Annotated in this window: 93 protein-coding genes and 4 pseudogenes (1 of these 97 running past the window's edge); 59 read left to right on the top strand and 38 right to left on the bottom strand. The window is 61.6% G+C overall.

Features of this window, described 5'->3' with window-relative positions; genetic code table 11:
• From CO676_RS11170 to CO676_RS11145, 6 genes are all read right to left on the bottom strand, one after another.
• Positions 1–3,129, bottom strand: partial view of an alpha-2-macroglobulin family protein gene (locus CO676_RS11170; RefSeq protein ID WP_097521001.1) — the 5' portion only. The gene continues 2,322 nt to the left of window position 1, outside the view; the window shows 3,129 of its 5,451 coding nt (coding positions 1–3,129); it begins with the start codon at positions 3,127–3,129; its stop codon lies off the left edge, out of view.
• A gap of 144 nt (positions 3,130–3,273) precedes the next feature.
• Positions 3,274–4,011 carry an aspartate/glutamate racemase family protein gene (locus CO676_RS11165; RefSeq protein ID WP_097520999.1) on the bottom strand — a complete coding sequence of 246 codons (738 nt, stop codon included), beginning with the start codon at positions 4,009–4,011 and terminating at the stop codon, positions 3,274–3,276.
• A gap of 4 nt (positions 4,012–4,015) precedes the next feature.
• Entirely contained in the window at positions 4,016–4,837 is an 822-nt protein-coding gene (locus CO676_RS11160; RefSeq protein ID WP_097520997.1) for an ABC transporter permease, read from the bottom strand.
• A 1-nt stretch (position 4,838) separates the two neighbouring features.
• Positions 4,839–5,753: an ABC transporter permease gene (locus CO676_RS11155; RefSeq protein WP_097520995.1), complete on the bottom strand. Its 915-nt coding sequence runs from the start codon at positions 5,751–5,753 to the stop codon at positions 4,839–4,841.
• A 135-nt stretch (positions 5,754–5,888) separates the two neighbouring features.
• Complete coding sequence (locus tag CO676_RS11150) at positions 5,889–7,187, bottom strand: PotD/PotF family extracellular solute-binding protein (protein WP_097520994.1); 1,299 nt, start codon at positions 7,185–7,187, stop codon at positions 5,889–5,891.
• A 78-nt stretch (positions 7,188–7,265) separates the two neighbouring features.
• Positions 7,266–8,354: an ABC transporter ATP-binding protein gene (locus CO676_RS11145; protein ID WP_097520992.1), complete on the bottom strand. Its 1,089-nt coding sequence runs from the start codon at positions 8,352–8,354 to the stop codon at positions 7,266–7,268.
• Between the two features lie 247 nt (positions 8,355–8,601).
• Between CO676_RS11145 and CO676_RS11140 the strand changes: the two genes are divergently transcribed.
• The 14 genes from CO676_RS11140 (at position 8,602) to CO676_RS11075 (ending at position 23,112) form a co-directional block, all read left to right on the top strand.
• Entirely contained in the window at positions 8,602–9,312 is a 711-nt protein-coding gene (locus CO676_RS11140) for a GntR family transcriptional regulator (RefSeq protein WP_097520990.1), read from the top strand.
• Positions 9,313–9,451: 139 nt separating this feature from the next.
• On the top strand, positions 9,452–10,198 hold the full coding sequence (locus tag CO676_RS11135; protein ID WP_179875452.1) for a DeoR family transcriptional regulator: 747 nt from the start codon (positions 9,452–9,454) through the stop codon (positions 10,196–10,198).
• Positions 10,199–10,344: 146 nt separating this feature from the next.
• Positions 10,345–11,358, top strand: a complete 1,014-nt coding sequence (gene deoC / locus CO676_RS11130) for a deoxyribose-phosphate aldolase (RefSeq protein WP_097520986.1) — start codon at positions 10,345–10,347, stop codon at positions 11,356–11,358.
• A 4-nt stretch (positions 11,359–11,362) separates the two neighbouring features.
• Positions 11,363–13,747 (top strand): aldehyde dehydrogenase family protein, encoded by a 2,385-nt coding sequence (locus CO676_RS11125; protein ID WP_097520984.1) that lies wholly within the window; start codon positions 11,363–11,365, stop codon positions 13,745–13,747.
• 126 nt (positions 13,748–13,873) lie between these two features.
• On the top strand, positions 13,874–14,329 hold the full coding sequence (locus CO676_RS11120; RefSeq protein ID WP_097520982.1) for an RbsD/FucU family protein: 456 nt from the start codon (positions 13,874–13,876) through the stop codon (positions 14,327–14,329).
• Between the two features lie 34 nt (positions 14,330–14,363).
• Entirely contained in the window at positions 14,364–15,296 is a 933-nt protein-coding gene (gene rbsK / locus CO676_RS11115) for a ribokinase (protein ID WP_097520980.1), read from the top strand.
• Positions 15,293–16,168: a sugar ABC transporter permease gene (locus tag CO676_RS11110; protein ID WP_097520978.1), complete on the top strand. Its 876-nt coding sequence runs from the start codon at positions 15,293–15,295 to the stop codon at positions 16,166–16,168. Before rbsK ends, CO676_RS11110 begins: the two co-directional genes overlap by 4 nt.
• Complete coding sequence (locus CO676_RS11105; RefSeq protein WP_097520976.1) at positions 16,165–17,193, top strand: carbohydrate ABC transporter permease; 1,029 nt, start codon at positions 16,165–16,167, stop codon at positions 17,191–17,193. Before CO676_RS11110 ends, CO676_RS11105 begins: the two co-directional genes overlap by 4 nt.
• 48 nt (positions 17,194–17,241) lie before the next feature.
• Positions 17,242–18,696 carry an extracellular solute-binding protein gene (locus CO676_RS11100; protein WP_097520974.1) on the top strand — a complete coding sequence of 485 codons (1,455 nt, stop codon included), beginning with the start codon at positions 17,242–17,244 and terminating at the stop codon, positions 18,694–18,696.
• A gap of 120 nt (positions 18,697–18,816) precedes the next feature.
• The gene (gene ugpC, locus CO676_RS11095) at positions 18,817–19,908 is read left to right on the top strand and encodes a sn-glycerol-3-phosphate ABC transporter ATP-binding protein UgpC (RefSeq protein WP_097520972.1); all 1,092 of its coding nucleotides are present in this window, start codon (positions 18,817–18,819) and stop codon (positions 19,906–19,908) included.
• A gap of 107 nt (positions 19,909–20,015) precedes the next feature.
• Positions 20,016–20,444, top strand: coding sequence for an OsmC family protein (locus CO676_RS11090; RefSeq protein WP_097520970.1), 429 nt, complete (start codon positions 20,016–20,018; stop codon positions 20,442–20,444).
• A 20-nt stretch (positions 20,445–20,464) separates the two neighbouring features.
• Positions 20,465–21,268: an arginine deiminase family protein gene (locus CO676_RS11085; protein ID WP_097520968.1), complete on the top strand. Its 804-nt coding sequence runs from the start codon at positions 20,465–20,467 to the stop codon at positions 21,266–21,268.
• A gap of 179 nt (positions 21,269–21,447) precedes the next feature.
• A complete protein-coding gene (locus CO676_RS11080; RefSeq protein ID WP_097520966.1) occupies positions 21,448–21,987 on the top strand; it encodes a hypothetical protein in 540 nt (179 codons plus the stop codon).
• 348 nt (positions 21,988–22,335) lie between these two features.
• Positions 22,336–23,112 (top strand): sulfite exporter TauE/SafE family protein, encoded by a 777-nt coding sequence (locus CO676_RS11075; protein WP_014761785.1) that lies wholly within the window; start codon positions 22,336–22,338, stop codon positions 23,110–23,112.
• A gap of 27 nt (positions 23,113–23,139) precedes the next feature.
• Here CO676_RS11075 and CO676_RS11070 read toward each other — a convergent pair whose 3' ends face one another.
• Both CO676_RS11070 and CO676_RS11065 read right to left on the bottom strand, forming a co-directional pair.
• Positions 23,140–24,516: an FAD-containing oxidoreductase gene (locus tag CO676_RS11070; RefSeq protein WP_097520964.1), complete on the bottom strand. Its 1,377-nt coding sequence runs from the start codon at positions 24,514–24,516 to the stop codon at positions 23,140–23,142.
• Complete coding sequence (locus CO676_RS11065; RefSeq protein ID WP_097520962.1) at positions 24,513–24,974, bottom strand: DUF4126 domain-containing protein; 462 nt, start codon at positions 24,972–24,974, stop codon at positions 24,513–24,515. Before CO676_RS11065 ends, CO676_RS11070 begins: the two co-directional genes overlap by 4 nt.
• A gap of 348 nt (positions 24,975–25,322) precedes the next feature.
• On the opposite strand from CO676_RS11065, the gene CO676_RS11060 reads away from it, so the two are divergent.
• From CO676_RS11060 to CO676_RS11010, 10 genes are all read left to right on the top strand, one after another.
• Entirely contained in the window at positions 25,323–26,240 is a 918-nt protein-coding gene (locus CO676_RS11060) for an ABC transporter substrate-binding protein (protein WP_097520960.1), read from the top strand.
• 67 nt (positions 26,241–26,307) lie between these two features.
• A complete protein-coding gene (locus CO676_RS11055; RefSeq protein WP_097521240.1) occupies positions 26,308–27,507 on the top strand; it encodes an ABC transporter permease in 1,200 nt (399 codons plus the stop codon).
• Positions 27,504–28,442 (top strand): ABC transporter ATP-binding protein, encoded by a 939-nt coding sequence (locus CO676_RS11050; RefSeq protein WP_097520959.1) that lies wholly within the window; start codon positions 27,504–27,506, stop codon positions 28,440–28,442. The genes CO676_RS11055 and CO676_RS11050 overlap by 4 nt, the downstream gene beginning before the upstream one ends.
• Positions 28,442–29,179, top strand: coding sequence for an ABC transporter permease (locus tag CO676_RS11045; RefSeq protein WP_097520957.1), 738 nt, complete (start codon positions 28,442–28,444; stop codon positions 29,177–29,179). Before CO676_RS11050 ends, CO676_RS11045 begins: the two co-directional genes overlap by 1 nt.
• Positions 29,180–29,340: 161 nt before the next feature.
• On the top strand, positions 29,341–30,501 hold the full coding sequence (locus tag CO676_RS11035; protein ID WP_097520955.1) for a Gfo/Idh/MocA family oxidoreductase: 1,161 nt from the start codon (positions 29,341–29,343) through the stop codon (positions 30,499–30,501).
• Positions 30,502–30,514: 13 nt separating this feature from the next.
• Entirely contained in the window at positions 30,515–31,399 is an 885-nt protein-coding gene (locus CO676_RS11030) for a sugar ABC transporter permease (protein ID WP_097520954.1), read from the top strand.
• Positions 31,396–32,253, top strand: coding sequence for a carbohydrate ABC transporter permease (locus CO676_RS11025; RefSeq protein WP_097520952.1), 858 nt, complete (start codon positions 31,396–31,398; stop codon positions 32,251–32,253). The genes CO676_RS11030 and CO676_RS11025 overlap by 4 nt, the downstream gene beginning before the upstream one ends.
• Positions 32,254–32,282: 29 nt before the next feature.
• The gene (locus tag CO676_RS11020; RefSeq protein WP_014761795.1) at positions 32,283–33,512 is read left to right on the top strand and encodes an extracellular solute-binding protein; all 1,230 of its coding nucleotides are present in this window, start codon (positions 32,283–32,285) and stop codon (positions 33,510–33,512) included.
• 89 nt (positions 33,513–33,601) lie between these two features.
• Positions 33,602–34,732, top strand: a complete 1,131-nt coding sequence (gene ugpC / locus CO676_RS11015) for a sn-glycerol-3-phosphate ABC transporter ATP-binding protein UgpC (RefSeq protein WP_097520950.1) — start codon at positions 33,602–33,604, stop codon at positions 34,730–34,732.
• Positions 34,733–34,734: 2 nt separating this feature from the next.
• Positions 34,735–35,235: a GNAT family N-acetyltransferase gene (locus CO676_RS11010; protein WP_097520948.1), complete on the top strand. Its 501-nt coding sequence runs from the start codon at positions 34,735–34,737 to the stop codon at positions 35,233–35,235.
• Positions 35,236–35,254: 19 nt separating this feature from the next.
• Here the strand turns inward: CO676_RS11010 and CO676_RS11005 are convergent, their stop codons facing one another.
• The 3 genes from CO676_RS11005 to CO676_RS10995 all read right to left on the bottom strand — a co-directional run bounded on the left by CO676_RS11005 (position 35,255) and on the right by CO676_RS10995 (position 37,760).
• Positions 35,255–36,034, bottom strand: a complete 780-nt coding sequence (locus CO676_RS11005; RefSeq protein WP_097520946.1) for an SDR family oxidoreductase — start codon at positions 36,032–36,034, stop codon at positions 35,255–35,257.
• Between the two features lie 65 nt (positions 36,035–36,099).
• Positions 36,100–37,290 carry an aminotransferase class V-fold PLP-dependent enzyme gene (locus CO676_RS11000; RefSeq protein WP_097520944.1) on the bottom strand — a complete coding sequence of 397 codons (1,191 nt, stop codon included), beginning with the start codon at positions 37,288–37,290 and terminating at the stop codon, positions 36,100–36,102.
• A complete protein-coding gene (locus CO676_RS10995; protein ID WP_097520942.1) occupies positions 37,287–37,760 on the bottom strand; it encodes a RidA family protein in 474 nt (157 codons plus the stop codon). The genes CO676_RS11000 and CO676_RS10995 overlap by 4 nt, the downstream gene beginning before the upstream one ends.
• Positions 37,761–37,877: 117 nt before the next feature.
• On the opposite strand from CO676_RS10995, the gene gcvA reads away from it, so the two are divergent.
• Complete coding sequence (gcvA, locus tag CO676_RS10990) at positions 37,878–38,786, top strand: transcriptional regulator GcvA (RefSeq protein WP_097520940.1); 909 nt, start codon at positions 37,878–37,880, stop codon at positions 38,784–38,786.
• Positions 38,787–38,800: 14 nt separating this feature from the next.
• Here the strand turns inward: gcvA and CO676_RS10985 are convergent, their stop codons facing one another.
• From CO676_RS10985 to CO676_RS10970, 4 genes are all read right to left on the bottom strand, one after another.
• On the bottom strand, positions 38,801–39,196 hold the full coding sequence (locus tag CO676_RS10985; RefSeq protein ID WP_097520938.1) for a type II toxin-antitoxin system VapC family toxin: 396 nt from the start codon (positions 39,194–39,196) through the stop codon (positions 38,801–38,803).
• Positions 39,193–39,450, bottom strand: coding sequence for a type II toxin-antitoxin system prevent-host-death family antitoxin (locus CO676_RS10980; protein WP_097520936.1), 258 nt, complete (start codon positions 39,448–39,450; stop codon positions 39,193–39,195). Before CO676_RS10980 ends, CO676_RS10985 begins: the two co-directional genes overlap by 4 nt.
• Positions 39,451–39,541: 91 nt before the next feature.
• A complete protein-coding gene (locus CO676_RS10975; RefSeq protein ID WP_179875467.1) occupies positions 39,542–41,017 on the bottom strand; it encodes a M81 family metallopeptidase in 1,476 nt (491 codons plus the stop codon).
• Between the two features lie 20 nt (positions 41,018–41,037).
• Entirely contained in the window at positions 41,038–41,529 is a 492-nt protein-coding gene (locus CO676_RS10970; protein ID WP_097520932.1) for a hypothetical protein, read from the bottom strand.
• Positions 41,530–41,644: 115 nt separating this feature from the next.
• On the opposite strand from CO676_RS10970, the gene CO676_RS10965 reads away from it, so the two are divergent.
• The 6 genes and pseudogenes from CO676_RS10965 to CO676_RS10940 form a co-directional block, all read left to right on the top strand.
• Positions 41,645–42,049, top strand: coding sequence for a RidA family protein (locus CO676_RS10965; protein WP_014761806.1), 405 nt, complete (start codon positions 41,645–41,647; stop codon positions 42,047–42,049).
• Between the two features lie 66 nt (positions 42,050–42,115).
• Positions 42,116–42,979, top strand: coding sequence for a MurR/RpiR family transcriptional regulator (locus CO676_RS10960; RefSeq protein ID WP_014761807.1), 864 nt, complete (start codon positions 42,116–42,118; stop codon positions 42,977–42,979).
• A 19-nt stretch (positions 42,980–42,998) separates the two neighbouring features.
• Complete coding sequence (locus CO676_RS10955) at positions 42,999–43,775, top strand: SDR family oxidoreductase (RefSeq protein ID WP_097521239.1); 777 nt, start codon at positions 42,999–43,001, stop codon at positions 43,773–43,775.
• Positions 43,776–43,797: 22 nt separating this feature from the next.
• A complete protein-coding gene (locus CO676_RS10950; protein WP_097520931.1) occupies positions 43,798–45,717 on the top strand; it encodes a beta-N-acetylhexosaminidase in 1,920 nt (639 codons plus the stop codon).
• A 10-nt stretch (positions 45,718–45,727) separates the two neighbouring features.
• Positions 45,728–47,161 (top strand): M81 family metallopeptidase, encoded by a 1,434-nt coding sequence (locus CO676_RS10945; RefSeq protein WP_097520929.1) that lies wholly within the window; start codon positions 45,728–45,730, stop codon positions 47,159–47,161.
• A gap of 137 nt (positions 47,162–47,298) precedes the next feature.
• Positions 47,299–47,608, top strand: a pseudogene (locus CO676_RS10940) (MFS transporter); the annotation flags it as partial.
• Between the two features lie 110 nt (positions 47,609–47,718).
• Here the strand turns inward: CO676_RS10940 and hutU are convergent.
• The 11 genes from hutU to phnC form a co-directional block, all read right to left on the bottom strand.
• The gene (gene hutU, locus CO676_RS10935; protein ID WP_179875466.1) at positions 47,719–49,392 is read right to left on the bottom strand and encodes a urocanate hydratase; all 1,674 of its coding nucleotides are present in this window, start codon (positions 49,390–49,392) and stop codon (positions 47,719–47,721) included.
• An 87-nt stretch (positions 49,393–49,479) separates the two neighbouring features.
• Positions 49,480–50,286, bottom strand: a complete 807-nt coding sequence (gene hutG, locus CO676_RS10930; RefSeq protein WP_097520925.1) for an N-formylglutamate deformylase — start codon at positions 50,284–50,286, stop codon at positions 49,480–49,482.
• A gap of 1 nt (position 50,287) precedes the next feature.
• Positions 50,288–51,823 (bottom strand): histidine ammonia-lyase, encoded by a 1,536-nt coding sequence (hutH, locus tag CO676_RS10925; RefSeq protein WP_097520923.1) that lies wholly within the window; start codon positions 51,821–51,823, stop codon positions 50,288–50,290.
• The gene (gene hutI, locus CO676_RS10920) at positions 51,820–53,067 is read right to left on the bottom strand and encodes an imidazolonepropionase (protein ID WP_097520921.1); all 1,248 of its coding nucleotides are present in this window, start codon (positions 53,065–53,067) and stop codon (positions 51,820–51,822) included. The genes hutH and hutI overlap by 4 nt, the downstream gene beginning before the upstream one ends.
• Before the next feature lie 177 nt (positions 53,068–53,244).
• Positions 53,245–53,832: a phosphonate metabolism protein/1,5-bisphosphokinase (PRPP-forming) PhnN gene (gene phnN, locus CO676_RS10915; RefSeq protein ID WP_097520920.1), complete on the bottom strand. Its 588-nt coding sequence runs from the start codon at positions 53,830–53,832 to the stop codon at positions 53,245–53,247.
• Positions 53,829–54,968 (bottom strand): alpha-D-ribose 1-methylphosphonate 5-triphosphate diphosphatase, encoded by a 1,140-nt coding sequence (locus CO676_RS10910; RefSeq protein WP_097520918.1) that lies wholly within the window; start codon positions 54,966–54,968, stop codon positions 53,829–53,831. The genes phnN and CO676_RS10910 overlap by 4 nt, the downstream gene beginning before the upstream one ends.
• A gap of 1 nt (position 54,969) precedes the next feature.
• A complete protein-coding gene (locus CO676_RS10905) occupies positions 54,970–55,677 on the bottom strand; it encodes a DUF1045 domain-containing protein (protein ID WP_097520917.1) in 708 nt (235 codons plus the stop codon).
• Positions 55,678–55,801: 124 nt separating this feature from the next.
• Positions 55,802–57,319, bottom strand: coding sequence for a phosphonate ABC transporter, permease protein PhnE (phnE, locus tag CO676_RS10900; protein WP_097520916.1), 1,518 nt, complete (start codon positions 57,317–57,319; stop codon positions 55,802–55,804).
• Positions 57,320–57,328: 9 nt separating this feature from the next.
• Positions 57,329–58,291 carry a phosphonate ABC transporter, permease protein PhnE gene (gene phnE, locus CO676_RS10895; RefSeq protein WP_097520915.1) on the bottom strand — a complete coding sequence of 321 codons (963 nt, stop codon included), beginning with the start codon at positions 58,289–58,291 and terminating at the stop codon, positions 57,329–57,331.
• Positions 58,292–58,396: 105 nt separating this feature from the next.
• Entirely contained in the window at positions 58,397–59,302 is a 906-nt protein-coding gene (gene phnD, locus CO676_RS10890; RefSeq protein ID WP_014761821.1) for a phosphonate ABC transporter substrate-binding protein, read from the bottom strand.
• A gap of 88 nt (positions 59,303–59,390) precedes the next feature.
• Positions 59,391–60,233, bottom strand: coding sequence for a phosphonate ABC transporter ATP-binding protein (gene phnC / locus CO676_RS10885; protein WP_097520914.1), 843 nt, complete (start codon positions 60,231–60,233; stop codon positions 59,391–59,393).
• Between the two features lie 426 nt (positions 60,234–60,659).
• Here phnC and CO676_RS10880 point away from each other — a divergent pair, with 426 nt between their 5' ends.
• From CO676_RS10880 to pssA, 3 genes are all read left to right on the top strand, one after another.
• A complete protein-coding gene (locus CO676_RS10880; RefSeq protein ID WP_097520912.1) occupies positions 60,660–61,847 on the top strand; it encodes an acyl-CoA dehydrogenase in 1,188 nt (395 codons plus the stop codon).
• A gap of 11 nt (positions 61,848–61,858) precedes the next feature.
• Entirely contained in the window at positions 61,859–63,046 is a 1,188-nt protein-coding gene (locus CO676_RS10875) for a CaiB/BaiF CoA-transferase family protein (RefSeq protein ID WP_097520910.1), read from the top strand.
• Positions 63,047–63,338: 292 nt separating this feature from the next.
• A complete protein-coding gene (gene pssA / locus CO676_RS10870; RefSeq protein WP_179875451.1) occupies positions 63,339–64,124 on the top strand; it encodes a CDP-diacylglycerol--serine O-phosphatidyltransferase in 786 nt (261 codons plus the stop codon).
• 16 nt (positions 64,125–64,140) lie between these two features.
• Here pssA and CO676_RS10865 read toward each other — a convergent pair whose 3' ends face one another.
• Positions 64,141–65,586: a hypothetical protein gene (locus CO676_RS10865; RefSeq protein WP_097521238.1), complete on the bottom strand. Its 1,446-nt coding sequence runs from the start codon at positions 65,584–65,586 to the stop codon at positions 64,141–64,143.
• Positions 65,587–66,399: 813 nt separating this feature from the next.
• On the opposite strand from CO676_RS10865, the gene CO676_RS10860 reads away from it, so the two are divergent.
• Together CO676_RS10860 and CO676_RS10855 are read left to right on the top strand one after the other, a co-directional pair.
• Positions 66,400–67,518, top strand: a complete 1,119-nt coding sequence (locus CO676_RS10860; RefSeq protein WP_179875450.1) for a polysaccharide pyruvyl transferase family protein — start codon at positions 66,400–66,402, stop codon at positions 67,516–67,518.
• A 356-nt stretch (positions 67,519–67,874) separates the two neighbouring features.
• Positions 67,875–69,293: a DUF4214 domain-containing protein gene (locus CO676_RS10855; protein WP_097520904.1), complete on the top strand. Its 1,419-nt coding sequence runs from the start codon at positions 67,875–67,877 to the stop codon at positions 69,291–69,293.
• 79 nt (positions 69,294–69,372) lie between these two features.
• Here CO676_RS10855 and htpG read toward each other — a convergent pair whose 3' ends face one another.
• Positions 69,373–71,286, bottom strand: a complete 1,914-nt coding sequence (htpG, locus tag CO676_RS10850; RefSeq protein WP_097520902.1) for a molecular chaperone HtpG — start codon at positions 71,284–71,286, stop codon at positions 69,373–69,375.
• A 373-nt stretch (positions 71,287–71,659) separates the two neighbouring features.
• On the opposite strand from htpG, the gene CO676_RS10845 reads away from it, so the two are divergent.
• Positions 71,660–72,844, top strand: coding sequence for an acetate kinase (locus tag CO676_RS10845; protein ID WP_097520900.1), 1,185 nt, complete (start codon positions 71,660–71,662; stop codon positions 72,842–72,844).
• Positions 72,845–72,908: 64 nt separating this feature from the next.
• Positions 72,909–73,287: pseudogene (locus CO676_RS10840) on the top strand (SDR family oxidoreductase).
• Positions 73,288–73,315: 28 nt separating this feature from the next.
• Here CO676_RS10840 and CO676_RS10835 read toward each other — a convergent pair.
• Positions 73,316–74,791 (bottom strand): NAD-dependent succinate-semialdehyde dehydrogenase, encoded by a 1,476-nt coding sequence (locus CO676_RS10835; protein WP_097520898.1) that lies wholly within the window; start codon positions 74,789–74,791, stop codon positions 73,316–73,318.
• Positions 74,792–74,919: 128 nt separating this feature from the next.
• Positions 74,920–76,188 carry a 4-aminobutyrate--2-oxoglutarate transaminase gene (locus CO676_RS10830; RefSeq protein ID WP_097520896.1) on the bottom strand — a complete coding sequence of 423 codons (1,269 nt, stop codon included), beginning with the start codon at positions 76,186–76,188 and terminating at the stop codon, positions 74,920–74,922.
• A 225-nt stretch (positions 76,189–76,413) separates the two neighbouring features.
• Here CO676_RS10830 and CO676_RS10825 point away from each other — a divergent pair, with 225 nt between their 5' ends.
• From CO676_RS10825 to CO676_RS10805, 5 genes are all read left to right on the top strand, one after another.
• Positions 76,414–77,241 carry a MerR family transcriptional regulator gene (locus CO676_RS10825; protein WP_097520895.1) on the top strand — a complete coding sequence of 276 codons (828 nt, stop codon included), beginning with the start codon at positions 76,414–76,416 and terminating at the stop codon, positions 77,239–77,241.
• A gap of 386 nt (positions 77,242–77,627) precedes the next feature.
• The gene (locus CO676_RS10820; protein WP_097521237.1) at positions 77,628–78,818 is read left to right on the top strand and encodes an acyltransferase; all 1,191 of its coding nucleotides are present in this window, start codon (positions 77,628–77,630) and stop codon (positions 78,816–78,818) included.
• A gap of 16 nt (positions 78,819–78,834) precedes the next feature.
• Positions 78,835–79,938, top strand: coding sequence for a glycosyltransferase (locus CO676_RS10815; RefSeq protein WP_179875449.1), 1,104 nt, complete (start codon positions 78,835–78,837; stop codon positions 79,936–79,938).
• Position 79,939: 1 nt separating this feature from the next.
• Positions 79,940–80,980 carry a glycosyltransferase family 2 protein gene (locus tag CO676_RS10810; protein ID WP_097520891.1) on the top strand — a complete coding sequence of 347 codons (1,041 nt, stop codon included), beginning with the start codon at positions 79,940–79,942 and terminating at the stop codon, positions 80,978–80,980.
• On the top strand, positions 80,980–82,773 hold the full coding sequence (locus CO676_RS10805; protein WP_097521236.1) for an ABC transporter ATP-binding protein: 1,794 nt from the start codon (positions 80,980–80,982) through the stop codon (positions 82,771–82,773). The genes CO676_RS10810 and CO676_RS10805 overlap by 1 nt, the downstream gene beginning before the upstream one ends.
• 69 nt (positions 82,774–82,842) lie before the next feature.
• On the opposite strand, the gene fba is transcribed toward CO676_RS10805, so the two are convergent.
• Positions 82,843–83,889 carry a class II fructose-bisphosphate aldolase gene (gene fba / locus CO676_RS10800; RefSeq protein ID WP_097520889.1) on the bottom strand — a complete coding sequence of 349 codons (1,047 nt, stop codon included), beginning with the start codon at positions 83,887–83,889 and terminating at the stop codon, positions 82,843–82,845.
• Positions 83,890–84,656: 767 nt separating this feature from the next.
• Here fba and CO676_RS10795 point away from each other — a divergent pair.
• From CO676_RS10795 to CO676_RS10770, 6 genes are all read left to right on the top strand, one after another.
• Positions 84,657–86,255, top strand: coding sequence for a peptide ABC transporter substrate-binding protein (locus CO676_RS10795; RefSeq protein ID WP_014761839.1), 1,599 nt, complete (start codon positions 84,657–84,659; stop codon positions 86,253–86,255).
• A gap of 53 nt (positions 86,256–86,308) precedes the next feature.
• Positions 86,309–87,232 carry an oligopeptide ABC transporter permease OppB gene (gene oppB, locus CO676_RS10790; RefSeq protein WP_014761840.1) on the top strand — a complete coding sequence of 308 codons (924 nt, stop codon included), beginning with the start codon at positions 86,309–86,311 and terminating at the stop codon, positions 87,230–87,232.
• Positions 87,225–88,355, top strand: a complete 1,131-nt coding sequence (locus tag CO676_RS10785) for an ABC transporter permease subunit (protein ID WP_097520887.1) — start codon at positions 87,225–87,227, stop codon at positions 88,353–88,355. Before oppB ends, CO676_RS10785 begins: the two co-directional genes overlap by 8 nt.
• Before the next feature lies 1 nt (position 88,356).
• Positions 88,357–89,958, top strand: a complete 1,602-nt coding sequence (locus CO676_RS10780) for an ABC transporter ATP-binding protein (RefSeq protein WP_097520885.1) — start codon at positions 88,357–88,359, stop codon at positions 89,956–89,958.
• Between the two features lie 620 nt (positions 89,959–90,578).
• Positions 90,579–92,483, top strand: a complete 1,905-nt coding sequence (locus CO676_RS10775; protein WP_097520883.1) for a Wzz/FepE/Etk N-terminal domain-containing protein — start codon at positions 90,579–90,581, stop codon at positions 92,481–92,483.
• Between the two features lie 229 nt (positions 92,484–92,712).
• A complete protein-coding gene (locus tag CO676_RS10770) occupies positions 92,713–93,564 on the top strand; it encodes a sugar transferase (RefSeq protein WP_245424298.1) in 852 nt (283 codons plus the stop codon).
• Here CO676_RS10770 and CO676_RS10765 read toward each other — a convergent pair.
• Positions 93,552–93,869, bottom strand: coding sequence for a hypothetical protein (locus tag CO676_RS10765; RefSeq protein WP_245424297.1), 318 nt, complete (start codon positions 93,867–93,869; stop codon positions 93,552–93,554). The genes CO676_RS10770 and CO676_RS10765 overlap by 13 nt on opposite strands.
• 558 nt (positions 93,870–94,427) lie before the next feature.
• Here CO676_RS10765 and CO676_RS10760 point away from each other — a divergent pair.
• The 3 genes and pseudogenes from CO676_RS10760 to CO676_RS10750 form a co-directional block, all read left to right on the top strand.
• A complete protein-coding gene (locus CO676_RS10760) occupies positions 94,428–94,745 on the top strand; it encodes a transposase (RefSeq protein ID WP_097520880.1) in 318 nt (105 codons plus the stop codon).
• On the top strand, positions 94,729–95,052 hold the full coding sequence (tnpB, locus tag CO676_RS10755) for an IS66 family insertion sequence element accessory protein TnpB (RefSeq protein ID WP_348628063.1): 324 nt from the start codon (positions 94,729–94,731) through the stop codon (positions 95,050–95,052). The genes CO676_RS10760 and tnpB overlap by 17 nt, the downstream gene beginning before the upstream one ends.
• Before the next feature lie 107 nt (positions 95,053–95,159).
• Positions 95,160–96,630: pseudogene (locus CO676_RS10750) on the top strand (IS66 family transposase); the annotation flags it as partial.
• A gap of 169 nt (positions 96,631–96,799) precedes the next feature.
• On the opposite strand, the gene CO676_RS10745 reads toward CO676_RS10750, so the two are convergent.
• Entirely contained in the window at positions 96,800–98,314 is a 1,515-nt protein-coding gene (locus tag CO676_RS10745) for an ISNCY family transposase (protein ID WP_097520878.1), read from the bottom strand.
• A 179-nt stretch (positions 98,315–98,493) separates the two neighbouring features.
• Between CO676_RS10745 and CO676_RS36010 the strand changes: the two genes are divergently transcribed.
• A complete protein-coding gene (locus CO676_RS36010; protein ID WP_097520876.1) occupies positions 98,494–98,799 on the top strand; it encodes a hypothetical protein in 306 nt (101 codons plus the stop codon).
• A gap of 112 nt (positions 98,800–98,911) precedes the next feature.
• Here CO676_RS36010 and CO676_RS10735 read toward each other — a convergent pair whose 3' ends face one another.
• Positions 98,912–100,366: a polysaccharide biosynthesis/export family protein gene (locus CO676_RS10735; RefSeq protein WP_097520874.1), complete on the bottom strand. Its 1,455-nt coding sequence runs from the start codon at positions 100,364–100,366 to the stop codon at positions 98,912–98,914.
• Complete coding sequence (locus tag CO676_RS10730; protein ID WP_097520872.1) at positions 100,366–101,256, bottom strand: glycosyltransferase family 2 protein; 891 nt, start codon at positions 101,254–101,256, stop codon at positions 100,366–100,368. Before CO676_RS10730 ends, CO676_RS10735 begins: the two co-directional genes overlap by 1 nt.
• Positions 101,257–101,559: 303 nt before the next feature.
• Between CO676_RS10730 and CO676_RS10725 the strand changes: the two genes are divergently transcribed.
• Complete coding sequence (locus tag CO676_RS10725; RefSeq protein WP_097520870.1) at positions 101,560–102,795, top strand: glycosyltransferase; 1,236 nt, start codon at positions 101,560–101,562, stop codon at positions 102,793–102,795.
• A gap of 19 nt (positions 102,796–102,814) precedes the next feature.
• Here the strand turns inward: CO676_RS10725 and CO676_RS10720 are convergent.
• Together CO676_RS10720 and CO676_RS10715 are read right to left on the bottom strand one after the other, a co-directional pair.
• A pseudogene (locus CO676_RS10720) lies at positions 102,815–103,646 on the bottom strand (IS5 family transposase).
• A 78-nt stretch (positions 103,647–103,724) separates the two neighbouring features.
• Positions 103,725–104,846 carry a glycosyltransferase family 1 protein gene (locus CO676_RS10715; protein ID WP_097520868.1) on the bottom strand — a complete coding sequence of 374 codons (1,122 nt, stop codon included), beginning with the start codon at positions 104,844–104,846 and terminating at the stop codon, positions 103,725–103,727.
• A gap of 448 nt (positions 104,847–105,294) precedes the next feature.
• Between CO676_RS10715 and CO676_RS10710 the strand changes: the two genes are divergently transcribed.
• The 5 genes from CO676_RS10710 (at position 105,295) to CO676_RS10690 (ending at position 113,836) form a co-directional block, all read left to right on the top strand.
• Positions 105,295–106,533 (top strand): glycosyltransferase family 1 protein, encoded by a 1,239-nt coding sequence (locus CO676_RS10710; RefSeq protein ID WP_097520866.1) that lies wholly within the window; start codon positions 105,295–105,297, stop codon positions 106,531–106,533.
• A 517-nt stretch (positions 106,534–107,050) separates the two neighbouring features.
• Entirely contained in the window at positions 107,051–107,821 is a 771-nt protein-coding gene (locus tag CO676_RS10705; RefSeq protein WP_097520864.1) for a response regulator transcription factor, read from the top strand.
• Positions 107,822–107,878: 57 nt separating this feature from the next.
• Positions 107,879–109,435 (top strand): phosphomannomutase/phosphoglucomutase, encoded by a 1,557-nt coding sequence (locus CO676_RS10700; protein WP_097520863.1) that lies wholly within the window; start codon positions 107,879–107,881, stop codon positions 109,433–109,435.
• A 30-nt stretch (positions 109,436–109,465) separates the two neighbouring features.
• On the top strand, positions 109,466–111,775 hold the full coding sequence (locus tag CO676_RS10695; RefSeq protein ID WP_097520861.1) for an AGE family epimerase/isomerase: 2,310 nt from the start codon (positions 109,466–109,468) through the stop codon (positions 111,773–111,775).
• A gap of 309 nt (positions 111,776–112,084) precedes the next feature.
• The gene (locus CO676_RS10690; RefSeq protein ID WP_097520859.1) at positions 112,085–113,836 is read left to right on the top strand and encodes a sulfatase-like hydrolase/transferase; all 1,752 of its coding nucleotides are present in this window, start codon (positions 112,085–112,087) and stop codon (positions 113,834–113,836) included.
• Between the two features lie 107 nt (positions 113,837–113,943).
• Here the strand turns inward: CO676_RS10690 and CO676_RS10685 are convergent, their stop codons facing one another.
• A complete protein-coding gene (locus CO676_RS10685; protein WP_097520857.1) occupies positions 113,944–115,287 on the bottom strand; it encodes a sigma-54 dependent transcriptional regulator in 1,344 nt (447 codons plus the stop codon).
• Positions 115,288–115,343 lie beyond the last annotated feature (56 nt).

The following is a 115,343-nucleotide window of genomic DNA, read 5'->3' as shown; positions in this document are numbered from 1 at the left end:
CGGATCGACGGCAAGCCACTTGAGGCCGATCGCCCGCATGGGCATGCGGCTTTCCTGGGCGTCGCCGGGCCGATAAAGCGTCGCCGTCACATAGGCGCCGGCTCCCCAATCGGCGGTGACCGGCAGTTCCACTTCGCCGCCCGTCTCGGCGATCGTCGCCGTCTTTGTGGCGATCAGGTTCTCCGTGCCCACGGTCACGAGCAGTTCGCCGGCGAAACGTGGCGACACCTTGAGTTTCGCCGTCTCGCCGACCGTGTAATTCTCCTTGTCGAGTGCGATCTCAAGTCCGTCCGGCGTTTCAGTCGAGGTGGCTTCGACATACCAGCCGGCATCGAACTCGACGCTGGAGGTCGGGCCATCGGCCGCAGCGGTCTCGATCTCCAAGCGATAGCGACCCCAGCCGACCGGCACAGCGATTGCGGCGCCGTCCTCAGTCACATCGACCGTGCCGTTCGCCACCTGTTTCGTGGAGATGACCGGCTCGTATTTCCAGGCGCTTCCGTCGCGATACCATTGATAGTTCCGCTCGACGCTGATCAGCTTCCAGAAGAGGCCGGGCATCGCCACCTTCGAGCCATTGGCATCAACGGCGATAACGTGGAACTTGCCGACCGAATTCTCCGCAAGATCGCCGGAAAACTCAGGCTTGATGCCGATCATCGGACCAAGCGGCTTCACCGGCAGCGTCAAGGCGCGCTCGACGGCCCGCCCGCCAGATTCGCGCATGCGCACCGTAACCGTGGCGTTGAGCAATTGCGTCGTTGCCGGCACCTCGCCGAGGTCAACGGCAAACACGGATTTCCCGTCCTGGTCTAGCGGCTCGAGGCCTTCGAGCGGCACGCGGGTGTCCTCGCTTGCCTCCTCATCGGCGAGGCCAAAGAGATAGCCCTTGATGGCTTCGTTCTCGCGGGTCGGCTTGACCGCCACCTCGCCTTCGAGCGTCAGGCCGGCGGCCGGCGCGCCATAGAGGAAGCGGCCGTCGACGGCAACGTCAACCGGGGTGCCGACCTCCAGCTCTTTCGCTTCGCTGGTCAGGTCGAACTCGGTGCGATCCGGCACGAAGTCATCGACGAGAAACTGCTTCTCCCCGATCGCCGAGCCCTTCGGATCGGTGAAGATCTGCATCGTCCACGTGCCGCGCATGGCATTTTGGGGAACGGGCAGATCGAGCGTGTGGCCACCGAGCTTGCCGCCATTGCTGACAAGTCGTCGATCCTCGACGCCGTCTGGGCGCAGGAACACGAAGGTGAGCGGCAGGTTCTCGATCGCCTGGCCGTTTACGTCGCGGGCAAGGGCTGCGGCATGCACGGTCTCGCCGGCGCGGTAGATGCCGCGCTCGGTCCAGGCATAGATGTCGATCGCGCCGGGCGCCGCGCGGCCGGTGACGCCGCGGTCGGAGAGATCGAAGCCGGCGCGCGTCATGTCGAGGAAGACGTAGTCGTCCTCGCCGCGCCGCGCCGTGACGACGGCCGGTGTCATGCTCGCCGTGCCGCGGATCAGACCGGCAGCGAAGGTCGCACGGCCTTCCGCGTCGGTCGTGGCGGCACCGAGGACCTCATTGTTCTTCGCCACCAGCTGCAGTTCAACATCGGCGAGCGGCTTGGCGCTAGCCAGCGAACGCGCAAAGACGGCGAGCCCATCCGTCCCGGCATAGGTCGAAATGCCGATATCGGAGACGACGAACCATTGCGTGGCGCGCGCATCCCACTCCTGGCTGAGGGCGGTGGCGGAAGCGGCCGTCAGCACATAGACACCGGGTTTGCGCTTCGGCAGCGCCTCGTCGACCGGGAAGCTCGTCACCACTTCCTTGTTGAGCTCGGTCTTGATGTCGATGCTGCCTTGCCAGACGAGCTCGCCGCTCTCGTCTTCGATACGCTGTGCGCTATAGCCGTCGACCTGGGTGAGGAATTGCGAGCTCGTAAGCAACGATGAGATGCTGCGATCGCCGATGCGATAGAGCTTGAGGTTGGCGCTTTCCGTATTGACCGAGACGATCGGGATACCGCGCCGCGCCGTCGACGGCAGCACGAAGCTGTCACCGGTGAAGCGCACCATCGGCGCGCGATCCTTGACATAGATATCGAGGCTGACCGGGGTTTCGATGAGTTCGTCGACGGAGGAGGGCAGTCCCTGCCTCAGCACCAGCTTGTAGCGCTTGCCGTGCGCCAGCCCTTCGACGCAGATCTCGCTGCCCTTGGCTTCGACGGCCTTCGGAGCGACACCGTCGAGCGTCACGAAGGAGGCGTAATCGGGGCCGTTTTTCAGGAGCTGTTCGGAGAATTGAACGCAGGCGCGCGGGGCTGCACCATCCGCATCGATCGTGTGGCCGGTGACGCGGAAACCCTGCCGTGCCTTGAGGTCAAAATAGGCCGTCTCGACAGTCTTTGCCTGTACGAGCTCGAGGCTTGTCTTGTAGGCCTGGAGCGCCGCTCGATAGTTCTGCAAATTATCGAGCGCCTGGGCGAGGACGGCGAGCGCATCGGCACGGCTCTGCGTGGTCCTCGTCAGCTGATAGCCGTTAAGCGCGGCAAGGGCCGCTTCGCTCGCGAGATCCGTGCCGCCGCTGAACCGATTGGCCGATCTTGCCGTCTCCAGCCACAGGTCACCGTCCTCCGGGGTGATTGCCAGCGCGCCGCGGAACGCCTTGAGCGCCGCCACGAAGTTGCCAGCCGCCAGCTCACGACGTGCTGTTTCGATCAATCCGTTGACGCCAAAGCCCATTTGATCGTCGGCCAAGGCGAGACCGGCCCTGACGTCGCGGGCCTGCTGCAGGAGATCGTCCGAGACGAAGGACAGGCGGGGAGGTGCGCCGAGATCCGGTTCGCCGGTGACGGTCTCGACGACCTTGCCGGCGATCGCGCCCTTGAACGTGTTCAGCTGGTTGAAATCGGACTTGAGGAAGCACCACTTCACCTTTGGATTGTAGGTGAAGGCCTTGCAGACGCGGTCCGCGATGCAACTCGCCTGGCATTCGTCGAGCGAGACGTCCTGCTCGGTGCGCAGGTCAAAGCCGAAATAATCGGCATCGCTGGTGATCTCGATCTTGCGTTCGGCTTCTGCCGCTGCAGCCGGTGTGCCAAGGGAAAGAAGCGTGAAGAGAAGGGTGGTAAGGCCGAGAAACGCGCGCATCGACAAAGTCCTCCCAACGCTGCCCGCTTCGATGGAGCACCACTCTTTCAACCTTCGCAGAGCGTTGTCAACTGAGCATTGAGCAGAAGGGTGGGCCGCCAGCTGCACTCGGTTCTGCAACCGGAGGGAATCGTCGCCAGAGGCTCAGGCTGACGTTGTAGCGAACGCGTTCATCGGGCCCGTATAGGCTTTCGGAAGTGGCGCGGCATAGGACCCGTGCTTGCTGGTTCTCAACCCTTGCGCGACCAGTGCTTCGGCCTGCTTCACCGCCGCCGAGACGCCGTCGATCACCGGCACGTCATATTCACGTTGCAGCGACTTAGCGAGATCGGCCATGCCGGCGCAGCCGAGTACGATCGCCTCGGCGCCGTCTTCGTCGAGCGCCCGTTCGATCTGGCGTTTGAGCTTGTGGAGGGCGCCGGACGCCTTGTCTTCGAGTTCGAGGACTGGAATATCGGCGGCACGGACTTTTGCCCGGTCGCCCATGCCGCAGCGGCGCACCAGGTTTTCGATGAGGACGCGGGAGCGCTCGAGCGTGGTGACGACGGTGAAGCGCTGAGCGACGAGGGCGGCGGTCATCACCGCGGATTCGCAAATGCCCACAACGGGGATGCCGGCGAGCGCTCGGGCCGCTTCCAGGCCCGTATCGTCGAAGCAGGCGATGATCGCGGCATCCGCTCCCGCCGCTTCTCCCTCGCGGATTTCCATGAGCAGACCGGGCACGGCGATCGCCCCCTCATAGTACCCCTCGATCGAGGCCGGTCCGGACTTCGACGTGGCAGCGATGATTTCGGTCCCGTGCCCGGCGACCGCCGTTGCGGCGGCCGCTGCCTTCTCGGTCATCGAGGCGGTGGTGTTCGGATTGACGATCAGAATGCGCATGTTGTCAGCTTATCTTTGAGTGGTGGCGCCGGAGCACGAGGATAAAGGCGAGCGCCACGAGGATGATGGTGAAGGAGAAGAGCGTCGTCACGGTGCCGAGTGCATAGAGCACCGGCGTCGTGACGTTGGTGGTCATGCCGTAGATTTCCAGCGGCAGCGTGTTGTAGGTGCCGGAGGTCATCAGCGTGCGGGCGAACTCGTCATAGGAGAGTGTGAAACCGAACAGTCCGACACCGATCAGGCTCGGCGCAATCATCGGCAGGACGACATGGCGGAAGGTCTGCCAGGAGGTGGCGCCGAGATCGCGTGCGGCCTCCTCATAGGCGGGCGAGAAGCGGTTGAAGACCGCGAACATGATGAGTACGCCGAAGGGCAGCGTCCAAGTGAGGTGCGCGCCGAAACCGGAGGAATACCAGGCGGGCTTCAGCCCGAACTGCTGGAAGACGACGCCAATGCCGAGCGAGATGATGATCGAGGGCACCACGAGGCTTGCGACGGTGATGTAGAAAAGTGCCGTCGAGCCGCGGAAACGATGCCGGAAGGCAAGGCCTGCCAGAAGCGCGACGACGACGTTCACCACCATCACCATCAGCCCGAGCGTGAAGGAGCGGCGGAACGAGGCGCCGAAATCGCCAACCGCCTGCTTCTCGAAGAGATTGTAGAACCAGTGCAGCGAAACGCCGTTCAGCGGGAAGGTGAGGCCGCCGTCCGGCCCCTGGAAGGAAAGGATCAGGACGGCCGACAACGGCCCGTAAAGAAACAGCACGAACAGCGCGAAGAAGGCTGCGAGCACATAGAATTCCTTGCCGCGACTTTCTTGGTTCATGTCAGAGCTCCTTACGGATATCGACGACCCGGAGGATAGCCGCGACCATCAGCAGGACCACGATGAGCAGTACGACCGCGTTGGCGGCCGCGGCCGGGTACTGCAGCAGCGACATCTGGTTCTTCATCATCAGCGCGACGGAGGCGCTCTGCCCGCCGGACATCACTTGAACTGTCGAGAAATCGGCCATCACCAGCGTCACGACGAAGATCGAGCCGATCGCCATCCCCGGCTTTGCGAGCGGCAGGACGACATTCCAGAGCACCTGCCAGCCGGTCGCGCCGCAGTCACGCGCCGCCTCGATCAGCGCGCGATCGATGCGCATCAGCGTGTTGAAGATCGGCGTCACCATGAACAGCGTGTTGAGATGCACCAAAGCGAGCACGACGGCGAAATCGGAATAGAGCAGCCACTCGATCGGGTGCGGGATGATGCCGAACTCGATCAGGGTGGAGTTGACGAGGCCGTTGCGGCCGAGCACCGGAATCCAGGAAATCATCCGGATGATGTTCGAAGTGAGGAACGGCACGGTGCAGATAAGGAAGAGCACCATCTGCATCGTTGTCGTGCGGATGTGGAAGGCGAGGAAATAGGCGACCCAGAAGCCAATGAAGAGCGTCAGCGCCCAGGTGACGGCGGTGAATTTCAGCGTGTTGAGATAGGTCTTCCAAGTAACCCAGGAGCCGAGCGTGTCGGCATAGTTCATCGTCAGGAAGTCGGGGTAGAGGCCGGCGAAATCATAGTCCCAGAAGCTGACGACGATGATGGTGAGGATCGGCAGGATGAAGAAGAAGCCGAGGATCAGGACGAGGGGCGTGGCCTGGAGGTAGGATATGGCGGCAAGCGGCAAAGGAAGGCTGCGGCTTCGCCTTCGTCCGCTCGTCTCATTTGGTTCTGTGGAAGCGATCGTTGCCATCTGCCATCCTTCCGGACAATGCGGAAATCTACGGAGGAGGAGCCCAAAAAGCCCCTCCCCAACCCTCCCCACAAGAAGCCGCGCCTCTCCGGACTCTCTCCCCCTTGTGGGGAGGGTTGGGGAGGGGAATGCGGCCTAGGCCGCGATGAACTCGTTCCAGCGGCGGACCATGTAGCGGTCCTCGTCCATGACCGAGTTCCAGCAGGCAACCTTGCCCATGCGCTCCTCGAACGAGCCGCCGTCGCGGACCGCACCTGCCTTTTCCATCACCTTGCCTTCGGGTGAGAGGATATCGCCCTTCGCCGCCTTGCCTTCGACCCAGAAGCCCCATTCGTCCTCGGACATGTGAGCCTTGGCGGTCTCCATGGCGGCGGAGTAGTAGCCCTGGCGGTTGAGATAGGCGCCGACCCAGCCCGAGAGATACCAGTTGATATATTCGTAAGCCGCGTCGAGCTGCGCCCCTTGGAGGTGCGCGGCAAGGCCGAGACCGCCGCCCCAGGCGCGATAGCCTTCCTTCAGCGGCTGGTACTTGCAGGCGATGCCCTTCGAGCGCACGGCGGCGACGGCCGGCGACCACATGGACTGGATGACGACCTCGCCGGAGGCCATGAGGTTGACGCTCTCGTCGAAGGACTTCCAGAAGGCGCGGAACTGGCCGTCCTGCTTGGCCTTGATGAGGAAATTGATCGTCTGGTCGATCTCGTCCGTCGTCATGTTGCCCTTGTCGGCATATTTGATGTTGCCCAGGGCTTCCATGATCATCGCCGCATCCATGATGCCGATCGACGGAATGTTGAGGATCGCCGTCTTGCCCTTGAAGGCCGGGTCCATGATGTCGGCCCAGGTGGTGATCTCGCGGCCGACGAGGTCGGGGCGAATGCCGAGCGTGTCGGCATTGTAGATCGTCGGGATGAGCGTCATCCACTTCGTCGGCTCCTTGGCGAAGCTCTTGGAGTCCTGCGCATCGACGAAGCCAACTGTGTGCGGCGCCGTCCCCTGCGCGACCACGCTGTCGGGCTTCAGCTTGCCGTCGACGAAAAGCGGCACGATCTTGTCGTAATACTTGATCTTCGAAACATCCATCGGCTGCATGACGCCGGTCGGGAAGACCTTCTTGGCGATCCAGTATTCGATGTCGGCGATGTCGTAGGAATCCGGCTGGGTGACGGCGCGCTGGGCGGCGGCGTCGGAATCCGTTGCGGTCATCTCCAGCGTGATGCCGAGGTCTTCCTTGCACTTCTCGGCGATCGCATTGATGTTCGAAACGCCGGTGCCGAATTGGCGCAGCGTGATCGGATTCTGTGCCCAGATCGTCGGGAAGCCGGTGATCGCGCCGGAGCCGGCAACGGCGCCCACGGCGGCCGCACCAGTCTTCAAGAGCGTGCGGCGCGAGATGCCTTTTACAGGCGTAGCAGTCTTTGTTTCACTGGTCATGCTGTCGTTCCCCTTTTTGGTGATGCTTGATTGACGGTTCGTGCAGGAGCGGGCGGATGAATACTTCGTCTGGCCCGTTCAGGCTGAGAGGCGGCCGAGGGGGATCACGTCCTCCAGGCCCCAGCTCAGCCACACCGCGTCGCCGGTCGATACGGGCTCCTTGAAGTAGTCGGCGTCGGAGATGTTCACCGTGAAGTCGTCGCTGCCGGCGCCGATGACGGTGATCTTCACCGAGGCGCCGCGATATTCCACATTCGAGACAAGCCCATGGAAGCCAAGCGATCTGTCTGATGGCGGCTTGAGCCGCACTCGGTCGGTGCGGATGCCGATGTCGATCGGCTGCCCGACCTCCTGGACGATGTCGCGGACCGAGAATGTTTGGCCTTCCGGCGCCGTCAGCGTGACGACACCGTCGTCGATCGATGTCACGCGGCCGGAAAGCACGTTATGGTCGCCCATGAAGCGGGCGACGAAGGCGGTCGCCGGTTTTTCGAAGACGGTGCGGGCGCCTGCCGCCTGCTCGATGCGGCCGTTGTTCATGATGACGATCAGGTCGGCGAGCGCCATCGCCTCTTCCTGGCTGTGCGTCACATGGACGAAGGTGATGCCGAGCGTCTTCTGCAGCTTCTTGAGTTCGGCGCGCATGCGGATCTTCAGGAAAGGATCGAGTGCGGAAAGCGGTTCATCGAGCAGCAGCGCTTCCGGGTCGGTGATCAGCGCCCGGGCGAGCGCCACGCGCTGCTGCTGGCCGCCGGAAAGCTGCGCCGGCCGGCGCGTCGCATAGGCTTCCATTTGCATCAATCTCAGCATTTCCAGCGCCTTGGCGCGGCGTTCGGCCCTGTCGACGCCCTTCATCTTCAGGCTGAAGGCAACGTTGTCGACGAGGTCGAGATGGGGAAACAGCGCATAGGACTGGAACATCATCGCTGTGCCGCGCTTTGCCGGCGGAAAGTCGGTGACGACGGCATTGCCGAGGCGGATATCGCCTGAGGAGATGCTTTCGTGGCCGGCGATCATGCGCAGCGTCGAGGTCTTGCCGCAGCCGGAGGGGCCGAGCAGGCAGCAGTAGCTGCCCGCCGGAATCTTCAGGCTGATGGCATGGACAGCGGTCGTCGCGCCATAGACCTTGGAAACGGAAGCGATATCGATCTCTGCTGCTTTGGACATGCCCGCTTTCTCCTTGCAGCTGAGGAGAAGCATCAAGCGTGCCAGTTTGCTAAAGCCCTGAATCCGCGGCTAAGTTCTCGAGCGTCGCCAATCTGGGCAGCCGGCGGCCATGTTGATGCACATTTTGTAGGCGTTTGTGCTCAAAGATTGCCTATTATTGTATACAATATTGAGCTTTGATTGACGGCAAAATGCGGTTAACTTCCGCTGTACCCACTGTAACGGCATCGTTCGGATTCCCTGCATCATGACGTCAGTCAATCTAAGCCCGGCGGGAAGCGCGATGGATACCGGCGCCCAGCAGATCCGCGACGCGATCCGCGATGCGATCGTCGAGCGGCGCCTTGCGCCCGGAACGAAGCTCTCCGAGACCGACGTCGGCAGCCTCTTCAATGTCAGCCGGACGCTGGTTCGCGCCGCCCTTCAGGCCCTTTCTTATGAGGGGCTCGTCAGTGTCGAGAAGAATCGCGGCGCCTTCGTCGCCTTTCCTTCGGTGATCGAGGCTCAGCAGATATTCGCGACCCGCCGTCTGTTGGAGCCGGTCATAATCCGCGAGGCAGCGCCCCATATCGGCAAAACTGAGATCAAGGAGCTCAGAAAGCTGCTTGCGGAAGAGCATCGGTTGACGAAGCAGCGCGGCGCACCCGCCCGCCGCGCCGAGATCAAGGCCTCCGGCGATTTTCACCTGGCGGTCGCCGCCATGAGTGGCAATGCGATTCTCAAGCGTTTCATGGATGAGCTCGTTGCGCGCTCCTCGCTCGTGATCGCGCTTTATGGGCAATCGGTGATCTCGAGCTGCGGCCACAATGAACACCAGCAGATCGTCGATGCACTGGAAAAGAAGGATATCGAAGCTGCCTGCGCGCTGATGCTGCAGCACATCGATCATATCGAGGCGGATATCGACCTTCGGCCAACAAAAAAGGGCGGAGGTTTGCGCGACGCTTTTCATTTGTGAGTGTCGCAACTGCGCTTCCTATCCGCACAGCGCCCTTGCGGTGACGATCACATTTGTGATATTTCTAACACAAATTGTTGGGCTGCAGCTCGTCGCGCCCCTGGTGTGAGCCTGCCCAGGGCCCGGACTCCGGATGGAAATGGCCAATCGCAAGACAACACGGATTGTCGCTTTGACAAATGCGCTTTCGGCGCGGCGCGTTCTGCATCTGAAAGACGCAGCCGCCTTGCTGGGCGTCTCGGAAATGACCGTTCGGCGCGACGTCGCCAACAACCCCGCCCTCTTCGGATATCTCGGCGGGCATATCGTTCCGGCCGCCGATATCGAGGCTGAGGCGCCTTACGATCTCGCGCGTGAGGCCGACAGTCACGCGGCGGCGAAGCGGGAAGCCTGCGTCCATGCCGCCCGGCACATCCGTCCCGACGAGACGATCTTCATCGATTGCGGCACGACACTTGAGTATCTCGTCGATCTCATCCCGGAAAACTATTCAATTACGGCAGTGTGTTACTCTCTGAATGTGGCCGATCGCCTGACCCGCAGGCCCAACGTCCGGATCGTCATGCTCGGCGGCGTCTACCACCCGTCCTCGGCTTCGTTCTCGGGCAACTCCGGCCTCGAGACGCTCAATCATCTCGGCATCAATGTAGCCTTCCTCTCGGCGGCCGGCGTCGACCCTGGCCGTGGCGCGACATGCGTTCATTTTCATGAAGTGCCGGTAAAGCAGAAGGTGATTTCACTCGCGCGCGAGAATTACCTCGTGGTGGACAAGAGCAAGATCGGCAGGCTGAAGCCCGCCTTCTTTGCGCCGCTCACCACATTCCGGGCGGTGATCACGGAAGACGGAGAGGCGGCGCTTTCGGTGCGTGAGGCGCCGACGGGATAAATGTGATAGTCTCGCCGCTTCGACCGTGTCATCGCTTGACACCCATCAGGCTTGATGAAATGATAACAAAAAATAGATAAAAAAATAACAAGTCGCGGCTGACCCGCAGGGCCTGGTCAGGCAGGGAGAAATCGAGGAGTAGTCGCTTGGAAGACCTTGCTGTGAAGGGGGTCTCGGCAGTTTCTGCCCAACCCGCTGGCACCGGTCACAACTGGCCGCGCAACGACGGTGTCGATCTCGACCTTTCCTGGGTGCTCGACCAGCGCGTCAATTTTTCCGCCGCCGAGCGGCGGGTCGCGACGCTGCCGGGTCGCCGGACCGTGAAAAAGGATGCGCAGGCCGCTTGGCTCTTGAAGGCGGTCACCTGCATCGATTTGACGACGCTCAATGGTGACGATACGACGGAGCGCGTTAAACGCCTCTGCGCCAAGGCGCGCCGGCCGGTGCGCCAGGATCTTCTCGACGCACTTGGCATGGGCGATCGCGATATCACCACCGGTGCCATCTGTGTCTATCACCGTTTCGTGTCGACGGCGGTCGACGCGCTCGAGGGCTCCGGAATTCCGGTGGCTGCGGTGTCCACCGGCTTCCCGGCAGGTCTCATTCCGCATGACGTCAAGCTCAAGGAAATCGAGGCTTCCGTCGCAGACGGCGCCAGGGAAATCGACATCGTCATTACGCGCGAGCATGTGCTGACCGGCAACTGGCAGGCGCTCTATGACGAGATGCGCGATTTCCGCGATGCCTGCGGCGATGCGCATGTGAAGGCGATCCTCGCGACCGGCGATCTCAAGACCTTGCGCAATGTCGCCCGCGCCTCGCTCGTCTGCATGATGGCCGGCGCCGACTTCATCAAGACCTCGACCGGCAAGGAGGGCGTCAACGCGACGCTGCTCGTCACCCTCGTCATGCTCAGGATGATCCGAGCCTACCAGGAGCGGACAGGCATCAAGGTTGGCTACAAGCCCGCCGGCGGCATTTCGGTGGCAAAAGACGTGCTGAACTACCAGTTCCTCATGAAGGAAGAGCTCGGCCGCGAATGGCTCGAGCCGGATCTCTTCCGCATTGGGGCATCGAGCCTGTTGGCAGACATCGAACGCCAGCTCGAACATCACGTCAGCGGCGCCTACTCGGCCCTCAACAGACACCCGATAGGATAATCCGATGAGCGTCGCCAGGTTTTTCGACGAAATGTCATATGGCCCCGCACCTGAAGGCGATAACGAGGTGCGCCAATGGCTCGCCCGCCATAAGGGCGCGTTCGGGCACTTCATCAACGGCGGCTTCGTCGCCTCCGCCTCCGGAAAGACTTTCGACAGTTTCGAACCGGCGACCGGTGCTCTGCTGGCGAAGATCGCGCTTGGCGGCCGCGAGGACGTCAACGCCGCCGTGGCCGCGGCCCGCAAGGCGCAAGGTCCCTGGGCGAAGCTCTCCGGCCATGCCCGGGCAAGGCATCTCTATGCGCTGGCGCGCATGATCCAGCGTCACGCGCGGCTGATCGCCGTGGTCGAAGCGCTCGACAACGGCAAACCGATCCGCGAAACGCGCGACATCGACATTCCGCTTGCCGCCCGTCATTTCTACCACCACGCCGGCTGGGCGCAGCTTCAGGAAACAGAGTTCGCGGATCAGGTGCCGGTCGGCGTTGTCGGCCAGGTCATCCCTTGGAACTTTCCCTTCCTGATGCTCGCCTGGAAAGTGGCGCCGGCGCTGGCGCTTGGCAATACGGTCATTCTGAAGCCTGCGGAGTTCACGCCGCTGTCGGCGCTTCTTTTCGCCGAGCTTGCCACTGCGGCCGGCCTGCCGCCGGGCGTCCTCAACGTGGTGACCGGCGAGGGCGAGACGGGTGCGCTGATCGTCGAGCACGACGACATAGACAAGATCGCCTTCACCGGCTCGACCGAGGTCGGCCGCCTGATCCGTGAAAAGACCGCCGGTACCGGCAAATCGCTGACGCTCGAGCTCGGCGGCAAGTCGCCCTTCATCGTCTTCGACGACGCCGATGTCGACGCGGCGGTAGAAGGCGTGGTGGATGCGATCTGGTTCAACCAGGGCCAGGTCTGCTGCGCCGGGTCGCGTGTGCTCGTCCAGGAAGGCGTGGCACCGCGGTTTCACGAACGCCTGAAGCGGCGCATGGGGACGTTGCGGGTCGGCCATCCGCTCGACAAGGCGATCGACATGGCTGCGATCGTCGCCCCGGTGCAATTGCAGCGGATCCAAAGCCTGGTCAGCCAGGGTGTGACGGAAGGGGCGGCACTTTACCAGCCGCCGATCGAGCTGCCCAAGGGCGGCAGCTTCTATCCGCCGACGCTTCTGACTGCCGTGCAGCCGACCTCCGTCGTCGCCACGGAGGAAATTTTTGGACCGGTCGCCGTGTCGATGACCTTCCGCACCCCGGAAGAGGCGATCCAACTTGCCAACCATTCTCGCTACGGCCTTGCGGCCAGCGTCTGGAGCGAGACGATCGGTCTCGCCCTGCATGTCGCGGCGAAGCTCGCCGCCGGCGTCGTCTGGGTCAATGCCACCAATCTTTTCGACGCTTCGAGCGGCTTCGGCGGAAAACGCGAATCCGGCTTCGGCCGCGAAGGCGGCAGGGAAGGCTGCTACGAATATCTGAAGCCGAAGGCCTGGCTGGGACGCAAGCTCCGGAACGATCAGAGTGCGCCGGTGCTCAAGCCGGTTGCGAGCGATTTCGCGCTGCCATCGCTCGATCGCACCGCCAAGCTCTTCATCGGCGGCAAGCAGGCGCGGCCCGACGGAAACTACTCGCGCCAAATCCTGTCGCCGAAGGGCAGGGTGCTCGGCGAGGTCGGCGAGGGCAACCGCAAGGACATCCGCAACGCCGTGGTCGCGGCGCAGGCGGCGTCGAGCTGGTCGTCGGCAACGGCGCACAATCGCGCGCAGATCCTCTATTACATTGCCGAGAACCTGAGCGGCCGGGCGGCGGAATTTGCCGACCGCATCGGCACAATGACCGGCGTCTCGGCGGCCAATGCGAAGGCCGAGGTCGAAGCTTCGATCGCCCGTCTCTTCAGCTATGGCGCCTGGGCGGACAAATACGAAGGCGTCGTGCACCAGCCGCCCTTGCGCGGCGTCGCACTTGCCATGCCGGAGCCGCAGGGCGTCGTCGGAGTGATCTGCCCGCCGGAGGCACCGCTGCTCGGTTTCCTCAGCCTCGTCGCGCCGCTGATTGCCGTCGGCAATCGCGTCGTTGCCGTTCCGAGCGAGCCGCATCCGCTTGCCGCTACGGATTTCTATTCGGTGCTGGAAACCTCCGACGTTCCAGCCGGCGTCGTCAACATCGTCACCGGCTCGGCGACGGAACTTGCCAAGACGCTCGCCGCCCATAATGACGTCGACGCACTCTGGGCCTTCGGCACGGCGGACCTGTCGACGCTGGTCGAGAAGCTGTCGGTCGGCAATCTGAAACGCACCTTCGTCGACTACGGCAAGGCCATCGACTGGTTGGACCGTTCGGCAGCCGAAGGGCAGCCGTTCCTGTGGCGGGCCGTCGACGTCAAGAACATCTGGATCCCCTACGGCGAGTGAGGGATCCGCGCATACCGTCCGGCGGGGAGCCGGCCGGCGTAGAGGAAGCATTTGCATAAATGAGCGTCGCTGGCGGGATCACGCCGTCGGGCGGCCGTCGAATTGGTGCTTTGGAGGAGGACTGACATGCTCAAGAATATTGACCCGGCGCTCAATGCGGACGTGCTGCACGCGCTCCGATCCATGGGGCATGGTGACACGCTGGTGATCTCCGACACCAACTTCCCATCCGACGCAATCGCCCGACAGACGCGGCTCGGCAAACTCCTCCACATCGACAACGTCTCCGCCGCGCGCGCCGTCAAGGCGGTCCTTTCGGTGCTGCCGCTCGACACGCCGCTCCAGCCATCGGCCGGACGCATGGAAATCATGGGCGCGCCGGACGAGATTCCGGCAGTTCAAAGCGAGGTCCAGGCCGAGATCGATCGTGCCGAGGGCAGGCCGGCGCCAATGTACGGCATCGAACGCTTCGCTTTCTACGAGGAAGCAAAAAACGCCTATTGCGTCATCACCACCGGCGAGACGCGGTTCTACGGCTGCTTCCTGTTCACCAAGGGGGTCATTCCGCCTGAAACTGCCTGAAAAACCAGCGGTTTTTTGAGGGAGGAGGCTCAGCATGAAGACAGGCGTTTCGATCCTCGGGATCTTCGTGGCGGATACGGCCTATCTGGCGTCCCGCATGCCGCGGATCGGAGAGACGATTACCGGCAGCGGCTTCTCCGTCGGACCCGGCGGCAAAGGCTCGAACCAGGCGGTGGCGGCGGCGCGGGCCGGCAGCCAGGTCTCGTTCATCTCGAGGCTCGGACGCGACACGTTCGGCGAGATGGCGCTGAAGACCTATGCCGAGGCGGGCGTGACGCCGAAGATCCTGCAGATGGACGATCTGCCGACCGGTGCGGCCTTCATCTATGTCAACGACGAGAACGGCGAGAATGCCATCATCGTCTATCCCGGCGCCGCCGGCTCGATCGATGTCCAAGATGTGGAAGCCGCCCGTCAAACGATCGAGAATTCGCGGATCTTCGTGACCCAGCTCGAACAGCCGGCGGCCGCCGCCGAAAGGGCGCTTGGGATCGCCCATGCGGCAGGCGTCACGACCGTGTTCAACCCGGCGCCGGCCGAACCCTTTCCGGAAAGCATCTATCCGCTCTGCGACTACATCGTCCCGAACGAAACGGAAGCGGCAGCGCTTGTCGGCTTTGCGCTGCCGACGCCCGACGATGCCCGGCGCGCCGGGGACGTGCTTTTGAAAAAGGGTGCGAAGACCGCGCTGATCACGCTTGGCGAGCGTGGCGTGCTCTACCACACCGACAGTCAGTCGGTGCTCGTTCCCGCAGTCGCCAGCGGTCCGGTGATCGACACCACCGGTGCGGGGGACGCTTTCGTCGGCGGCTTTTCGGCCGCGCTGGCCCGGGGGCTGTCGCCCGTCGAGGCGGTGCGGTTCGGCTGCGCGACGGCCGGCATCGCGGTCACGCGCCGCGGGACGGCCCCGGCAATGCCGACGCTGGATGAGATCAAGACGCTGCTCGCAAGGGGAGCGGCGGCATGACCCGCAACGACCCGATCAAGCATTTCTTCATTTGGCCGGCATTGATCATCGTTCTGCTGATCTCGATCTTTCCGCTCGTCTATTCGCTGACGACGAGCTTCATGAGCATGCGGCTCGTGCCGCCGATGCCGGCTCGCTTCGTCGGCTTCGGCAACTATGCCGACCTCCTATCGAACCCGCGCTTCTGGCACGTTGCCGGCACGACGACGCTGATCGCCTTCGTTTCCGTCGGGCTGCAATATGTGATCGGCCTTTCCGTAGCGCTGGCGCTGAATTCCCGCGTACCGGGCGAGGGGATTTTCCGCGTCGGTTTTCTGCTGCCGATGCTCGTTGCCCCGGTCGCCGTTGCGCTCGTCGCGCGCCAGATCCTCAATCCGACCATGGGGCCGTTGAACGAGTTCATGACGCTCTTCGGCTTTCCCAACCTCCCGTTCCTGACCCGGACAAGCTGGGCGCTCGGCTCGATCATCGTGGTCGAGGTCTGGCAATGGACGCCCTTCGTCATCCTGATGCTGCTGGCAGGACTGCAAACCCTGCCTGACGATGTCTACGAGGCAGCGGCACTCGAGAACGCCACGCCCTGGCAGCAGTTCCGCGATATCACCTTTCCGATGCTGCTGCCGATCTCGGCCGCCGTCGTCTTCATCCGGCTCATCGAGAGCTACAAGATCATGGACACGGTCTTTGTCATGACCGGCGGCGGACCGGGCGTGTCGACCGAGACACTGACGCTGTTTGCCTATCAGGAAGGCTTCAAGAAGTTCAACCTCGGCTACACGTCGGCGCTGTCTTTCCTTTTCCTGATCCTCATCACGGTGATCGGCCTCGTCTATCTGGCGGTGCTCAAGCCCTATCTGGAGAAGCACAAATGAGCGTGCGCACTCTTCAGGGAAAGCGGCGTTGGCTGGCACTCGGCGGCTGCCTGCTATGGCTCGCCTTCACCTTGTTTCCGCTCTATTGGGTGGCGATCACGTCGTTCAAGACGCCGCTTGCCGTTGTCGGCGGGCCGACCTATCTGCCGTTCGTCGATTTCGAACCGACGCTGACGGCGTGGAACGAGCTCGTCTCCGGCGCGCGCGGCGCCTTCTACAACACCTTCGTCGCCTCCCTGATCGTCAGCCTGTCCGCTGCGGTGCTTGCGACCGGCATCGGCGCCATGGCCGCCTACGCGCTCGTCCGCTTCACCTTTCGTTTTCGGCTGCTTTCCGCCCTCATCTTCGTGGTCGTCGCCTTCAGCGGGTTTCTGTTGGGACGATACGCACTCGGCTTCGGCCAGGGAATTTCGCTCATCTATTCGTTCATCGCCGCGCTCGCTCTCGCGGTGATCTCCAGCCGCTTCCGCCTGCCAGGCCCCGAACTTGGCAACAACGACATCGTCTTCTGGTTCGTGAGCCAGCGCATGTTTCCGCCGATCGTCGCCGCCTTCGCGCTCTATCTCATGTACACGGAAGTCGGAAAGCTCGGCTTCAAGCTCGTCGACAGCTATATCGGGCTGACCTTCGCCTATATCGCCTTCTCGCTGCCGATCGTCGTCTGGCTGATGCGCGATTTCTTCGAGGCGCTGCCGATCGAGGTGGAGGAGGCGGCGATGGTCGACAACGTGCCGTCTTGGCGGATCTTCTTCGGCATCGTCTTGCCGATGTCGAAACCGGGCCTCATCGCGACCTTCATGATCACGCTCGCCTTCGTCTGGAACGAGTTCCTCTTCGCGCTCTTCCTGACGAGTTCGAAATGGCAGACGCTACCGATCCTGGTCGCCGGGCAAAACAGCCAGCGCGGCGACGAGTGGTGGTCCATATCGGCCGCCGCACTTGTCGCGATCATCCCGATGATGGTCATGGCCGGACTCTTGAGCAGGTTGATGCGGTCGGGCCTGCTCCTGGGAGCGATCAAGTGACTGCACGCATTTTCTAGATTTGCAAGGTTCACTCAGAGGGAGGAAAAAATGAGGAAGCTTATGCTCGCATCTACCGCCGCCGGCCTGCTGGCCGCGGCGGCCAATGGAACGGCCTTTGCCTGTGAGCCGGACTTCAGCGGCGTGGAACTCACCGCTACGACCCAGACCGGCCCCTATATTGCATCCGCTCTTCAGATCGCCGCCAAGGGTTGGGAGGAGAAAACCTGCGGCAAGGTGAAAGTCGTCGAGTTTCCCTGGTCCGAGCTTTATCCGAAGATCGTGACCTCCCTGACCGCCGGCGAGGACGCCTTCGACGTCATCGCCTTCGCGCCTGCCTGGGCGCCGGATTTCACCGACTTCCTCGCCGAAATGCCGGCGGAGATGCGGCAGGGCTCCGCCTGGGAAGACATCGCGCCGGTCTACCGTGAACAGTTGATGGTCTGGAACGGCAAGGTCCTTTCGCAGACCATGGACGGCGATGCCCATACCTACACCTATCGCATCGACCTTTTCGAGAACGCCGACAACCAGAAGGCCTTCAAGGAGAAATACGGTTACGACTTGGCGCCGGCGAAGACCTGGAAGCAATATCTCGACATCGCCGAGTTCTTCAATCAGCCGGCGAACAACCTCTGGGGCACTGCCGAAGCCTTCCGCCGTGGCGGCCAGCAGTTCTGGTTCCTGTTCAGCCATGTGGCCGGCTATACAAGCCATCCCGATAATCCGGGCGGCATGTTCTTCGACCCGGATACGATGGACGCGCAGGTCAACAATCCCGGCTGGGTACGCGGCCTGGAGGAATATATCCGCGCTTCCAAGCTTGCGCCGCCGAATGCGCTCAACTTCTCCTTCGGCGAGGTGAACGCCGCCTTTGCCGGCGGACAGGTCGCTGAATCGATCGGCTGGGGCGACACAGGTGTCATTGCCGCCGACCCAAAGCAGTCGAAGGTTGCCGGAAAGGTGGGCTCGGCGTCTCTGCCCGGAGCGGACGAGATCTACAACTACAAGACCAAGAAGTGGGACAAGTTTGATCAGGTCGTGCAGACCTCCTTCATGGCCTTCGGCGGGTGGCAGGCAGCCGTGCCGAGCTCGTCCACGAAGCAGGAAGCCGCCTGGAACTATATCCAGTATCTGACAAGCCCCGAGGTCTCGGCGCAGGCGGCCATTACCGGCGGCACGGGCGTCAATCCGTACCGACTTTCGCACACCACCAATCTCGAACTCTGGTCGAAGATCTTCTCGGAGCGCGAAGCGAAGGAGTATCTAGGCGCGCAGAAGGACGCGGTCACTGCCAAGAACATCGCCCTCGACATGCGGCTACCCGGTTACTTTTCCTATACCGAGGTGCTCGAGATCGAACTCTCCAAGGCACTTGCCGGTGAAGTGACGCCGCAGCAGGCGCTCGATACGGTGGCCGAGCAATGGAACAAGCTGACCGACGAGTTCGGCCGCGACAAGCAGCTTGCCGCCTATCGCTCTTCGATGGGCCTGCCGCAGAAATAAGTGATCGATGCCCGCTCCGGCCACCCGGTGCGGGCGTCATGTGGGCGCCGGACAGCCGGCGCCCATCTTTCGCAGTGCGTTCCCCGGCTTTGGCCAGGGGGTCTCGAGAAAGGCATTCGAATGTCGCAGGTCCGCCTGGAACAAGTCACCAAATCCTTCGGCAGCGTTAAGGTCATTCCGCCGCTCGATCTTTCGATCGCCGACCGCGAGTTCGTCGTTCTCGTCGGTCCGTCCGGCTGCGGCAAGACGACGACGCTGCGAATGATTGCCGGTTTGGAAACTGCGTCTTCCGGCACGATCCGGATCGGCGAGCGGGATGTCACCGACCTTCGTCCAGGCCTGCGCAACTGCTCGATGGTGTTCCAGAACTACGCCCTCTATCCGCATATGACGGTCGCCGAGAACATCGGCTACGGCATGAAGGTACGCGGCACGCCGAAGAGCGACATCGAAACATCCGTGGCGGAGGCCGCCCGTATCCTGAACCTCGGCGCCTATCTCAGCCGCAAGCCCAGCGCCCTTTCCGGCGGCCAAAGGCAGCGCGTCGCGATCGGCCGGGCGATCGTCCGTCAGCCTGACGTGTTCCTCTTCGACGAGCCGCTTTCGAACCTCGACGCAAAGCTCCGGATCGAAATGCGCACCGAGATCAAGCTCCTGCACCGGCGGCTCCAGACCACTGCCGTCTATGTGACGCATGATCAGGTTGAAGCGATGACCATGGCGGACCGTGTCGTGGTGATGAACCAGGGGCGCATCGAACAGGCTGCCGATCCGATCACCCTCTATGAGGCGCCTGCCAATCTTTTCGTTGCCGCCTTCATCGGCGCACCCAGCATGAATTTCATCGAAGGCATTCTCGAACGCGGCGATGCAGGGCTCACGTTCCGAGCGCCCGGCGATGTCGCCTTTCCGCTTCCGGACGAGCGGGCCCAGAAACTTGGCGCTCATATCGGCGAGGCGGTCGTGCTCGGCATTCGGCCCGAACACACGATTGCCACCGATGCAGGTCTTCCGCGGATCAAGCTGCAGGTGCGCGATATCGAGCCGCTCGGTCCGCACACGCTGGTGATCGGAAAGGCAGGATCTGCATCGTTCACCGCCCAGGTGCACGCTGCGGCGCGCATTTCGCCGGACGACGTGATCGAAGTGCCGATCGACATGGCTAAGGTCCATTTCTTCCTGAAGAATACGGGAGAAGCCGTCGGGCGGTGAACGGGGGCCCACACCCGACACGCCGTCCTCAGTTCGACCGTGCTCCATGGCTGGATCCCGAAAATGCTGAAATATTGCATTCGCTACAGGTGATGAGGAAGCGCCCGATGGCCGAGCTTAGAGTGAAGACGAGGGAAGCGGGCGCGACGGCGGTCGTCGCACGGACCGGTTTCCCGTATGTGACCTCGGTTACCGGCGGTGGGCTCGACATCGTCACCAGCCCATCGCAGGCCGGATTTGGACCGCTCGACCTTCTCTACGCGTCGCTGGCAAGCTGCCTTGTGCTCAGCGCGCGGATCGCCGCAAGCCGCTTCGGCGTGCTCGACAGGCTCGTCGAGATTTCCGCCAAGGTGACCGGCAAAAAGGCGCATGACGAGCCGTCACGGGTCGCCCGCTTCGATATCGAATTCGTGATCAGGGGCGACTTCGACGACGCGGTACGGCACGCTATTGCCGAAGCGGCGGAAGCCGAGATCTGCGCGGTCAGCAATACGCTGCGCGGCCATCCGGAATTCACAAGCAAGGTCTCCGGTTAACTTGAAGGGAACAGTTCTCGATGACATCGCGTCCGGTCTACCATTTCAATTCCATCATCGCGCGCACCCCTTCGCGATCCGTCGTCGACGGACTGCGCGCGGAGGATCGCGGAAGACCGACCTATGAGGGCGTCAAGGCCGAGCACGATGCCTATCTGGCGGCAATGCGCCAAGCCGGCGTGAAGACAACGGTGCTACCGCCGCTCGAGGCCTTCCCGGATTCGATCTTCGTCGAAGACCCGGCGCTCGTCTTCACCGAGGGTGCGATCGTTCTGCGCCCGGGCGCGGCCACGCGCATAAGGGAAACCGAGGAAATCGCGCCGACGCTGCGCGAGATGTTCGACACGGTCCTCGATCTGCCGGCGGGCTACGCCGACGGTGGCGACGTGTTGACAACGGGGGAGAGCGTAATGATCGGCCTTTCGGCCCGCACCGACAGGGCAGGCGCCGAGGCGCTGCGGACTTGCCTTGACAGGCTCGGTCGCAAGAGCGAGGTCGTCGCCACACCTGATGGGGTTCTTCACTTCAAGACCGATTGCTCGCTGCTCGACGACGAAACGATCCTTTCCACCAACCGCCTGGCTCGATCCGGCGTCTTCAAGAAATTCAGGCAGATGATCATCCCGGAAGGCGAGGAGCCGGCCGCCAATGCGTTGCGCGTCAACGACGTGGTGATGGTCGGCGCCGATTTCCCGCGTACGATCGAGATGATCGACAAGGCCGGCTACAAGGTGGTGCCCTTGAAGACGACGGAGATAGGCAAGATCGACGCCGGGCTTTCCTGCATGTCGCTGAGGTGGTTCAGCAGCGGAAAAGGCGAATGAATCCGTGCCGCACAGGGCAACGCGCAGTGCCGGTCGTCGCGAGCGCGTAGTCTCGACAGTACGACCTGCTTAATTGTTCGAGTGCACCCGATCTGCTATCATTTAACAGAGGCTAATACGGCTGGAACAGCCGCAGGCCGATACCATGAGAACCATGAACTCGATCCGGGAGAATGGTTATGAAACGGGCTCTGATGGCCGCTGCCCTTTTGGCGGCGAGCAGTTTCGTTGCAACGGCAGAAGCCGCAGACGACGCTGCATTGATCAAGAGCGCTGAATCCGCTGCGCCCGCTGCAGTAGCGAGCGGCGCTGCGATCCACGCCATGGATGAGAAGGGTACCATGCGCACCGTGAGGGAGGGCACCAGTGGTTTCTGGTGCATGCCGGACAACCCGGTTACGCCAGGCCCCGACCCGATGTGCGGCGATGCCAATGCGATGGAATGGGCTATGGCATGGATCCAGAAAAAGGAGCCTCCGAAAGGCAAGATAGGCTTTCTGTACATGCTTGCCGGCGGCACCGACGCAAGCAACACCGATCCCTATGCGACAAAGCCCGAAGAGGGCAACAACTGGGTGGAAACCGGCCCGCATGTCATGATCGTCAATGCGATGGACATGATGCAAGGCTATCCGACGGATCCCAAGCCGGACACGTCGAAGCCGTATGTGATGTGGGCGGGCACTCCCTATGCCCACCTCATGATACCCGTGAAATAGCGAAAGCGAAAACGTCGAGCGCATCGCCGAAGATCCACAAATCGCCTGCCCCGGGAACAGGTCCGACAGCACGAACTAAACCAAACGTGCGGCCGGCCACGAGCTTGTTTTCAGCGCTGACATATCGACAGCTGGGCCCGGGTGCGGCATCGTTTCGATAGCTTGCAGTTTGAGAGAGCACGCCCCGATTGCGCCGAACGCGCGGAACAAGCCCGATCCATGTTCCGTTTACCTGCGGACCTGAGGGCGCATGAACACGGCCCTGTGAGCGATTAAGGCCTCCGTGTCAGTGCACACGCGAGGCTTCGTTATGTGCGATGGCTAAACGAATCATGCGCGGAGCCTCCTATGGAAGACTTCCTACTGTTCGCAGCGGTCGGGTTTCTGGCCCAGGCGGTCGACGGCGCTCTCGGAATGGCCTATGGCGTGATCTCTTCGACGGTGCTCCTCACCTTCGGCGTGCCGCCGGCGCAAGCATCGGCTTCAGCTCATGCTGCGGAATTGTTCACCACTGCCGCCTCCGGATCGGCCCATCTCTATCATCGCAACATCGACTGGAAGCTGTTTCGGCGGCTCGTTCCCTTTGGCGTCGGTGGCGGGATCCTGGGCGCCTTCGTACTCACCTCGTTTGACGGAGACCAGGTCAAGCCATTCGTTACAGCCTATCTCGCAATTATTGGGAGCTGGCTGTTATACCGGTCCTTTCATCGCATTCCGACGAACCCAGTGAAGATGAGAGTTGTCGCGCCCTTGGGCGCAACCGCCGGCTTTCTGGATGCCGCAGGTGGAGGCGGCTGGGGTCCTGTTGCCACCACCGGGCTGCTCGGCGCGGGCGGACAGCCGCGTTTTGTGATCGGCACCGTCAATGCGAGCGAGTTCCTGATTGCACTTTCGGTGTCGCTGAGCTTCCTCGCCACGATTGTAACCGGCCACTGGGAGGAAGCCGGCGAATTCGGCGATCACCTGACATCCGTCGGCGGGCTGATCATAGGAGGCGTTTTGGCGGCGCCGCTGGCGGGATGGATGGTCAAGGCATTAAAGGAGAAGACACTCCTGCGGCTTGTCGGGTCGCTGATCACGCTTCTGGCCGGCTACCAGACGCTCGAGCTGACGGGATTGCTCTGAGAACTGTAGACAAGGACAGTCCTCGAACTACTTCGCAGGCGTAAGATCTCCAAAGACTGTCGGGATCAGTTCCGAAACCGTCGGGTGGATATGCATGGCGCGGCTGATCGTCGTATAGGGTCTCCTCGCATACATCACGTCGAGGATGCTCTGAATGGCCTCGTCGCCGCCAGTGCCGAGGATGGAGGCGCCGAGTATTTCCTTCGTATCGGCGTCGACGAGCACCTTCATGAAGCCTTGCGTCTCGCCCTTTTCGACGGCGCGGCCGACGCGCGTCATCGGCCTTGTGCCGATCAGGAGCTTGCGGCCGCTCTTGCGCGCCTCGGTCTCGGTCATGCCGGCGCGACCGAGCGGCGGGTCGATATAGAGCGCATAGGTCTGGATGCGGTCGCTGACGCGGCGCGGGTCATTGTCGATGAGGTTCGCGGCAACGATCTCGAAATCATTGTAGGACGTATGGGTGAAGGCACCCCGGCCGTTGCAGTCGCCGATCGCGAAAATGTGCGGCACGTTGGTGCGCAGGAAATCATCGACCTCCACATAGCCGCGCGCGTCGGTCTTCACACCGGCCCTGTCGAGCCCGAGATCGTCCGTATTAGGTCGGCGGCCGGTGGCAAGCAGCACATCGGAACCGATGACTTCCGGGGCTCCCGACGTGCAGTCGACACCGGCAGTGATGCCGTCGTCATGCCGGGCGAAGCGAATGCACTCAGCGTTGAGGCGAATATGGATTCCCTCTGTTTCAAGAATCGCTCGGATCGCATCCGAGACGTCCGGGTCTTCCCGCGCGATCAGGCGCGGCCCCTTTTCGATCACGGTGACCTCGGAACCGAAGCGACGGAATATCTGCGCGAATTCGAGCCCGATATAGCTGCCGCCGACGATGAGCAGATGCCTGGGCAGGTGGTCGAGATCCATGATCGAGCTATTGGTGAGATAGGGCACCTCGCTGACACCCGGAAAATCGGGGATCGCCGCGCGCCCGCCCACGTTGAGAAAGATCTGCTCGCCGGAAATCAGCTGTTCGCCGACGCGGATGTCGGTCGGGCCCTCGAAGCGCGCATGGCCCTCCAGCACGGTGCAGTTCTTCATGCCCTTAAGCCAGGACTCGACGCCCGCACGAGAATCGAGCGTCACCTTTTCCTTGCGCGCCATCACCCGGGCGAAATCGACGGAAATGGGGCCGGTCGTCATGCCGTATTCGGCGCCGCGGCGCGCCGTGTGGATGGCGTAGGCGCTCGCGACCATGGCCTTGGTCGGCATGCAGCCGGTGTTGACGCAGGTGCCGCCGAAGAGTTTACGCTCGACGAGCGCTACGGATTTGCCGGCATCCGTCAACCGTCCGGCGAGCGACGGTCCGGCCTGGCCGGCGCCGATGATGATCGCGTCGAAATGCTTGCTCATGATGACACCACCCAGAGCGCCAGCAGAATGGCGACAAGGTCTTCGAGGAGGGCGATCGGCAGGTCCTTGCCGCCAATCGCCGTAACGAGCCGCTTGCGCGTTTCGTAACCGCCGAGTGTACCGATGATCGCACCGATGCCTCCGGCAACGGCGCCGCCGACCAAAGAGCCACTTGCAGTGCCGATCACCGCGCCGCAGAAACCGCCGCTGACGATACGCGCGCCGAATTGCTGCGGAACCTTGCGGCTCGGCGTGCTCGGCAGCTGGTCGGTGACGTATTCGACGAGCGCCAACAGACCGAAAATGTATGGCGTGAAGCGGTAACCCACAAAGGCGGCCCAACTGTTGGCAACGGGCAACCAGCCGGCCGCCGCGGCGAAGCTGACGGCCGCCGGCGCGGTCATGACCCGCAAGCCCGCTACCACGCCGATCAGAAGCGCAAGAATATAGACGGACATCCCATCCCCCGAACGGCATTTCAAGGACTGCGCGGCGGCTGCCGCGAAAACGCGACTGGCTTGCGGCCGCCTCGGATATGCTGGCATTCTAAAATGAAATAGTGGCGATCGACTATCGTGGGCCCTGAGGACTGCGCGCTGTGAGGCGGACCCAACGGAAGAGTGGCCGACTTCCGCTTTGATTGCAACCCGGTAGTACGTAGCTTGACCTCGGGCATCCCGAAGTTCAACCATAAGTTCCTGCGAGTCCGTTGCTCTGTTCTTTGCTGAACCCTGACATATATGGATGCTCTAACCGGACGCAGCGGAGAGCCGTGACGGCCGCGGGATCAATTGAGGGAGACAATCATGCGCCTGCCCCTGATGAAGACACTTATCGGCACCGCTCTTGCCTTTGCGCTGACCTCCGCGGCGGCCAAGGCCGACGTCGTGGTTTCCTCCAAGATCGACACGGAGGGCGGCGTTCTCGGCAACATCATTCTCGCCGTGCTGAATGCCAATAACATCAAGACCACGGACCGGGTCCAGCTAGGCGCCACTCCCGTCGTTCGCAAGGCGATCACTGCCGGCGAAATCGACATCTATCCCGAATATACCGGCAACGCCGCTTTCTTCTTCGAGAAGGCCGACGATGCGGCCTGGAAGGACGCCGCCAAGGGTTATGAACTGGCAAAGAAGCTCGACTACGACGCCAACAAGATCGTGTGGCTGACACCATCGCCGGCCAACAACACCTGGGCGATCGCGCTGCGCAAGGAGGTGGTCGAGAAGAACAGCCTCAAGACGCTTTCCGACTTCGGGAAATATGTCAGTGGCGGCGGCGATGTCATCCTGGCGGCGTCCTCCGAGTTCGTGAATTCCGCCGCTGCCTTGCCCGCATTCCAGACCGCCTACGCCTTCACCCTCAAGCCGGAGCAACTGATCACGCTGTCAGGCGGCGATACGGCTGCGACGATTGCGGCGGCTGCGAACCAGACGAATGGCGCCAATGCGGCGATGGTCTACGGCACAGACGGCGGCATCGCACCCTCCGGTCTCGTCGTTCTCGAGGACGACAAGAACGTCCAGCCGGTCTATCAGCCGACGCCGATCATCCGGGAAGCGGTGCTGAAGGAGAACCCGAATATCGAGACTCTTCTGAAGCCCGTCTTCGAAAAGCTCGATCTCGTCACGCTGCAGGAATTGAATGGCCGCGTGCAGGTCGGCGGCGAACCGGCGAAAGCGGTCGCCGAGGACTTTTTGAAGAAGAACGGCTTTCTGCAGTAGGCTGACAAGAAAGCGTTGTCCGATGCCGGATCGGGCAACGCGGATAATGCGTCGAGCGGATCATTTCATGGCGATCGGTGTCATCCGAGAAACAGAGCGCAGGACCCTCCCTTTTGACAAGCTCGGCGTGATCATTGCGGCTCTGGCGGTTTACGGTGCGTTTCTTGCGCCCTTCGCGACGTTCCGGGCAAACCGCATCGTCCAGGGCGAGGGAAAAGCGATCCTCGAGGCGTTGCCGCCATCGTTCGGCTACGGGCTTCTCGCCCTTGTGGCGTTCGGTACGGTCGTTGCGCTTTTCAAGACATCCGTCCTCGTCCGCATGGCCGCGGCCTTTGCTATCCTCGTTGCGCTGTGCTTTCTGATCGGCAGTGCCGCCGGCAATCTGGTCCCGGCGGACAATGCCTATGCGCGCGTCTCACCGGCTTCCGGCTTCTGGATTCTTGTCTTTGCATTCGCGCTTCTGGTTGCCGATGCATTGACGCGGCTGAGCCCTGGACCCGGCCTGCGGCTTCTTTTCCTGGCCGGGGCCCTGGCCCTCGTCGGGGCAATGCTCGTCACGGGCCGATGGGACGGACTTTCGATACTCAAGGAATATGCGAGCCGGGCCGACACGTTCTGGGCGGAGGGCGGCCGCCACCTGACCCTGGCGCTCGGATCACTCGCTGCGGCAACGCTCGTCGGACTGCCGCTCGGCATCCTCTGCCATCGCGTCGACCGACTGCGTGCGGCCGTGTTGAATGTGCTGAACGCCATCCAGACGGTTCCGTCAATTGCTCTCTTCGGAATTCTGATCGCGCCGCTCGGCTGGGTTGCGGCGCATGTGCCGGGTGCCGAGGCGATCGGCGTGCGTGGGATCGGCGTCGCTCCCGCCTTCGTTGCGCTTTTTCTTTATTCGCTGCTGCCAGTGGTCGCCAATACCGTCGTCGGGCTCGCCGGCGTGCCGCGCGCCGCAAACGATGCCGCACGCGGTCTCGGCATGACCGAATGGCAGCGGCTCGTGGCCGTCGAGTTCCCCTTGGCCTTTCCGGTCATCCTTACCGGTATCCGCATCGTGCTCGTGCAGAATATCGGGCTTGCGACCATCGCGGCCCTCATCGGCGGCGGTGGCTTCGGCGTCTTCGTCTTCCAGGGCATAGGCCAGACGGCCATGGATCTCGTGCTGCTTGGCGCGGTTCCGACCGTCGTGCTCGCCTTCACCGCCGCGATAGTGCTTGACGCCCTGATCGAAGTGACGGGTCCGAAACACAGCCGGGGCAAGGCCGCATGATCGAATTCGACGGCGTTACCAAGCGTTACGACGAAACCGTGGTGGTGAGCGGCGTCTCGCTGACCGTCATGCCGCATACGATCACCGTCATCGTCGGTACATCGGGCTCGGGGAAGACCACGCTGATCCGGATGGTCAACCGTCTGGTCGAGCCGACCTCCGGCGCGATCCGCATCGATGGCGAGGACAATCGCTCGGTGCCGGAATTCGAACTGCGCCGCCGGATCGGCTATGCGATCCAGGGCCACGGGCTCTTCCCGCATCGCACAGTGGCACAGAACATCGCCACCGTGCCGACGCTGCTCGGCTGGGAGAGGGCGCGGATAAAGGCGAAGGTGGAAGAGTTGCTGACGCTCTTCCAACTCGATCCGGATTTCTTCGGACCGCGTTATCCGCATGAACTCTCCGGCGGTCAACAGCAGCGCGTCGGCGTTTCGCGGGCGCTTGCGGCGGAACCAAACCTGCTCCTGATGGATGAACCCTTCGGCGCCCTCGACCCGATCATCCGCGCCAAGGCCCAGGACGATCTTCTCGCCATCCAGAAGCATTTCGGCACGACGATCATCCTCGTCACCCACGACATGGAGGAGGCCTTCCATCTCGCCGACCGGATCGCCGTCATGGACAAGGGCGAGGTGGTGCAACACGGAACGCCGGCCGAGATGCTCGTGCGCCCCGCCACGCCTTTCGTCGAGGAACTGATCGGCGCCCCTGAACGGCCGTTCCGCTTGCTTGCCATCGAGACGGCCGGCGATGCCGTCGAGCCCGGTGCGGCCGAAGGCACGCCGATACCGGAGGCGCTCAGCCAACGCGAGGCGCTTTCCGAACTCTTGTGGTCCGGGCGGTCCGCATTGCCGGTCGCAGCCGCGGATGGCGCCATCATCGGCAAGGTCAGCCTCAATGGCCTGGTGAAACGCGCGGCGAGGCCGCAGTGATGGCGTCGCTGCCCACGCTCCTGCGGCTGGCAGTGTTCCTTCTGTTGCTGGCTTTTCTGCTGCAGCCCGGCTGGTTCGAGCCGCTGCTCAAGCCGCTGGTTCAGGAGAACGCCCCGGCGGTCTACAACCGAGGCAGCCTTTTCTGGCTGACGCTCCTCCATCTTCGCACCGTGCTCGTTGCGACATTTGCCGCGACCGTCGTTGCCGTGTCGCTGGCGATCCTCGTGACACGAGAGGCCGGCGCGGAATTCCTGCCGCTGTCGCGCAGCCTCGTGAATATCGGCCAGACCTTCCCGCCGGTGGCGGTGTTGGCGCTCTCGGTTCCGATCTTCGGCTTCGGCGAGAAGCCGACGCTGATTGCGCTTTTTCTCTATGGATTGCTGCCGATCTTCGAGAATGCCCTGACGGGGCTCACGACCTTACCGCCGGCGGTGATCGAGGCGGCCCGCGGCGCCGGCATGACCGAGCGCCAACGGCTCGTCCAGATCGAGTTTCCCTTGGCTTTGCCGGTGATCCTCACCGGCATTCGGCTTTCCGTGGTGATCAGCCTCGCAACGGCAACGATCGGCTCGACGGTGGCGGCCAAGACGCTCGGCGAGGTCATTATCGCCGGGTTGCAGTCGAACAATCTCGCCTTTGTTCTGCAGGGGGGGCTTATCGTCGCCGCGCTGGCGGTTCTCATCCACGACGCGCTTCAAGCCTTGGAGCGTGCGCTCGCGGGACGCACTCACGCATAGCGCAGCCTCACTTGGACGCGTTGCCCCCATGCGGAAGCCGCTCGCCGGGCCCTGATGAAAATGAATTTCACATTCTCTCTAAACATTCGAATTTTTGTTGACGTAAGGAGAATTCTATCCCAGTCTACGAAAAATAATTACGAAATGGGAACGGCATCAGCATGAAAGTCGGGATAATCGGACTCGGATTCCGTCTCGGATATCTGGGCTATGTCTTCAAGGCGATCGACGAAAGCTTCGAGATCGCGGGCTATGTCGACCCGGCCCCTGCGGGCCTTGCCACGCTTGCGGAAAATGGCATTTCGGCGGGAAGAGCGTATGCCACGCCGGAGGAACTGATTGCCGGCGAGAAACTCGACCTCCTGATGATCGGCTCGCCGAACCACATGCATCTCGACCATATCCGCATCGGTCTCGAAGCGGGTCTCAAGGTTTTTTGCGAAAAGCCGATCGTCAGCACGATCGAGCAAAGCGTCGCACTCGCGGCGCTTCTGGGGAAGCACGGCCACGACCGCTTGATGGTGGGCCTCGTGCTGCGTTATGCGCCGATGTACCGCGATCTTCGCGCCGCCCAGGCTGCGGGAACTCTTGGCCAGATTGTTTCGATCGAGGCGGCCGAGCATATCGAGCCCTATCACGGCGCATTCTTCATGCGCGACTGGCGCCGCTACGGACGTTATGCCGGCAGCTTCATGCTCGAGAAATGCTGCCATGATCTCGATCTCTACAACGGCGTCGTCGGCGCCCGGCCGGAGCGCGTGGCGAGTTTTGGCGGACGCAAGAGCTTCGTTCCCGCCAATGATCCTGCCCGCGACGGCATCAACGACCTGCAGCTATTCCATAGCAAGCCGAGCGGCTGGCTGGGCTCCGACAAGGTCTTCGACAGCGACGGCGACATCATCGACTATCAGGTGGCGATCATCGAATACGCCAACGGCGTGGCGATGAACTTCCACACGAACCTCAACGTCCCGGACCAGTTCCGCCGTTTCTGCGTGATGGGATCTCGCGGCATGGCGGAGGGCGACTTCATCCGCGGCTATCTCGACGTGCACGAGGTGCTCTCCGGCAAGAAGGTGGTCGAGAAGAAATATGCCAAGGAGACGGCGCTCTCGCAGCACTACGGTGCGGATGAGCAGATGGCGGCCGAGATCATCGCCCATATCCGGGACAGTGGCCCGCTTCCGGTCTCGCCGCTCGATGCGCTGGAAGCCGGTATCCTGGCACTCTCCATGGACGATGCGCGGATGAAGAGAACGGTCGTGGACCTGCGGCCGCTCTGGGACCGCTTCGACGAAGCCCTGCACGCCCGTGCGGCCTGACGGGGGAAGCGGGATGAGTGTTCGCCGCAGCACCGTCATCTTCGCCTGGATCCTGCTTCTTCCGGCTGTTCTCTACGTGACGGTGATCGTCGCCTATCCGCTCGTCGATACGTTCATCCTGTCGTTCACGGATGCCTCGCTCAAGAAGACGACCAAATGGGTCGGCACCGCCAATTACGACAAGATTTTCAACGCTACCTTTGCGGAAGTGATCGTCCGTACCTTCGTCTGGACCGCCGTTTCAGTGGCGATCAAGATGATCATCGGCACTTTCGGCGCGGTCATGCTGAATGCCGCGGTGCCGGGACGAGCGCTGTTCCGAGTGCTGACCATGCCGCCCTGGATCGTGCCGATGGCGATCGGCATCTTCATGTGGGGCTGGATGTATAACGGCCAGTTCGGGATGATCTCCGGCATGCTGCAGAACTGGGGGCTGGTGGATGGCCCGGTCGCCTTCCTCGCCCATGGCTCCACAGCCTTCTGGGCGACGATCATTACCGATGTCTGGATCGGCGTGCCGCTGGTGACGCTCTACATGCTCGCCTCGATGCAGGCGATCCCGCAGGACCTTTACGAGGCGGCCTGGACGGACGGAGCAGGGCGCTTCTACCGGCTCCGGCGCATCACCCTGCCGCTGCTCGTGCCGTCGATGATCACCATGTCGATGCTGTCGCTGATCGCCACTTTCAACTCGTTCGACATCATCTGGATCCTGACGCAGGGCGGGCCGAACGGCGACACGACGACGATGATCATCGACACGTACAGAACCGCCATAGGCTCGAAGAAATACGGGGAGGGGGCAGCACGCGCCGTGCTGATCTGCATCTTCCTGTCGATCTTCTGCATCGCCTATTTCCGTGTCACGCATCGTCTTGCCTCGGGAGAGCACCGATGAGCCAGCCCGCCATGATCAACCGCTACCGCTGGTACGAGCTCGTCGGCATCTATACGGGCATCTTCGTCTTCCTGACCTTCATTCTTTCGCCCTTTGTCGAAGGCTTCCTCGTATCGCTAAAGCCGCTCGGGCTGCTGTTTTCCTCGCCCTATCGGTTCTGGCCGAAGAACGGGTCCTTCGAAGCCTATCGCAGCATGTGGGTGAGCGTGCCGGGCTTCGCCCGCTACATTTTCAACTCCTTCTTCATTTCCATCATCGTCACAACGGTCGTGCTGGCGCTGGTGGTGCCGGCGGCCTACGCCTTTGCGCGCTTCAAGTTCCGCGGCAACGGAACGTTGCTTGGTGCTTTCCTGGCGGTCAACATGTTCTCCGGTGCCGTGCTGCTGATCCCGCTCTTCCGGCTGATGCGCAGCTTCGGCGTGCTCAACACCTATTTCGCGATGATCGTGCCGGGTGTGGCCTTCCTCATTCCCTCGGCGATCTGGCTCCTGCGCACCTATATGCTGCGCATCCCGCGCGAATTGGACGAAGCAGCCTTCGTCGATGGCGCCAGCCATTTCTACACGCTTCGTCGCGTGATCCTGCCGATCGCCATGCCCGGCATCACTGTCGTCGCGATTACCACTTTCATCGGCTCCTATGCCCAGCAGTTCATCTTTGCGCTGACCTTCAACTCAAAGACCGAATACATGCCGCTGCCGGTGGGGCTCTTCGCCTATTTCGGCCGGCAGGAGGTGGTCTGGAACGAGCTGATGGCCGCAAGCTTCGTCGGCATCGCGCCGGCCGTGATCGTGATCTTCTTCCTTCAACGCTATCTCGTCAGCGGTCTGACCGCCGGCGCGGTGAAACAATAAGCAACCACCAGAGAACGGGAGTCCTATCAGTGACCATCGCTTACAAAACCGCGTTTTTTGCGCTTGCCCTGCTCGGATCGACCGCGCTCGGCAGCGTTGCCGCACAGGCCGCCGACCAGGAGATCAGCTGGATCTATTGCGGCGACAAGATCGATCCAATCCACGAGAAATACATCAAGGAATGGGAAGGCAAGAACCCCGGCTGGAAGGTGACGCCGGAAGTCGTCGGCTGGGCCCAGTGCCAGGACAAGGCAACGACGCTCGCCGCGGCCGGCACGCCGGTCGGCATGGCCTATGTCGGATCCCGCACGCTCAAGGAATTCGCCGAGAACGACCTGATCGTCCCGGTGCCGATGACCGAGGAAGAGAAGAAGAGCTACTATCCAAACATCGTCGACACGGTGACCTTCGAGGACAACCAGTGGGGCGTACCGATCGCCTTCTCGACCAAGGCACTCTACTGGAACAAGGACCTCTTCAAGCAGGCCGGCCTCGACCCGGAGATACCGCCGAAGAACTGGGCCGATGAAATCGCCTTCGCCAAGCAGATCAAGGAAAAGACTGGCATTCCGGGCTACGGTCTGCCGGCCAAAACCTTCGACAACACCATGCACCAGTTCATGCACTGGGTTTACACCAACAACGGCAAGGTCATCGACGGCGACAAGATCGTCATCGACAGCCCCGAAGTGCTCGCGGCGCTGCAGGCCTACAAGGACATCACACCCTATTCCGTGGAAGGGGCAACGGCTTACGAGCAAAACGAAATTCGCGCCATCTTCCTTGACGGCAAGGTCGGCATGATCCAGGCCGGCTCCGGCGCAGCCGCGCGCCTGAAGGAAACGAAGATCAACTGGGGTATCGCGCCGCTTCCGCTCGGCCCCTCGGCCAAGGGCGAAGGCACGCTTCTGATCACCGACAGCCTGGCGATCTTCAAGGACACGGGCGTCGAGGAAAAGGCGATCGAATTCGCCAAGTTCATCACCTCTCCCGGTCCGCAGGGCGAGTACGAACTGCAGGGCGGCGCAGGGTTGACGCCGCTGCGCCCGTCCCCGAAGGTCGATGAATTCGTCAAGGCCGATGCATCCTGGAAGCCTTTGATCGACGGGATCGCCTATGGAGGCCCAGAGCCGCTCTTCAAGGACTATAAAGGTTTCCAGAACACGATGATCGAGATGGTTCAGGCGGTGGTCACCGGCAAGGCCGAGCCGGCCGATGCCCTGAAGAAGGCGGCCGCCGACCTCGAGCAGTACAAGTAAGCCGACGGGGACCGCGGGGCTTGGCCCCGCGGTACCTACTTCAATCTTCGCGGAAGAGCCGCTTCTCGTCGGCGGCCGGAGACAGATACTTGGGACAGCTCAATCTCAACAAGGTTCAGAAATTCTACGGCACCTACGAGGTGCTGAAGAGCATAGAACTCGATGTGAGGAACGGCGAATTCGTCGTCTTCGTCGGCCCCTCCGGCTGCGGCAAGTCCACGCTTCTTCGAATGATCGCGGGCCTCGACGAGACGACGGCCGGCGACATCGTCATCGACGGCAAGCGGGTCAACGACCTGCCGCCGGTCAGGCGCGGCATCGCCATGGTCTTCCAGTCCTATGCGCTCTATCCGCATATGACGGTGTTCGAGAACATCGCCTTTCCGCTGCGGGTCGAGAAGATGCCCGAGGAGAAGCTCAAGGCGAAGGTCGAGCATGCGGCGCGAATTCTCCATCTCGACCAGCGACTGCAGCAGAAGCCGGGCATGCTGTCGGGCGGCCAGCGCCAGCGCGTCGCCATCGGCCGGGCGATCGTGCGTGAACCGAAGATCTTCCTCTTCGACGAGCCGCTCTCGAACCTCGACGCGGCGCTGCGCGCCGACATGCGCATAGAGCTGGCCAAGCTCCACCGGCAATTGAAAGCGACGATGATCTACGTCACGCACGACCAGGTCGAAGCGATGACGATGGCGGACCGGATCGTCGTGCTTAATGCCGGTGAGATCGCGCAGACCGGCGCGCCGCTTGAGCTCTATCACAAACCGGCAAACACCTTCGTCGCCGGCTTCATCGGCCATCCGAAGATGAACTTCCTGCCGGTCACCTGCACGGGCGTGAGCGAGGCTGGGGTGGAGATAGACTATAAAGGGCAGACGGCGCTTATTCCGGTCACGCCGCGCAGCGGCATGGCTGGCCGCACGCTGACGCTTGGCGTGCGCCCGGAACATATCCAGACGGGCTCCGGTGATCTGACGCTGACGGTCAATCCCTCGGTCATCGAGCACCTCGGAGCACACACGGTCGCCTATGCGGCACTCGGCGGCGAGGGCGAGAATTATTGCGCCATGTTGCCTGGCACCGCCGCCATCCGGGCGGAAGAACAGGTGAAAACCGGCATCCGAGGCGCCGATTGCCACCTGTTCGACGAAAAAGGCATCGCTTTCGAGCGCCGGGTGGAGATGACCGACATCGATCTTGCCCTATTCGATCCGGCGGCCTGAGCGTGACCGTATCGATACGACTGCTCGGCCCAGAGGATGTCGAAACCTTTCGGCGCATTCGGATCGAGGCGCTACGTGCGGAGCCCGATTCTTTCGCCAGCAGTGCTGAGGATTGGGAGAGCTTGCCGGACGACGAGTGGCGCCGACGGCTGACCGACAATCCCGTCTTCGTTGCCTTCCGCGCTAACGATCCGGTGGGCATCATGGGCTTGCTGCGCCAGCACGCCAGCAAGATGGCGCATCGCGCCACCGTCGTCATGGTCTATGTGCATCGCAGCCTGCGCGGCAGCGGCGTTGCACGGCTGCTTCTCGCGGCACTGATCGACTATGCACGGAACGAAGGCATCCGGCAGCTGGAGCTCTCGGTCAGTGCCGAGAACGCGGCGGCGATCGCCTTCTATCACCGGGAGCGGTTCGAAGCGGTCGGCCGCATTCCCGGCGGCTGCATCCGCAACGGCCGGGAAGTCGACGACATCATCATGGTTCGACGCATCGGCGATTGAACCGAGGAGACCGTGCGCCTCAGAGCGTCGAATTGAGCGCGCCGCCGTCGAGCAGCAGGTTCTGCCCGACGATATAGCCGGCATATTGGCTGCACAGGAACGCCGCCGCAGCGCCGAAGTCACTCGGCGTGCCGACGCGCCCCGTCGGATTCTGCGCATATTCCTCGGCGCGCGCCTCTTCGAGTGAAATCCCCCTTGCCCTGGCGGATTTTTCGAGCAGCTTTTCCAGTCGTTCGGTCTGGTGGGATCCGGGCAGCAGGTTGTTGATGATGACTCCGTGGCGTGCGACCTGGCGGGCCGTGCCGGCAACAAAGCCGGTAAGGCCGGTGCGGGCGCCATTGGAGAGACAGAGTTCCGGGATCGGCGATTTGACCGAGGCGGAGGTGATGTTGACGATCCGTCCCCATTTCCGGTCGACCATGCCGGGAATGACCGCCTTTATCAGCAGGATTGGCGCCAGCATATTGGATCTGATCGCTTCAAGCCAGTTCTCTTCGGTCACGCTCGACCAGTCACCAGGCGGCGGACCACCGGCATTGGTGATCAGGATATCCGGCCGTGGCTCCGCCCGCAGCAGCGCATTGCGGCCCTCCTCCGTCGTCACGTCGGCGGCGACGATCTCCACCTCAACGCCATAGTCCTTGCTGATGGCGCGTGCCGTCTCCCGAAGCTGTTTCGGCTCGCGGGCGTTGAGCGTCAGGATGACGCCAGCCTCCGCGAGTTTCTCCGCAACGCCGCGGCCCAGCCCCTTCGAGCCGGCGCAAACCAGCGCCCGCTTCCCTTTGATACCCAAATCCATAACATGCTCCGAAAATTGTGTTCTGACTTACCTGTTTGACAGACTGCCCGAGGAAGAGGGCAACCTCATGCTGACCGTGCGATATTCGCTACCGCTTCCGATAGACGGGCAATCTCCGGCACGGTGTTGAGATAGCTTACCGAAGCCCTGGCGATCTGGTCGAGCCCTCGCGCGACCATATCGAGCGGCGTATAGGGAACACCATTCGCGCCGATCGCGATTTGCCTTTCGGCCAAGGCTGCGCGGACTTCCGTTGCCGCAATGCCCTCGACGGTGAATGAGACGATACCGGAGAGTTCGGCTCCGAGGTCCCGTACCGTCACATTGGGTATGCTGCGCAGATTGGCGCGCAGCTCATTCGCGAGCGGGCCGATCCTGTCGCGGATCGCCGCGATTCCGAGTGTCCTTGCCTGGCGAACCGCAGTGCCCAGCCCGAGGATCAGCGCCGGCGCAATCTCGCCCGCCTCGAAGCGGCGTGCGTCGTTGCGGATCTTGACGACGCCGTTGACGATCGGCCCGGAAAGCACGTCGAGATAGCACGGCGTCAGCCGTGGCAGGAATTCCTGCCTGACATAAAGGATTGCCGTGCCGCGCGGTCCTCGGAGGAATTTCCGGCCCGCTGCCTTCAACACGTCACAACCGAGGAAGGCGACGTCGATCGGGATCGGGCCGAGGGCCTGGCCCGCATCGATGAAATAGGGAATGCCGGCCGCCTGGGTCACGCGTCCCACCGCCGCTGCGTCATTGATCAAGCCACCATTCGCCGGCAGCCATGTGAGCGACACGAGCCGCACGCGCTTATCGATCATCGACGCGAGAGCGCCGGCGTCGATGCTCCCGTCGTCGCGGACGGGAATGATTTCGACACGCGCTCCGGCTCGCGCTGCGGCGTCCTGCATCGTGGCGAGGTTGCCGCCCCATTCCTGGCGCCCGACCAAGATGCGGTCGCCTGCGCCAAGGGGCGGCAGGGCCGAAAAAGCCGCGCCCCAGGCGGTCGATCCGCTGCTAAGGAATGCAATCTCGCTCGGCCTGGCGCCGATCAGTGCCGCTGTGTCGGCTCGGACCTCCTCAAGAAGCGTGCTCGCCCTGTTCGCCGCCTCCATCGGGCCCTCGGTCGCTTCCTTGCGCAGATAGTCCCAGACCGCCCCGAGTACCGCTTGCGAGGGCAGCGAGGCGCCGGAGTGATTGAAATGCACGCCAGCCGCGCAGCCAGGCGTCTCCGAACGAAGCTGCTCCACGTCCAGTGCGTCACTCATGCGGCCGGCTCCAGTTCTACCAGGGCGTCGATTTCGACGGTGGCGCCGGCTGGCAGCGCGGCCACGCCCACGGCGGCCCGCGCATGCCGACCCGCTTCGCCAAATACCTCGACGAACAGGTCGGAGGCGCCATTGGCGACCTGCGACTGTTCCGCGAAGTCCGCCGTCGAGGCGATGAAGACGCCGAGCCGAACGACGCGTCGGACGGCCGCCAAAGAACCATCGGTCGCAGCGGCGATCTGCGAGAGGACACTGATTGCCGCGTATTCGGCGGCCAGTCGGCCTTCCTCGATAGAAATCCCGGCCCCGAGCATCCCCATGAGGATGTCGCCGTTTCGAACGCTGATCTGGCCCGAGACGACCAGAAGGTTGCCGGCTCGAACCGTGGAGACGTAATTCGCCGCTGGCGCTGAGGCTTCCGGCAAGCGATGACCGAGAGTGGAAAGTCTGGATGCGATGGTCTCTGACATGGTGGTCTCTCCTGGAACGGTCGGGAGAATGCAGGGCGTCTCCAATTGCTTCCAATTCAAACTTGCCTATGGTGCGATCGATCTGACTAATGCCTTGGCTTGAGTTGAGGGGGAATCATGCGCACATCCACAACCATGCCGCCGCTGCAGGCGTTGCGCGCATTCGAGGCGGTTGGGCGTTTGCTCAGTTTCGGCCGCGCAGGCGAAGAGCTGCTCATCACCCAGAGCGCGGTCAGTCATCACATCAAGCAGCTTGAGGAGATGCTTGGCGTGCGGCTGTTCATCCGCAAGGCGAAGAGAATCGAATTGACCCCAGAGGGGGCGGCCTATCTGGAAAGGACGGTCGAAGCATTCCGCATCATTGCCGGCGCCACGTCCGAGATGCGCCGACAGACGGCACGGCAAAGGGTGCGTGTCAGCGTTTTGCCCTCCTTCGCCGCCAACTGGCTGGTTTCGCGCCTTGCCGACTTCATGCTGAAGCATCCGGAGATAGAAGTCGAACTCGAGCCGACATTGCGTCTCGAGGACTTCGCATCGGACTATGCGGATCTCGCGATCCGCTTCGGCACGGGACGATGGGAAGGCGTGAGGGCAGAGTGGTTGATGAATGAAGAGATGAGCCCGGTCGTGAGCCCGGCGCTCTATGGTGACGGTACGCGTTTCGCCGAACCGAAGGAGCTGCTCCTTCAGACCTTGCTCGAGTCCTGGAACCCGGTGGGGTGGGAACTATGGCTTGGCGAAGTTGGTGTCGATATTCGCCGCGCGCGCGTGCTGCAACTCACCGACTACAATATCGTCCTTCAGGCCGCCCTGAACGGGCAGGGCGTTGCGATCGGACGCATGCATATGGTTCGCGATCATCTCGCCGCCGGTCGGCTGCTCCAGCCGTACCCGCAGATCGTCCGGTCCGAAAAGATTGCCTATTGGCTCGTCATGCCGCAAAACCGCCGGCTCCGCCCCGGCGCCGAGGCCTTTGCCTCATGGCTGAAAGAAGAGGCGGCATCGCCACCTTCGCCGGTTTGCTGATAAAGCAGAAGAGCTCATTTGGCTGCATTGATAGCTGCGTCGACATCCGTCTGCGCAAAATTCTGACCGACGTAGAGCAAGCGGCACCCGTGCTCCTTGGCGATTTCGTAGGCGAAGCAATCTCCGAAATTCAGGGAGGCGGGATGGAAGCCTTTCCCCCAGCACTCGTAGGCCTGCGCGGTCCGCTTTGCGGACGCCGGAGTAACGCTGACGATCTCAAAACCGAGCCCATCAATGAGCCGAGCCACCTCCTCGCCAACATTGCGGCGGGCGGCGACGATCAGCGCTTCCGCGACCGTACCGGCAGATATCAGCAAGTTCCCTTCCGCTTCCAGCGTGGCAATGCAGACATCAGCTTCCGGTTCATCGAGAACAATCGCCATGAGGGCCGACGTATCGACGGCGATCATTTCGGCAGCCCATCATCACCATAGAGAAAGTCCTGACTACGCGCCGCACCCGGTCCGGACGTGGCCTTGCTGGCGGCGGATTTGCGTATCGACTCGAGAAGTTCGCGCCGGGATTTTTGGTCGGGCACCGCCTTAACCGGCACGAGTCGTACGGCAGCGTGGCCGTGCCGGGTCAAGATGATCTCGTCCCCCGCTTCGGCACGCCGAACCAGTTCCGTCAATTGGCCCTTCGCCTCGGTTACTGACACTTGCATTTGAATACTCCAGTCTGGACCGTTGGAAAGTCCAATATCCGGATCAATCTAGACTATTAAATGGTCCATCTCAAGGACTGCGGCCCTGCCATCAAGCCGCGCCGCGTTCCGGAGCGTGAGGATCGCCGGTGATCGGCCAGATGTCGCGTCGCGCCCGCCGATAGCGGGTCTTCGCCGGATCATTGGGGTAGGGCGTTCCGGCCGAGCAATAGAGGATCTGCGAGGCGATCTTCGAGAACGAGGCGTAGAAATGGTTCGTCGATTTGACCACCAGGATCTTCTTCGCGCCCGGATCGATACCCATGACCGAGAACAGGCTCGGGTCGAAGCTTTGGGCGCGCGTCGAATTGAGAATGATGTCGATGCCGCGATACTGAATATGCGCCGCGTCGCCGAAGGGAGCGAAGCTTTCGCCGAAACGCATTTCGGCGTTGCGCACCAGCCGCATCACTTTGACCGTACCATCGATCGGACTGCCCGTGCCGGGGGCGGACTTTGCCCCGAAGCGCAAGGGGATCTCCGCGCCTTCGCCGGCCGCCATGCAGATCTGCACGGCCATCGGATCCCAGATGGTGCCGATCGCTGCGTCGGTGACGCCTTTAGCGAGCAGTTCCCCGAGCACCACGGTCGCGTCGCCCGCCGTGCCGCCGCCGGGATTGTCCCACATGTCGGCGATCACCACCGGGCCGCAGGGCGCGGCGATTGCCGCGCCGACCGCCTGCCGTTCGTCGATTTCCGGCATGCGGAAGGTGCCGCGCTTGGCGAAGAGTTCGAGGCCGAGCTCGCGGGCGAGCGCCTGGCCCTTCTCCGGAACCCCATTGGTGACGGCAACCATCTTGGTGCCCATTTCCGGGACGTCGCCGGCCATGAAGCCGTGCACGACCGACAGCGACAGGACGTCCGCGTCCTCCCGCTCGATCCGCATGAGCTTGTCGACGAAGCTGCGCATCGGTTCGCGCGATGTCGGAAAGACGTCGATCATCCGGCAGTCGAACACCGACATGACCGGCCGGACGCGGTCTTCGAGCGTATCGACTGCAATGCGCCAGAGGTCTTCGGCGCGCTCGACGAAATCGGTGTGCGGAAATTCCTTGAAGAAGACGAAGAAATCGGCCGCCGCAACACGCTTTTCGGTGAGATGGCTATGCGGATCGAGCTCGACGCAGACGAGCACCTGCGGGCCGACGATCTCGCGCACGCACGTCAGGAGATCGCCCTCGGTATCCTCGTAGCCGTCGGCGACCATCGCTCCGTGTAGTCCGAGCACGACGGCGTCGACGGGGAGCGCGGCCCGCAATTGCCCGAGGATCTCGTCGCGCAGCGTTTCGTAAGTCTGCCGATTGACGAGTCCGGCCGGATCGGCCCAGGCCGCTGTTCCCTCGATCAGCTGCCAGCCTTTCTCCGCCGCCACGCGGCGGCCCACGGTTATCGGCGCGGTGCAAAGCGTCGGCGTTTCCGGGTGTTTTCCGGGAGGCGCATAGAGCGACGCTTCGAAGGCGCGCCGGTCGATGCAGATAGGAGAGAATGTGTTCGTTTCGGTCGCCAGGGCTGCCGTGAAGATCCGCAATGCCATTGCCTTCCTTGCCCTCAGTTCGAACCCATCGGATTCGGCAGATAGCCAGTGAAGCCGCAGATCTTCCACCGGCCTTCATGCAGCCGGCAATAATAGACCGTCTGCCACTTCAAGACATCGTAGCTTCCATCGGCCTTCCTGATGCCGCCATCGAATTTCTTGCGGGCCAACGCCTTCTCACCATTGATCTCGATGTCCTCGAGCGTCGTAGTCGTGAAAATGGCCGTGCGCACATCCTCCGCGAAGGACTGTCCGGCAAAGTCCCGCGCCTGGCGCAGCCACTCATCTCGATAGGCGCCAAGCGACGGGAAAGTCAGCCGCCAATCATCTGGGCTTGCTTCCCGCCTTCCGTCGATGCCGATGAAGCCGTCTTCGACAAAATCACGGGCCACCAATGACCAGTCGGCAGAAAGGAAGGCGGCGATGTCCCTGGTCACCAGCATCTCCCAGATCGAATGCCGGGCGGCGTCGCTGGCAGGAAACGGATTCTGGAAGGGATTCCGCATGTGTTTCGCTCCGTATTGAAATTCTTTTCATAAAAGGCGTTTTTCTCTGGCCAAATTCCGCTTTCTATGGTGACTTGTCAACGAGATGCGAAAATAATTTGCACAAAGGGTTCCGATGTCCATCAAACGTTTTGGTGCCGAACAAGTTGGGGCAGGCGGAAAAACTCTGCCTTTCGCGCGCGCCGTGGAGGCAGATGGCTGGCTCCACGTCTCCGGGCAGGTCGCCATGGAAAATGGAGAGGTCGTCGACGGCAATATCGTCACGCAGACCCGCAAGGCGATTGGCAATTTACTGGCCATTCTGAAAGCGGCCGACTACGGTATCGAACACGTGGTGAGAGTCGGCGTCTGGCTGGACGACCCGCGCGATTTCTGGAGCTTCAACAAGATCTATCAGGAGTATTTCGGAGCTCATCCGCCGGCACGTGCCTGCGTGCAGTCTTCGATGATGGTCGATTGCAAGGTGGAGATCGACTGCGTCGCCTACAAGCCCAAGGACGCCCAATACGACGTGGGGTGAGGAAAAGTGTGTGCGGTTTTCCGCCCGCATCCTGCGTCTCACGCAGTTATAGGAGTGGTCGTCCGGATGGATATTTTCGCAACCTTGCAGCATGAGAAGGAGCGGCTGTCGCAGTCGGAGAGCCGCATCGCCGACATTCTGCTCAATGATTTCGAATTTGCCGTCAACGCATCGATCATCGAGCTTGCCGGCAAGGCCGATGTCTCGCCGCCGACGGTGACGCGCTTCTGCCGGCGCTTGGGTTGCGACAGCTTTTCCGATTTCAAGGTGCAGCTGGCCCGCACCGCTTATGTTGGCATGCGCTATCTGAAGCCGGAGCCGAAAAGCGAGAAGCCGGGCGATGTCGCGCAGGACATCATCACCAAAGCACAGAATGCGCTGTTCCTGCTGCATCGTTCGCTCGATCTTGCAGCGATCGAGCAGGCCGCCGACCGGCTGGCCGGCGCCGAAATGATCTATGCCTTCGGTTCGGGCGGCAATTCCTCGATGATCGCCGGCGAATTGCAGAATCGCCTCTTTCGCCTCGGTCTGCGCATCACCGCAAGCTCCGACCACAGCATGCAATTGATGCTGACGGCAGCGGCCAAGCAGAACGACGTGATCATCGGCTCGTCCTTCTCCGGACGCAACGCCGAACTCGTGCGTGCCTTCACGCTCGCCCGCGACGCCAAGATACCGACCATCGCGCTCACCCAGACCGGCAGCCCGGTGGCGCGCGCCGCCGACATCACCGTTCCGATCGACCTGCCGGAAGGCAACAACATCTACCGTCCGACATCCACGCGCATCGCCTATGTGGCTCTGGTCGACATCCTCGCCAGCCTCGTCGCCTATCGCGTCCAGCCGCAAGCCACCGCGACGCTGCGGCGCATCAAGCAGCAACTGGTGGCGCACAGGGATGGCGATGATCGCCAGCTTCTCGGAGACTGATGTGGCACAGCAAGATCGCATGCCGAAATCCGTAGCGATCGTCACCGGCGCCGCCGGGGACATCGGCCGTGCCATCGCCTGGCGCCTGGCGGATGGCCACGACGTCGTTCTCCTTGCCGATATCGACGGCGATGCTGCAGGCAAGGTCGCGCGCGATCTCGGCGGCGAGGAGCGTTTTTCAGCCGTCGCCTGCGATGTGACGGATGCGGCGAGCGCGGCGGCCATGGCCGAGGCTGCGGCGGCGCGCGGCCTCGTGCATACGCTCGTCAACAATGCCGGCGCGGCGCACGCCGTCAGCCTGCACGAAACGACGCAGGACGTCTGGCGGATGGACAATGCCCTCAATCTCGAAGCCGCATTCCTCTGCTTCCGCGCCGTCGAGGACATGTTGAAGGAGAGCCGGGGCTCCGTCGTCAATATCGCCTCGGTGAACGGCATGGCCGTCTTCGGCCATCCAGCCTACAGCGCCGCCAAGGCCGGCCTCCTGCATCTGACGCGGCTGGTCGCCGTCGAATACGGCAAGTTCGGCATCCGCGCGAATGCCGTCGCGCCGGGTACGGTGCGAACCCAAGCATGGGAGGCGCGCGCTGCCGCCAATCCTCAGGTCTTCGAGGAAGCCAAGCGCTGGTATCCGCTTCAGCACATCGTCAATCCGGAAGACGTCGCCAATGCCGTCCACTTCCTGGCTAGCCCCCAGGCGAGCGCAATAACCGGCGTCTGCCTGCCGGTCGATTGCGGGCTCACCGCCGGCCAGGCCGAAGTCGCCCGCACCTTCTCGCAGTCCAGCCATTACTGACCAATCCCATTGGAGGATGTTCATGCAGCCGGTCTCTTATCGCCTTGAATCTGCCTGGCAGCCGGATGGTGGCCTCAACGGGCGCTTCACCTTCAGCCTCTTCAACCTTTCCGGCAGACCGCTGAGCGGCTTCCGTCTCGTCTATACGTCACTCACCCGCGTCATCGAACCGGCCGCCTGTGAGAACGCCGTCTTCCTGCGCCGCAACGCCAATTTCCATGAGTTCGCGCCGCCCGAGGGGCTGACGCTACAGCCCGGCGAAAGCTGGACCTTCACCGTCAGCGGCCTGCACCGGCAGGCGAAGCACTGCACCGACGGGGCGAAGTCGGCTTATCTGACGTTGTCCGACGGCAAGCATGTGCCAGTGACGGTCTCCGATCTTCGGCTCGAAGGCGCGACGAGCGAACCGCCGCCCCTGCGCCTGCCTGAAGGCCGGCTCGACCTACCTTTCGCGTTGCAGCCCTGGCCGGCCGAGGTCGACGCGGTGCCCGGAGAAGGCTTCCCCGTCCACCTCTATCCGTCGGCGGCAAGCAGCGCAGAGGACATCGCGGCGGTCTCCAACGTGCTGGCGCTGTTTCAACGGCTGTTTTCCGGCGGCCACGCCCCCTTCAGCCTTGTGCCCTCCGGTCAGGGGCTGCCGATCGTCTTTGTGAAAAACGGCGAACTCGGCGGCGAGGCGTACAGGCTTGCCTTCTCGGGTCGCGACATCCGGCTCGAATACGGCGCCGCCGCCGGGCGGCAATACGGACTGACGACGCTGGCACAGCTTCTCGACGGCGCCCGCAATCATCCCGCCAAATTCCGCTTCCCGGCTTCAGGCACGATTTCCGACCAGCCGCGTTACGGCTGGCGCGGCTGCCATCTGGATGTGTCGCGGCAATTCTATCCGGCCGCCGACGTCCTGCGCCTGATCGACATTCTTGCCTGGCTCAAGCTCAACATCTTCCATTGGCATCTGACGGATGACGAGGCCTGGCGGCTGGAGATCAAGGCTTTTCCCACGCTGACGACGCTCGGCGTTCTGCGCGGACCCGACGAACCGATGCTGCCGCAGCTTGGCAACGGCGCCGAACCTTCGGGAGGCTTCTACAGCCAGGAAGAGATCAAGGCGATCGTCGCGCATGCGGCCGCCCTCACTGTCGAGGTGGTTCCCGAGATCGACATTCCCGGCCACAGCACAGCAGCGCTCGTTGCCTTGCCCGAGCTCGCCGATGGGCAGGAGGCGCCGGAGAGCTATCATTCAGTCCAAGGCTATCCCAACAACGCGCTCAATCCGGCCGTTCCGCTCACCTATGAATTCCTCGAAAAGGTCTTCGACGAAATGGTCGAGCTCTTTCCGAGCCGGTACATCCACATCGGCGGCGACGAGGTGGCGAACGGCTCCTGGCTGGCCTCGCCGCTGGCGCGACAGCTGATGGAAGAGGAAGGCATTTCCGGCACCTTCGCGTTGCAATCCTACTTCCTGAAAAAAGTGAAGCAGATGCTGACGGCGCGCGGCCGCAAGCTGGTCGGCTGGAATGAGGTCGCCCACGGCGGCGGTGTCGCAATCGAGGGGACTTTGCTGATGGCCTGGGAGAACCCGAAAGTCGGGATCGAGCTGGCGCGCGAGGGTTATGACGTGGTGATGACCCCCGGCCAGGCTTACTACCTCGACATGGCCCAGGCGGACGCCTGGCAGGAACCCGGCGCCAGCTGGGCCGGCACGGCAACGCCGGCGCATACCTATGCCTATGAGGCGGAGGGCGAGTTTCCTGACGAACTGAAGAGCCGCATGAAGGGGGTGCAGGCCTGCATCTGGTCGGAGCATTTCCTGTCGCGCGGCTATTTCAACCGGCTCGTCTTCCCGCGCTTGGCGGCGATTGCCGAGGCAGCCTGGACGCCGAAGTCTGAGAAGGACTGGCTGCGCTTTGCCGCGATCGCTCCTCTCGCCCCGACGCTGTGAGGTTTGAGTGATGCGGATCGCCGTCGGTGGTATCCACACGGAATGCAGCACCTATTCGCCCGTCCTGATGTCGATCGAGGACTTTCGTATCCTGAGGGGCGATGAACTGCGGGCGGCCGACTATTTCAGCTTCCTCGAAGGGGCGGATGTGGAGCACGTTCCGCTGCTCCATGCCCGCGCCGTTCCCGGCGGCCCGGTTTCGCGGCCAGCCTATGAAGCGATCAAGACGGAATTCCTCGAAGGGCTGAGGGCGGCCCTCCCGATCGACGGGCTGTATCTCGCCATGCATGGCGCGATCAACGTCGACGGCATGGACGACGCGGAGGGCGACTGGATTTCCGCCGCCCGTGCCGTCGTCGGTTCCGACTGCCCGATCGCGGCAAGTTATGATCTGCATGGCAATGTCAGCCAGCGGATCATCGACCAGATCGATATCTTCGCGGCCTACCGCACGGCGCCGCACATCGATACGCGTGAAACCATGGTGCGCGCCTGGTCGATCCTCGTGGAGGCGCTGCGGAGCGGCACGCGGCCAGGCGTCGCCTGGGCCCCCGTACCGCTACTCCTGCCCGGCGAGCGGACCTCGACGGAAGACGAGCCGGCGGCAAGTCTTTATCAAGTCCTGCCGGAACTCGACAAGCGGGCCGGGGTTCTCGATGTCAACCTGATGGTCGGCTACGTCTGGGCGGACGAGCCGCGGGCGACCGCCTGCGCCGTCGTCACCGGCACAGATAAGAAAGCGGCCTCGAAGGCGGTGGAGGAAATCGCCGCAAGCTACTGGAATGCGAGGGAAAACTTCCGCTTCGGCTCGGTGACCGGAACGCTCAACGCAATGCTCGACATTGCCGAAGCGTCGACAACAAAACCGATTGTTCTCGCCGACTCGGGCGACAATCCGACCGGCGGAGGCGTCGGCGATCGGGCCGACGTGTTGAAGGCACGTCTGGCGCGTGGTTGGCAGGACGCGCTGATCGCCGGCATCACCGATCGGCCGGCGGTGGAAGCCTGCTTTGACGACGGCGAGGGCGGCACACTCACGCTGCGGATCGGCGGCAGCCTCGATCCGTCAAGTCCAGCGGTGGAGGTGGAAGTGAAAGTGCTGCATCTCGACGATCCGGGCCCTCTCGCAGAACGTCAGGCGGTGGTCGAAGCGAGTGGCATCGTCGTCGTGCTATCGGCGCGGCGGCGCCCGTACCACAATATAGAAGATTTCCACCGTCTCGGGCTCGATCCGAAGGCCGCGCGCCTGCTGGTCGTCAAATCCGGTTATCTTTCACCGGAACTCGCGCCAATCGCCAATCCCAACCTGATGGCGCTCACCGAGGGTGTCATCAATCAGGACATCGAAAATCTGGCGAGCAAGCGCCGTCAGCGGCCGATCTTTCCGTTCGATCGGGACTTCGATTTCACGCCGAAGGCGCGGCTCTCCGCCCGCTGGCGCTGACCCCGCAAGCCGCATGACCCCGCCCGGGGCCTTGGGCGGACAAAATTGACTTTGCCCTCCCGCGGAACCGCCCCACCATGTCTTCGTCGCTGCTCATCGCGATGCGAAACCCGGTCATTCGGGCAAGCATGCTTGCAAGCCATGTCGATGCGCTGGCGCTCGGCACCGCAGTCTACGTGGTCCATATGGTGCTGCTCGGATTTTCGGACCGCCCCTGGCAGGTCTACGCCCTGACGCTCGTCAGCGGCTTCGGCGCAGCGGCACTGATCAGCATCCCGATCACCTATCTCCAGGACCTGATCGCCGATCGGCCAGGGCTTGGGAGTTCGCTGATTGCTGTCAACATCTTCCTGGGCGGGGCCGCTCAGTGCCGGGCTCTTCGCGATCGGTACGCGCTTCAGCGACTATTCCGGGACCGCACTGCTCGGCGCGGCGGCCGGGCTCTAGGGGCTCGTCCTGGTGCTTAAGCTCGACGGCAAGCGCGCCCGGACTTCCGCACCATAGGAGACGAACTGTCAGTGGAGAGGGAGGCCGCGGCGCAGCCTCCCGGCCTTTCATCAGTTCCCGAGAATGCCCGGCAGCCGCAGGCCCTTGTCCTTGGCGCATTCGAGCGCGAGGTCGTAGCCGGCATCGGCATGGCGCATGACGCCGGTCGCCGGATCGTTCCAGAGCACCCGCTCGACGCGGCGGGCGGCATCTTCCGAACCGTCGCAGCAGATGACGACGCCCGAATGCTGGGAGAAACCCATGCCCACGCCACCACCGTGATGCAGCGACACCCAGGTGGCACCCGAGGCAGTGTTTAGCAGCGCGTTCAAGAGCGGCCAATCGGAGACGGCGTCGGAGCCGTCCTTCATCGCTTCGGTCTCGCGGTTCGGCGAGGCGACCGAGCCGGAGTCGAGATGATCGCGGCCGATGACGACGGGCGCGCTGAGCTCGCCTGTTCTGACCATCTCGTTGAAGGCGAGGCCGAGGCGGTGGCGATCACCGAGGCCCACCCAGCAGATGCGCGCCGGCAGGCCCTGAAAGGCGATGCGCTCGCCGGCCATGTCCAGCCAGTTGTGTAGATGCTTGTTGTCAGGCAGCAGTTCCTTCACCTTGGCGTCGGTCTTGCGGATATCCTCCGGATCGCCCGACAGCGCCGCCCAGCGGAACGGGCCGATGCCGCGGCAGAACAGCGGACGGATGTAGGCGGGCACGAAGCCCGGGAAGGCGAAGGCGTTTTCGAGGCCCTCTTCCTTGGCCATCTGGCGGATGTTGTTGCCGTAGTCGAAGGTCGGGATGCCCATGTCCTGAAAGGCGATCATCGCTTCGACATGCTCGCGCATCGAGGCGCGGGCGGCCTTTTCGACGGATTTCGGATCGTTTTCGCGCTTTTTCTTCCACTCTGCCATGGTCCAGCCCTTCGGCAGATAGCCGTTGATCGGATCATGCGCCGAGGTCTGGTCCGTCACCAGGTCCGGGCGGATGCCGCGACGAACCATTTCCGGCAGGATCTCGGCCGTGTTGCCGAGCAGACCGACGGATTTCGTCTCGCCCGCGGCCGTCCAGCGGTTGATCATCTCCATCGCTTCGTCAAGCGTTTCGGCTTTCGCGTCGACGTAGCGGGTGCGCAGGCGGAAATCGATGGAATCCGGGTTGCATTCGACTGCGAGGCAGCAGGCGCCGGCCATGACGGCGGCGAGCGGCTGGGCGCCGCCCATGCCGCCGAGGCCACCGGTGAGCACCCATTTGCCCTTGAGGTCGCCGTTATAGTGCTGGCGGCCGGCCTCGACGAAGGTCTCATAGGTGCCCTGCACGATGCCCTGGCTGCCGATATAGATCCACGAACCGGCGGTCATCTGGCCGTACATGGCAAGACCCTTCTTATCCAGCTCGTTGAAATGATCCCAGGTCGCCCAGTGCGGCACGAGGTTGGAATTGGCGATCAGGACGCGCGGCGCGTCCTTGTGGGTGCGGAAGACGCCCACCGGCTTGCCAGACTGGACGAGCAACGTCTCGTCCTCGTTGAGATCCTTCAGCGTCGCGACGATCCGGTCGAAATCCGCCCAGGTGCGGGCGGCCCGGCCGATGCCGCCGTAGACGACGAGCTCGTGCGGGTTCTCGGCGACGTCCGGGTCGAGATTGTTCATCAGCATCCGGAGCGGCGCTTCGGTCAGCCAGCTCTTGGCGCTGATCTCGGTTCCGCGCGGGCTGCGCACGTCACGGATGTTATGGCGCGGATTGTTCATGTTCATGCCTCACTCCCTGTCAATTGTGGTCCGGCGGGCAGACGAGAGTCCCGCAATAAGTGTTTGTGTTCGTTCAATGCTGCAAGTTTAGGCGTGATCGCGACAATGGAGTGCGATCGCTTCGATACGTTCCAGGATCGCGCTGAGATGGCCGCGAAGTTGGTCGGCCTTGCCGGGGTCCAGGGCGAATGGCGGCGCCTCCGTTGCCAGATGCGTCGATTGCGCCAATTCCATCTGGATCGCGTGGACGCCGGCTTCCGGCTTTCCATAGTGCCGGGTGGTCCAGCCGCCTTTGAAGCGGCCATTGAGGATATGGGTGTAACTTACTGCTTCTGCTGCGGTTTCAGCCACGGCTCTTTCGATTCCTGGAGCACAGGTCCTTCCCGTATCAGTGCCGATATTGAAGTCCGGCAGCTTGCCCTCGAAGAGGAAGGGTATATGCGAGCGAATCGAATGGCAGTCATAGAGGACGGCCACGCCATGGATTGCCTTGACGCGAACGATCTCGGCGGCGAGTGCGGCGTGGTAGGGAGCGTGGAAATCGCGCAGCCTTGCGGCGATGTCTGCATCCGCCGGACCTTCGTCCTCCTTCCAGATAGGCACACCGTCGAAATCGGTTTCCGGTACAAGCCCGGTCGTATTCTGGCCGGGATAGAGGCTAACCCCTTCGGGGTCGCGATTGGCATCGATGACATAGCGATGGAAGGTGGCACGCACGGTTGTCGCTTCCGGCAGCAGGCCTTCATAGAGCTTGTGAATGTGCCAATCGGTATCGGCGAGGATACGGCCGTTGTCGTTCAACCGCTCCCAGATCGAGGCAGGGACAACGGTGCCCGTGTGGGGAAAGGCGAGAATTACCGGCGAGGTCCCCTGCCGGACTTCGAAGACGGCCATCTCAAACCTCCAGTCGCGGCAGGATGCCGTCGGAAACGGCGGCCGCCAGACGGCCGGAGGCGACCAGTTCGCTGGCAGCCCTGAGGTCGTCCGCCATATAGCGGTCTTCCTCGACCGGGGGGGAAACGGCGCGCACCGCAGCGGCCGCTTTCTCAAGTTCCGGGCTGGTCGCAAGCGGCGCCCGGAATTCGATGCCCTGAACGGCCGCCAAGGCTTCGATGCCGATGATCGAGAACAGGTTGTCGGTCATCTGCAAAAGTCGGCGGGCGCCGTGGCAGGCCATCGATACGTGGTCTTCCTGGTTGGCCGAGGTCGGCGTCGAGTCGACGGCGGCCGGGTGCGAGAGCTGCTTGTTCTCCGACATCAGCGCGGCGGACGTGACTTCGGCGATCATCAGCCCCGAATTGAGGCCCGGCTTCTTGGTGAGGAAGGCCGGTAGGCCGTAGCTCAATGCCGGATCGACGAGGAGGGCGATGCGGCGCTGGGAAATGGCACCGATCTCGCAGATCGCCAGCGCCATCTGGTCGGCTGCGAAAGCGACCGGTTCGGCATGGAAGTTGCCGCCGGAGACGACGGAGTTGTCGGAGAGCACGAGCGGATTGTCGGTGACTGCATTGGCCTCGATGGTGAGCGTCGCGGCCACCGAGCGCAACAGATCGAGGCAGGCGCCGTCGACCTGCGGCTGGCAGCGGATACAATAGGGATCCTGGACGCGTTCGTCTCCCTCCAGATGGCTTTGGCGGATCACCGATCCCTCAAGCAGCCGTCGAAGCGCAGCGGCCGTGTCGATCTGGCCGCGATGGCCGCGTAGCGTATGGATGTCGGGATGGAAAGGAGCGGACGAGCCCATGGCCGCATCAGTCGACAGCGCGCCGGTGATAAGCGCCGCCTGGGCTGCGCGATGGGCGCGGAAGAGGCCGGCAAGCGCCAGTGCCGTCGAAACCTGGGTACCGTTGATCAGCGCCAGGCCTTCCTTGGCGGCGAGCGCCACCGGGGAAAGTCCGGCCGCCTTCAGGGCAGCATCGCCCTTCATGCGTTCGCCCGCGACGAAGGCTTCGCCATGGCCCATCATCACGGCGGCCATATGGGCGAGCGGCGCGAGGTCGCCGGAAGCACCGACCGAACCCTTTTCCGGGATCAGCGGGATGATGCCCTTTTCGAGCATCCCTTCGATCAGCCGAACAAGCTCGAGGCGCACGCCGGAGGCGCCGCGTCCAAGCGAGATCAACTTCAGGGCGAGGATCAGGCGCACGATGTTTTCCGGCAAAGGCTGACCGACGCCGCAGCAATGCGAGAGGATGAGATTGCGCTGCAAGGTCGCCACGTCGGCACTGTCGATCTTGATGGAGGCGAGTTTGCCGAAGCCGGTATTGATGCCGTAGACGGGGGCGTTGCCCGCGACGATCTCGGCAATGCGCCGAGCGGCTTTCTCGATGCCGCCATCGAAGGCGCCATCGAGGCGGGCCGGCTCTCCGGTCCAGTAGATCGTCTCCAGATCTCTGAGCGTTACCGAGCCGGGTTTCAGAACAATGGTCATCGGGCAATCCTTTCACCCATGAATATCCGCTCCGAGAGAGGGTTGAAGCCGATGCGGTAGATCAGTTCCGCCGGCGCATTGATGTTCCAGAGGGCAAGGTCGGCGGATTTTCCTGCTTCGATCGTGCCGGTCTCGCCGAGTATACCGAGCGCACGTGCCGCCTCGCGCGTGACGCCGGCGAGGCATTCATCGAGGGTCAGGCGGAAGAGCGTCGCCGACATGTTCATCGTGAGCAACAGTGAGGTCAGCGGCGACGTGCCCGGGTTGCAATCGGTGGCAATGGCGATGCGCGTACCGGCGGCGCGCAGCGCTTCGACCGGCGGCACTTGTGTTTCGCGCAACGTGTAGAATGCCCCCGGCAATAGGACGGCGACCGTGCCGGACTTCGCCATCGCGGCTGACCCGTCCTCATCGAGATATTCGAGGTGGTCGGCCGACAGCGCCCCATAGGCGGCGGCGAGCTTGGCGCCGCCGAGATTGGAAAGCTGTTCGGCATGCAGCTTCACCGGCAGGCCGAGGGCCTTGGCTTTGTCGAAGACGCACGCGATCTCGGCGGGCGAAAAGGCGATCCCCTCGCAGAAGCCATCGACGGCATCGACAAGCCCTTCGGCATGGGCCTGGACGAGGCCGGGAAGAACGACGTCGTCGATGTAGGCCGCATTCCGGCCCTTGTATTCCGGCGGCGTGGCGTGCGCGGCGAGATAGCTAGTGAGGACGCGGACCGGACGCATGCGCTCCAACCGGCGGGCGGCACGGAGCATCTTCAACTCGGCATCTATGTTGAGGCCATAGCCCGATTTGATCTCGACCGTGGAGACGCCTTCGCAGAGCAGCGCGTCGAGCCTCGGAAGTGCTGCAGCAACCAGATCGTCGACCGATAGCGCATTGGTCGCCTTTACCGTCGAGACGATGCCGCCGCCGGCACGGGCGATCTCTTCGTAAGACGCGCCTTCGAGCCGCAGCTGAAATTCGCGCGCCCGGTTCCCGCCATGGACGAGATGGGTGTGGCAGTCGATCAGCGCCGGGGTCATCCAGCGGCCTTCGCAATCAATCACCTGATCGGCCCGGGAAAGGTCGGAAGGCAAGTCCCGTTCAGCGCCGGCATAGACGATCCGGCCGCCGCGGACAGCGACGGCGCCATTCTCGATGGTGCCGAGCGGCCCCATCTCCTCGCGAAGGGTCGCGAGGCGCGCATTGCGCCAAAGGCTGGTCCGTTCCGGTGACATGTCGGCGTTTCCGTCCATCAGCTCTTCGCCCTTCCGTTGCGATAATGTATATACATAACAAAGCAGACGGCAAGCGGAAAAATGTTTGGTGTCGTGGCAAGAGGTAACGCGGCCGGCGTAAGGGGCCAGCGACCGCAACGAAAAAGCCCCGGACTCTTGGTCCGGGGCTTGGGGGGAATAGCCAGTTGTCGGTAATCAGGCGGGGTGATGGGCCTTGGTACAATGCTGTTCAACAAGCCCGATGAAACGCTGGCCGGCGATCTCAAGCCGCCCGCTGTTGTCGATCGCGGTCACGTCCGGCCCGGCGACGACGTCGGGCACTTGCCGCTTCAGTCGACGTAGCACGTCTTCCTCGTTTTCGCGTCCACGCTGGGCGAGGCGCTTCGCCAGCACTGACGCGTCGGCGGTGACGAGGGCGACGGCGACCTTGCCAAAGGCCGCCCGAATGGCGGGAAGGGCGGCGCGGCTGCCGTTGACGATCGCCGTCATGCCGCTCTCGATCTTGTCGGCGATGTCGCGCGGAATGCCGTAGCTCAAGCCATGCGCCTGCCAGGAAACGGCAAAGGCGCCGCTCTCCTCCATTTCCTCGAATTCCGCGGTGGAGACGCTTTCGTGCACTTCGCTGCCTGCATCCGATGGGCGTGTGATGACGCGTCGGACGAAGAGAATATCCGGCCGATGCGCGAAGTGGCGAGCGGCAAAGCCCATGACGCTGTCCTTGCCGGCCCCACTCGGGCCGACGACGACGATGAGCGTTCCGCCCTGCTTTTCCTCCGCCATCATGCGACACGCCGTCCTTCGCGCCATACGGAGCGAACAACCGGAATACCCTCTGGCCGATGGACCCGAACGATATCGGCGCGTAGCCCGACGGCGATCCGGCCGCGGTCGCTGAGGCCGACGGTGCGCGCCGGTGTTGCGGTCACCAGAGCGATTGCGTTCGGCAGGTCGATGCTCTCGACCTCGTCGGCAAGGATAAAGGGTGCGTGGATCAGGCTGAATGGCACATAGTCCGATGAAAGCACGTCGAGCACGCCGCGCTCGGCGAGTTCACGCGCGGCGATGTTTCCAGAATGCGATTTGCCGCGCACGACGTTGGGCGCGCCCATCAGGACGCTCAGACCCGCCCGGTGGGAGGCCTCCGCCGCTTCGAAACTCGTCGGAAACTCTGCAAGCCGGACGCCATAGCCGATCGACTCCTCGACATGCGCAAGCGTCGCGTCGTCGTGGCTGGCGATGGTGATGCCGCGCTTGACGCAGGCCTGGGCGAGTGCGGTGCGATGCGGTGCGGCATAGCGTTCCGACAGCGCCTGCTGACGCTCGACGAAAGCGGCGAAGGCCTCGTCCGTGAGGCCGCGCTTGGTTTTGTAGTAGAGCGTGTATTGTTCCATCGTCTGGAACTGGCGTTGGCCGGGTGCGTGATCCATTAGCGAGACGAGGCGAACCTGCGGGTCGTCGTGAAAATCCTCGAAGTGCTCGAGCACGTCATTCGTCGAGACCTCGCAGCGCAGGTGGATGAGGTGGTCGGCGCGCAACCGGCCCTCCGCCTTCGCCTGCGCCAAGGCATCGGCCATGCTGCGCATTTCGCCCTTCGGAAAGCCGCTCTCCTCGTCCGAGCCGAGACGCAGACAGTCGAAGACGGTGGTGATGCCGGAGGTGACGACCTGGGCGTCGTGCGCTTGGATTGCGGCGATCTTCAGCCAGCGCACACCGGGACGCGGCGAGTAGTGCGCCTCCAGGTGATCGGTGTGAAGCTCGATCAGGCCGGGGAGCAGATAGTCGCCTTCGAAATCCTCGCCAACCCGGCTCGTGCCTTCCGAAATGTCGGCGATCCTGCCGTCGCGGATCAGCACTGAGCCTTCGACGATATCGTCTTCGAGGACGATGCGGGCATTGGTCAGAACCTGTTCGCTGCTCATATCATGCAATCTTTCGTGTGGATGCGCTGCCGAGCGGCAGCAGGGAATGAACGGTGAAGGGCGCGCCGCGCTGCGGCTCGACAAAAAGAGCGACTGTCGAGATGCCCAACGGCTGACCGATAAACGGGGCGAAGGCGGCCTCAAGCGTTTCGCGCATGATGCTGCGCATCTCGTCCGGCACGGGACCGGTTAGCGTCAGATGGAACTGGAACTCTTCGAAAACATAAGGATAGCCCCATGCCGCAAGGTAATCCCTTTGACGCTGCGTCAGCGTCTCCGGATTCCGGCGGGCGACGTCGATTTCGGACAACGGTGCCCGGAAGGGCTCGAAGCGGCGAACCGCCTGTTCCGCCAAGTCTTGCAGAGGCGCGGACGGTGCCCTCGGTACGAGCGCGAAGAACGGGCCGATCTGGTGAAGCGCGATCTCCGGCACTTCGAAAGGCTCGATCTCCGCCGCAAACTCATCGAAGGCAGCAATCAGCTCGGCCTCGCTTCGCCCTGGCGCCAGCGTGAAGGGTGCCTTCAAGGTGCCATGAAAGCCGTAGCGGCGTGGCTCGGCCGTCAATGTCATCTGCTGTTCACCTTCGAGGGCCGAGCTTTCCGCCCAGGCCAACGCCCCGTCGCGGAAAGCATCGCGGCCGAGCCAACGGGACGCGGTCTGCGACAGCCGGTCATCGGACGGCGGCGCGAAGTAGATTGCATAACGCACGGATCTTCACTTTCTTGATGTCGCCTCGCCGCTAAGGCGAGTCGACTAGTCGTGGGTGCAAAGCGCAGCTATCCGATTTGCATGACAACATCATGATCGCATCGCTGTGAAGCGCAAAAAGGAATCAGAGTGCGCTGCGTCCGATCAGTCGCGACCGGCACGCGTTCGAGATGCTGTCGAAAACGAAGACAACCATCAAGATCAAAAGCACCATATAGGCGACATTTTCCCAATCCGAATTGGTGCGCATCGCTTCCCAAAGCTTGAGCCCGATGCCGCCGGCGCCAACGGCACCGATGATCGTCGCCGAGCGGGTGTTCGATTCCCAGAAATAGAGCGCCTGGCTGGCAAAGACGGGGAGCACTTGCGGCAGCACGCCGAAGCGCTGCACGGCGATCGGCGGAGCGCCAACCGATTTCACGCCTTCGCGTTGCTTATCGTCGATGTTTTCCAGCGCTTCCGAGTAGAGCTTGCCGAGCGTCCCGGTGTCGGTGAAGAAGATCGCCGAGATGCCGGCAAGCGGCCCAGGGCCGAAGGCACGCGTGAAGAACAGCGCCCAGATGAACATGTCGACCGACCGCAGGAAGTCGAAGAAGCGCTTGATCAACTGGTTGGTTACGCGGCTCGGCGTGATATTGCGGGCGGCAAGGAAGCAGAGCGGGAAGGCGATGAAGGATGCGAAGAGGGTACCCACGAAGGCCATGACGACGGTCTGCAGCATCTTGGTCCAGACGTCGAGATGCTGCCATTCGGCATTGTAGAGGATGTTGTTCCAGGCAAGCGCCAGGTTCGAGCGTGTCGGGTCGATCCGGTCTCCCGACAGGATCAGGGCTGCGACGTCACCATAGGACTTTCCGAAGAACGGCGAATTTGTATCGAAAAGGAAATTCGCCCAGCCGAAGAAGCGGTTGCGGATCGAGACCTCGTCCCCGGTAACCTCGGCCCAGCCGGTGGCACCGAAGGCGAGCGTGATCTTTTCGCTTGGGCGTTTCTGGGTGGCCCAGCGCGGCAGGGGTCCCTGCGGCGTGACGCTGTCGGCGCCATCGACCGTCATGGTGAGAGTTTCGCCGCCGTGGATGGCGGTGACCAGCTTGCCGGCGACTTCGATGCGCGTCGAGCGATCAAAGGTCACGACGGCGCGCGTGACGACCTCAACAGTGCGGGTGGTCGCGGCGCTTTGCCCGGTTGCGCTCCCTCCGTCGCCGAGCGCGGCCTTCGGCGCCATGAAGTTGAAGGAGGAATTCGTCTTCGGTCTCGGCGCTTGCACGGCGGCCGCCGGCGTTTCAACCGCTCGCGTCACCTGTTGTTTGTCGAGCGTCACCCATTCCGGATTCGGATTTTTCCCAAGCGGTGAATTGCGCTGATAGGAAACCGTCATCATTCCGTCAGGCGCGATCGCAATTTCGGGTCGGACCTCGTAGGACACCCAGTCTGCGAGGTAGGTGCCGGCAATGCCCCAATTGGCGTTGGCAAGCACATGGCCGATCGAAAAGAACCACCAACTGAAGACCAGATAGAGCACCACGCCCGCACCGATCAGCATCGGTTTCAGCCCCTTCTTCGAAGAGGACTGCAAGAGATGGGCGTGTCGAGCCGCGATCGCTTCCACTTCGAGCGCGCTGGGCGTTGTCGAGGCAATCATGGCGCGCTCCTACTGGGCAAGCTGGAAGGCCTGATCGCCGACGAGGCGGCGGCGGAGCCAGGCGGAAAATTGGTCGACGGCAAAGATCGTTGCAAAGAGCAGAAGCACGATCGCGAGTGTCTTGGCCTGATGCCCCTGCCCGATCGACAGGCGCAGGAGTTCGCCGATACCACCACCACCCACCGCGCCGATAATCGTTGAGGCACGCACGTTGATCTCGAGGCGCAGCAGAAAATAGCTCACGAAATTGGGCAGGACCTGGGGCACGACGCCAAACCAGACCCGCTCGATCCAGTTGGCGCCAACGGCGCGCAGACCTTCCTCCGGCTTCATGTCGGCATTCTCGACCACCTCGAAGAACAACTTGCCAAGCGCGCCGATCGTGTGGATCGATACCGCCGCGATCGCGGGGATTGGCCCGAGCGAGAGGATCGCCAGGAAGAAGCCGGCGATCACAACTTCCGGAAAGGCGCGCACCACTTCCATCAGCCGGCGGACAGGGCCGCGCACCCAGCGGTTTGGCATGAGGTTGCTCGCGGCGAGGAAGCACAGGATGAAGCCGAAAAACGCACCGATCATCGTCGACAAGATCGCGATGTTCACCGTCTCCAGCATCTTGTGGAAGTATTCGGGGAGGTAGAAGCTGTCGGTCAGATAAAGGCGACCGTCCGGGTAATTGTATTTGAAACTGCCGTCGTCATAGGGTGAGGGCAGATCGAAGAGGGCGCGAACGATCTCCATCGTATCGCGCGGCATCAGGTCGCCGACGAAGTCGAAGAAGTGCGGCAGCCGGTCGAGGAATTTGCCCGCGTTGGAATCGTTTGCAAACCATAGTGAGCTGGAGAGTATCAGCACCAGGATGGCGAGCCCGAGCCAGGTGTAGAGGCGCCGGCGGGCGTTGAGTTCCTGCCAATGACGCTCGATCAGTGCTCCATTCTCGGTTAGCTGCCGGGAAAACACGGAAGTGGCCATGGGTCTCCGGCGGAAGCCGGCCTCTTTGAGGTTGGGGACTTCTGGCGTCCCTAAAAACGAGGCGCTGGCCGTTTGACAGCCAGCGCCGGGGACATGGCCTGACGTTCAGCCGCCGATCGTTGCCTTGCGGGCGTCGATGATCGGCTTGTAGAAGTCGCTGTTTACCTCGGTATAGCCGGTGAACTCGCCGCCTTGGATAGCCGAGAAGCAGGCGGCGTCGGTCTTCGGCAGATCCGTCATGAACTGCTTGAACTTGGCCTTCAGGTCGTCATTCAGGGCGGTGCGCACGACGATCGGGCCGTTCGGGATCAGCGGCGAACGCCACAGTTCGACGAGGTCGTTCATGTCGAGAATGCCCTTGTCGACCATCTTGCGCAGGTTGCCCGACGTGTAACCGTCCTTGAACTCGCCGACGCCCGAGCCGAAGGTCGTGCCGGCATCGAAGGTACCCTTGACGACTTCGAGGACGAGGTTTTCATGGCCACCGCCGAAGCCGGTCTCGCCGAAATACTCCTTCACGGGAGCGCCGATCGTTTCCGGCAGCGTCACGAGCGGAATGAGGTAGCCGGAGGTGGAGTCCGGATCGGCGAAGCCGAGCTTCTTGCCCTTGAGATCCTCGAGCTTGGTGATGCCGGAATCCTTGCGGGCGACCATGATCGAATGATAGCCGGTCGAGCCATCGGTCTGGACCGTCGTCAGGATAGGCTCGACGGCGTCGGCCTTGGCGAGATAGATCTTGGCGTAGCCGGAGGCGCCGAGCTCGGCATAGTCGAGCGTGCCGCCGAGCAGGCCCTGGATAACGCCGTCATAGTCCGCGGCCGGGAACAGCGAAACCTTCTCGACGCCGATGGCGGCCGGCAGCTTGTCCACCAGGCACTGGTAGTTGCGCAGGCGGTCGGCTTCGTTTTCGCCGCCGATGATGCCGACGCGGAATTCCTTGAGATCTTCGGCCTGGACGTGGCCGGCGAGGGCGATGAGCGCAACCGCGCCCAGAAGAGCTTTCTTCAGCATGAGGTTCGTCTCCCGTATTTCCGGCCGCGCCGGATCAGTGGCTGTTTCGATTAGGTACCCTTTACGCGGGCATTCGATCGCGCCGGCCTCAGAGGCCGGCCAGTGCCAGCGGCTTGTAGCCGGCCGATGCTGTTTCTTCCCGGGCGACGGCCGCGGGAATGTTGATGCTTGTCGAGGTCATCGATTCCTCGATCGCCGTGTCGGCGCCGTAGATCGAGGCGACCGCTGCAGCGGTGAGGTCCTTCGGCTGGCCGTCGAAGACGACGCGGCCATGCGCCATACCGATGATCCGTTCACAATAGTTGCGAGCCGTATCGAGCGTATGCAGGTTGGTGACGACGGTAATGCCATCGCGCTCGTTGATGTCGCGCAGCGCGTCCATCACGATCTTGGCGTTCAGCGGATCGAGCGATGCGATCGGCTCGTCGGCGAGCAGCACCTTCGGCTGCTGCATCAGCGCCCGGGCGATCGCGACGCGCTGCTGCTGGCCGCCGGAAAGCGTGCCGGCTGGCTGCAGCGCCGTCTGCTCGATGCCGAGACGCTCGAGCGCACCGATTGCCATGATCCGCTCTTCTCGGCTGAACAGGTTGAGGATGCTCGAGGCGGTCGAGCGATGGTTGAGGCGGCCGAGCAGCACGTTGGTCAGCACGTCGAGCCGCGGCACGAGGTTGAACTGCTGGAAGATCATCGCGCAGTCACGCTGCCAGTGCCGCAGCGCAGAGCCCTTGAGCGACGAGACCTCGACGCCCCCGAATTCGATCGAGCCGGAGGAGGGATCGACGAGCCTGTTGATCATCCGCAGCAGTGTCGACTTGCCGGCCCCGGATCGGCCGATGATGCCGACCATCTGACCCTGCGGTATGTCGAAGGTAACGGCTTCGACGGCTCGCTTCTTGCCGAACTGGCGGGTCACGTTCCTCAACTGAAACATCGGCAGCAGGTCCTCTCTCTCGGAGACCGGTCATCTATTAGCGACCTCTGCCATATCGGCGCTTCATGAAGGCGCGATGTCAGTTTGTTGTCGGTTCTGTTACAGATCACAGGCGCGGTGTGCCTGGGCCTCTCATGATCGCCAACCCAAGCGCGTGAGACAGCTGCGGTTGCTACTTTCTGAGGCTACAGATCCTCTGGACTGGCGCAGGCGACATCAATTTCCTCGGCCTGCAAGTGGATGGCTGGTTGTGACGACCTTCCGATCCAAGGAATCATGCATCGAGTGCATGAGCCATTGTCTCAATTTCATTTGAACCCATTGACCTGCCTTGCGATAACTCCAGCAGACAGGGGCGTGATGGGGAAAGTGCGCGCGGCTTTCCGCTTGAATCCCGCTTCTATTTGTATCCGACGGGAGAGAATCATGGCCGGCAAAAGTCAATTTCAATGGGACGACCCATTCCTCATCGAGGATCAACTGACCGAAGACGAGCGGATGATCCGCGATACGGCGCGTGCCTATGCCCAGGAAAGACTGCAGCCGCGGGTGATCGAGGCCTATCGAGAGGAAAAGACCGACCCGGCGATCTTCCGCGAGATGGGCGAACTCGGCCTGCTTGGCGTCACCGTGTCCGACACCTATGGGGGCGTCAGCGCCTCCTATGTCGCCTATGGCCTCGTCGCCCGCGAGGTCGAGCGAGTCGATTCCGGCTACCGCTCGATGATGAGCGTGCAATCCTCGCTGGTGATCTACCCGATCTTCGTCTACGGCTCCGAAGAGCAGAAGCAGAAATACCTGCCGAAGCTGATCAGCGGCGAATGGATCGGCTGCTTCGGCCTGACCGAGCCGGATGCCGGCTCCGATCCGGCCGGCATTAAGACGCGGGCGATCAAGACCGAGAGCGGCTATCGGCTGATCGGCTCCAAAATGTGGATCTCCAATGCGCCGCTCGCCGATGTCTTTGTCGTCTGGGCGAAGTCGGAGGCGCACGGCAATGCCATTCGCGGCTTCGTGCTGGAGAGGGGAATGAGGGGGCTTTCCGCACCGAAGATCGCCGGCAAACTTTCCCTCAGGGCATCGATTACCGGCGAGATCGTTCTCGACAATATCGAAGTGGGGGAGGAGGCGTTGCTGCCGAATGTCGAAGGCCTCAAGGGGCCCTTCGGTTGCCTCAACCGCGCCCGCTACGGCATTTCCTGGGGAGCGCTGGGGGCTGCCGAATTCTGCTGGCATGCGGCGCGCCAATACGGCCTCGACCGAAGGCAGTTCAATCGGCCGCTCGCCCAGACGCAGCTATTCCAGAAGAAGCTTGCCGACATGCAGACCGAGATCGCGCTCGGACTGCAAGCGTCGCTACGCGTCGGGCGGCTGATGGACGAAGGCCGGATGGCTCCGGAAATGATCTCGATCGTCAAGCGCAACAATTGCGGCAAGGCGCTCGACATCGCCCGCATGGCCCGCGACATGCATGGCGGCAACGGCATTTCCGAGGAATACCAGGTGATGCGTCACATGCTGAACCTAGAGACCGTCAACACCTATGAGGGCACCCATGACGTCCATGCGCTGATCCTCGGCCGCGCCCAGACCGGGCTGCAGGCCTTCTTCTGAGGGGTGCATCGATGGAAGCGCCGCTCAAGGGCATCCGGGTCCTCGAACTCGCCCGCATCCTCGCCGGTCCCTGGATCGGCCAGACGCTCGCCGATCTTGGCGCCGAGGTCATCAAGGTGGAAAGCCCGGCCGGAGACGACACCCGGACCTGGGGCCCGCCCTTCGTGGAGGGTGAGGGCGGCGAGACGCTCGATGCCGCCTATTTCCACGCCTGCAATCGCGGCAAGCGTTCGGTCGTCCTCGACTTCACGACGCAGGAGGGCCAAGAGGCCGTACGCCGGCTCGCGGCGCAATCGGACGTTCTTCTGGAGAATTTCAAGGTCGGCGGTTTGGCCAAATACGGGCTCGACTATGAGAGCCTTCGACAAATCAATCCGCGGCTGATCTATTGCTCCGTCACCGGATTCGGCCAGGACGGCCCCTACGCCCACCGCGCGGGCTACGACTACATCATCCAGGGCATGAGCGGCATCATGGACCTGACCGGCGAGCCGGACCGCGAGCCGCAGAAGATCGGCGTTGCCTTCGCCGACATCTTCACCGGTCTCTACGGCGTCATCGCCGTGCAGGCGGCACTGGCGCAACGTGAACGCACCGGCGAGGGGCAGCAGATCGATATGGCTCTGCTCGACTGCATGACCGGCGTGCTCGCCAACCAGGCGCTGAACTTCCTCGTCTCCGGAAACGCGCCGCGCCGCCTTGGCAACGCCCATCCGAACATCGCCCCCTACCAGGTGTTTGCGACAGCCGACGGCCATCTGATCGTCGCGGTGGGCAACGACCGGCAGTTCGTGAAGTTCTGCGACGTGCTCGGTCGTCCGGACCTCGCCGCCGACGAGCGCTACCGCACGAATGCCGGCCGCGTTCGGCACCGCGACAGCCTGACGCCGGAGCTAACGGCGGAAACGGCGAGATTTGAACGCGACGCGCTGCTTGCAAAACTTGAGGCCGCCGGCGTGCCGGGTGGGCCGATCAACACGGTTGCAGACGTGTTTGCCGACCCGCAGATTGTGCATCGACAAATGCGCATCGAGACGTCGCATACGGGTGCTACAACCGGCGCGTCGCCCGGGGTGAGGACACCGATCCGCTTTTCCGGTGCGTCGCTGGCGCTCGAGCGCGGGGTGCCACGGCTAGGCGAACATACAGCCGAGGTGTTGGCGGAGATTGGCATGGTCGTTACGATAGAAAAGGGGTGAGGCAAGGTGCAAGGTCATCGGGGTGCGGAAGCTCGCTCCGGCTTCGAGCCATACCGCCCAAGGCGTGCAGATCGGCCGCCCTCCACCTTGAGCCCGCTCGGGCGATAGCCTGGAGATAACCGGAATTGACAAGGCCATACCTCATCTTGGCCGCAAGCATATCCCTCTTCGTTAATTGACTGCGAGGCTCCACAGTCTTTTCATAGGAGATCGTCCCGAAAACGAGCAGGCGGCTGTCAATCCGGGTCGCGCGGCGAAAATGACGGGTCATTCTCGGGTGGAGAGGCATCCAATGGTCGATTGGCACCCCTCGGATGGGCAGAAAAGCCCTTCCCGAATCGCACGGCAATTGCCCAACGCAATCACGGCGCTGGCGCTTTGCTCGGGCTTGATTTCAGTTCGTTTCTCAATTGAGAAGGAGTTCAACTATGCGCTGGCCGCAATCGTCGCCTCAGCCGTGCTTGACGGCCTCGATGGCCGACTTGCCCGGCGGCTTCACGTATCGTCACGGTTCGGAGCCGAGTTCGATAGCCTTGCCGATTTCCTCAGTTTCGGCGTTGCGCCGATCGTGCTTCTCTTCTTTTGGGCCGACGATGCGATAACGGCCCCAATAAGCCTGTACCTAGTGGCATTCGCCCTTGGCTCTGCCATACGCCTCGCGCGTTTCAACGCGCAGTCCGACCCGGTAGAGGCGGCCTGGCGCAAGGCCTATTTTACCGGCATGCCAACGCCGAGCGCTGCGCTCGCCGTCCTTCTACCGGTTTCGATCACGGTGCCGACACCAAGCGCAATGCAATGGATCGGACTCTACACCCTGATGATCGCACTGTTGATGGTGTCGAGGATTCCTACCTTCTCCGGAAAGAAGTGGGCTATCGGATCGTCCGGATTGGCGGTGACTGGCCTTTTTGGAATCGTTGCGGCGCTATCAGTCGTGGTCGTCCTCTATCCGCGCGAGCTCTTGGTAACCCTTACGCTTCTGTACCTCTGCTCCATACCGGTCAGCTGGTTCAATTTCCGGCATGATCAAAGGGTCAATGATAGCGTTCCGGTCGACACGTGGAGGCGATGGATTTGATCCGATCCGCCAAAAATCATACGGCCACGCCCTGCGAAGGATCGAAAGCAGCTTGACCAAGCGGCATAACGGGGCTGCCGGCATGCCTGTTCCCGCGGGCTCGAGCCCTGTTCGCAGAGATGACGGCAAAACCAATGAAGAAAACCATGCCGGGGTCTGCACTCCCGGCGGCGAAGGAGCCGGCGACCACGGAAGCCAGGGCGGAGGCCCGTATACTCGAGACCACCGCATTTGTCTCGTGATCCAGAAATCGTTTGAGCCTTCCCATCCCCCTGAACACCATCAGCAACAACGTTGCCATCATCAAACCGCCGACGAGGCCAAGCTGTGAAGCGACCGCGATCGGCCAGCTCGATGCACGTGAACTGCCAAGACCAACGCCGAGACCGCTCGTGTCCGCGAATGCCTGGAGACTTTTGATGTTCCAGTAAGCTCGCTCTTGGCCGGATGCGGACGCGGCCTTGTTCAAGATCATGGAATCCATCAGGTGGACAAACGGAGCGAGAAACTTTTGATCGTAAATAACGATGGTCAGGATTGTGACGCCGGCGACTGCAAGTAGCGCAACAATCAAAATCTCGTCCTTGTCAATGCGGGCGGACAGAAACGAGCGGAGGATGGAAAGAGCAACGGGAATACCCAATATTGCCAAGCCGACATAGGCGGTCGCGGATGTAGAAAGGACCACTAGCACCAGCAATACGGCGGCCAGTGCCTGGGCCAGCCGAGACTTGGTCTCGCGCCAATAAACATAACAGAACGCAAGACAGATGAGCGACAGGCTGCCAAAGGTTGATGCCTCCGAATTGGCGCCGGTAATCCGCCAAAAACCACCTTCCATAGTCTCTGTGAGCATCGCGTAGTTGGCTGTCCGAATGGGCTCTAGGACGTCGCCGGCCCCGGTGATCTTGCCAACAAAATCAAGCAATCCCATCCCAGCGTGAAGACCGCACAAGAGGAAAAAACCCCGTCGAACTGCATGTATCGTGTCTGCATGGAGAAGCAGGACGCACATCGCAATGGCGGTAAGCCCGCCCAGAACGAAATAGCCCGTTTGTGTGATATTGCCCGATACCGGCGCAAGCGAAGCTTCCACGACTCCACGGTGTAACGTAGACTGAACGAAGACGCTCGTCTGTCCCGCGAAAAAGCGCGGAAACAACCATGCACCGACGATGGCGTAGATCATCAGACCACAGAGCACCCAGAGTGGTCGATTCTTGCCGAATACGTTGCCAAGCTCGCGCCAAATCCGCCGCCTCGCAGCGACGACGGTTAACAGAACAGCGGCGAAAAGGGTGTAGATCAGCGGCGAAGAACCCCCAACTGCTACGAGCGTCATGAGTGCTGTCGCGCCGAAAGGCAGCGAAGCAATGAGGCCGATGATCAAGGGGGCCCGTCCAAAATACCCGACCAGCAGGATTCCCGCGCAGACTAGAAAACCGATAAGTGAGATCTGCATGGGCTGCAAATTCCGATTCTGTAACGCAGACCAAGATGTCATGCCTTGACCCAGAGCCAGCCTCGAGAAGATGTCGATAGCTCCGGAGTCTGACGTGCGGAGCCCGGCTATTCTGAAGGCAGTTATTCGGTCCTGGGACCGCGCCCTGGTCAAACATTTTGTGCAAGCTTGTCTGGTTTACTCTGCAATATCCTCGGCAAATGATTTGTGACAGGCAAGCGCGCCAACTGGAGTAGTAGACTGAAACGGGGCAAGGACTCTACGCCATAATTCGTAGGCGGATTCTCTGCGCTTCATCCCATCGGTGGTGACTCCGAACATTGCGCATGCTCAGGCGGCCAACGGCTCGTCCGGGCCATTCTGAATGCCGCGCTCCGGAGGTAACAACACCGCAAAATTGGGTAGCCCGCTGCGCCATCAGCACTGCCGCATACGCCAAGTGACCGATCTTGCGGCACTGGGAGGCTCCGATTTGCGCGCTTGGCAAACAGAGCTGAGAGCATCAACTGTGCCGAGGAGATCAAACCGGTCGAAACCCCGGCGGTTATAAACCAGTGCACATGATCTTGCGTTCAGGTGTAAGCTTTCGTCAGAGATAAAACCCACCTTGGCCCGCTTTCCGGAGGTGCGGGTTGTGATTGCGTTCCTTGCAGGCGCTTTTTGGCACAGGTAGAACCGATCAAAGGACGCATCCTGCGGCAACCTGCTGTATTCCAGCGTTTGGGCCACCGCTAAAGTGTCAGCGGAATCGAGGCCCTTTTTAGCTTGGCAATTGCGTTAGTCTCTATAAATGTCATGCATGTTTGTATTCCTATGCTGGAGGCGCGCGACGCGCATGTTGTAGAACCGATAGCGAATTTTTGGTGGATTATGAAAAAGAAAAAAATGATATTCATCTGCGAGAACCCGAACAACATCGGAGATCTTTTTCTTTTACTCCAGAATTTGGAATTCACCGGCGACAAGGATATCCTTGCGCTCCTTAGAACATACGGAGCTATCGCGCCACATATCCGCAAACCGCTGGAGGATCGTGGGGTTAAACTCGTCGATGGTAGAAATGCTCTGAGTTTTTTGGTCGCCTGTTGGGGATCCGACGTCGTGATCGGCGGCGGCCAGATGATTCGTGACAACGTTTCTCTGAGAGGATTGGCGATCCTGTTTGTGGGATTGGTTCTGACGCGCCTTTCCGGTGGCAACGTGAAAACCCGTGGAATGGGTGTGAGCCCAATCCGGAAGAAACTACTTAAAATGTTGTGGAAAAAAGTCCTACAACTTTGCGATAAGGTTGTTGTCCGAGACATCGCGTCCGTTGCAAATGGCTCACGGTTAGTTGCGCGGCCGAAGATAGAACTCGCTGCTGACATGGCATTTTTGCCCAGCAAGCAAAATAAAAGATTACGCAATGCAGCCGATGCAAGGCCGACTCAATCGGGGTGTGTTATCATTGCGCCATGCATTGATGAAGAAAGGGAAATGGGAGGAACTGCGTTCAACGACTTGGTTGCGGCACTTAAGCAAGTATTTCCATCTTCCAAATTCGTCATTTTATGTCACGATATAAGAGAGGAAATGGATAAACGTGCTGCAAGGATCATTAAGAGCCAATCTGGATTGGGTGATGCGCAAGTGGCCGCTCCTCATGATTTGGACACGGTTCTATCCTACTACGAACAAGCTCACTTCGTAGTGACCAACAGGCTTCACTCAGCAATTTTCTCCTTGTTGTCTGGTCGCCCGCTGCTTGTGTGGGCGGATAATAGCGAGAAGTTGAATGGTGTTTGTGCAGAATTTTACATTCCCTCGTTGAAAAATGATGATACAGCAGAAAAAATAAAGGAAACTCTAGCGGCGTCCCTGAGCTTCAACAGAAACCAACGAGATGCCGCCTTAAGGAATAAAGTAGAATTATCGCGAAAGAATATATATTGAATTCCATTTTCGAATTTCCTAAGTCTTATGCAGAGGCGAGTTCGTTTCCGACGGTTAAGGTTGCAGGCGGGTGAAAGCGGCTGAAGCAGCTCGATGACGAAAATGCGCTGCTGAAGAAGATGGGTCGCGGATCTAACACTGGACCGTTGCAGGACGTCATCAAGCGAAAGCTCTAAGGCCTGCACAACGAACTTTGAGGCCAATCTTCCAGCAATCCCACAATCAGTCATCTGCCAAAAGGCTAGGCGGACGGCCATCGAAAGGAGTAGCAAAGACCGCGATTCCTCAATTTCGCCGAATTGCCGCAGCGTTCGCGGGGCGGCATGCTCCGGCGCTTCCAACAGTGAGGTTTCGTGATGTGTATTCGGCTCGCAATCGGAACAGTGTGTTTGCTAGCCACGGTCGCCTCGGCCTCTGCGGACTTGCTTTGGGGCGTCAACGGCCATCCAATCACCGCCTATCCCGGCACCAGAATCGAGCGCCAGCTCGATTTTCTCAGGGATCTCGGGATGAAATCTTATCGTGTGGACATTTCCAGTGCGGGCAAGGCACCGGAACTAGCCGCTCTGGTGAAAGAAGCAAAAGCGCGCGGCATAGATATTCTTCCAGTGATCACCCCTGGTGGTATGGACCTCGACAACAAGAGTGCCGACGAGCTTTACGACAAGGCCCACGAACTCGCCGTCACGCTTGCTTCCCAATTCAGGGAGGATATCCGCGTCTGGGAACTCGGAAATGAAATGGAAAACTATGCAATCATTAAGCCCTGTGAAAGGCGGGACGACGGAAGCCAATATCCCTGCGAGTGGGGACCTGCCGGTGGAGACGGCCCCTTGCATTACTACGGTCCGCGCTGGGCTAAAGTGAGCGCCGTTTTGAAGGGCCTGTCAGATGGCATCACTGAAGTCGACCCAAGCATCCGCAAAGCGATCGGCACGGCCGGCTGGGGGCATGTCGGAGCCTTCGAACGTATGCGGCAGGACGGAATCAAGTGGGATATCTCCGTGTGGCATATGTATGGCCAAGACCCGGAATGGGCGTTTAAGAGGCTGGCAGAGTACGGCCGCCCGATATGGGTGACCGAGTTCAACAACCCCCTTGGAAGTCAGCGCAGTGCACAGGAGCAGGCTGACGGACTGAAGCGAGCCATGACGCGCCTGCGCGAGTTGCAAGATAGGTACAAGGTAGAAGCCGCGCACATCTACGAACTGCTAGACGAGACCTATTGGGCCCCCAGCTACGAAGCCCAAATGGGCCTGATAAAGTTGATCGCCAAGAGTGACGGCGGCTGGACGACAGGGGAACCCAAGCCGGCTTACGCCGCGGTCCGGGATCTCATCCTGGGGAAGCGTCCACTGCCGCGCCCCCGGAGAGACTGCGACATAGCAGAAATCAGGCCCGCCGATCCCCCCCCGGTCCGCCAGGCGCGTTTTGCCTATTGCCTTGTACTGGGGCACAGAGTCGACACGGAAGCTATCGAGCGATCGGCGGACGCGTTGCGGGTGGGCGAGACGAACTTGACGAAAATGATCCTCACTTTGTTGAACTCGGACGACTTCAACGGACGATACGCGACCTTTGGCCTGACCGACCGCTCTTACATCAGTTTTCTCTATCTCCTGTTCGTGGACCGCCCAGCCGACCCACAGGGGCTCGACAGCTACGCCAGACATCTGAATGGCGGCACTATGAGGCGGGAGGACGTGGCCTTGGGCCTGATGCTATCGAGTGAATTTCAGTCGAAATACGCAGCTCACCTCGACAACGACCCATGACGTCTGCCATACGAGGGCCGGCTGATGAGGGACCGCGGAATTGCCCTTCGTTTTCTCACAGTGACATTGCGAATTCGCTTCACGCGCCCTTTTCTAACGATTCTTGGTTCACATGCAAAGCCCGCCCGAACACCCGCGACAGCCGTTCGGCAAAGGCGCGGGGATCGTCAGGCTTGTCACCGTCGAGAACGCGTGCCTGGTCGAGGAGCAGCTTCACCGCATCCTCCCTGAACGTGCCGTCTTCCGCACGGCAACCAGCAAGTGCTGCGATCAATGCGTGGCCGGGATTGATCTCCAGTATGGGCTTTGCCGCGCCTTCGATGCGGCCGGCGCCCTGCAGCATCTTCTGCAGCTGGCGGTCCGGGCCGTGTTCCGGGGCGACCAGGCAGACGGCGCTTTCCGTCAGCCGGTCTGAGGCCCTGACGTCCGAGACCGCCTCGCCGAGCGTTGCCTTGGCGAAGGTCACGAATTCGGCCACCGCCGGACTGGTCTCGGAAGACGTGGTCTCGGAGTCCTGCTTTGCGATGCCGGCGAGGTCCGCGGCCCCCTGGGTGATCGACTTGAAGGGCTTGCCCTCGAAATCCGGCGCCGTCGTTACCCAGAAACTGTCGACCGGACACGTCAAGAGCAGCACCTCGATGCCGCGGGCGCGGAAGCCCTCGAGCTGCGGCGACGCCTGCAACTGCGCGAGATTGTCGCCGGTGAGATAATAGATCGCCGACTGGCCGTCTTTCATGTCCTTGACGTAATCGCTAAGCGCGCGCGGCTTGTCGTCGGAAGCGGTGGTGCGGAAGCGAGAAAGGCCAAGGAGCTGCGTGCGCCGCTCGACGTCCTCGTAGATGCCCTCCTTGATGACACTGCCGAAGTTCTCCCAAAGCTTGGCGAAGGTCTCCGGCTCGTTCCCCGCCAGCTTTTCGATGCTCGTCAGCACACGGTTCGTCAGGCCCTTGCGAATGCTCGCAAGCAGCGGACTTTCCTGGATCATTTCGCGCGACACGTTGAGCGGCAGATCGGCGGTGTCGACCAGGCCGCGCACGAAACGGAGATAGCGCGGCAGCAACTCCGCCTCGTCGGTGATGAAGACGCGCTTCACATAGAGCTTCATGCGGCCCTTGCGGTCAGGGTCGAACAGGTCGAACGGCTTTGAGCCAGGCACGAAGGCGAGCACCGTATATTCGTGGCGACCTTCGGCCCGGAAATGCACCGTGAGCGCCGGCTCGTCATACTGGCCGGCAACGCCGCGGTAGAAGTCCGTGTAGTCTTCCTTGCTGATGTCGTTCTTCTGTTTGGTCCAGAGCGCCGTGCCGTCGGCAACCTGCGCGGCTTCGGCGCCGGGCTTCTCGACGATCGAGATCGGTACGGGCACGTGGCCCGACTGATCCTTGACGATGCGCTCGACGGTCCAGCGCGACGTGTAGGTTTTCGCGTCGTCCATCAGATGCAAGGTGACGCGCGTGCCGCGCGCCGGCGCATCGGCGGGTTCGACCGCGGAAACAGTGTAGCTGCCCTTGCCGTCCGATGCCCAGTGCCAGGCCTTGTCAGAGCCGGCGCGGCGGGAAACGACGTCGACATTGTCGGCGACCATGAAGGCCGAATAGAAGCCGACGCCGAACTGGCCGATCAGCTGCGCGCCATCCTTGCCCTGTGCCGCCTCGATCCGCTCCATGAAGGCGCGCGTGCCGGACCGGGCAATGGTGCCAAGCGATTCGACCAGCTCGTCGCGGCTCATGCCGACGCCATTGTCCTCGACGACGAGGCGGGCGTTTTCCTCGTCCAGCGTCAGCGTGATGCGCGGAGTGGGGTCGCTGCCGAGCAGCTCCGGCGCGACAATCGCCTCATAGCGCAGCTTCTCGCAGGCGTCGGCCGCGTTCGAAATCAGTTCGCGGAGAAAGACGTTCTTGTCGGAGTAGACCGAGTGCACCATCAGATGCAGCAGCTTCGCCACATCAGCTTCGAAGACATGTTTCTCTACGGACATTTCGACTTCACTCATTGTGTTGCGGACCTCCTTTGATTTCTGCCCCAATTGGCAAGGCCCGCGAGGAATTTCAAGGGTCGCCTTGCGAGGCCACCGTTTCGGTGCGATGCTAAACGCCGGAAGCGTCGCCAGAATGCTCGACGCTTTCTTTCGAAGCACTCGAAGGAGGCGGCTTCGAAGGACAGGGGTACGCGGCCAGGAACGTTCGTTCGCATGCGGATGACAAATCGCCGTAATACACCGATGCTAAGCTCTTCGAGCCGGTGAAGTCGGGAAGCTTCACAGTAATCGATGCCAAGCAATATCCGAACCCCTCTCGCTTCCTGCGCGGTTGCCGCACTCTTCGCGGCGCGGCGGCGCGCGACAGAAGTAGCGGCGGTCTAGCGCCATGGATGCGATCCTCGTCGTCAACGCCGGTTCATCGAGCCTGAAGTTCCAGGTCTTCGGCATCGCAGACGCGAAACTGACGCGCCAGGTGCGCGGCCAGATCGGCGGCATCGGCACGCGGCCACGCCTGCAGGCGAAGAAGGCGGACGGAACGGTTCTAGTCGATCAGAGCTACGCCGCGGAAGCGGTGAGCGATCTCCCAGCCGCCATTGCTGCAGCACGCGAATGGCTGCTGACGCTCGACGGATTCGAGCTGCGCGCGATCGGTCATCGGGTCGTCCATGGCGGCCCCGACTACGCGCAACCTGTGCTGATCGACGCGACTGTGCTCGACCGTCTCGCCAGCTACCAGGATCTTGCGCCCCTTCATCAGCCCAACAATCTGGCGCCGATCCGGCTCGCCATGGAAATCACTCCCGACGTGCCGCAGGTCGCCTGTTTCGACACGGCCTTTCACCGAGGGCACCCGGAGCATACCGCTTGCTACGCCCTGCCGCGCGCGTTTTATGACCAGGGCGTGCGGCGTTACGGCTTCCATGGCCTTTCCTACGAATACATCGCCGAGCGGCTGAGCGAGATTGCCCCCGAAGCGGCGCGCGGCAAAGTCATCGTCGCGCATCTCGGTAGCGGCGCCTCGATGTGTGCGTTGCGCGACGGCCGTAGCGTCGAGAGCACCATGGGCTTCACCGCGCTCGATGGCCTGCCGATGGGAACACGGCCGGGTCAACTCGACCCGGGCGTCGTGCTCTATCTGATCTCGGAGAAGGGCATGAGCGCCGATGCCGTCTCGGACCTTCTCTACCACGAGGCCGGTCTCAAGGGCCTCTCCGGCATTTCGAATGACATGCGTGAACTCTTGGCGAGCGACGACCCGCGCGCTTCCTTCGCGATCGCCCATTTCGTGCACCGCTGCGGCCTCAACGCAGGCATGCTCGCGGCGGCGCTCGGCGGCATCGACGCCTTTGTGTTCACGGCGGGTGTCGGGGAGAACTCAGCGCCGATCCGCGCACGGATCGCCGAGGGTCTCGCCTGGCTTGGCGCGGAACTCGACCCGGCGGCGAACGACGCCGGCGCCGCGCTGATTTCGACCGCCACGAGCCACGTCGCGCTCCACGTTGTTCCGACCGACGAGGAGTTGATGATCGCGCGCCATACGCTGGCGGTCATCCATAGCCGCGCCACCTGATTCACCGGAGATACGCACATGTCGACTGCCACCGTGAAGGCTTCTCGAAGGCCGCAGGGGCCTCATCGTCGGCATCGCCAACGACCGCTCGATCGCCTGGGGCTTCGCCCGCGCATTCCGCGCCTTCGGAGCGGAGCTGGCGATCACCTACCTCAACGACAAGGCCAAGCCCTAGGTGGAGCCCCTGGCGCGCGAGCTCGGGGCGCCGATCTTCCTGCCGTTGCGTGCACGCGATCTCTCCAGGCGCTCTGGCAACCCGCGCCGCCTCCGGCATTACTGAGTTTGATGCGCTCCTGGAGAAGACGAAGGTGAAGTCACCGACCCGTGAACTGGTCGACATCGACGACCTTGGCGTCGCGACGGCCTTTCTCGCGCATGATGCCGCACGGCTGATAAACGGTCAGACGCTCTACATCGATGGCGGCTATCATATCATCGATTGATGATGGCGGCGGCCGGCTGCGATCAGTCTCAGATATTGCCCATGCAGAGATATTTCATCTCGAGATAGTCCTCGAGACCGTGGCGCGATCCCTCGCGGCCGATGCCGGACTGCTTGATGCCGCCGAAGGGGGCTGCCTCTGAGGACATGCGGCCGGTGTTGATGCCGACCATGCCGTATTCCAGTGCCTCGGCCACATGCCAGACCCGCTTCAGATTTTCGGCGTAGAAATAGGCGGCGAGGCCATAGATCGTGTCATTCGCCTCGGTCACCACCTGTTCGGCTGTCTCGAAGCGGATGATCGGGGCGATCGGTCCGAACGTCTCCTCCTGCGCGACGCGCATGTCGTGCGAAATGCCGGTGAGAACGGTCGGCTCGAAGAACGTGCCGTTCGTGCCGATCCGCTCGCCGCCGCAGCGAAGTTCGGCGCCCTTGGCGAGCGCGTCGGCGACATGCGCTTCGATCTTGTCGATCGCGTGGCTGTCGATCATCGGACCGATGGTCGCGCCGGGAGAAAATCCGTCCCCGACGCGAAGCTCGCGCACCCGCGCGACGAATTTCTCCGCAAACGCGTCGTGCACCGCCGATTGCACATAGATGCGGTTTGCCGAGACGCAAGTCTGGCCGGCGTTGCGGAACTTCGCCTGGATCGCGCCGTCCACCGCCTCGTCAATGTCCGCATCGTCAAAGATGATGAAGGGGGCATTGCCGCCGAGTTCGAGGCTCACCTTCTTGATCTGGTCGGAACATTGCCGCATCAACAGCCGGCCTACTTCGGTCGAGCCGGTGAAGCTGATCTTGCGGACCTTGGGGTTGCTGCAGAGTTCGCGCCCGATCGGCGCGCCTTCGGACGCATAAAGCAGATTGAGAACGCCTTCCGGGAAGCCAGCCGTCTCGGCGAGCACGAACATCGCACCGGCGACCAGCGGCGTCTGTTCCGCAGGTTTCAGCACAATGGCGCAGCCTGCGGCGAGCGCTGGCGAAATCTTGCGGGCGACCATCGAAGCAGGGAAATTCCAGGGCGTGATGGTACCAACCACGCCGACCGGCTGCTTGATGACGAGCATGCGGCGGTCATTGGCTGGAGCCGGGAAAGTCTCGCCATAGACGCGTTTCGCCTCTTCGGCGTACCACTCGATATAGGAAGCGGCATGCAGGACCTCGCCCATCGCCTCGCCGAGCGGCTTGCCCATCTCCGCCGTCAGAATGGCGGCGAGATCGTCGACATGCTCGACGATCAGGTCATGCCAGCGGCGCAGGATCGCGCTTCGATCCTTGGCGGGCTTTCCCGCCCAGATTGGCTGGGCCGCTGCGGCCGCATCGATCGCGACCTGCGCGTCTTCGACCCCCATGTCAGGAAGCGTCGCCAGCAATTCACCGGTCGAAGGATTGAAGACGTCGAAAGACGGGCCTTCCCACTTCCCGGAGGAACGAGTGACACGATCGAGGCGGGCGAACTGGTCCGCTGCGCGAAGGTATTTCGTCAGTGCGGATGTCAGGGCCATGGCGCGTTCTCCGGCGAGGACCCGCCACGGCTCAGCAAGCCTCGCTCTTTTGTTTTGTTGAGGGGCGCAGAATTTGCGCCCCCGAGCCGACAGTCGAACGAGCGCGATAGCGGTCGTTCGGCCTGCCGTCAACCGCGCGCTTCGAGGATCGATGCCTCGAGGATATCGAGAGCCTCGGCGAAGACCTCGTCCTGGATGGTGATCGGTGCAAGAAAGCGGATAACATTGCCGTGGACACCGCAGGTGAGCAGGATCAATCCTTTTTCGAGGGCAATGAGGCGGACCTTGTTGGCGAACTCGGCGCTCGGCAGGTTCGTTTTCGTGTCGTTGAACTCGACAGCGTTCATGAAGCCGGGGCCGCGAATGTCGACGATCTCCGGCGCCTTTTCGCGGATCGCTGCAAGACGCTGCTTCAGCCGGTTGCCGAGTTGGTTGGCGCGCTCGCAAAGCTGTTCCTCCTCGATCACGTCGAGGACCGCGTGCGCCGCGGCGATGCCGATCGGGTTGCCGCCATAGGTGCCGCCGAGACCGCCCGGTCCCGGTGCGTCCATGATCTCGGCGCGGCCCGTTACTGCGGCGAGCGGGAAGCCGCCGGCAAGGCTCTTGGCCATCGTCGTCAGGTCCGGAGCGACATCGTGGTGTTCCATCGCGAAGAGCTTGCCGGTCCGGGCAAAGCCGGTCTGGACCTCGTCGGCAATCAACAGCATGCCGTGCTCGTCGCAGATCTCGCGCAGTGCCTTCATGAAGGCGGTGGGGGCCGGATAAAAACCGCCTTCGCCCTGGACCGGCTCGAGGATGATCGCTGCGACACGGGCCGGATCGACATCGGCGGCAAAGAGCTTCTTCAGTGCGGCGAGCGACTGCTCGACACTGACGCCGTGGAGCTCGATCGGGAAGGGGGCATGAAACACATCAGCCGGCATTGAGCCGAAGCCAACCTTGTAAGGCACGACCTTGCCGGTCAGCGCCATGCCCATGAAGGTGCGGCCATGGAACCCGCCGCCGAAGGCGATGATGGCCTGCCGTCCCGTCGCTGCGCGGGCGATCTTCACGGCGTTTTCGACCGCCTCGGCGCCGGTGGTGACGAAGATCGTCTTCTTCGCGAACTTGCCGGGTGCCAGCGTATTCAGCCGCTCCGCCAGATGCACGTAGTTCTCATAGGGAACGACCTGGTGGCAGGTGTGTGTAAAGCGATCGAGCTGCGCCTTGACGGCGGCGATCACCTTCGGGTGACGGTGGCCTGTGTTGACGACGGCGATGCCGGCGGCAAAATCGATATAGCGATTGCCTTGCTTGTCCCAGATCTCGGCATTTTCGGCGCGGTCGGCATAGATCTGCGTGGTCATTCCCACTCCGCGGGAAATGGCGGCATTCTTGCGGTCGGTCAGGCTGGTCATCGTCGCTGTCCTGTCTGGAAGTGGTAGATATATTGCATTTTTTCTGCAAGATTTCTCCGGAAGTGGTACATCTTTTGGAATGAAAAGCAAATCAAATTTGGTGATCGAGACAACACCGCGACTGATGACCGCGCCTTGTAAATTGACGAGCCTCACAGATAGATTGCCGAAAGCTGCAGAACGCAGGGAATCGCGTCGCTTTCGGCGCCGGAAGGACAGCGACGGATGAGCGGAGCGGGAAATATACGCTACAAGGTGGCCGAGGCGGCGAGGCTCGCCGGCGTCTCGGCTTCGACGCTGCGCCTATGGGAAACCCAAGGGCTCGTCGTGCCCGAGCGTTCGGCGACCGGTCACCGACAATATACCGAGACGGACCTGGCGCGGCTGCAGCGCATTTCCTGGTTTCGCGCTGAACGTGGCCTCAATCCGGCTGCGATACGCGAGGCCCTGGAAGCCGAAAGTGCGGCAAATGACGAACCCGGCAATGCAGCCGCACCGGAAGGCAATATCGACCTGCAGGTCGGCCGAAAATTGCGGAGCCTCAGGCATGCGGCGGGCAAGACGCTGGAACAGGTGGCCGGCGACGTCGGCATAGCGCCGTCGGTGCTCTCGACGCTGGAGCGAACATCCCAAGGCGTCTCGGTTGCCGTGCTGCACAATCTTGCGGAATATTTCGGAACGACGGTCTCGAGCCTCTCCGGCGAGGAGGAGCCGCAGGCGCGCGCACTGGTGCGCGCCGGCGAATGGCGCAATTGGCCGCGTACCACGCCGGGTGTCATGGTGCAACTGCTTGCAGAAGGCAAGAACCAGATGGACTGCCACCGCTTCGTGCTGACGGCCGGCGCGTCGAGCGAGGGAGCCTACCGCCACGACGGCGAGGAATTCGTCTACGTGCTTTCCGGCCGCGTCGAGTTCGTGCTCGACGGGGATCAGTTCTATGACCTCTATCCGGGCGATTCCCTCTATTTCGAGAGCCGTCGCCGCCATGCCTGGTCGAACCGCCACGATGGCGAGACCATTCTACTGTGGATCAATACGCCGCCGACGTTTTAGGGCGATTGGGCAAGGACTTACAGCCAGACGTTAATGTAGTGCGTCTGAATTGAAGTGCAGCTAATTTGATGTATTTCGAAAATTATCGCAACTAACGCGATGGGGTCGCGGCGTGATGCAAGGTCAAATCTGATTTCGCGCTTGGCGTTGCGCCCGCAACACACTTCGATTTTGTTGAGGTCCAGGGCGCAATTCTTGCAGTAGCCGCGTCAAAGTTTGGCCCTATTCGCCGATACATTCGCGCTCAACGTCTTAACCATCTTTCACCTACTTAACTCACCGCTTCTTCCAAAGAGCGTTTGACGAAACGGCGGCAACAATCATACCGGCCTAGGGAGTGATGCCACCAGGGGAGAATCCCGCAAGGTTTTGCTCGGGGGATGTTCATGCAGATTGCGCGCGACCGGCAGTTGGATGGCCTGAGAGCCGTCGCCGTCTCATTGGTTCTCTACGCGCATTTCTTCGCGGCCGACGGAACCCATTGGGGTCATATCGGCGTACGACTGTTCTTCGTGCTGAGCGGTTTCCTGATCACCCGGTTGCTGCTGGAGGCGCGTGCGGATGCCCGTTTCGAAACAGCAACGGCGCTAAAGTCCTTCTATGCGCGCCGGGCGCTGCGCATTTTTCCTCCCTATTTTGCCGTGCTAGGCTTCGTTTGGCTGATCGGCCTGGAAAGCTCCAAGGAAGTGCTGGCCTGGCACGCACTCTATCTTTCCAATTTCTGGTATGCGCTGCAGAACGAGTGGAGCCCTTGGGTTCTCTGTCATACCTGGAGCCTGAGCATCGAGGAGCAATTCTACATCGTCTGGCCGCTGGTGGTCCTGGTCGCGCCGCGGCGCTCGATCGGCAGAATTTGCGTCGGCGTCATCGTCTTCTCGCTGGTCTACCGCTTCTACTGGCCCCTGACCGGAACGCCGTCGCTGGTGCGCGACCTGCTGCCACCGGCATCGATGGATGCGCTGGCTGCGGGCGGTCTCCTGGCCGTCCACCGGTCTCAGGGGGGAGGGGTTTGGCCGCAATGGGCCCAAAAAAGCTGGATGCCGCTGCTCGCCGCCTCTTTGATCCTTTTGTGGCTCAGATCTGTCCCGAAGGCGCCAATGCTGGAGTGGCTGGCCTGGATTGGCCTGGAGGTCTTCCCGCTCTTGCCGCTCACGATGCTGGTGGGCAGTTGCACGCGCGGGATCGGCGGGTATCTCGGCCGCTTCATCGAATCTCCACCGATGACCGCGCTCGGCCGCGTCAGCTACGGCGTCTACCTTTTCCACGCAATCGTCCTGGCCCTTGTCGTCGAAGCGCAGCCTTGGATTCCCGTCAATGTGTCCGAGCAGGGGTCTGGCCGCTTCCTCGTCGCCGGTGCCGGCACCCTCATCGTCGCTTCGATCTCCTGGCTTGCCTTCGAAAAGCCTCTGAATGCCCTGAAGCACTACTTTCCTTATATGCGCTCCGGCGGAACCGCCGCTGCATTCGTGAAGTCAGGCGGGCCAATCCGTAAGGAGAGGGGGAGCGCAGAGCATACCGCCCATCCGCAGGCATCCCTCGAACGCGGCAAAGCCTTCCAGACCTCTGATGTTCAATAAACACGCGAGTCGAACCATGCCGTCGCCCTTGGTGTCCGTCCTCCTGCCCGTCTACAATGGCGAACCTTATCTCGCGGCTGCTCTAGAGAGCATTCTGCGCCAGGACTACGAACAGCTTGAGATCATCGCAATCGACGATGGATCGACGGATCGTTCGCTCGAGATTCTCGAGCGCTTTCAAAACACGGACCGCCGCATCTCCATCCGGTCGCGGGAAAATCGGGGTCTCATCGCGACCTTGAACGAGGGGCTGGCGCTCGCGCGCGGCGAACTCGTCGCGCGGATGGATGCCGACGACGTCTCCTATCCGTCACGGTTTTCACGCCAGATCGCGCTGTTCGCCGACCAGCCTCATCTCGCCATTTGCGGTTCAGGGGTCGATACCCTGATCGGCAATCGGATCGTCCGCGGCAAGCCCAGTCCCATCTACAGGCCCGGTAGCATGCGGATCCTGTCGATGTTCTTCACGCTCTTCATCCACTCGACCGTGATCTATAACCGACGCGTCATCCCGGACGATATGCTCGCCTACGACGCAGACTATCCGCATGCCGAAGATTTCGACCTGTTCCGGCGGATCGCCGAGCGCTTTCCGACGATGATGATCGACGAGCCTCTGGTGGCCTACCGGCTCCACACGGATAGCGTCACAGCCAAGCACCTGCGTCGGATGCGCCAGACGCACCTGAAGATTGTGGCCGAAAACCTTGAGCAGGATGGTCTTTTCGACGACGCAGGTGCGCTCCGCGAGATCGGCGCGGCCGTAACGAAGGAGACGATCCGAGTTGTTGCCGAATTCATCGTCTCCCTCGAACGGAAGATCAGCGCTTTTCCGCCCCAAATGCGCCGGGCTTACGAGGACGGCCTCTTGTGCTTCTTCTATTTTCTCTACCAGCTCATCGCCGATGAGAAGCGCCCGGAACTCACGCATGAGTTTCTGACGCGGACTGGTAAGTGGCAGCTCATCCGGCGCCGTGAAAGATACGGCCTGCTTGCTGGAGCTCGTGCACCCTGGTGCAGCCGTATTTCGTTGGCAGCCACCGAGCGGGTGGATGCGCTGGCGCGTTACCTGGAGTCCGTGCCGGCCGCCAGCGTCCTTCCGCAGCAGGGTGCTCTCTGAAATGGCGCGCGACGGTCATCAAGAAGGAAGGAATCTTGGAGCGGCCGAGCAACGCGTTGCTGCCGCTGCATCCGCAACCGGACAGCGGCCGTTTGCGACTTTCATCGTCTGCACACGCGATCGGCTACGGGCGCTCGCGGCCTGCATCCGGTCGATCGAGGCGGCGTGCAACGCCTGTGCCAGGATCACAAGTGAGCTCGTCGTGGTCGACAATGGCTCGACAGACGGCACCCCGGCCGAGTTGCGCCGCATCGCCGCATCGTCGAAGATGAAAATCACCCTTGTCACCGAGCCACGTCCCGGCCTCGCTACTGCGCGCAACGCGGGAATGGAACGGGCACGCGGGCGGATCCTCGTCTTCGTCGACGACGATTGCGAAATCGAGCCGACCTATCTCATCGATCTGCAACGACACTACGCGAACGGCGAGCAGCGCGTCATCCGAGGCGGTCGCGTCGAGCTTGGCAAGTCCTGCGACCAGCCCTTCACAATCAAACGGTCGAAGATACCTGCGCGGCTGAGCCGCGATGTGCACCCCGGCGGCTTTGTACTCGGCTGCAACATGACGATGCACCGCGAGGTCGCCGACCTCGTCGGCCGCTTTGACGAGCGCTTCGGCGCCGGCGCACCGCTGCACTCCGCCGAGGACACCGACTATCTGGTTCGTGCCTTTCAGCTCGGAATCCCCGTGGAATATGTCCCGGACATGACGGTTTTTCATCACCACGGCCGAACGTCCCGTGCAGCAATCGAGAGGCTCCACCGCAACTACAGCCTGGGCAATGGAGCGCTTTGCGTAAAACACCTCTTCAAGGCGCCATGGCTCCTGCGACATTTTTGTTGGACAGTCAGGTCGGCCTGTGGCCAGGCCTTCGGCGGCGCCCGGTTCGATCCTGAGCTGCAACTGTCCCACTGGCCGATCGTGTCGATGAACCTATGGGGGGCTGCAAAGTTCGCGTACCTGGTCATGGCAAGACGGGGCGCGCCGACCGAGGTGCAGCCGATCAGCGAGGCGACGCCTGGCTGGGAGCGCAGCCGATGATTTTGCGGTTCCTCATGCCAAGCTTGCAGCTGCTCCGTGACGCCCTCGGGCGGCACGTGCGCCTGCTTCCATTTGTCGTCGTTCTGGGGCTCGCCAGTGCAGCGCTTGAAGGTGCCGGCATCGGCCTCATCATCCCGATGCTCGGGATCATCGCCGACAACGACGGATCGACCGGGCTGAGCGGCATCTCGGCGGTCTTCGAGGATGTGGGCGCGGGCCTGGACAAAGGCGACAGACTGCTGGCACTCGCGGCCGCGATCCTGGCGCTGATCGTCCTGAAGAACGTGCTTGCCTTCGCAAACACCGTGCTCACCAACTTCATCTACGGAAAGGCGAGCCATTCCGTCCGCAGCGCGCTGGCCAATCAGCTCTTGAGGATAGGCTATCCGTTCTTCCTGCAGCAGAACCCGGGCCGGCTGCTCAATATCATTTCAAACGAATCCTGGCGGGCCTCCGACGCGATACAGACAGTGCTTGGGGCAATGGTGAATGCCTCTGCCGCGGCGATCCTCTTGGCTTTCCTGTTGCTTCTGTCGTGGCAGATGACGCTTTTCGTGGCGCTCGGTCTCATCATTGTCCAGGTGGCGCATGCGGCGCTATCGGCCACTCTCAAGGGCCCCAGCCGCAATGTGACCTCCTTCAACAGCGATCTTGCGGCGCGGATGCTGCATCTCGTTCATGCGGGGCGGCTGATCCGCGTATTCGGGCAGGAAAGCCGTGAAAAGGCGGCATTCGATTCCGCTTCCGATTCAGTGCGCCACGCGGGCTTCGTGCTGCAAACCCGACAGGGCGTCCTGCCGCCGCTCACGGAAGCGCTGCATTCCGCCTTGTTCCTGGCGGCGGTCGTCAGCGCCTGGTTCGTCGGCGTGAGCTTTCCGGTGATCGTCGCCTTCGTCGTGCTGCTCTATCGTCTGCAACCGCATGTGCGGGCCCTGCAAATGTCCTGGAGCCAGATCCAGGGCTGGAGCGGGTCGCTGGAAGAGGTACGGTGGCTGCTGGATTCGTCGGACAAGCCGAAGCCGCCGTCGGGGAGCACGCCGATCGAGGGCCTCGACGAGGGGATCGTATTCAGTGACGTGACCTTCAGATATCCGGCCTCCGGCTCTCGTGCCGTCGTGCTGCGTTCGGCGAGCTTCGATATTCGCAGCGGTTGCTCGACGGCGATCATCGGGCGGTCTGGCGCGGGCAAGAGCACCATCGTCAACCTTCTGTGCCGGTTCGTGGAGCCGGATGAAGGTCGCATTCTCATCGATGGGGTGCCCCTCGAGCAGATCGATCCTGCTCAGTGGCGGCGCCAGATCGCTGTTGCGAGCCAGGACCTGGAGCTCGTGGATGGCACCATATTCGCGAACATCACCTACGGCCAAAGCGCCACGCTTGCCGAAGCCGAGCGGGCGGCGAGGCTCGCCGAGGCGCACAGCTTCATCGAAAAGCTACCCGATGGCTACCAGACGGTGGTCGGCTACCGCGGGGCGAGCCTCTCTGCCGGGCAGCGCCAGCGCATCGCGCTCGCCAGAGCGCTGGTGCGTGATCCGGCGATCCTCATTCTAGACGAGGCCACGAACGCCGTGGACGGCCTCTCGGAAGCCGCGATTGTCGAGACGCTCAAGTTGCGGGCCGGGCGGCGCACGACAATCGTCATCAGCCACCACAGGAGCACAATCTCGTTTTGCGATGACGTCGTGGTGCTTGGCGGCGGGCGGGTCAAAAGCCGGGCCTCGCTCGCCGATGTGGCTTCGCTCAGCATGGACCAGCTCTACGAGCATGAAACGCCTATGGAAAGGCAGGACTAGAAAAAACGAGGCCGCGCGCCCTGTGCGGATGCGCGGCCTTGCCGTCTCTCTGGCGTCAGAATGGCGCCGTCAGCCTACCGTGGCGTAGCGCTTGGCCATTTCCGGCAGCCTCAGTACCCGGATCTTCGATGCCTCGCCGGCCGCATGGAAAGCCTCGAAGCGCTCCTTGCAGACCTCGGTCATATGCGCGATGGCCGGCTTCAGGTAGTTGCGCGGATCGAAATTGTCCGGATGTTCGATATGGTGCTTGCGGATCTCGCCGGTAAAGGCGAGCCGGAGGTCCGTGTCGATATTGACCTTGCGAACGCCGAGCGGGATGGCCTTCTGGATCTCCGAGACCGGCACGCCCCAGGTCTTCTTCATCTTGCCGCCATAGGCGTTGAAGAGTTCCTGGAGATCGGCCGGCACCGACGACGATCCGTGCATGACGAGGTGGGTGTTGGGCAGGCGCTTGTTGATCTGGGCGATCGTCTCGATCGACAGGATCTCGCCGTCCGGCTCGCGCGTGAACTTGTAAGCGCCGTGGCTCGTGCCGATCGCCACAGCCAACGCGTCAACGCCGGTCCTGGAGACGAAGTCGAGGGCTTGGTCGGGGTCGGTCAGCAATTCCTCTCGCGACAGCTTGCCCTCGAAGCCGTGGCCGTCTTCCTTGTCGCCGGCGCCGGTTTCCAAGTTGCCGAGGCAGCCAAGCTCGCCTTCGACTGAAACGCCGGCCGCATGGGCGATCTTCACGACTTCAGCGGTGACCGCCACATTGTACTCGTAGCTCGCGACGGTCTTGCCGTCCCTTTCCAGCGAACCGTCCATCATCACCGAGGTGAAGCCGTTTGTAATCGCCGAAATGCAGGTCGACGGCTGGTCGCCATGGTCGAGATGCAGACAAACGGGGACATGCGGATATTCTTCGGCTGCGCCGAGGATCAGGTGGCGCAGGAAGGCATCGCCCGCATAGGCGCGCGCACCGCGGCTCGCCTGCAGGATCACCGGCGAGTCGGTCGCGTCGGCGGCGCGCATGACCGCCTGGATGTATTCGAGATTGTTCACATTGAAGGCCGGCAGCGCATAGTCGTTCTCCGCCGCATGGTCTAGCAATTGCCGCAATGTGATCAATGCCATTCGAATTCTCCCTGACGCTGGTGCGCCTCACTCCAGGCGCCACGAATTGAAGCGGACAAATTCGCCGCCGAAGCAACGGGCCGTCCGCCGGCGATGCGGAGGGCACATGAGCGCGCTCCGATACCTCCGGAACTGGCACCCCGGACCCAAGTCAGACGCACAATAATTGATGCAGACCTTTTGGCAACCTGGCCAAAGCGCGGCGCGGGCACTTGATTGACGTGCGTCAGGGGATTTTGCTGTGGATGAAAAAGTGCCCTGCCAAAAATCACTACATTCGCTTTCTGGTTGGTGGTCGCCGCCCTTGCGCGAGGCAGGAATGACGCGGGCCTTTGGTGTCTGTCGGGTGCTTGGCGTCTCGGGATGATTTTCCCGGTTCGCGCGCTCCTCGATAGCGAGCATATCAGCTGCTCGCAAAAACATTGCGAAAGAGGCGGAAAATTTTTCTGCATATTACGTAAAGTGCCGCTTCAACTCATGAAGTTTGCAAGACAGTCTCCTGGCGCCGATGGCGGCGATGTCGGTCGGCCTTTTCGATGTCATCTAAAACGTTGCAGTTGGTTGTTCTCGGCGCATAATTCGATTTGGCTTACCGGATCGGGAGGCGAAGGAATTCGTGCCAGAGGCATTACAACTTACGCGATAAATGAGAATTTCATTTTATAAAGAAGGGTGCAATTTTCCGTGAGAGTCGCCTTGCCTTCGGGGAAAATTTGCACTTCTCTCGTGCGATTGGCACATCCAAAACGAGGGGAAGGAGAAGAAAAATGGCTTCACTGAAACTCAACCTCAGCGCCGCCGCGCTCATCGGCTCGCTACTTATCGGCGCAAGCCCGGCGCTCGCCGAAGCGGTGCTGCACCGCGGCAATGCCGGCGAGCCACAGACGCTCGACCAGGCGCACACTTCCATCAACATCGAGGAATTTATCCTCAAGGACCTCTATGAAGGTCTGACCATCTACGACGCCGCCGGCAAGATCATTCCGGGTGCCGCAGAAAGCTGGGAGCTTTCGGATGACGGGGTCGTCTATACGTTCAAGCTGCGCGCCGATGCCAAGTGGTCCGACGGCTCGGCGGTCACGGCCGAAGACTTCGCCTTCTCGTTCCGCCGCGTCGAGGATCCGAAGACGGCTGCCGAATACGCCAACATCCTCTTCCCGATCAAGAACGCCGAAAAGGTCAACAAGGGCGAGGTGCCGGTCGACCGGCTCGGCGTCAAGGCCGTCGACGAAAAGACGCTCGAAGTGACGCTGGAGCGGCCGACGCCGTTCTTCCTGGAACTTCTGGCGCACCAGACCGCGCTTCCGGTCAGCAAGGCGAGCGTCGAGAAGAACGGCGCCGATTTCGTCAAGCCGGGCGTGATGGTGTCGAACGGCGCCTTTCGCCTGACCGCGCACGTTCCGAACGACAGCCTGACGGTCGAGAAGAACTCGAACTATTGGGATGCCGCCAGCGTCAAGCTCGACAAGGTGATCTTCTACCCGATCGACGACCAGGCTGCCTCGGTGCGCCGCTTCGAAGCGAAGGAGATGGACCTCGTTTATAACTTCTCGGCGGACCAGATCGAGCGGCTGCGCACGTCCTATGGCGACCAGGTCCATGTCTCGCCGACGCTTGCGACCTACTACTACGCCTTCGACACGCGGCAGGAGCCCTATAGCGACGTCCGCGTTCGCCGGGCGCTCTCGATGGCGGTTGACCGCGACTTCCTCGCCAAGGAGATCTACAGCGGTTCGCAACTTCCGTCCTACTCGATGGTGCCGCCGGGCATCGAAGGCTACGGCGACCCCGCCAAGGCAGACTTCGCGGATATGTCGCAGCTTGACCGTGAAGACAAGGCGGTCGAACTGATGAAGGAGGCCGGTTATGGTGAAGGCGGCAAGCCGCTGAACATCGAGATCCGCTACAACACCAACCCGAACCATGAGCGTGTCGCCACGGCTGTTGCCGACATGTGGAAGAACACCTTCGGCGCCAAGGTCTCGCTCGTGAACCTCGACGTGTCTTCGCATTACGCCTACCTGCAGGAAGGCGGCAAGTTCAACGTCGCCCGGGCCGGCTGGGTCGCCGACTATGCCGACGCCGAGAACTTCCTGGCGTTGAGCGTCAGCAGCAACAAGACCTTCAACTATGGCCACTTCGAAAACGCCGAATTCGATGCGTTGATGAAGAAGTCCTATGAAGAACAGGATCCGACGGCGCGCTCGAAGATCCTCCATGAGGCCGAGACCCTGCTGATGAAGGAGCAGCCAATTGCGCCGTTCCTGACCCAGGCGGACCTGTGGCTCGTCTCGAGCCGTGTCAAGGGCTGGCAGGACAATGCGCCGAACGCGCACTTGAGCAAGTTCCTGAGCATCGCCGAATAACGAACTGAGGCGACGCGCGGGCTGCTCCCGCGCGTCGCTTCCGGAGCAAGTCCATGATTTCCTTCGTCCTTCGCCGACTGGCGAGCGCGGTGCCGACGCTGTTCATCGTCGTAACCATCTCTTTCTTTCTGATGCGGTTTGCCCCTGGAGGGCCCTTCAATCTTGAGCGTCCTCTCCCTCCGCAGACGATGGAGAACCTGATGAGGACCTACCACCTCGATCAGCCGCTCTGGCGCCAATACGTTACCTATCTCAGCAATGCGGTGACGGGCGACTTCGGTCCGAGCTACATCTACCATGATAACAACGTCGCGCAGCTGATCGGCAAGGGCCTGCCCTATTCCATGGAGCTCGGCTTCTACGCCCTGCTGCTTGCTGTGATCGGCGGCGTCATCGCCGGCACGATCGCGGCGCTCCGGCAAAACAGCTTGCTCGATTTCGCCGTCATGTCTGTCTCGACGATCGGTGTAACCGTCCCGAACTTCGTCGTCGGCCCGGTGCTGACCCTTATCTTCGCGATCATGCTCGCCTGGCTCCCGGCCGGAGGCTGGGGCGACGGATCGTTCCGCTTCCTGATCCTGCCGATGATCGCACTCGCGCTGCCGCAGCTTGCCGTCTTCGCCAGGCTGACGCGCGGCTCGATGATCGAGGCGCTGAATACCGACCACATCCGCACGGCAAAGGCCTATGGATTGCCCTCCCGCGCCGTTGTCGTTACCCATGCGATGCGCGGCGCCATGCTGCCGGTCGTTTCCTATCTGGCGCCCTGCGCGGCGGCTCTGCTCACCGGTTCGGCGGTCGTCGAGACGATTTTCACCATTCCCGGCGTCGGCCGCTATTTCGTTCTTGGCGCGATCAACCGCGACTATACGCTCGTCATGGGTACGGTGATCCTCATCGCCATCTTCGTCATCGTCTTCAATCTTCTGGTCGATATTCTCTACGGCCTGCTCGATCCGAGGGTTCGCCATGACTGATATCGTCCGGGTACCGGTGGCCTCGCCGGAAATGAAGGGCCGAAGCCTCTTCCAGCTCGCGGCGTTACGCTTCCGCCGCAACCGTGCCGCCATGGCGGGCTGCATCATGCTGGCGCTGATCGCGCTCTTCTCCTTTGTCGGACCCTTCTTCTCGCCGCACACCTACGACGAGGTCTTCCCCTCCTATGTGTCGATCGGCCCGAGCCTCGAGCCGCGGCCCGACACCTCGACGCTTCAGGAGGTCATGGAGGGTGTGGCGACCCGTGCCCGCGTGACGCTGAAGGAATTTGCCGTCGAAGGTGAAACCTTCACCGCTACGGTGACCTCCGAGCAGTCGATCGATCCGCGCGCCACGCGCTATTTCGACAGGGCCAACGAATTTGAGAACACCCAGGTCGTCGCGACCGAGGACGACGGCCGTACGCTGAGGGTCGAGGGCCAGGTGGATCGTGAGTATTTCCCCTTCGGCACCGATTCCAACGGTCGCGACCTGCTGGTCCGCGTCATGCTCGGCGGGCAGATCTCGATCGCCGTCGGCCTGCTCGCCAGCCTCGTGTCGCTCGGCCTCGGGGTCGTCTACGGGGCAACGTCCGGCTATATCGGCGGGCGCGTCGACAACGTCATGATGCGCTTCGTCGAGATCCTCTATTCGCTGCCCTTCGTCTTCCTCGTCGTTGTGCTGGTCGTCTTCTTCGGGCGGAGCTTCATCCTGATCTTCCTGGTGATCGGCGCTGTCGAGTGGCTGGACATGGCCCGCATCGTCCGCGGCCAGACGCTCGCTCTTAAACGGCGCGAATTCGTGGGTGCGGCGCAGGCCCTTGGCCTCTCCGACTGGCAGATCATCCGCCGGCACATCATTCCGAACACCATCGGCCCGGTGATCGTCTTCGTTACCGTCGTGGTGCCGAAGGTCATCCTGCTCGAAAGCTTTCTGTCTTTCCTCGGCCTTGGCGTGCAGGCACCGCTGACGAGCTGGGGGGCGCTCATCTCGGAGGGCGCAAACAATATCCAGTCGGCGCCGTGGTTGCTCATCTTCCCGGCCATCTTCTTCGTTGTCACGCTGTTTTCGCTGAACTTCGTCGGTGACGGCTTGCGCGATGCGCTCGATCCCAAGGACCGCTGACATGGCAGACGTCAAGGATTCCATTCTCACCGTCCGCGGCCTCAAGGTGGACTTTTCGACGCCCGACGGCACGGTCGAGGCCGTCAAGGGCATCGATCTCGATGTGCATGCCGGGGAAACGCTTGCGGTCGTCGGCGAATCCGGCTCGGGCAAGAGCCAGACCATGATGGGGATCATGGGACTGCTCGCGAAGAACGGCACGGTTGCCGGCTCGGCGCGGTACCGCGGCCAGGAACTCATCGGGCTCCCGCCGAAGGCGCTCAACGACGTGCGCGGGTCGAAGATCACGATGATCTTCCAGGAGCCGATGACTTCGCTCGATCCGCTCTACACGATCGGCCGGCAGATCGCCGAACCGATCGTCCATCACCGCGGCGGCACGTTCAAGCAGGCGCGCAAGCGTGTGTTCGAACTCCTGGAACTGGTCGGCATTCCCGAACCGGCGCGACGCATCGACAGCTATCCGCACGAGCTGTCGGGCGGCCAGCGCCAGCGGGTGATGATCGCCATGGCGCTTGCCAACGAGCCTGACATCCTGATCGCCGACGAGCCGACGACGGCGCTCGACGTGACCATCCAGGCGCAGATCCTCGATCTACTCAAGTCGCTGCAGCAGCGTTTCGGCATGGCGATCGTGCTGATCACGCACGATCTCGGCATCGTCAAGCACTTCGCCGACCGCGTCGCGGTGATGCGCCGCGGCGAGATCGTGGAGCAGGGGAGAACGACGGAGATTTTCTCGCGGCCCAAGGCCGACTACACGAAGATGCTGCTCGCCGCCGAGCCGAGCGGCCGCAAGGCCTCGCCGCCGGGCCATGCGCCGATCATTCTCGAGGGCCGCGACGTGGCGGTCGAGTACGCCATCGGCAGGGGCCTGTTCGGCGGCTCGTCCTCCGTCTTCCGGGCGGTTGACGGCGTCAACCTGCGCCTGCGGCAGGGCCAGACCATCGGCATCGTCGGCGAGTCCGGTTCGGGGAAATCGACGCTCGGGCGGGCACTGTTGAGATTGCTGCCGAGCAACGGCTACTACCGTTTCGGTACGACCGACATTTCCGGCTTTGACCGCGGCACCATGCGGCCCTTGCGCCGCGAGCTCCAGCTCGTCTTTCAGGATCCCTACGGCTCGCTTTCGCCGCGCCTGACGGTGGGTGAGATCATCACCGAGGGCCTCTATGTCCATGAGCCGGGGCTGAGCCGTGCGGAGCGCGACCGGCGCGCCATTGCGGCCCTGAAGGAAGTCGGCCTCGACCCGGCTTCACGCAACCGCTACCCGCACGAATTCTCGGGCGGCCAACGCCAGCGCATCGCGATTGCCCGGGCGATGATTCTGAAGCCGAAGGTGGTGATCCTCGACGAGCCCACCTCCGCTCTCGACCGGTCGGTTCAGGGCCAGGTGATCGAACTGCTCCGCGACCTGCAGGAGAAGCACGGCCTTTCCTACATCTTCATCAGCCACGACCTTTCGGTTGTGAAGGCGATGTCGGACTATGTGATCGTTATGAAGAACGGCCGCATCGTCGAAGAGGGGGAGACGGACGCGATTTTCGAAGCGCCGAGGGAGCCTTACACGAAGACACTGATCGGGGCGGCGTTTAACGTGTGAGGCCGGAACGGCGTCGATTATCAAGAAAATCGCGACATCGCGTCTCTGCACTCTCCTCACAAGACACTGCTCACTGGAGGGATGCCCAGCCGTTGTAGGTCGGAGTGAGTGCACGGCAATCAAGTCGTGTCATGGGTCTCAACATCTCAGCAATTGCCGACCTCCGAACAAGTCGCACCGAAAGAGAGAAGCTCGGTGGCAAGACTGTGGCCGAAGATATGGGCCTGTGCGTAGCGGCAGATTCTAGTGTGCTCCAGTACCATCTCGGCGATCGTCGTAATGGCGAAGGGCGCATTGCGCGGCCGGTCTGGGCTCAAGATTAGGCATCACCCCGTGGCGTCGCGAGTTGTGCAATGGTCACTCGCGGTTCTGGTTGTGCAATGGAGTAGACGGGCCTACTCCATTCGATGGAGTTTTCGTTTGCGACGCCTGAAGCTAATCTGAAGGGACAATGCGATCGCAGTAGGTTTGCAAATCGACATGCAAAGATATTCCCCAGCGCAAGAGATCTTGCGTTATCGGACGAGAAGCCTGCAAGCAGCATGCCGGCCGCCATTCGCTGGAATGTGCGCGTTCCTGCCGCACGTCCGAATGTTCAACCAGGAGTTCGAGTGGGGGCCATGCTAGAACGTCAGTGGTCGGCAGCGGCAAACCAGCGCAATTTACATGGACGGGAGCGGGATTCCGATTTTATCGAAATTGCCGACATCACCTCATTCATCCGGCAGCGCATAATTCTGATTATCACGTTTCCGTTGCTTGGACTGGTCGGCGCAAGCTTCTACATTGCCACGACGGATCCAGTATTCACGGCTCGAACTCAGATTCTCATCGAACCCAAAATTCCCGAGTTGCTCCAGCAGCAATCCGGCGAGATCAATTTGTCGCTGGACACGTCCCAGGTCGAAACCCAACTCGCGGTCATTAGATCCGAGAAGATTGCTTCTATGGTAATCGACGAGCTGGGCCTTGCCGAAAATGCAACTTTCGTGCCGAGCAGCCCGAGCATAGTCGAACGCTTCGAACGGCTATGGGAGATGACCGTTGATGCGCTCTCACTCAACGAGATTTCGCAACATCAGACGATGCTGACCCCCGCTTCCCCTGCGCCGGGCACCGCGGAAACAGCGGATGTTTCGGCAGAACTAGACATCACGGCACAACTATCGGAATTTAAACGCAGGCGCCGTGTGGTCGAGACATTCGCAAAAGACTTGAGCGTCTACCGCCTTGGCGTCTCCTATGCGGTCGACATCACCTTCAATTCTCTGGATCCGGAACTGGCGGCAAACGTTGCCAATGCCACGGCGGGAGCGTTCGTTCGCGAACAACTGGAGACAAGAGCTGCGGCCGCGCGCGAAGGCACGGCTTGGCTTGAGAAGCGTATCGAGAAAGTGCGCGCCCAGATGAACCTGGCCACACAGATGACCCAGGAGTTCCGCACAAAGCATGACTACAGCGTCGGCCGTCCACTTGGGGCCACGATCGTCGACGGGCAGGTCGTGGCGTCCGGCGAAGGGGAAGGGGGAGCGCCCACTGGACCTACCCTCGAGGAGCTTGAGGTTACCGCGGACTCATACCGTAAGATGTACGAGAGCCTGTTGGCTGCCTTCACGAGTTCCGTGAATCAGCAACCTTATCTGATAGCGGACGCGCGCGTCATCACACCTGCCACGCCACCGCTCGCTGCGAGTCATCCGCGGGAGAAGCTGGTTCTCGTTTTGGGCGGAGTGGCGGGTCTAATGGCTGGTGTAGGGCTTGCATTTGCACGCCACACGCTGGACCGGACAATACGGACGCCACGGCAGATCAGGGATGAGTTGGGTCTCGACTGCATCGGGGAACTGCCACCGGCGCGCTTCTCCGGAGGCTTGGGTCAGCTGGATGACGTGCTCAGGCGTCCGCAGTCTCGGTTCAGCCAGAGCCTAAGAAGAACGCAATCCGCCATTAGCTTGGCCAATGTCGCGCATCCGCTGCGCTGTATCGGAATCACGTCAGTCGCGCCGGGTGATGGCAAGAGCACCGTCACGAGCAATCTTGCGGCGCTGTACGCCGTCTCCGGAATGCGAACTCTCGTTATCGATGCCGATGTGTTGCATTCTGCGCTGACCAAACGTCTTGTGCATTCACGGGCATCGGCCGGCGAAAACGTCGACAGTATAAAAGGGCAAATCAGATCCGTTCCAGGATTGCAATTCGATCTGTTGCCAAGTCCGGTGTCTGACCCGCACCGCCTGATAACACCCAAGCACATGGACGCCATGATCGATGAACTCGACAGCTACGAGGTCATCATTGTCGATCTTCCTCCGTTCACATCTGGAGTGCACGCTTTGACGGCTTCCTCCGCGCTCGACGGCGTACTCGTCGTTGTGGAATGGGGAAAGACCCCCGTGGACCTCGCAGTGGAGCTTTCACGGATTTTGCAGGTTACCAAGACCTCTGTGATCGGTGTGGTCATGACGAAGGTCCGTAGTTTGTCGACGCGACAATATAGCAGGCGCGACACCGAAGCGGCGCACTGATCCGAGCGCCGCCCCCTCAACGAGTTGTCCGGTGGCAGAAGGCGGCGCCGCGCCTCGGACCGGCATGCCGCGATCGCCGACGAGCCGCATTCGAAGCGGGTATGCGGATAGGAACTTAGTAGTAGACAGCGGCGGCGACTTCAACACGCACTACGCCCTTTGCCGTTCTTGCCGCGCGGCGAAGACGGTTGAAAAATAGCGCGTGAGATATCGAGAGATCGCTGAAATCATGACATTCAACACTCCGGATATTCGCTCGTTTCGTCGCGGAATCGTCGCCCGGTTTTTAGGTGGAAGCACCTCATTGATGGGCGTGCGCCGTTCCTTATTTTCGGGTGCGGCCCTAGAATGGTCGAGGTTCGATGGGCGGTCCTATCGGATTGAGACCGATTTCACCAGGGAGGGTGCTTCGGACGCTGAAGGACAACCGACGGCAATCCGAGTAGTGCACGAACCGTATCTCAGCCCGCTTGGCGGCTGGCCGAAGAGAGGTTTGGACCTAATGGTCGCGTCGGCGGCCATCGTTCTGGCTCTGCCTTTGATGCTCGTTGTAGCATTCCTCATCAAGGTCATTACCGGCGGTCCGGTCCTGTTCTCCCATCGACGCATCGGCTTCAACGGCAAGCCGTTCGAGTGCTACAAATTCCGAACGATGGTGGAGAACGCGGATGAGCTCTTGGGGGAGTATCTTGCATGCGATACTCGAGCAGCCGAGGAGTGGCGAGAGACCCAAAAGCTCCAACGCGATCCGCGCGTTACAAAGCTCGGCCAAATACTGAGGAAGTCCAGCCTCGATGAACTCCCGCAACTGATCAACATCCTGCGAGGCGAGATGAGTTGCGTTGGGCCTCGCCCGATCGTCGCCGACGAATTGTCGCGGTATGGTTCCGCCGCGGATGAGTATCTGAAAACTCGCCCGGGTCTGACAGGCCTTTGGCAGATAAGCGGCAGGAATGACGTCGATTACGCGCGCCGAGTGGTCCTCGACGCACAGTATGTACGGAACTGGTCCATTTGGACCGACCTAGTCATCCTGACTTGGACAGCTTTCGCGGTGATGAGATTCGATCAGTCATCGTAGGACGCTGGAAGAATACTCCGCCCGTCCGCCGAGTCAGCATCGACCACTTTTCGAAGAGGTCGGGATCGACGACCAAGCCGGTGCAACAGAATCGCACAAAGAAGCCCAATCAAATAGGTGCCCTGCAAGGTGAGAACCAGGTACAGCGTCGCAAAAATAGTGCATTGGTCTGAAAATCCCAGTAGCTGCGTTGAAGTAACGCTCGCAACGACAGTCGCGCAGGATGCGGCGAGCAGTGCGGGTATCCGGAAGCGAGCGCCGATGAGCACGCCGGTCGCACCAACTGCAAAGAAGCTCCAGTTCACGACAACCTCCTTGGATGTCGTCCCAAAAGGGAGAGTTCAACGCAGTCAGAAAAGCAGACTCGCTAAAGTTTGTGAACGGTCCGCTCCGGGTTATGCCATCACTTTCTTAGTCATGTCGCCGTTTTGACGCCACGATGGTCTGAGCGCGATAGCCCCTCGACGTAGCTTGGCTCTTCAAGCACGCCTTGTGATCTTCTCAGTGAATTTGTAATTGATCTTGCCCGCAATGCAAATCTGTCCCAGCTCACTTTGCGTTCCGCCTGTGGCACCCTTGCCGGTGCTCGGACGCGATCGCTGCCACATTCATCAGGTCCTGCCGTGAGCCGAAATGCACGGGTAGCGAGGCAACGCACTGCCATGTAGATATTTTGTTGCGAACTAAATATTCAGGCAACGACGCTCTTTAGACGTGAGCCTCCGGTGAGCGGATTTTGCTGAACGAGCCAGTTAGGCGATGTTCTGGCATTAGAACCAGCATTAGTGCTGACATTAATACCAGATCTGAGAGGTTGGCATGGCTCGCATGGAGATCATTTCCGGCGTTGAGCGTAGGCGGCGATGGTCGAAGAAGCTAAGCTAGAGATATTGGCAGAAGCGGACCAGCCTGGCGTTCGCATTGGCTATGTAGCTCGTCGCCATGACATCTATCCGGCTCAGATCCGTTTGTGGCGGAAGTCACTTAGCCACTTCGATGCGTCAGCATCGTTTCTTCCGGTACAGCTCGTCGACGAAGTAACCCTTGGGCAGACGCCTGCGGCTTCGCCGACGCCAGTGTTTATCAAGATCTTGCTACGAAACGGTCGGGGTTTGAAAGTTCCAGCAGACATTGAGCGAAAGACGCTGGCATCGTTGATCGCCTGTGTGGAGGCAGCATGATCGGCCATTGGGGGATGTGCGGCTCTATTTGGCCTGTGGGGTGACCGACATGCGTCGTGGGATTGATGGTCTCTCAGCGCTGGCCGAGTCAGTCATAAAGGAGGCGCCAGGGTCAGGCGCCATCTTCGGGTTCCGCGGCAAGCGCGCGGATCGGATCAAGCTTTTATGGTGGGATGGCCAGGGGTTCTGCCTGTTCTACAAGGTTCTGGAGCGCGGATATTTTCCCTGGCCGACGGCGAAGGATGGCGTGGCGCACCTGACGCAGGCCCAACTTTCCATGCTTGTCGAGGGGATCGACTGGCGTTGACCGGCGTGGATGTCCGCTCCCGGCCGAACGGGGTAAACGCCTTATTTTCTAAGGGAATCCGGGCAGAATGCTAGCGCTTGAGGCGCAAATCGGCTACGTTTTCTGGCATGAAAACAACGCCGCTGGACAGTCAGGACGAGTTTCTGCTTTGCGCGTGCTCGTCGCTGAACAGACTCAGCGAGCAAGAAGCCGAGGTCGGCAAACGCGACTCCATTATCAGCCTTCTGCGCGCGCAGCTGGAACTGCTCCGCCATCGGCAGCATGGCCCCTCCTCGGAAAAGATAGATCGGAAGATCGAGCAATTTGAGCTGATGCTGGAGGAGATCGAGGCCTCCCGCGCAGAGGCTGAGATGCGCTCCGGGAAAACCCCTTTGCCGGAACTGGACGACGCACCGGGTAAGCCGAAGCGCAGACCATTGCCGGGTGATCTTCCAACCGAAGAGCTGGTCTATGCGCCGCCCTGCAATTGTCCGACCTGTGGTGGCACGTCTTTCCTCAAGGCGGCTGACAAGGTGGTCCAGGTGATGGAGCACGTACCGGCGTCCGTGAAGATTGTCCGCCACGTCGAAAAGCGAATGATCTGCAAGGACTGCGATACGACGGTGGCAGGCGTTATGCCGACCTTGCCGATCGAGCGAGGCAAGCCCGGACCGGTTTTGCTCGCTCATATCATGGTCGCCCAGTTCGACGATCACATCCCGCTCTGCCGTCTATCCGAGATGTACGACCGACTGGGGATAGACATCTCCGGTCCGTCATGGCGGACTGGATGGGCCGTGCATCCGTTCTGCTGTCGCCCCTCATCTCGCTGATCAGGGCGCATATCGCTGCGGTCGACCGAATACATACGGATGATACCCCGGTCGACGTTCTCGACCCCGGGCGAGGAAAGACAAAATTGATGGCAGCGGCTATCAATATCCCACTTCCAGAGCCGTCGCCTATTACTATAGCCCCGACCGTAAGGGTGCGCATCCGGCCGACCATCTCGCTGCCTTCAGCGGCGTGATGCACGCCGATGGCTATGGTGGTTATAAGAAGCTTTACGGTAACCAAATCAACGAGGCGGCCTGCATGGCGCATGTGCGCCGCAAGTTCCATGATGCGATCAAGCTGAAGCCATCACCGATCGCCGATGGGGCGCTGTCTCGCATCGGCGCGCTCTACGATATCGAGGATCGGATTCGCGGCATGCCGGCTGACGAGCGACGCACACTGCGCCAGCAACACGCCAAGCCCATTCTGGCGGACCTGAAGGTGTGGATCGAGGCTACGCTACCGACGTTGCGGCAGAAACAGAAGGTGGCCGAAGCGATGCGATACGCCCTCTCGCGGTGGGCAGCATCGAGCGTTTACGTCGACGACGGCCGCGTCGAAATCGACAACAATATAGCCGAGCGCGCCATGAGACCGCTCGGAATCGGAAGAAAAAATTGGTTGCTCGCTGGATCAGACAAGGGCGGAGAGCGCATCGCTAATATCCTGACCATCATCGAAACAGCCAAACTACATGGCCACAATCCGGAGGTCTATCTGACAGACGTCCTGATGCGGATCCAGGATCATCCCAAGGATCGCTGTAGAGCGACAATCTGGCTGAGATCACGTATTGCCGCACCTAACGATGCTCCCCGATATTCGCACGTTGCCTCATTCATTTTGCTCCCGGGTTGGGGCGAAGGAGGCCGGGCGCGGAGATGGCAGGGGTTTCGCAGCGCCTGGCCTCCTTCGCGAGCGCTACGGCACCTCAGTGCGGCCTGGCGATCTCGTGGATCGGCAGCTCCTTGTTGAAGGGGCCAAACAGCAACGCGTCCGCCTGTTCGCTACGCCAGACCTTCAGCCGGCGCTGAAGTGTTCGAAGCAGTTTGTCGGGGTAATCGCCGGGATACTCGGCCTGCAGGCGTGACAGAAGTTCACTGCCGGTTCGCCATGGTTCGGCTTCGAACCAACTTCGCAAGTCGGCGGTCGCCTTGACGAGAGGGTCAGGACGCCGCCGCTCTCTTTTGGCTTTTACAATCGGACGATCCGTCGGCCGGGTAGCTCCGTCCTTCCAGGCCGTCCGCAAACTCGCGAGGAAAAGGTCGATCGGCTGAGCTACCCCGTCAGTGCGCATGGCCGGCGGCGTGTCGGCAAGCGCAGCGAGTCGCTCCTGTAGGGCGCGAATATCGCGCAATAGCAGGACAGGATCGAGCCCAGCGTAGATTTCCTGCAGACGGGAGCGGACTGCATCTGACGTGCGAGCGTCGGCAATCAGACGCTGATGCGGCGTGGCTGGCGGACTATACGTCTTGCGCACACGAGCGCCGTCGCGCTGCTTTGCGATCAATTTGAATGATGGCTGAAAGAAGTTTACGAACAGCCGCGCTGATCGGTAGAGCTTCGCTAGCAGCGTCGCGGCCTCCAGTCCCTCGAACCGACGATATCCGACCATCCTGCGCACCACGGCGCCATTCTTCTGCTCGACAAAGGCCTGGTCGTTCTTGCGGTAGGGACGGCAGCGCGTGAAGACGATACTGGCGGCGTCACAGTAAGCCTTCAGCGTCTCGTTCATGAAGACGGTGTCGTTGTCCGTATCCAGGCCGAGAAGCGCGAACGGCAGTTGCTTGCGCAATTCTGTGAGCACACTGCTCAACAGCGTCTGCTCGCGAACCAGCAGCGGCGCACATTCCGTCCAGCCAGTCGCGATGTCGGTGAGAACAAGGGTTTGGATGAAGCTGCCGCGAGCCGAAGGGCCACAATGGGCGACGAGATCCGCCTCAACGAAGCCTGGCGCCGGATTGTCCCAATCCGCCGACGTTCTAATGGGAATGCTCCGTCGCAGGGCGTGCGCCGCGGGCCGCCGTCGAGGACGTCCCAAGCCCTCTCGGATCGGTCCCAGCGTCCTGTCGATCGTCGCCGCGCTCATCGCCAGCAATTTGCCGCGGATCTCAGGCGCGAGGTTAAAATGACCGTGCCGTTCCATCGCCTCGACAAGGACGGGCAGCAACGCCTTAAGCCGCTTCCCACAGACCCGGTCAGACGCCTCCCACAGCAATATGAGCGCATTGCGTTCCGCTTCTTCATAAACCCGCGGCCGCGCTCGCCGACCTGTAGACTCTCTCCCGTGGCGCCGCAGCAGCCGCATCGCGTGCTTGCGGTGAAAACCCGTGATGACGACGAACTCATCCAGAATTCTCGCCTTCTCCGTTCGCGTCGAAGCACGATAACGCTCCGAAACCGCCGCCGTCAGTTCTTTCCTCGTCGCCATGCTCAGCTGCCCCATAGTCGCCCCTGTTCATACCCCTCGGTAGGGAGCAAATTATGTGAGGCAACGGTTGAATATTCGGGAACAGTTTCGGCGAGGCAATGCGCGTCTCATCTTGGTTGTCGCGCTGCAGCTCGCCTTGAGGAACTGCTACCGTGGCAGTGGACGCCGGCAAAAGACCTGCACGAGGCTGCGTGATGGCCCGCTCGAAGACTATCTACACGCTCAAAGAAGTCGCGGGCATGCTCGGCGAGAACCTCGAGCGGCTTGAGGAAGCCACCAGCAACTCGGACAATATCGCCGAGGGCGAAATGGTCCACGTCCGTGACGGAAGCGAATACGATACAAGAGGCTTGACTGGCGATGGTGTAGAGGGCCTCCAGGAACTTCTCGCGGACATACGGACGTGGGACGGCGGGATCCGCCAGTTTCTCATTGACGAGCAATGCGATCCTGAAATGATCGAGCGCATCATTGCCGATGAGTTAAAGCGCGTCCTCTAACTACGCCTCGACGAAAGCAGAAAAAATGCATTCGGCGGACGCTCACCTTTAGACCAGATATCACAGCGGCTGACGTTCGCCGCGCAGGGATCGCTAGTCTCGATTGTAAATCTTATTGGACCGTTGGTTCTGAAGACGTCCTTGAGCCGATCGAGAGCGTAGGCATGTCCGAAGGTGCCGGCCCAGAGCCGACGCCCTCGAAATCATCCAGATCGGACATGGGGATTTCGACTTTGAGCGTGTCACCGGGCCTGACCACGCTCGACTCGATGGCCGGCAATTCCTCACTGCCGCCGTCTGTCGCGCGCATGATTGTATAGACCGGCTTGGCGCTGGCGGCCTGCGCCCGACGCGCCAGAAATCGAGGCCCGGAAATTTCTGACTCGTGGAGCAGTTGAAATGCCGTCTCTGCCCTGCGACCCAAGGCGTCGAGTTCCGCTTGTGTTTCACGTAGCGTTACGGTGACTTCGTTCTTGTACCGGTTGCGCAGCTCCAGGATGGAGATCTCCGTTCGGCTGATCTCCTGGCGCGCGCGAAGTAGACTCGTTTCAGCGGTCAGCCGTTCGCTCTGGTACTGTGTGAGCCCGCGTTCAAGATTCATCTCTCGTGGAGCTGCCGCGAGGCCCTTGGACACTAGCGATGATACGTCCTTCAGCTCCTTCTGGATGAGTTGGATCTGCCGGTCGTGGAAAACAAGTTGTGCATCCAGCGATACGAGCTCCTTCTCCAGAAACTCGCGAAGGTTCTGGAGGGCGCGAATCTGGGTTTGAAACCCCTCGCGGCGCGCCTGGAATATCGACCGTTCTTGTTCCATAAGAAGCGAAACTGCGCGATCCTCCTGACGTGAAACCAAAGAGCTTGGAAACTGAATTTTTTCGGCGTCAGTAAGCTCGGCCTCCAGGCGGGCCTTGCGTGCCAGCAGATTGAGATTCTCCAGCCTGAGAAGACTGACATCACCCCGTCCCTGGATCACCTCCCGCTCGAATCTGGCAATGCTTTCCTCTCTCGTTCGCAGGCCTCCGGCGATGCTGAGCGCCTGGAGAACCGTAAGCTCCGGCCTGTAGGGAAATTCCCCCGGCTGCATGACATGCCCGACGATATAAAATGGTCTATGCTGAACGACTTCAACGGATGCATCGGGGCGCCTCCCAAGACCCATATTGCGCATCAGTTCATCGCCGATCGCGCGTGCGAGATCGTTTGGCGTAAGACCGGCCGCCCGAACTTCACCGGCAAATGGCAGCGATAATGCCCCTCCCGCGCTAACCGTGAATTCATCGTTCAGACCCACCCATTCAAAAATAAGATCGCGCGAGGCACGCCATTCATAAATCTTGATCCGCACCTTATCTTGAGGTCCTAGGATATATTCATCGTTGGCGACAGCGGCGGTCGGCCCGCCTGCCGGGAGGATTGAAAATGCAGCCGACAAGGCGAGGCAGCCAACGAAGCATCGGATGCGTTTCGACAAAACGCGAGCCGTCCCAAGAGACTGCAATTCAAGTGAAACAGGTCGCTTAGTTCGTGGGCGCTTCCTTGGGCAGGGTGCGCGTGGGAGAGTGGGCATTATCTGGTCTCCACTGGGGCTATATTCTGAATGTATTCGGGTTCGATGCGGCCCTTCAACAAATGCAGGAGGGCTATCAGATTGCCCCTTAGTCGCCCTCGCCGGTCAACGTATGGCTCCGGCCAAAGACTGCGCACAAGGTTAGCGGCTATGTTGCGGCCCATCAGAGGCAACGCAAAACTTGCGGGCACGGTACCTTTTCTTATCAGGTAAATCGGGTTCACCACTTGGGAGTAGCCAAAACGCTCGCCACTGACACGACCCACCTTAAGCCCGAGGTGGACGCCACGAAGCGTATTTAGCCCCACGACCCGGCCATATCGTCTCAATTGACTTGTAAAATCGATGTCTTCCTGCCAGCCATAAAGAACCAGCCGCTCGTCGAAGCGCAAATCCCCGATAAATTTCGCTCGAATTGACATGTTGCAGCCATAGGCACCCACATGATCAACGACTTTGGATGTGATAGGGCCCTGCGCTCGTTCGGCCGCCAGGGTCTGCAGCCCTTCCGCCCAGCTGAGACCTGCGGTTCGCGCCCCGTCTTTGACGACGTGCCCCATCACCACTGCCCAATCCTGGCGCTCTTGAAACGCCGCCTCGAGCAGGCGCAGGTAATCATCCTGCGGAATAAAGTCGTCATCGAAGAAGGTGACCACATCAAAGAGCCCCAACGCATGACTCAGAGCGTGGTTGCGTTGTGCACATAATCCTCGCTTTCCGAAGACAAACGAGATCGGAAAACTGCCCTTCTCAACCGGCTTTATGTGCTCCTCGTCGGGCGCCGACACGATAACCTCGTCCGGCAGCCTTTCCTGCCGTTCGAGATGTTCTAAGAGGCGGACAAGCTGCTCCTTCCTCCCGAAGGTTGCAATGATCACGACCAGTCTCATCGATCGCTCTGTCTCCTACGCCTGACACAAAGCACGGGCTTTCTCGCAACCCATGCACTCGGCATCCTAGGCTAGCGGGGGCAGTCGCACAGCCTGCGAATAAGGCTATGGAAGCGCGGGGGGCTGCCCCGTCAGAGGTAGCCCCATAGGCAATTGGACTATGCCCGCGGCCGAGGACAAAAGCCCGTACCCCCCGATTGTCAGCTTGCCGGGTCCAACTGCCGAACCCAAGCTGTCTGACGCTTCAGAACAGCATTCACGCGGAGACACTGGAGCCTAAGTCGCCAAGCGGAGGGTTCCCACATGCATCATATGCGCCGGGCCGAACTGGAAACGATATCTGGCCCAAAGGGACTGCAGAGGCGCGTTGGCAGCAAATTGCCGCTTGCTCTGGCGGATCGTAACGCAAGGATCGCCATCGTACACGATTGGTGCCCGAATTTCCGTGGTGGAGAGCGTGTGCTCTCACGCATATGCCAAATATTCCCGAATGCGGAGGTCTTCACGCTGTTCGACTTCTTGCCGAAGGACATAAAGGAGCAATATTTTCAGGACGTTGCATTTCATTCTTCCCTCGCCAACCGGTTGCCGATGGTGCAGCGATACTATCGCTCGCTCTTTTTTCTTTGCCCTTTTCTTATCGAGCAATTCGATGTGACCGGCTATGATGCCGTCATCTCGTCCTCTGCTGCTTTCGCGCGCGGCGTCATTACGCGGCCCGATCAACCACATTTATGCTACGTGCACAGCCCCATTCGCTATGCCTGGGACGAGCAGTTTTCCTATCTGGAGCAGGGCCGGCTCGGATTTGGTCCAAAGGGTCTGCTTTACCGCTATCTGTTGCATCATCTGAGGACCTGGGATACGCGGACCGCCCACGGACCCGATCTCATGTTGGCGAATTCGAGCTATGTACGCTCCCGAATTCAGCGCATCTATGGTAGGGAATCCCAAGTCGTGTATCCGCCGGTGGCCATCGACGAACTCGAATATCTCGCCGACAAGGACGAGTACTACGTGACGGCGTCCTACCTCGCACCTTACAAGCGCACGGACCTCGTCATCAAGGCGTTCAACGAGATGCCCTCCCGGCGGTTGGTGGTGGTGGGAGAGGGGCAACAATCGCAGAGCCTCCGTTCCATGGCCCGCTCCAATATCGTCTTTACAGGTTATCTGCCACGACACGAATTTGTGAGGACCGTCGCCAAGGCCAAGGCGATGGTGTTTGCTGGATGCGAGGATTTCGGGATCGCTCTGGCGGAAGCACAGGCCTGCGGAACGCCGCTCATCGCTTTCGGCCGCGGGGGCGCGATCGACATCGTGCGGCCGTTCGGCGAGATTGAGGACCCGACAGGTATTCTCTTCGGCAACCAGTCGGTGGGGTCTCTCAAGGAAGCAGTCGACGCTTTTGAGCAGAACGAGTCATCGATCGCGCCGCAGTCGTGCCGATCCAATGCGGAAAGATTCTCGGAAGACCGCTTCGACCTGGCGATACTCAAGGCTCTTGGGATGGCCTACACCTTCCACGTCAGGTATTAGAGTCGGACTCGAAAAGGGGTCAATGATAGCAATATCGTGCGAGACGGCGCGTGATGAGGCGTATGTGGGCGATCATTTATCCACGCCTCGGCGGAAGCGACGGATTTTTCGAAGTCCTTCGCCAGCTTCTGCATCTGCCGAGCCATGCGAAGGTCCGTTCAACGACCCATCTGCGCGGTAGAACCTCGAAGCCCTTTGCCTTGTCGGATCGCTTGACCAGTGTCCAGTGCCCGATTTTCCGCAGTCGCTTTTTCAGCTTGTCACCCGCATAGCCGCCTCCGGCAAAGACATGCAGCAGCCAAGGCCATCTTTGGCGGAGTGGATTTCAAGTGGTCGGAGCACCGTCCCTGTCCTGAATGTCAGCGCTATGGACCATGAGACCGACCATCAGGCCGAGCGTGTCGACAAGGATGTGGCGTTTGCGTCCTTTGATCTTTTTTCCGGCATGATAAACCCGAATGCCGCCGCTTTCGGTGGTTTTCACGCTCGCTCCGGCTGTCTTGACGCCTGCCGTCGGGCTGGCCTCCTTGCCTTCCAACTCGCCTGCTTCCATCACGAGATGATGGTTGATCCGGCTCCACAGACCCCATTGCTCTCCATTCGTAGAAAATAACGCTGAACGGTTGAACAGGGCGGGGAATCCTTCGGCAGCGTACGCCACTGGCAACCCGTCGGGGCGATGTAGAGCAGCGCGTTCAACACCTCTCGAAAATCTGTGGTGCGGGGACGCCCGACACGTCTGGCCGCTGCAGAAGGGGCTGCACCAGGCTCCATTCACGATCCGTCAGATCGCTTGCATAACGGGTCGCGCGCCGGGCATAGCGCCGACGGGTGATTTCAGTCCAGGCCATCGTGAGCTCCATCGAATCTTTGCAAATCCGACGGAAATCACAACCCTATTGAAATCACCCGCTTCTTTTTGAGGCAGTCTATGAGCCAGCAACGGCCTCATAGGGAGGCAAGGACAGTCCATCCAAGGCCGCCATTACCTCGAGATACCGGGCAGCGGAGGTCTTCCACTCGAAGTGGGACGCTCTCGCCCTCCCAAGTTCTATCATCGTTTCGCGCACGCCGGGCATGTTACGCACCCGCATGAAGCGGTCGAACCAAGCCTCCGCGTTTTCTGGAGAAGCATAAAGGGCCGCTCCAGCACAGATTTCCGGCAAGCTGGCGCGATCCGACACGACCACCGGGCATCCAATGGTCATGGCTTCCAGCGGAGGCAGGCCGAAGCCCTCGACGAAAGAGGGGAACGCGAGGCAGAGGCAGTCCTGCAGCAGCGCCGCCAGTTCCTCGTCCGACAGCCTGCCGAGCCACGTGACGTTGCTATTCGACACCTGCCGACCTGCGGCCTTGAAAACGCGGGCGTCGGACATCCCCACCACCGCTATGCGCAAACCCACGGAGGCAAGGCTTTCGGCCATGCCGATGATCAGAGAGACGTTTTTGTGAGGAATTGCGCTTCCGATGACCACGATCGTGTTCCGCCCCGCCACGGCCAGCGTTTTGTTGGAATGTCTCGGCTTCCAGCGGACCGCGTGCTCGTGCCCATTCGGGATGACTCTGATCTTGCCTGGTCGGCATATTCGATAACGGACGAGCTCGCCAGCAGAGTAGTCAGAAACGGTCGCGATGGCCGCGACACTCCGGCCTAGAATAGGAATCAAGGAGCCGTAGAGCAGCCGGAAAGGGAGCGAATAGCTCTGCGGGTAGGTTCGCGTGTTTACATCGTGTATGCACACAATCTGCTTGCGAACACTCAGCGGGCCGGTATTGCAGAAGCTGAGAAGCCCACCTCGAACGTGAGTTGGAAGCGCTGTCTGCTCCCAAAGCTGACCGTACTTTGGCGCGACGATGCGGGTGGAAATCGCTTTCAAGGAAGGCACGCTTGCCTCGCCGGGAACGAGCAGTTCGATCTTGAGCCCGCCGGCGAGGGCGGACGGTTCGACGAGCAGTTCGTCCAAGGCATGCAAGATCTCAAAGGCGTATCGCTGGACGCCCGTAACTGGCTGCGCCAGAAAGCGTCCGTTAATAGTCCACGAGCGTTCCATTGTTCGCCATCACCCACGTCACACAGGTACCAAGCTTAGCGCAAACCACCGGCCTCTGCTCCTGGTGCGCCATCAGCCCTTGGGCGAGGCGTAAGTGCCCGCTTGGTTCCTCGACGGCACGGTCGTACCTGCGGCCTCAGCCGAAAGGCTAGTCGGCCACCATCCTTCGGCTAAGTCTCCTACTCGCCGGCGTCAAGATTGCCGAGGGCGGCACGATAAACTCTCCCGCGGGCGCGCCGCGCTACGCCGAATGGCTTTGTTTCGAGAACGCGCCTGTGGAGATAATTTCCAAGTGATTACGCACGAGAGCCGGCGGCATGATCGACGTCTGCTGCCGATGAAACGACCAGCCACTTGACGTCCACTTGATCGACGGCCATTTGCCGGGTCATTTTGACCGTCTCTCGCGCCGGGCCGACTGCCAAGATCGTCGGGGGGAGCAGGAAATATGACAGATTTCAGAGGCGCTGTCCCTCTAGAGCAGCACAGCACTCCCCCGACGACCGCACCCTCGTACGAGGAACGGCAGGGATGCTTCAAGGAAGGCCTAGCTCTCGGGCCTGCTATTTCGGATGTCAATCGAGGTTGGACCATCAACGGCGATTTTATCGGTCTGTCGCCAACTGGCGTTGCGCGTTATGCACGAGAAGTAACCCTGGCGCTGGACATGCTGATCACGGAATCTCATCCGCTGACGCGTGGGCTCCAGCTTTCCATTGTTGCACCCCACGAACCGCCCGAAGATTTCCGCTTGAACTCAATCCCGGTGAGGGTGGTGCGGGAGTACAATCGACCGCGGCTGCCGCAGTTCTGGGTACAAGCGCAATTGCCATTGTACGTGAGGGGCGGATTGTTAAGCTTCTGCAACCTTGCGCCGGTGGCCGTGCGACGGCAAATTGTGTGCATTCACGACCTTCATACAAGATTAATGCCGCAAAGCTACGGGCGACTGTTTCGCTGGACGCACAGGTTGATGCTTCCTGTCCTCGGCCGCAGAGCGGCGGCGATCACAACCGTCTCGGCCTTCTCGCGGGATCACATTGTCGGCTTTCGCGTAGCGCCTTACGAAAAGATTGTCATTACCTACAATGGAAGCGATCATGTCGCCCGATGGGACTCGGCTCGGTCTTCAATCGACCTCGGCCCCCGGCCCTTCGTTTTCTGCCTGGGCCAGCGGCAGAAATACAAGAATACAGGACGTCTCTTGAAACTTGCTCCGGCATTAGACCGGATGGGACTCGACCTCTATATGGCCGGAGATGTAGACGCTGCTCTGCTGGAGCAGTTCGCACCGCGGAGACCATCGAACCTCCGACTGCTGGGTCGCGTCAGTGATGACGACTTGGCCAAGGCGCTTTCGCAGGCGCTGTGCTTCCTTTTCCCCTCCCGTATCGAGGGCTTTGGTTTGCCGGCCATCGAAGCCATGGCGATTGGTTGTCCCCTTGTCGCCTCGACTGCCCCCTGTCTGCCGGAGATTTGTGCCGATGCCGTCCTCTACGCTGACCCCGAGGAGGCTGAATCTTGGATCAGTGCGATCCGCCAGCTTCGCGATGAGGACGGGCTGCGCCGGCGTTTGATCGACAAAGGCAAAGCTCGGGCTAAGAGCTTTTCGTGGCGCCTGATCGCTGAGACGTATCTAGAACTCATGGCAGACATCGACCCGTCAGGCTCCCCTGCGATTCACTGACGAATGTACGGAGCGCGGAGTCCCTCACCGTTGCGGGAGTACCACATCAGACCCGACGACAATCGGCGCAATCATCCGCACTCTCAAGAAGGCCTATACCGAATTCGCATTAGTCCCTTTTAGCAGTCTTACGTCTAGCTCTACTCCATGTATGATGAACACGCAGAGAAAAGGGGGGCGCAAAATGGCGTTTGCCTCTCGCGTATTCTCCGCAGGTGCTGAAGCATCAATAATCATGTGTCGGCTCGCCGCATGCAGTGAACGCTGACAGCATAGACATGTCGATTGTGAAGTAATAGTAATTTCAATTATTTAACGTTTGGTTGTGCCGAGTCTATTTGGCAAAGAGTTAAGCTATAATCCGGCTAAATAACAATGTATCTTGAGTATTACTTTGAATAATTGCGGCAGACTTACATTGCCAGGATTTCCATGAATAGGTTGCACGCATGGATGGTGATGAGAGCCGCTCTTCAGCCGCATCTTGGTTCGACTAATGTAGCGGGGAGTTAATACCATGAATTCTGTGACTCGGACCTACAGCAATACCGCTTTCAAATTTGAACCTTCGCACGATTCCTTTCCTGAAAACGAAGGTAAGGAAATACGTGAAAAGCCGCAGCCGGGCTCGGCTCTGCTCATTCTGGACGATCGCACGCTCGACAGGCAATGTCTGGCCCAGTGCCTTGTGCTGCACGGGGTGGGACTCGAGGTCTTGGCCCTCGAATCAATCGACGAATGGCGGAAGGACAAGGATTGTCATCTACCTGTTGCGGCAATCCTCTGGAATATAGGCAGCCGAAAAGTCACCGATCCTAGCGTTGTGGCCGACCTCGCACACCTGGTGACGGAATTTGGCCCGAACCCCGTCGTGGTCCTGTCCGATATAGATGAACTGGCCCAGATCCTGAAAGCGCTGGAGTGCGGGGCCAGGGGCTATATTCCATCGTCGATCGGCTTTGAAGTCTGTGTGAAGGCCGTCAATCTGGTGCGGGCAGGGGGCACATTTGTTCCCGCGAGCAGTGTCCTCGGGCGCACCGTGACAAATGCTGGTGAGGAAGCGGCGCGGCCCGCCACGGGGATGTTCACGCAGCGGCAAGAAGAGGTCATCCAGGCGCTCAGGCGCGGCAAGGCAAACAAGATCATTGCCCACGAACTCAACCTGCATGAGAGCACCGTCAAGGTGCACGTCCGGAACATTATGAAAAAGCTGAAGGCCACGAACAGGACTGAGGTGGCTTACAAGGCCAGCCAGATGTTTCCAGCCGAGGTCGGAGCACTGGGCTAGCCATGGCTGCCGCAGCGACGCTCTTTTCAATCGTTTCAACAGCCGGCGGTATGCGAGATGGTGCAGGTGGATTTTGCTCGTTTTGAATCAGGCTCGCCGCATGAGCCGCTCCACGAAGCCGGGCCCGACCGGTTTGCTCTTGAAACGACTGCGCTGATAAGGCCGACGGGGTTTCGGGAGTATGACGCTCGGTGGTGGTTTGGCCGGCCGGATATCGGGAAGCCGCCAGAGCTGAACCTGATGGGCGTGCAGGCTCTGGGCATGGGGCTCGGCACCTTCATGCGGCGCTCGGGTGCCGGTCCGGAGATTGTAACGGGGCATGACTTCCGCTCCTATTCTCTTGGCATCAAGCTGGCCTTGGTCAGTGGGCTGATGGCCGCGGGCGCGCGGGTGAGGGACATTGGCCTGGCGTTGTCGCCGATGGCCTATTTCGCGCAGTTCGCGCTCGACGTGCCGTCGGTAGCGATGGTGACCGCTTCGCACAACGAGAACGGCTGGACCGGCGTCAAAATGGGCACGGCCCGGCCGTTGACGTTCGGACCCGACGAAATGGCTGAACTGAAACGGATTGTGCTGGAGGCCGACTTCGACCTGACCGGTGGCGGAGCCTATGAATTCGTCCCGGACTTCCGTCAGCGCTATATCGACGACCTAACCCGCGGCAAGCGCATCGCCCGGAAGCTGAAGGTCGTGGCAGCCTGCGGAAACGGCACGGCTGGCGCCTTCGCACCTCAGCTACTGGAGCGGATCGGCTGTGAGGTGATCCCGCTCGACTGTGAGCTCGACCATTCCTTCCCACGCTACAATCCCAATCCCGAGGACCTGGCGATGCTCCATGCCATCCGGGACAAGGTGCTGGAAAGCGGCGCCGATGTCGGGCTGGGCTTCGACGGCGACGGCGACCGCTGCGGGGTTGTCGACAATGAGGGCAGGGAGATCTTCGCCGACAAGGTCGGCGTGATGCTGGCACGGGATCTTTCCGATTTGCATCCCGATTCGGTGTTCGTGGTCGATGTGAAGTCTACCGGACTGTTCGCCACCGATCCGGTGCTGAAGGCAAACGGTGCCCGCACCGACTACTGGAAGACGGGCCATTCCTATATCAAGCGCCGGGTCGCCGAACTCGGCGCCATTGCGGGCTTCGAGAAGTCGGGACACTTCTTCTTCAACGCGCCTGTCGGGCGCGGCTATGACGACGGGCTGATCACCGCGATCGCCGTCTGCGAGATGCTCGACCGCAATCCAGGCGTGAGCATGGCTCAGCTCTACCGAGCGCTGCCGGTGACCTGGGGCTCGCCGACCATGTCGCCGCACTGCGACGATGAAGTGAAGTATGCCGTGGTCGAGCGCGTCGTGGAGCGGCTCAGGGCGATGCAACGTGACGGGCTGCCCGTTGCCGGCCAGAAGATAGCCGACCTCGTCACCGTCAACGGCGTGCGCGTGATGGTTGAGGACGGCACCTGGGGACTGGTGCGCGCCTCCTCCAACAAGCCAGAGCTTGTCGTCGTCGTGGAAAGCCCCGTCTCGGAAGCGCGCCAACGTGCCATGTTCGAGGCGGTCGACGGCGTGCTCAGGGAACATGCGGAGGTCGGCGCCTACAACCAGACCATTTAGGCTGCCGGAGACACTGGAAGGGGCGATAGTATGGCTGTACGGATTTCCTGTTTTGTGATGAGCGGCGGCGTTGGCTCTCGGCTTTGGCCGCTATCGCGGGAGGACAATCCCAAGCAATTCCATGACCTTTCCGGCAACGGCTCAATGCTGGTCAGGACCGCGCTACGGTTAAAAGCCCGCCCGGCCGGAGACACGCCGGTGCACCTGATCGCCTCGGAGCGCCATGCGGAGCGAGTGCGCGCCGATATCGCCGACATCGATCTGGCGGGCGGACGCGCAATGTTCGAGCCGATCGGCCGCAATACCGCGGCCGCGGTAGCGATAGCCGCACTCGAGACAATCGCCGCCCACGGTGACGGAATCGTTCTGGTCGTGCCCTCCGACCACGAAATTTCGACGGATGAGCGGTTCTGGGAAACGGTGGAAAAGGGCGTGCCAGCCGCCGAAGCGGGCAGGATCGTCATCTTCGGCATCCCGCCGAGCCAGCCGGAGACCGGCTACGGCTATATCGAGGCAACCGGGGAGGGCGATGTTCGCGACGTGGCGCGCTTTGTCGAAAAGCCTGACTTGGAGACGGCGAAGGCCTATGTCGCGGCCGGAACCTTCTTTTGGAATGCCGGTATCTTCCTGTTTCGCGCCGGCGCCATGCGCGCGGCATTCCGCAAGCATCAGCCGGAAATCTGGGAAAAGGCGGAGCGCGCCTTCACTGCGGCGACGAGCGAGGTGTCGGGTACCTATCTGCCGGTGGGGCTCTATTCGGCCATCCCCTCGGTCTCGATCGACTATGCCATCATGGAACATGCCGGCGGCATCGCGATGGTGCCGGCGAGCTTCCGCTGGAGCGATCTTGGCTCCTGGCAGTCGCTGCTCGACGTCAGTCCGACTGACGCGAACGCAAATGTGGTGATCGGCGACGTCGTCGCGATTGATTGCGAGCACTCCTACCTGCGCAGCCAGGGTCGGCTGCTCTCCGCGATCGGGCTCAAGGATATCGCGATTGTGGCAACGGCTGACGCGACCTTCGTGGCGCCCGTCGACAAGAGCCAGGACGTCAAACGCATCGTCGAGCAGTTGGAGAAGAGCGGTCGGCTTGAGACAAAGTTTACGCCGGCCCACGACCGCGTGCTGCTGCCCGGCGTCTGGCGACAGCGGGTCGCCCACTGGCTATTCGAGGAAACGCTGCCGCTGTGGTCGACGGCGGGCGTCGATGAATTCCATGGCGGCTTCCATGAAGCACTGAGCTTCGAGGCCGCGCCGCTGATGAGGCCGAAGCGGATGCGCACCATGGCACGCCAGGTCTACGCCTTTTCCGTGGCCAAGCTGCGCGGCTGGGACGGCGATGCCGACCGACTGATCGAGCACGGGATAGCATTCATGGAAAAGGGCCGCACGCAACGCGGCGGCTGGGCGCGGGTGCTTCATGTCGACGGCACGATCGCCGACCCCTGCGAGGACGCCTACGATCATGCCTGTGTGCTCTTGGCGCTCGCCCACGCCCACCAGGCCGGCAATCCGGACGCGCTGCGGCTCAGCCAAGAGACCTTCGCTTTTCTCGACGCGCACTTGGAGGACGAGAGGCTGACCGGCTTTCTGGAGACTTCAGACGGTACCGAGCTGCGCCGAACCGACCCGCACATGCATCTGCTTGAAGCGTTTCTCGCTTGGCATACGGCAACCGGCGAGCGCGGCTATCTACGCCGGGCCGCCCGCATCATCGATCTGTTCCGCAGCCATTTCTTCGATGCCGACAGCTGGACGCTCGGCGAGTATTTCGACGGCTCCTGGAAGCCGGCCGCCGGCGAACAGGGCCTGTGGACCGAGCCGGGGCATCACTTCGAATGGGCCTCTCTGCTGGTCGAGTTCGCCAACAAGAGCCGGCAGACGGACCTGATTGCCTTTGCCCGCAAGCTCTACGCCTCCGCGATTGCCAACGGGCTCAACCGCTCGACCGGGTTGGCCTATGGCGCGGTCTCGCGGTCCGGCCTGCCGCTCGACCTGACCTCGCGCAGCTGGCCGCAGGCCGAGGCGGTCAAGGCCGCACTCGCGCTCGAAGGCACCGGCGGACCGGACCTCAAGCCTGAGATCGAGGCCCGCGTCGGACGTTTGTTCCGCTGGCACATCGACCCGGCTCCGCTCGGCATGTGGGTCGACCGCATCAACGAAAAGGGCAGGATCGTTGCAAACGAAGTCCCAGCGTCCGTCTTCTATCACCTCGTAACGGCGCTCATGCAGTATCTCGACAAGACGGAAGGGGCAGTGATCATCTACCAATTGCCTGCCTGTCCGCAAACCATCACCGCCGCGGATCCTTCTGCCTCGGTTGACAGGGCAACAGCGTGAAGTTGGATCCGAGAAGAGCAGACATAGCACTACGCAACAGTGATGCCTCCGGCATCTGAAAAAGGCGCGAGCGCGACAAGGCGGAAGCGCTGACGGGGGCCCCGTTCCGCAATCCCTCCTTGGTATAATCGATCGGCCGAACATCCACTCCTTCGGGGGGAACCGACCTCCATTGTGACAACTTTATGAATGGTCAGCCGGCAATAGAATTGAATACGCTGCGGGGCGAAAGCGCGCAGATTTCCCAGAGATGTGAGCGGGTGCGCGGCTTGGCGTAAGTCTTGACAAGGGGTGTATTGGGGGGCGTTGATGGCGAAGTGCAGCACCTGGTTTGCTCTGAAATGTGGGCTGTTGCTCATATTGGTCGTCCTTACCAATCACGGCGTGACGGAACGGCTACAAGTGATGTTGGTCGACGAGCGCCTGTTGAGTTTGACAATCTTCAGCTTGATCTGGCTTGTTTCACTGGTCGCCGCGTTGGCTGCTGCCTTCCAGCCCAGTCTGCTCGTGCGGCTCCTTTGGGCCATCCCGCTGGCGATTTCGAGCGCTGCTGCGCATGGCTATTATCTGGTGCAAGGCTCTGAGTTCTCCATCTTCGATGTTCTGAACTTTTGGGCCGCTCGCCATGAAGTGCACAGAGCCTCAGAGTTCTATTCGGATGCGGTCTGGTCCTCTATCGCCGTTTTCGCGTTAGGCATCGTGGCAATCGCAATACCTCCCTCCATTGGACCGTGGCGCGTGCGCATGACCCGCTACTGCTCGCCCTGGCTGCCTATGCTGCCGGTTCTTCTTATAGCAGGCGTCGTCATTGCCAGGGACGGCAAAGGCTCTCAAGCAATGCCCAAGCAGTTCGCTCCGCTTTCGCTGGCCGCAGTCGCAGCTTACAAGATCAATACCGGCGCCTTCGAGGAGCGACAGGCCGTATCGATGATACCAGGACCGCCGTTAGCGCGTGCCGTGGTGCTCGTTGTCGATGAAAGCATTCGCTCCGATTTCGTAAGCCTCGAGCATGGAAATACGATTACTCCGGAGCTGGCTAGCCTTCGGGAGCGTTTGATCGACTTCAGTCCGGCAGTATCGAGCGGCAATTGCTCCCACCTGTCGAATGCGATGCTTCGGTTCATGGTTGATCGCCGCGACCTTGTCCGCTCTGTCCACACGAGCCCGACGGTGTGGCAATACGCCAAGGCGGCGGGCTACCGCACGGTTTTCATCGATGCACAGCCCAGAAGCCACTTCAACGCCGTTGGTGGCAAACTCCAAAACTACATGACGCCGGCCGAGGCTCTGTTGATCGATCGATTCTACAAGTTTGACAGCACATTTCCGTTGCATGCTGTCGATGACGAACTCGTTCGGATCGCGCTTGAGGAAATGAGCGCCGGAGGTCCTGTTTTCATCTATGCAAACAAGAATGGCGCGCATTTCCCATACAGCGACGGATCGCCTGAGGGGCTTCCGCCCGACATGCCGCAAGCTGCCGGGGCCGATGCACGCATCTTCACCACGGAACTCCAGACCTACGCAAAGGCCGTGCGCTGGTCTACCGATAGGACAATATCCAGAATGATCCGCGAAGCGGACTTGAGCGACGCAACCATCATCTACACGTCCGATCACGGGCAGAACTTCACCCCTGGCCGTCTGACGCATTGCACCACTTCCGCGAATGTCGATCCGCACGAGGCTATCGTTCCACTGATTGTCCTGTCTGGGGACCCCAAACTTCAAAATAGGTTCCAAGGCGTTGCTGAGCGATACCGCGGCCACGCAACTCATTTCGCGATTGCGCCGACCGTGCTGGAGCTTATGGGGTATAAGCCATCCGAGATCGCGACGCGCTACGAAGACTCGCTGCTGCGCGCCCTCACCTGGGAGCCACAATTCGTATCCGACGATATTCTCGGCTTGTTCTCAACGCAGCCTACATGGCACTCGGCTAACCCACTGCTACTACAAAAGCGGTATCGCTCGCTGGACGCCCTCATAAGCGGGCTCGCGGATACTTCCGCAGGCATATGCGAAGACAAAGTTCTCTGTGACGCTGCCAGCCTGCACTGACAGCGGGCATCCTGGTCTTGCCACGGACTGCCGAAGGACGTGGACTGGAGACCTGAGAGCGCTGTTCCACTTGTACTTAAACTCGTTCGGGCTTGACAAGCGGGCGCTCACGGCTCGTCCATCAGCGCCCGCTTGTCGAGCCCGAATTTCTGCATCTTCTCGTAAAGCGTCTTGCGAGAGATGCCGAGCGATACATAAACCGGCTTCAGCGCGCCCCCATGCGCTGCGAGCGCACTGGCGATCACATTCTTTTCGAAGGCGGCGACCCGTTCGGCAAGGCGCGAGCCGTTTGAGGGCGAGGATGCATCGTCGCGTTGGGTTTCAAGCCCAAGCACCAGACGCTCGGCAGCATTGCGGAGTTCGCGGACGTTGCCCGGCCAGTCGCGTGCCGCCATTTCGGAGGCGAGCGACGGTGAGATCTCGATGTCATCGCGGCCGTAGCGGGCGGCGGATTCACGCACGAGCTGCATGAAGAGAAGCGGGATATCGGAGCGGCGCTCCGCGAGCGACGGCACGTGCAGCGTCGCGACATTCAAACGGTAGAGCAGGTCGGCTCGGAAGCGGCCTTCGGCGACCTCCGGCTCCAGTTCCAATTTGCTTGTCGCGATGAAGCGCACATCGAGCGGCACGTGCTCGTTTGAGCCCAGCCGGGTTATCACCCTTTCCTGCAGCACACGCAGGAATTTCGCCTGGAGATCGAAAGGCATCGAGCCGATTTCGTCGAGCAGGATCGTGCCGCCGCGTCCATGTTCGAACTTGCCGTAGCGCGGCCTGAGGGCACCCGGGAACGCCCCGGGCTCATGGCCGAAGAGCTCGCTTTCGATCAGGTTTTGCGGCAGGGCCGCGCAATTGATGGCGATGAAGGGACTGTTGGCCCGGCTGCTCAGATCATGAAGCGCGCGGGCGACGACTTCCTTGCCGACGCCGGTATCGCCGATGATCAACGTGTCGGCGTCCGATGCGCCGATCGCGCGGACCCGGTAGCGCAGATCGACCATAACCTGGCTTCGGCCGGGCAGACGCTGTTCGATGTCGTCGCGCTTTCCGGCAACGGCCCGCAGCCTGCGGTTTTCCAGCACGAGGCCACGCCAATCGAGGGCGCGGCGGATGGTGCCGGCAAGCGTCTGGGCCGTAAAGGGCTTCTCGACGAAGTCATAGGCCCCCTCGCGCATCGCCCGCACTGCCAGCTGAACGTCGCCATGGCCGGTCACCAGGATGACCGGCAGTTCCGGGTCGATCTCGCGAATGCGCTGCAGGAAGGTCATTCCGTCCATGCCCGGCATGCGGATGTCGCTGATGACGACGCCCTGAAAACTGAAGCCGATGAACTCGAGCGCCCGCTCGGCACTGGCGAAGGTGTCGACGTGGAAGCCTGCGAGCTCCAGTGCCTGTGCGCTCGAGCGGCGAAGCTCCTCCTCGTCGTCGACAAGCAGGACGCGGCTTTCACTCATTCGGCCTTACCCCTTTTCAACGTGCCATTGATTGCCGCAAGCTGTCGTGGCGCAGG

Source organism: Sinorhizobium sp. BJ1, assembly GCF_002531555.1.
Lineage (GTDB): Bacteria > Pseudomonadota > Alphaproteobacteria > Rhizobiales > Rhizobiaceae > Sinorhizobium > Sinorhizobium fredii_B.
This window is presented reverse-complemented; position numbering and strand designations above follow the sequence as displayed.

Excerpts from the sequence above, each read along its gene's own strand:
- CO676_RS11165 (WP_097520999.1), bottom strand. The coding sequence starts at position 4,011 with ATGCGCATTCTGATCGTCAATCCGAACACCACCGCCTCGATGACCGAG.
- CO676_RS11160 (WP_097520997.1), bottom strand. The coding sequence starts at position 4,837 with ATGAACCAAGAAAGTCGCGGCAAGGAATTCTATGTGCTCGCAGCCTTC.
- CO676_RS11155 (WP_097520995.1), bottom strand. The coding sequence starts at position 5,753 with ATGGCAACGATCGCTTCCACAGAACCAAATGAGACGAGCGGACGAAGG.
- CO676_RS11150 (WP_097520994.1), bottom strand. The coding sequence starts at position 7,187 with ATGACCAGTGAAACAAAGACTGCTACGCCTGTAAAAGGCATCTCGCGC.
- CO676_RS11145 (WP_097520992.1), bottom strand. The coding sequence starts at position 8,354 with ATGTCCAAAGCAGCAGAGATCGATATCGCTTCCGTTTCCAAGGTCTAT.
- CO676_RS11140 (WP_097520990.1), top strand. The coding sequence starts at position 8,602 with ATGACGTCAGTCAATCTAAGCCCGGCGGGAAGCGCGATGGATACCGGC.
- CO676_RS11135 (WP_179875452.1), top strand. The coding sequence starts at position 9,452 with ATGGCCAATCGCAAGACAACACGGATTGTCGCTTTGACAAATGCGCTT.
- CO676_RS11125 (WP_097520984.1), top strand. The coding sequence starts at position 11,363 with ATGAGCGTCGCCAGGTTTTTCGACGAAATGTCATATGGCCCCGCACCT.
- CO676_RS11120 (WP_097520982.1), top strand. The coding sequence starts at position 13,874 with ATGCTCAAGAATATTGACCCGGCGCTCAATGCGGACGTGCTGCACGCG.
- rbsK (WP_097520980.1), top strand. The coding sequence starts at position 14,364 with ATGAAGACAGGCGTTTCGATCCTCGGGATCTTCGTGGCGGATACGGCC.
- CO676_RS11110 (WP_097520978.1), top strand. The coding sequence starts at position 15,293 with ATGACCCGCAACGACCCGATCAAGCATTTCTTCATTTGGCCGGCATTG.
- CO676_RS11105 (WP_097520976.1), top strand. The coding sequence starts at position 16,165 with ATGAGCGTGCGCACTCTTCAGGGAAAGCGGCGTTGGCTGGCACTCGGC.
- CO676_RS11100 (WP_097520974.1), top strand. The coding sequence starts at position 17,242 with ATGAGGAAGCTTATGCTCGCATCTACCGCCGCCGGCCTGCTGGCCGCG.
- ugpC (WP_097520972.1), top strand. The coding sequence starts at position 18,817 with ATGTCGCAGGTCCGCCTGGAACAAGTCACCAAATCCTTCGGCAGCGTT.
- CO676_RS11090 (WP_097520970.1), top strand. The coding sequence starts at position 20,016 with ATGGCCGAGCTTAGAGTGAAGACGAGGGAAGCGGGCGCGACGGCGGTC.
- CO676_RS11085 (WP_097520968.1), top strand. The coding sequence starts at position 20,465 with ATGACATCGCGTCCGGTCTACCATTTCAATTCCATCATCGCGCGCACC.
- CO676_RS11080 (WP_097520966.1), top strand. The coding sequence starts at position 21,448 with ATGAAACGGGCTCTGATGGCCGCTGCCCTTTTGGCGGCGAGCAGTTTC.
- CO676_RS11075 (WP_014761785.1), top strand. The coding sequence starts at position 22,336 with ATGGAAGACTTCCTACTGTTCGCAGCGGTCGGGTTTCTGGCCCAGGCG.
- CO676_RS11070 (WP_097520964.1), bottom strand. The coding sequence starts at position 24,516 with ATGAGCAAGCATTTCGACGCGATCATCATCGGCGCCGGCCAGGCCGGA.
- CO676_RS11065 (WP_097520962.1), bottom strand. The coding sequence starts at position 24,974 with ATGTCCGTCTATATTCTTGCGCTTCTGATCGGCGTGGTAGCGGGCTTG.
- CO676_RS11060 (WP_097520960.1), top strand. The coding sequence starts at position 25,323 with ATGCGCCTGCCCCTGATGAAGACACTTATCGGCACCGCTCTTGCCTTT.
- CO676_RS11055 (WP_097521240.1), top strand. The coding sequence starts at position 26,308 with ATGGCGATCGGTGTCATCCGAGAAACAGAGCGCAGGACCCTCCCTTTT.
- CO676_RS11050 (WP_097520959.1), top strand. The coding sequence starts at position 27,504 with ATGATCGAATTCGACGGCGTTACCAAGCGTTACGACGAAACCGTGGTG.
- CO676_RS11045 (WP_097520957.1), top strand. The coding sequence starts at position 28,442 with ATGGCGTCGCTGCCCACGCTCCTGCGGCTGGCAGTGTTCCTTCTGTTG.
- CO676_RS11035 (WP_097520955.1), top strand. The coding sequence starts at position 29,341 with ATGAAAGTCGGGATAATCGGACTCGGATTCCGTCTCGGATATCTGGGC.
- CO676_RS11030 (WP_097520954.1), top strand. The coding sequence starts at position 30,515 with ATGAGTGTTCGCCGCAGCACCGTCATCTTCGCCTGGATCCTGCTTCTT.
- CO676_RS11025 (WP_097520952.1), top strand. The coding sequence starts at position 31,396 with ATGAGCCAGCCCGCCATGATCAACCGCTACCGCTGGTACGAGCTCGTC.
- CO676_RS11005 (WP_097520946.1), bottom strand. The coding sequence starts at position 36,034 with ATGGATTTGGGTATCAAAGGGAAGCGGGCGCTGGTTTGCGCCGGCTCG.
- CO676_RS11000 (WP_097520944.1), bottom strand. The coding sequence starts at position 37,290 with ATGAGTGACGCACTGGACGTGGAGCAGCTTCGTTCGGAGACGCCTGGC.
- CO676_RS10995 (WP_097520942.1), bottom strand. The coding sequence starts at position 37,760 with ATGTCAGAGACCATCGCATCCAGACTTTCCACTCTCGGTCATCGCTTG.
- gcvA (WP_097520940.1), top strand. The coding sequence starts at position 37,878 with ATGCGCACATCCACAACCATGCCGCCGCTGCAGGCGTTGCGCGCATTC.
- CO676_RS10985 (WP_097520938.1), bottom strand. The coding sequence starts at position 39,196 with ATGATCGCCGTCGATACGTCGGCCCTCATGGCGATTGTTCTCGATGAA.
- CO676_RS10980 (WP_097520936.1), bottom strand. The coding sequence starts at position 39,450 with ATGCAAGTGTCAGTAACCGAGGCGAAGGGCCAATTGACGGAACTGGTT.
- CO676_RS10970 (WP_097520932.1), bottom strand. The coding sequence starts at position 41,529 with ATGCGGAATCCCTTCCAGAATCCGTTTCCTGCCAGCGACGCCGCCCGG.
- CO676_RS10965 (WP_014761806.1), top strand. The coding sequence starts at position 41,645 with ATGTCCATCAAACGTTTTGGTGCCGAACAAGTTGGGGCAGGCGGAAAA.
- CO676_RS10960 (WP_014761807.1), top strand. The coding sequence starts at position 42,116 with ATGGATATTTTCGCAACCTTGCAGCATGAGAAGGAGCGGCTGTCGCAG.
- CO676_RS10955 (WP_097521239.1), top strand. The coding sequence starts at position 42,999 with ATGCCGAAATCCGTAGCGATCGTCACCGGCGCCGCCGGGGACATCGGC.
- CO676_RS10950 (WP_097520931.1), top strand. The coding sequence starts at position 43,798 with ATGCAGCCGGTCTCTTATCGCCTTGAATCTGCCTGGCAGCCGGATGGT.
- CO676_RS10945 (WP_097520929.1), top strand. The coding sequence starts at position 45,728 with ATGCGGATCGCCGTCGGTGGTATCCACACGGAATGCAGCACCTATTCG.
- hutU (WP_179875466.1), bottom strand. The coding sequence starts at position 49,392 with ATGAACAATCCGCGCCATAACATCCGTGACGTGCGCAGCCCGCGCGGA.
- hutG (WP_097520925.1), bottom strand. The coding sequence starts at position 50,286 with ATGGCCGTCTTCGAAGTCCGGCAGGGGACCTCGCCGGTAATTCTCGCC.
- hutH (WP_097520923.1), bottom strand. The coding sequence starts at position 51,823 with ATGACCATTGTTCTGAAACCCGGCTCGGTAACGCTCAGAGATCTGGAG.
- hutI (WP_097520921.1), bottom strand. The coding sequence starts at position 53,067 with ATGGACGGAAACGCCGACATGTCACCGGAACGGACCAGCCTTTGGCGC.
- phnN (WP_097520920.1), bottom strand. The coding sequence starts at position 53,832 with ATGATGGCGGAGGAAAAGCAGGGCGGAACGCTCATCGTCGTCGTCGGC.
- CO676_RS10910 (WP_097520918.1), bottom strand. The coding sequence starts at position 54,968 with ATGAGCAGCGAACAGGTTCTGACCAATGCCCGCATCGTCCTCGAAGAC.
- phnE (WP_097520916.1), bottom strand. The coding sequence starts at position 57,319 with ATGATTGCCTCGACAACGCCCAGCGCGCTCGAAGTGGAAGCGATCGCG.
- phnE (WP_097520915.1), bottom strand. The coding sequence starts at position 58,291 with ATGGCCACTTCCGTGTTTTCCCGGCAGCTAACCGAGAATGGAGCACTG.
- phnD (WP_014761821.1), bottom strand. The coding sequence starts at position 59,302 with ATGCTGAAGAAAGCTCTTCTGGGCGCGGTTGCGCTCATCGCCCTCGCC.
- phnC (WP_097520914.1), bottom strand. The coding sequence starts at position 60,233 with ATGTTTCAGTTGAGGAACGTGACCCGCCAGTTCGGCAAGAAGCGAGCC.
- CO676_RS10880 (WP_097520912.1), top strand. The coding sequence starts at position 60,660 with ATGGCCGGCAAAAGTCAATTTCAATGGGACGACCCATTCCTCATCGAG.
- CO676_RS10875 (WP_097520910.1), top strand. The coding sequence starts at position 61,859 with ATGGAAGCGCCGCTCAAGGGCATCCGGGTCCTCGAACTCGCCCGCATC.
- pssA (WP_179875451.1), top strand. The coding sequence starts at position 63,339 with ATGGTCGATTGGCACCCCTCGGATGGGCAGAAAAGCCCTTCCCGAATC.
- CO676_RS10865 (WP_097521238.1), bottom strand. The coding sequence starts at position 65,586 with ATGCAGATCTCACTTATCGGTTTTCTAGTCTGCGCGGGAATCCTGCTG.
- CO676_RS10860 (WP_179875450.1), top strand. The coding sequence starts at position 66,400 with ATGCTGGAGGCGCGCGACGCGCATGTTGTAGAACCGATAGCGAATTTT.
- CO676_RS10855 (WP_097520904.1), top strand. The coding sequence starts at position 67,875 with ATGTGTATTCGGCTCGCAATCGGAACAGTGTGTTTGCTAGCCACGGTC.
- htpG (WP_097520902.1), bottom strand. The coding sequence starts at position 71,286 with ATGAGTGAAGTCGAAATGTCCGTAGAGAAACATGTCTTCGAAGCTGAT.
- CO676_RS10845 (WP_097520900.1), top strand. The coding sequence starts at position 71,660 with ATGGATGCGATCCTCGTCGTCAACGCCGGTTCATCGAGCCTGAAGTTC.
- CO676_RS10835 (WP_097520898.1), bottom strand. The coding sequence starts at position 74,791 with ATGGCCCTGACATCCGCACTGACGAAATACCTTCGCGCAGCGGACCAG.
- CO676_RS10830 (WP_097520896.1), bottom strand. The coding sequence starts at position 76,188 with ATGACCAGCCTGACCGACCGCAAGAATGCCGCCATTTCCCGCGGAGTG.
- CO676_RS10825 (WP_097520895.1), top strand. The coding sequence starts at position 76,414 with ATGAGCGGAGCGGGAAATATACGCTACAAGGTGGCCGAGGCGGCGAGG.
- CO676_RS10820 (WP_097521237.1), top strand. The coding sequence starts at position 77,628 with ATGCAGATTGCGCGCGACCGGCAGTTGGATGGCCTGAGAGCCGTCGCC.
- CO676_RS10815 (WP_179875449.1), top strand. The coding sequence starts at position 78,835 with ATGCCGTCGCCCTTGGTGTCCGTCCTCCTGCCCGTCTACAATGGCGAA.
- CO676_RS10810 (WP_097520891.1), top strand. The coding sequence starts at position 79,940 with ATGGCGCGCGACGGTCATCAAGAAGGAAGGAATCTTGGAGCGGCCGAG.
- fba (WP_097520889.1), bottom strand. The coding sequence starts at position 83,889 with ATGGCATTGATCACATTGCGGCAATTGCTAGACCATGCGGCGGAGAAC.
- CO676_RS10795 (WP_014761839.1), top strand. The coding sequence starts at position 84,657 with ATGGCTTCACTGAAACTCAACCTCAGCGCCGCCGCGCTCATCGGCTCG.
- oppB (WP_014761840.1), top strand. The coding sequence starts at position 86,309 with ATGATTTCCTTCGTCCTTCGCCGACTGGCGAGCGCGGTGCCGACGCTG.
- CO676_RS10785 (WP_097520887.1), top strand. The coding sequence starts at position 87,225 with ATGACTGATATCGTCCGGGTACCGGTGGCCTCGCCGGAAATGAAGGGC.
- CO676_RS10780 (WP_097520885.1), top strand. The coding sequence starts at position 88,357 with ATGGCAGACGTCAAGGATTCCATTCTCACCGTCCGCGGCCTCAAGGTG.
- CO676_RS10775 (WP_097520883.1), top strand. The coding sequence starts at position 90,579 with ATGCTAGAACGTCAGTGGTCGGCAGCGGCAAACCAGCGCAATTTACAT.
- CO676_RS10770 (WP_245424298.1), top strand. The coding sequence starts at position 92,713 with ATGACATTCAACACTCCGGATATTCGCTCGTTTCGTCGCGGAATCGTC.
- CO676_RS10760 (WP_097520880.1), top strand. The coding sequence starts at position 94,428 with ATGGTCGAAGAAGCTAAGCTAGAGATATTGGCAGAAGCGGACCAGCCT.
- CO676_RS10745 (WP_097520878.1), bottom strand. The coding sequence starts at position 98,314 with ATGGGGCAGCTGAGCATGGCGACGAGGAAAGAACTGACGGCGGCGGTT.
- CO676_RS36010 (WP_097520876.1), top strand. The coding sequence starts at position 98,494 with ATGGCCCGCTCGAAGACTATCTACACGCTCAAAGAAGTCGCGGGCATG.
- CO676_RS10735 (WP_097520874.1), bottom strand. The coding sequence starts at position 100,366 with ATGCCCACTCTCCCACGCGCACCCTGCCCAAGGAAGCGCCCACGAACT.
- CO676_RS10730 (WP_097520872.1), bottom strand. The coding sequence starts at position 101,256 with ATGAGACTGGTCGTGATCATTGCAACCTTCGGGAGGAAGGAGCAGCTT.
- CO676_RS10725 (WP_097520870.1), top strand. The coding sequence starts at position 101,560 with ATGCATCATATGCGCCGGGCCGAACTGGAAACGATATCTGGCCCAAAG.
- CO676_RS10715 (WP_097520868.1), bottom strand. The coding sequence starts at position 104,846 with ATGGAACGCTCGTGGACTATTAACGGACGCTTTCTGGCGCAGCCAGTT.
- CO676_RS10710 (WP_097520866.1), top strand. The coding sequence starts at position 105,295 with ATGACAGATTTCAGAGGCGCTGTCCCTCTAGAGCAGCACAGCACTCCC.
- CO676_RS10705 (WP_097520864.1), top strand. The coding sequence starts at position 107,051 with ATGAATTCTGTGACTCGGACCTACAGCAATACCGCTTTCAAATTTGAA.
- CO676_RS10700 (WP_097520863.1), top strand. The coding sequence starts at position 107,879 with ATGGTGCAGGTGGATTTTGCTCGTTTTGAATCAGGCTCGCCGCATGAG.
- CO676_RS10695 (WP_097520861.1), top strand. The coding sequence starts at position 109,466 with ATGGCTGTACGGATTTCCTGTTTTGTGATGAGCGGCGGCGTTGGCTCT.
- CO676_RS10690 (WP_097520859.1), top strand. The coding sequence starts at position 112,085 with ATGGCGAAGTGCAGCACCTGGTTTGCTCTGAAATGTGGGCTGTTGCTC.
- CO676_RS10685 (WP_097520857.1), bottom strand. The coding sequence starts at position 115,287 with ATGAGTGAAAGCCGCGTCCTGCTTGTCGACGACGAGGAGGAGCTTCGC.